Origin of the sequence: Exiguobacterium sp. s149 (assembly GCF_018618395.1) — a bacterium.
In the GTDB taxonomy this organism is placed as follows: domain Bacteria; phylum Bacillota; class Bacilli; order Exiguobacteriales; family Exiguobacteriaceae; genus Exiguobacterium; species Exiguobacterium chiriqhucha.
Window position 1 is genome coordinate 1 of sequence record NZ_JACSLZ010000009.1, and the last position, 90,198, is coordinate 90,198.

A 90,198-nucleotide genomic window follows, 5' to 3' on the forward strand; every position below is an offset into this window, starting at 1 on the left:
CGGCCACACCCGTTCCCATGCCGAACACGGAAGTTAAGCGCTTCAGCGCCGAAAGTAGTTGGGGGTCTCCCCCTGTGAGGATAGGACGTTGCCAGGCCAACGCGAAAGACGATCGAGCATCCGCTCGGTCGTCTTTCTTTATGTGATTATTTTAAACAAAATTACCTAATAGTATTGCTATATCCTAATCGATATGCTAATATAATAATTGTCTAGTGGCGATAGCGAAGTGGTCACACCCGTTCCCATGCCGAACACGGAAGTTAAGTACTTCAGCGCCGAAAGTAGTTGGGGGTCTCCTCCTGTGAGGATAGGACGTTGCTAGGCCAACGCAAAGGACGATTGAGCATCTGCTCAATCGTCCTTTTTGTCGTTCCCGAAACCTTTACATCTCTCTTCTCGTATAAAAACGTGAAGAGGGGGAAATCATCATGTACATACGTAGAGCCACAGCCTCGGACCAGAGAATGTTTACTGAGGTCTCACGGGCGAGTTTCAAACAAGAGGCAGATCGTCTCCGGTTGCCATACCGGGACTTAAATATTGAGCCACCCGGTTATGATGACGAGGCGATGAGCCTGTACTTGATTGAACAACTGGTATGCTATGTCATCGAGCTTGAAGGACAAGTCATCGGGGGAGCCGTCGTGACGTTTACAGGGCAAGATTACGGACGGATTGACCGCATCTTTATTCACCCATACAGACAAGGTAAAGGGATTGGGAAACAGGCACTACAGTCAATCGAGAAGCTTCATCCGACTGTTCGAATTTGGGAGTTGGAGACATCCACAGCCCAACCTAACAACGTAGCATTTTATCGGGCTGCTGGTTATCAATCCGTCTTCGAATCAGATGAAGAAGTTTGTTTCGTCAAGCGAGTGCAACAACGAACAGATTACATGGTATTGCGCTATGAAGAGCGTTCAATCACAGGTGCTCAAGCGTATGGGGTGGATGCGAGCCGTGTCTCCATAACGAATAGTAATGTCTCAGAGCTTCAGGCAAGCAACTGTAATTTCACGAAGAGTCAATTTCGGAATATCAACTTCAGGGAGACGGAGTTCGATGATTTGAATCTATCCGGTTCTCAGTATCGTTTCGTCACCATGTACGAGTCAGGGAGACCGACGACGTTTTTCCATACGAATCTGACGAACACAATCTTTGAAAACTGTCGGCTCGATGGTGTCCGCATCGAGGACTCATCGATTGATGGCTTAACGATTGACGGGGTGAACGTCAAAGATCTGTTGGAACATCATCGAAAAGAAACGGGAGGAATGAAACGCTATGAGTGATCTCTACCAAACACAGCACGACTTACAACAACAGATGGCCGAACGGGACCGACTCGCTCGTAAATTAAAGACACTCGATAAACAAATTGCCGAACACGAAGCTGTACGAAAACAACTTCTCAATTCGTTCACGAAGGAACAGCGTGACGTCTACGACTTAGATTCATTCTCGCTCGTCAATGCGTGGCGTAAGCTCCGGGGAACATTCAACGAACAAAAAACGATTGAGTTGGAAGAGGCGGCCCGGGCCGAATTGAAATTACGGGAACACGAGGCGATGTTGGATGAGTTAGCGCTTGAACGTCGTGACTTATATGAGACGTTTGAGACCTATAATGGAATTGACGCGGAATGGGAAACGTTCATAAAAGAGAAGGAAACTCATTTGAAGCAAGATTCTACTGTTAGGGAAGAGTTATATCGCCTCACGGATCAACAGGTGAAAATGACCGAGTTAGTTGTTGAATATAAAGAAGCTATCGTTGCCGGGAACTCAGCGCGAACGGCCATCTCCAAAACACTCAAACATCTCGATAGTGCGAAAGGTTGGTCGACGTATGATACGTTCTTTGGAGGTGGATTGATTGCGACTGCAATGAAACATGACGCCATCGATGCTTCGGAACGGAAGATGCATGAACTTCAAGCTGCGCTTGAGCGCTTCTCGCGGGAATTGGCTGATGTGAAAGGAGTTGTCAGCGGCTTACACATTGAACGCGGTTCGCTCATTCAATTCGCTGACTACTTCCTCGATGATATCTTTTCCGAGTGGACGATGCATGGACGAATCAATGATTCGCTCGACAAGGTAAAAGGTCTTGACCGTGAAATCACTCAACTCATCGAGAAAATGACGAGAGAAGTGGAACGGCTGGAGCGACAACTTGAAGAAACCGAAACGAAACGAAAACAGCTCATCCTCACACGATGAGCTGTTTGGTCATTCTGGTCGTTTCAACCAATGACGTAATCCTTTACCCGCGTGCGGGCCGTCGGCGTAACGAGGGATGACGTGCAAGTGAGCATGCGGAACTGTTTGATTTGAAGCGGTACCCACATTCCAACCGAGCGTATAGCCGTCAGGGCCATATGTCTCCTCGAGGAATGACTTCGCTTCGTGAAGCAATACATATGTATCGTGCCATTCCGAAGGCGTGAGGTCGAACGTCGTTGCGCGATGTTGTTTCGGGACGATGACGCCAGAGCCGACGAGCACGTCCTGCTCACGGTCGTTCATCAAAAAGTAACATGTCTCATTCTCGGCGACAATCGTCTGAGACGGATCTAGTTGCGGATGACAAAATGGACAAGTTGACATCGGATTGGTACACTTCCTTTCTGTATAAAGTGTATCAAAAGGGGGAGCAGTATGAATGAATTGATTGATAGAATTGTTGCCCAGGTCAAGCGCGAGCACCGCACGATTATTGGCATCTCAGGGCACGGGGGTGCGGGGAAGTCGACATTCGCTGACGCTTTACGAGCGAGTCTTGGAGACGTGAACTACATTAACACCGACCCATATATCACGGACTCGACGTTACGGAAAAGTGCCATGCTCGATTACAAGGTCGACGGGCAGGCACATCATTACAAGATGACAGCCTGTCATCCGGCGGCACACCACTTGCTGTCACTTGAGCGTGATGTCCGCATGGTACGTGAAGGCATCGGCTTCTATACGATTGACGTTCCATACCTTGAACGAACGTGGATTGACTCGACAAAGCAGATCACGATCATCGAAGGCATGAGCGTCGCGTTTCTTGCATCTGATTGGTGGGATGTGTCGGTTTATCTATATACCGACAGCGACACCGAGTTTGCGCGACGTTCCGTGCGCGACGTCCAACAACGAGGAATGGACATCGCGTACTTAAAGGCGTCACACGACGAGCGTCGACTCCAATACGAGCTGTTCATGCATCCGCAGCGCGAGAAGTTCCAAACCATCGTCTCGACGAGTAATGATATTTGGACAATTGAAAACCACCGTTCTTCATGAGCGATGGCTGCGTAACGTCTCTTGAATGCCGAGGCCGAGCCGGTCTTGCTCGCGCTCGAGTTGGTCCCACGTGAGCGAGCGATGGCGCATCGTGACGTCATTGGCGATTGACTCGAGTGTACGTTGCTTCTCGATATTGTCGAGCCAGTAATAGACGTCGACCCCGTCCTCGTCGACCCGCCAGAACGATTTGACGACTTCGAACTCGTCGGCCCAATCACCGACCGGTTTGAATCCATACTTCTCGACGAACGGATACGGTCGTTCTTCTCCAATCGGGTCGATGACGTTACGGACGAACATGAGTTCGAGCCCGGCGTGTTCAGTCGCCTCCAATAATCGTTTCAAGGCAGGGAGCGGTTCGACTTCGACTTTCTCGATGACATCGAACCAGACCCGTTTTCCATCGGTGTCCCAAACGGTCGCTTCGACGCTATATGGAGCTCCGGCGGTGGAGGGGGCATACATCGTCAAATCGAACGTGAACGGGATGTGTTCTTCAGCACCTGGTTCGAGCACGGCCGATAGGGCGATTGGGACTTCTTGCAAGTCGGCCTCCCGATTAAACTCGTTGCCTTCGAGCGTGATATCTTTGAACGTCGTCATAAAATTGAGCGTCAACTCTTGCAGCCGCACGACATGCGAAGTGGTGTTCAACACCCGCAGTGTTCCATGGACGGTCTCGTTCGGAATGAACGGGACGGTGTGAAAATAGACGGATGCGTCCAGTTCGGAAAAGAACCATTTTTTAAAGCGATTACCCCATTTCGACATGACGGTCGCGCTCCTTTTCTCTTATAAATTGTACTCTCTAAAATGTTCCCGATTCCAATTCTGAAAAAACATGAAGAAAAAGGTTGCATTATATAACTACTTCACTTATTATAGAGGATGTCGAAACAATTCAAACCATCGCGGGGTGGAGCAGTCTGGTAGCTCGTCGGGCTCATAACCCGAAGGTCGTCGGTTCAAATCCGGCCCCCGCAACCAATTTTTATTTAATTTCATATGTCGTCGCGGGGTGGAGCAGTCTGGTAGCTCGTCGGGCTCATAACCCGAAGGTCGTTGGTTCAAATCCAGCCCCCGCAACCAATTTTTTAAATGAGATAGCGAAACGATGACGTTTCGTGTTTTTTTTTGCGTAAAATTGAGTGTACAATGAGTACGTATCGCTAGAACCGACTAAAGGAGAAACATCATGTATACATTGATTACCCATTCTGCGGCCGAGACGCAGGCAGTGGCAGAGAAGTTGGCCACACTCGTCAAAGCCGGGACGGTCATAACGTTGAACGGTGACCTCGGTGCCGGGAAGACGACGTTCACCCAAGGCTTTGGCAAAGGTCTCGGTGTCACGCGCAACGTCAACAGCCCGACGTTCACGATCATGAAGCAGTATCAGGGGCGCTTGCCGCTCTATCATATGGACGTCTATCGTCTCGAAGACACAGGGGACGATATCGGCCTTGAAGAATATATCAACGGCGATGGAGTCGCCATCGTCGAATGGTCAAACTTGATCGAGTCATCGCTTCCGACGGAGCGGCTTGCTATCACCATCGAGCGGATCGGGGACGAGGAGCGTCAACTGACGTTCGCGCCCGTCGGTGACGCATACGATGCGCTCGTGAAGGAGGTGCTCGCATGAAGCAATTGATGATGGACACGTCGACGACACGTCTATCCGTCGCCCTCAGTGAACACGGACAAATCCAAGCCGAAGCGACGGTCATGGTCTCGAAAAACCATGCCGTCACGCTTATGCCGATGATTGAACAACTGATGAACGCGGTCAAATGGACACCGACCGAGCTCGAGCGCATCGTCGTGACGACGGGGCCTGGATCGTATACGGGCATCCGCATCGGTGTCACGACCGCGAAGACGCTCGCCTACACGCTCCAACTCCCGCTCGTCGGGGTTTCGGCACTCCGTCTCATGGCGGCGGCGCCGAACACGGAGCTCCCGGTCGTCTCACTCATCGACGCCCGCCGTGGCAATGCCTATATCGGCCACTATCAACAGAACGAGGCCGTCTCACCGGATTGTCACGCCTCTGTCGTAACTTGGCTTGAAGCTAATATGACAGGACCGTTTGTCGTCGTCGGTGACGTCGAGCCGTTCCGTGACGCGCTCGCGTCTTACGACTATACAGAAGCCCCGGCTGCTCACAGCTATGGACGTGCGAGCGATCTCGTCGCCTTAGGTGACGTGACGGACGATGTCCATGCGTTTGAACCTGAGTATCTCCGCCTCGCTGAAGCGGAAGCGAAATGGCTCGAGGGACAAAACAATGGCTGACATTAAAATTCGCCGTATGAATTGGCTCGACGTCGAGGAAGTGACCAAAGTCGAAGAAGCGTCCTTCGCCATCCCATGGACGAAAGAAGCGTTCATGAACGAGATGCTCAAGAATGAGCAGGCCGTCTATTTTGTCGCCGTCCATGAACGTCGCGTCGTCGGATTCGTCGGCGTCTGGCAAATCGTGGACGAAGGACATATTACGAACATTGCCGTCCTACCGGAATATCGCGGGCAAGGCATCGGCAATCTGCTATTGACGCAACTCGTTGAATTTGCTCGCTCGAAGTCACTGGCGGCGCTCACGCTCGAAGTGCGCGTCTCGAATATCGGTGCCCAAAAGCTGTATGAACAGTTCGGTTTCGAAAACGCCGGTCGCCGGAAACGGTATTATCAAGACAATAATGAAGACGCCTATATCTACTGGGCGAAGTTAGGAAGTGAATCAGAATGAACACATCGCTCATTCTCGCGATTGAGTCGAGCTGTGATGAGACGTCAGTCGCGCTAGTGCGTGACGGCAAGACACTTTTATCGAACGTCGTCTCGTCGCAGATTGAAAGTCATAAACGGTTCGGTGGGGTCGTGCCCGAGGTCGCCTCGCGCCACCACGTCGAACGAATCACGTACGTCATCGACGACGCCCTCAGTGAAGCCGGCGTGACGATGCAAGACGTCGACGCCGTCGCGGTCACGCAAGGACCAGGTCTCGTCGGGGCGCTGCTCGTCGGCATCAGTGCGGCTAAGGCACTCGCATTCGCCCATAGTAAACCGCTCATCGGCGTCCACCATATCGCCGGACATATTTACGCGAACGAACTCGTTGAAGAGATGGAGTTCCCACTCGTCTGTCTCGTCGTTTCAGGAGGACATACGGAGCTCGTCTATATGCCCGAGCACGGTGTGTTTGAAGTCATCGGTGAGACGCGTGACGATGCGGCTGGAGAAGCGTACGACAAAGTCGCACGGACGCTCAGCCTGCCTTACCCGGGTGGCCCGGCCATCGACCGTCTCGCGGCTAACGGGGAAGACACGTATAAGTTCCCACGGGTCCGGCTCGAAGCAGGAAGTTTTGACTTCAGTTTCAGCGGGCTCAAGTCGTCAGTCATCAATGCCGTCCATAACGCCGAACAGCGTGGGGAGACGGTCATCCCAGAAAACTTGGCGGCCAGTTTCCAAGCGAGCGTTGTCGAAGTGCTCGTCGAGAAAGCGATTCGTGCCGTAAACGAAAAAGGCGCGAAACAACTTCTCGTCGCAGGTGGCGTTGCGGCCAATCGTGGACTCCGTGCTGCGCTTCAAGAAGCGACGGACCGCGAAGGCATCCGCCTCGTCATCCCACCACTTGATCTATGCGGAGACAACGCCGGTATGATTGGGGTGGCGGCACACCACGCGTATGTGCGCGGAAAGCGCGATACACTGGCGATGAATGCGGTTCCTGGGTTATCCTTAGAAGAGAGCATGACAGTCTAGGGGGAAATAGAGACATGACGAAACGCATCATCATTGGAGGTCTGGTCGTACTGCTCGTCGTCGCGACGTTTTTGCAAGTACGAGAGATTATCCGCGCTTATAATATCGCTTATCAAGAAGAAATCGTACCGGAAGCGACACGCGTCCGGTCGCTCACGGGAGCGGAATCAATCGAAGGCATCGGCCGGGTCACAGGTGAGAACACGCTCGTCGAGACGTTGTACGGTTATAAGAGCCTAGACGATCAGGACATCGAGAGTGTCATCGTCGTCGACCGCAATCTCGGCGTCCAACCGAAAGCGAGCGACGCGTATTATGAGATTGGCCCGGGCCGGGAAGCGACCGAAGAGGAAGCGGCCAAGTTCGAGGATATCGTCAACGAGTTTGACGAAGAGCAACTGTTCGCGCAAGTCATCTCGACGCATGAGGCGAAGTATGTGACGAACCGTGAGGAGGCGCTCACGTTCTATAAAGTGTTCGTCCGTGACGTCGATACGAACGAGTACGTGTTCTTTATCACGGAAGACGGTCTCAAGCTCGACTTCCATACACGCGGGTTCCAACCGCTACGTTATTTCTAACTGTTAAAAGGGAAGCCGGTCTCCAACTTGGAGACGGCTTCCCTTTTTTATACGTCCGGATGATGTTTGTTCTGTTTGTGCCACATATTCACCCAACTCACGATGAAGACGAGCAGGGCGAGCAGCCACATGAGGAGCGTTGACTGATAGAAGTGTCCCCACACTGAGCCTGGGGTGTAAAAGCTGTGCACGGTCACATCGACCGGCCAGACGACGAGGCGGATGAACAGCGTGCTCATGAGCAGGCCGCTCAACAAGCTGATCACAATCCCGCTCCACGTCTGGATGATGAAGCCGATGACGACCGGCAAGAAATAAAACAGGAACGACGGGACGACCGTCGGCTCCCCACGAATCAGTTCGGATACGAATTCCGTCCCCGTCGGCACGATATAGGCGAGACCGGTCAGGAAAGCATGCATCCATTCGATTCGCATCGCACGGAATCGCATCATGAATGGAGCTCCTCCCATTCTGCATACAGTGCCGTGATCGATTCTTTCGTCGCATCGGACTCGGTCGACAGTTCCTGCGCCCGAGCGAAGTCGTTGAAGACGTCCGGTTCACACAAGAGCTGCTCGATTTCCTCGAGACGGGCCTCGTGTTGTTCGATGGTGAGCTCGATTTCCTCGATCCGTTGTTTCATCCGGCGTTCCTCACGTTGCTGTTCCTTGTCGGCGCGCTGCTTCTTGACGATGACTTGTTTCGTCTCTTCGCGGGCGAGTCGGGCCAGGTCTTCGAGTTCTTCTTTCTTCTCGACGTAATATGAATAATCGCCGAGATACTCGTCGATGCCGTTCGGCGTGATCTCTAAGACGCGCGTCGCGAGCCGATCGATGAAGTAGCGGTCGTGCGACACGAACAGAATTGTGCCCGGATAGTCGACGAGGGCGTTCTCGAGAATCATCTTCGAATCGAGGTCCAAGTGGTTCGTCGGCTCATCCAAGATGAGCAAGTTCGGTTGCTCGAGCTTTAGTTTCGCGAGCGTCAAGCGGGCCCGTTCACCACCCGACAGTTCATGGACACGTTTCATGACATCGTCACCGCTGAACAGGAACTGTCCAAGCAGACTCCGCACTTCTTGTTCGCGCATGAGCGGCCAGTCGTTCCAAATCTCGTCGATGACACGGTTGGCGTCCGACAAGTTCTGTTGCTCCTGGTCGTAGTAGCCGATTTCGACGCCGGTGCCGTAGCGGATGTCACCGGTAAGGGGCGGCTGTTGTTTCGTCAACACTTTCAGGAGCGTTGATTTGCCGACTCCGTTCGGGCCGACGAGGGCGACCGATTCGCCGCGCTGCAATTGGAAGCGGAGATTTTGGGCGATCGGTTCTTCATAGCCGATGGCGAGGTCGCTGCCGCTCAATACGTCGTTCCCGCTTTGACGTTTGATTGAGAACGAGAGGACGGCGCTGCGCTCATCACCGTCCGGCGCTTCCATCCGGTCGACTTTCTCGAGCCGTTTACGGACACTCTGTGCCCGCTTCGTCGTCGTCGCCCGGGCGATGTTACGCTGGATGAAGTCCTGCATCTTGGCAATCTCTTCTTGTTGCGACTCGAACTGTTTCTTCTCTTGCTCGTAAATGGCAGCCTTCTGTTCAAGGTACTTCGTGTAGTTGCCGACGAAGCGACGGCTCCGGTGGCGCGACAACTCATAGACGACCGAGACGACGCGGTCGAGGAAGTAGCGGTCGTGGGAGACGATGAGGACGGCGCCTTTATAGCCGCTCAAATACTTCTCAAGCCAGCCGAGTGTCTCGATGTCCAAGTGGTTCGTCGGCTCATCCAAGATGAGCAGGTCTGGACTTTGGAGCAGCATCTTGGCGAGAGCGAGACGTGTCCGCTGTCCGCCGGAGAGCGTATCGATGCGGCGTTCGAAGTCGTCCGGATAGAACCGCATCCCGTGAAGGACAGAGCGGATCGTCGCCTCATATTGATAGCCGCCACGGTCTTTGAACGTATGCTGTTCTTCATCGTAAGACGACAAGAGGCGCTCATAGGCGGCCGGGTCGTTCAAGATGCGCTCGGAACCCATGTCTTGCTCCATGCGGCGCAGCGTCTTTTCTTGTTCGATTAAATCGGTGAAGACAGTAAGCATCTCATTCCAAATCGTCTCGTTGGATTCGAGTCCTGAGTCTTGGGCCAGGTAGCCGATGGTGACGTCTTTCGGCTTCATGATGTCGCCCGAGTCGTAGTTGTATTCCCCGGCGATGACTTTGAGCAGTGTCGACTTGCCGGCACCGTTACGGCCGACGAGCGCGACGCGTTCGCCTTCTTGAATTTCGAGTTTGACGTTCTCTAAAATCGGTTCGACGCCGAATGATTTCGATAAGTTATTGACTTGCAGTAGGATCAAGTGAAAAAACCCCTTTCTCTCTATTTAGTATACTTTATTTCTTCCCCATTTCAGGTATATTCATTGAGTGGTCATGTGAATTCGTTTACAATCAAGGTGTATGAAATTAGATTCGTTTGAAACGCGTCGTAAAAAGGAGGCTCTTTCCGTTGAGTCAAAACGAACCAAAGATTCCGCAAGCGACAGCCAAACGGTTGCCACTATACTATCGGTTTATCCAAAGCCTACATTCATCAGGAAAACAGCGTGTCTCTTCTGCTGAACTGAGCGAGGCGGTCAAGGTCGATTCGGCCACAATCCGTCGCGATTTTTCGTACTTCGGTGCGCTCGGGAAAAAGGGATATGGCTATAACGTACAGTATCTGTTAGACTTTTTCCGTAAGACACTGAATCAGGACGAGATTACGAACGTCGCCTTGGTCGGGGTTGGTCATCTTGGGACAGCTTTCGTCAACTATAACTTCCTTAAAAACAATAACACACATATCGTCGTCGGGTTCGACGCAGACGAGACAAAAGTCGGCACGACGATGTCCGGTGTCCCGATTCATCACGTTGATGAGATGGAACAGATCATGAAACAGAACAAGATTGACGTCGCCATTCTCACGGTGCCGTCTGCCTATGCGCAACCGGTCGCGGACGACTTGGTCCGCTTCGGTATTCGCGGCATCTTGAACTTCACACCGGCCAGACTTACTGTGCCGGATACGGTCCGCGTCCACCACATCGACTTGTCGATCGAACTCCAGTCGCTCATTTACTTTATGCAACACTATCCATCTGCTGAGGGGGTCCATCAATAATGGAATTACTATCATCGTTGCTCGTCGTCGGTATTCCTGGGGGAGCGAGTATCTTCATTATCGCCATCGTCGCGCTTATCATCTTCGGGCCGAAGAAATTGCCTGAATTCGGACGCGCCGCCGGACAAACGCTCCGTGAGTTCAAAAATGCCACAAACGGCATGATGAACGAACATGACGAGAAAGATAAGAAAGAACTTGAGAAGAAAGAGCAGTAATCATGAATCATCAACCTGATCAAGAGCGGGCGCTGTCCGACCACTTGACAGAGCTGCGGAGACGACTGATGCTGTCGGCATTTGTCGTCTTTGCCTTCTTTCTAATCGCTTTGCCGAGTGTCAAATACGTGCTCGCCTATCTGCAGGCGGACCTCGTCGAACGAGGGCTTGAGCTGAACGCCTTTGGGGTCGCGGACCCGCTCATGATTTACTTGAACTTGGCGCTCGTCATCGGTCTCGTCGCATCCGGTCCGTTTCTACTGTATCAACTGTGGGCGTTCGTCGCACCTGGTCTGCATCCGAACGAGCGGAAAGCGACGCTCGCTTATATCCCGATCATCTTCATCTTGTTCCTGATCGGTCTTGCGTTCGCCTACTATTGGTTGTTCCCGCTCGTCCTCGATATCTCGACGGACCTCGGGCAAGACCTCGGTCTGACGCAAATCATCGGGGCGTCGAACTACTTCACGTTCTTGCTGCAACTGACCATTCCATTCGGACTGTTATTCCAGTTGCCGGTCGTGACGATGTTCTTGACGCGCATCGGTGTCGTGACACCGTACTTCCTGTCATCGATTCGGAAGTATGCGTACTTCGCCTTGTTCGTCATCGCGGCATTCATCACGCCGCCGGATTTGACGTCGCACCTCATGGTGTCGCTGCCGCTCTTCTTCTTGTACGAGATTAGCTTGTCGATCTCACGCATCACGTACCGGGGCGTGCTCCGTCGTGAGAAAGAGGCGATGGTGAAAGAGCAAGTCGATTTGATGAAACAAATGAATGAGAAGTAAGCATCGTTCTTTAACGGGACGATGCTTTTTTTGTGATTGGGAATAAATGTTTTTAACAACAAGATAAACATTGGACCCACGTGATACGATAAAACTACTTAAACATCAGTCAGGGGGAGAAGCGATGGCTTGGGAGTACTACGGGGATGAACTCATCATCATCGGCGTGTTGACGACAATGTTGCTGATTGCCGGACTGAACTTTTTGAAATCGCGATTCAAGCGGAGACTCGTCTTCTCGTTGATGTTGCTCCTCGCGGGATACGTATCGTGTATCATCGGACTCGTCTGCGTCCGTGGTTGGGACGCTCTGGGGTGGATTTTTATTGGCATTAGTCTGTATGTAATCGGCCTCCTCACCTATATCGGCGTCGTCACTTACCACTGGTTTAAAGCAAGACGCACGACCCATTCATGAATGAACCGTTCCGGTTGCGGAGCGGTTTTTTGTTGTCACACCAGCCGTTCAAACTTTAGACATAATTACGTGAAAAAGTGAGCAAAAGGATTGTCAAACCTTCTTGTGAAATAGTACACTAAGTTCAGAAAGTGAATGTGATGTTTATCACAAAAACTAACTTGCCTAACACTCAAAGGAGAGACAACCATATGAAAATCGCAGTCATCGGATGTACACACGCAGGAACAGCAGCAGTCAAAGGATTACTCGCCAAGCACGACAATCTCGACATCACGGTGTATGAGCGGAACGACAACGTCAGCTTCCTCTCGTGTGGGATCGCCCTCCACGTCGGCGGTGTCGTCAAACGTGCGGAAGAGCTCTTTTACGCGTCACCGACCGAGCTCGAAGAACTCGGCGCGACGATGCGCATGAAGCACGACGTGTTGAACATCGATACGGAGGCGAAGACGGTCCATGCGAAAAACCTCGACACGGGAGAAGACGTCTATGACACGTTCGACCGTTTGATTGTCACGACTGGTTCATGGCCGATCGTCCCGACGCTTCCTGGCATCGAGATGACTGGGATTGAGCTCTGCAAAAACTATGGCCACGCCCAACGCATCATCGAGCGGGCAAAAGACGCGACGAACATCGCCGTCATCGGTGCCGGCTATATCGGTGTCGAGCTCGTCGAGGCGTTCGAAGTGTACGGCAAACACGTCACGTTCATCGATAGTGCCGACCGCATCTTGAACAAGTATCTCGACAAGTCGTTCACAGACCAACTCGAGGCAGACATGACGTCACGCGGCATCGACCTCGAACTCGGCCAGACGGTCGAAGCGTTCCGTGGGACAGATGGAAACGTCACGCACGTCGTGACCGATAAAGGTGAGTTCGAGGCCGACCTCGTCATCCTCTGTGTCGGCTTCCGCCCAAACACGGGACTCCTTCAAGGCCAAGTCGACATGCTCGGCAACGGCGCCATTATCGTCGACGAATATATGCGCACGAGCAACCCGGACGTCTTCGCGGCTGGTGACAGCTGTGCCGTCTATTACAACCCGGCGCGCACACATGCCTACATCCCGCTCGCGACGAACGCCGTCCGCATGGGGACGCTCGTCGCCGAGAACTTGATCGCACCGCGTGTCCGTTATCAAGGGACGCAAGGAACGTCAGGTCTCCGTCTCTACGATTGGAACATTGCCTCGTCTGGACTTACAGAAGAAGCAGCTGGACTGTTCGGCCTCGACGTTGAGAGTGTTGTGATTGAGGATGCGTACCGTCCGGAGTTCATGCCGACGGCTGAACCGGTTCAGTTCAAACTCGTCTATGAAGTCGGCACACACCGCGTCGTCGGCGGACAAGTCCTCTCGAAAGCGGACATGACGCAAGCGGTCAACACGTTGTCGCTCGCCATCCAAAACGAGATGACGGTTGAAGAGCTCGCCTATGTCGACTTCTTCTTCCAACCGCACTACAACAAGCCATGGCACTTCATCAACAGTGGGGCGCTCGCGGCGATGAAAGATAAAGTCAACGCATAAAAAAACTCGGGAGCCGCGGCTTCCGAGTTTTTTTATAGATAGCGTGGGGCGTCCTTCATCGAGTTGGCGAGAATCATGTAGATGAGGACGTTCCCCGGTACGATTAAAAAGAGCAGACGAACGCCGAGGGGCGACAAGTCGAAGTATTCAGCGATGCCGCCGCAGACACCAAAGAGAGAGCGGTTCGCGGCGGATTTACGAAGCGGACGTTGCATAAGCGTGGCTCCTATCTCAACTATGATATGAAAATTTTACCATATAAATTGGTGGCAAGCGTACAATGCACACAGGTTTTTCTTCGTCTGAAGCCGGGGAAGGGGTAAGAGAAAGGCTACGGCACGCAGACGAAGAACTGTGAAGGGGAGTCGGACTACATGAAGATTGGTATTTTAGGAGCAGGGAAAGTCGGACGGACGCTCGGGCGCAAGTTCGAGGACGTCGGCTATGAAGTGTTGTATGGGACACGTTCAGAACGGGAAGGGACGATGTCGCTCCAAGAAGTGGCGTCGAACGCACAGATTTTGTTATTGACGACGCCGTTCGCGGCGGCCGTCGATTTGATTCAATCGCTCCGGGACTTGGACGACAAGATTGTCATCGATGTGACGAATCCGATCGCCAAAGAGTTTGACGCCATCGAGCGGCCGGAAGGGAAGTCGGGGGCCGAGCATCTGCAAGAACTTGCGCCACACGTCCGCATCGTCAAGGCGTTCAATCAGACCGGCGTCGAGAACTTGGAAAATCCGAACATGTCGATGATGTTCATCGCCGGTGACGAGCAGGAGTCGGTCCGAGCCGTCCAAGACCTCGCCTCGAAGATCGGCTTCGACGCCCATACGCTGCGGCACTTGAAGCTAGCGCGTGAGCTCGAGTCGCTCGCGTGGTTATGGATTCATTACGCGACGAAAGAACGGAAGCACCGGAACTTTGCGTTCTACTTGAAAGAGAACAGCTTCTAACAGAAAAGACGGTCACGCGTTGGCGTGACCGTCTGGTCGTTAAAAGGCAGCTTGGCGCTCAGAGCGAGTCTTCAACGACTCGATCGTTTCGCGCTCGATCGCTTCGACTTCGCGTTGTTGCCAACCTGGCATGAGGAACGCGTCGATGAGCGCCCAAATGCCTGCTACGAACAATCCAACGAAACCAATCAAGACGACGGTAAGGATGATTGAACCAACCGTAAGAGCTAGCATCCCAAGGGCGCTACCTGTCTTTTTAAAGTAGAAACGGTGTGCGCCGAAACCGCCGAGGAAGAACCAAAGCAAGTACGCGACGACGAGATTGCGCTTCTTTTTCTCGACTTCGCTGTTGACGAGGAGCATTTCCTCTGTCGATAAATCGATACGTGAATAATTCATGATGTGATGTGCCTTCTTTCCAAAAATTGATATAATGAATGCAGTCTTTATTGTACCGGGAAACGGATGAATTCCCATGATTTTCTATTATTTATTTTTGGAAGCGAGGAACAACCGAATGGGTTTTGCGATTGTGACGTTCATCGTCGCGTTTATTCACGTCATCGCTGGAGCGGTCGTGTTACATAAGTATCCGCAATATAAATCGATTGCCATCAGTGTGATCGTGCTCGGTTTCGTATATGGTCTATTGACGGTGGGGTTCATCGTCCTATGAACAAGTTTTTGAAACCTCGAGTGACCTATACAAATGAAGATGCATTGAAACTCGGGATGTTCATTATGCTCGGGCTCACCATCATGGATGTCTTAGGTGGTAACGTGCCAGATATGACTCTGGCGCTGGCTGCGACTCTGTTTTATGCGTGGCGCCGTGACATCGCGGCGACACTTGGTGAGGAAGCATTTCGTGCCATCGGACGTGAATCAAGTGAACTGACATTACGAGGCGTCATCGTCGCCTTAATGATTGGACTCTTCGTCTCGTTCTTCGTGGATACGTTGACCTACTCGCTCGAAGCACTCATGTATTATGGATTGGCGTTCGTGTTCGGGCTGAAAGGGATTGGGCTGTGGTTCTTTATGCCAGAAGGAGAGATTGGAACCGAGCTGAGTGAATAAAAAGGATCAATGCGACACGTGCCGCATTGATCCTTTTTATCATGTGGTGATGTGTGCTTTATGAAGCTTTTTGATTCAAGGCCAACGTTTCTTTCACATAGATGCCTGTATACACCAAGAAGCAGCCGATACAGACGACCAAGCCGATATAGACGCTCATCATGAACGGAGAGAGGAGTGCGCCGATGAGGATCGTCGAGCGCGACATGAAGTCGGCACCGGCGAACGATGTGCCTGCGAACGCCGAGTAGGCGCCACGTTGGTCTTTGGGCATCATGTTCGCTTTCTCCGTGTTCAAAACGGGTGAATACAATAACTCACCAAACGTTGCGAGAAGCATGAACCCGAGCAAGAGCGTCATCGAGTTCGCGCTCGTGATGACGGCATAGCCGATCATGTACAGTAACAACCCGCCGAGCAACGCCTGTTTGTTGGAGAATCGAGAAGCGAGACGTTGAATCATGAACGTCAATGCGACGACAATCAGCGTGTTCTCGATTTGGATGAGGCTGAACATCCGCACCCCGTTGATTGCCCAATCGTTGATGGACATCGGCTCGAACGAGTCGGCGAGCCGGACGGCGACGTAGCTTCCCATCGAAAACTCGGCGGCAAGGATGCACATCGAGCCGAAGACGACTTTGACGAACGGACGGTCGCGCCAAGCGATTTGATAGCTTTGGAAGATATCGACGAAGACGAGCTTGAGTCGTTGCGACGTCCACGTCCGCTTCGTGTCTTCGAGGAAAATCGCATAGGCGATTGGAAGCGTCGACGACGTCACGGTCAAAATCCAAAACAGTAACAGCTGATTGCTGACGTAGAGCCAACCGCCGATAGCTGTTCCGATTGCAATCGATAAGTTGATTAACCAGTAGTCGAGGGCATAGACGGCTTTCCGGTTCTCCGGCGTCGTCGCATCGATGATGATGGCACTCATGGCAGGACGTCCGAGGTTGCTCGTCACCGTGAAGATCGTATACGCGACCATGAACACAATCATCTGGTCCATCATGAGGCAGAGCGTCATCGTGAGGAACATACAGGCCGTGATGCTCGACGTAAGGACGAGCAACTGTTTGCGGGAGAAGCGGTCGGCGAGATAGCCACCCAACAACCCGATGACATAGCCGAGGCAGACGAGCGTGATCAGGAAGACACCCGCGATTAACTCGTTGAACGCGTTGACGAACAACAGTGCCATGAACGGCATGATGGCGAATGAGACAGAGCGATTAAAAAACGATGTGATGAGTCGAACTTTAATTGGGCGAGGTATTTCTTTCCATTTCATATTGTCACCTTCCATTCTGTACCTGTATCATAAACAAGACAACAGAACTTGAAAATGGACGAATCGAGGGGATGATGTCCACTTTTGGTGAGGGGGAATGGGCATGGATGCCTACTTGTTTAGTTTATGGAAGCAATGTCGAAACGGGCATTACACGATTGCGGACATGGCGGACGCCATCCATTTAAGTGCCAAACAGACGAGGCGGCACTTGCTTCGCTGGCAAGAGGAAGGTTGGCTCACCTATACGAGCGGGCTCGGACGTGGCAACGTCAGTCAGCTCGTCTGGTTGCGCCATGTGGAGAGCGAGTTGGCTGAACAGTTATTGAAGCGGATGGAGACCGAGTCAATCGAGGCCGTGACGAACCAGCTCGAATGGGACTGGTCACCGGCGCAGGCCGGGCGCTTCATGCGTCAGCTCGAGAAGAAGTTCGGCTACGTCCAGACATCGAGTGACGCCCTCATCATTCCACGGCGGCGCAACTTTCTGACGACGCACCCGCTCGAGGCGGCCGACATCCATAGCGCCCACCTCGTCCAAAACGTGTTCAACCGCCTGTTCACAATCGATGCATCCGGGCAAGTGACGGGGGAACTGGCCCATCACTACGAATGGTGCGGGGACACGCTCGTCTTGTTCCTTCGTAAGAGCGTCCGGTTTCACGACGGCTCGCTCATGACGAGTAAAGACGTGACAAAAAGCTTGCGGGCGCTCTTCCAGTCTCCGGCTTATCGTCATACATATCGTCACGTCCGACGCGTGTCGTCAAACGGTCCATATCAGGTCGATGTGACGCTCGACCGGCGCCGCAACTCATTCGTGCCGCGGCTCTCGATGATTCATACGAGCATCGCCAAAGATACGATCGGGACGGGGCCGTTCCTGTTGGAGCGGCATGATGCCGAGAAGACGGTGCTCGCGGCGTTCGAGAACTATTTTGGCGTCCGGGCGTTGCTCGATCGTGTGGAATTTTTACAGGTGCCTGACGGCTATGACCCGACATACCGGATCTCGTCGCGAGACTCCGGAGAGACGGGCTATATCTCGACGCCATCGGGTTTCAATCTCGTATTTTTGAACAGTCAGCCGGGCGGGGTGTTCGAGCGGGACGAGGCGCGACATTACATCCACCGACTCATTGCGGAGATTCGACCGGATGTCGGGTCGCTCGACAATCGAAAGATCCCGAACGACCGCGGCTTCCTCGGCGATGCGAGCGAGACGTATGAAATTCCAGAAGGACCAGCAGTGACGTTCGACCGTCCGATTCGCATCAAACAGACGGACTTCACGTCGACGGTGTCGATGTGGATCGCCGACATGTTGACGCGACACGGGATCTCGTATGAGTGGGTGCCGGTCAGTTTCAAGGATACGATACATGACACGACGTATTTCGACCGGGTCGATTTGATCGTCCATGGCGAGATTTATGAGCGCAATATCTCGCTCGGTTTCGAGCAATTTTTGACGAGCGACTATTCACCGCCGCGTGAGTTGTTGCGTCACATCGACGGGATGACGGAACGGGTCCGTCAATACGATGAGCTGCCGTTCGAGGACTGGTTGCCGCTCCATCAGCAAATCGAGCGGGAGTTGAAGGAGGGATCTTATTTCATTCCGCTCTATAACGAGGAGCGGACGATCCCGTTCCCGGTCGAGTTGAAGGATGTCTGTATTGATATCTTCGGGTATTTTGATTTTGCGAAATTGTGGATTCCATCGTAAAGAAAGAGGGAGAAAAATGAAGCTGACCCGAAACTGGTTTATCGTGTTATTGATAGGATGGCCTGTCTTGTTCGGTCTGGGGTTTTGGAACGGGGAATTGGTGTGGATTGCTGCGACTGGATTCGGCGTCACGTTATCGGCTTACTATGAACAGCAATTGAGCAAACTCGACAAAGAAACGAATGTGACGATTCGTGCCGCCGTCAACCAGTCACTCGTGACATGGTTCGGTATGGGCCTCATGCTCGTGTTTATCATCGCCGTCTTTTTCTTTGATGAGCCACGCGTGCCGTTGCTGGATACGATTTATCTCGTTCTAGGGGTCGGATTGACGCTGAACGGATTGTTCATCCGGAGCGTGTATCGAGACGAGTTGAGTGATACGTCCAACGTGATTCGACACTAAAAAAGACCAAGCTGCGCGCTTGGTCTTTTAGTTATGCCGATTTATCGGTCTTTTCTTTTTTCGCTTTTCGGGCGAGCGTTAAAATCTGATATACCTTGAAGAAGTCATACGCGGCTACGGCGATGATGAAGTACGTCCAGAAGCTGAAGCCGTACTCTTGCACCGAGTAGTAGGCGAGGACGGTGAACAGAATCCCGAATGAGAGACTGAACAAAAACATAACTTTTAAGTGTCGCGGCATCAATGCCACCTCATTTCTACATTAAGAATAATACGACCATGACGAGCGCGTTGTTAAACGCGTGAATCGCGATTGGCACGATCAAGCGACGCGTCTTGGCATAAGCGACCGTGAAGGCGAAGCTCATCGCCACGTAAACGAGAATCTTGTTGTCCCCGTGGATGAGCGCAAACAAGAGCGAGCTGACCGCAAACGCAATCCAGAACCCGAAGCGGGCGCTCAAGTTGCCGAACAAGATATGACGGAACAGAATCTCTTCCATGATCGGTCCGAGCAAGACGACCGAGAGCGTCATGACTGGGACGAGACGGACAATATCCGCGATTTCCTCGGTGTTCTGGGACCCCATGACGTCACCTGAGATCCACGTCTCAATTAAGTTGGCGACGATGACGAGCCCGTATTGCATGAGAATCCCGAGCCCAATCCATTTGACCGTGTCGTTCAGATTCGACTGGATGCCTTGCTGCTTATATAGCTTCAAGTCGGGCCAGAGCAAGAAGACGGAGATGATGATCGTCAAGCTGAACCCGATGGCGAACCAAAGCCCGGTTGCGGTCGGTGTGATCCATTCTGGACGCACTCCGCTAATCAATACTGGAAAGAATTGAACAAACGCATACAGCAGAATCGGGATGATATGCCGGAGCCGAATGTTAGGCGCCATCGAAAAACGGGTATTTATCGATTGGTTTGAGTTTAGTGTAGCCAATTGAACACGTCCTTATTCCTAAGAGTCAACGTTCCTTTTGACCATTGTATCAAATAAGGTCTCTTGACCGCGAGTGGAAGCATTTTTTTGATGTTCCCGCTTGCATTTTCAGTCGTCTCATACTACACTAATCAGTGTTAGCACTCCTTTTTGATGAGTGCTAAAACTTACGATTCAACGATACATCATTCATATTCGGAGGAGGTTTTTTCTATGTTAAAACCACTAGGCGATCGCGTCATCATCGAAGTCGTGGAGAAAGAAGAAAAGACGATCGGAGGCATCGTGCTTCCTGACACGGCGAAAGAGAAGCCGCAACAAGGACGCGTCCTCGCAGTCGGTACAGGCCGCGTCACGGACCAAGGTGAGCGGATCGCGCTCGACGTCAAAGAAAATGATTTGGTCATCTACTCGAAGTACGCGGGTACCGAAGTGAAGCATGAAGGCAAAGAATACTTAATCGTTCGAGAGAGCGACATTCTCGCAATCGTAGGCTAAGACTCACCATTTTTCAAAAACTTTTCTAGGGGGAAATGAACAATGGCAAAAGAAATCAAATTCTCAGAAGACGCACGTCATGCGATGCTTCGCGGTGTCGACGCACTCGCTGACGCGGTAAAAGTCACAATCGGACCGAAAGGACGTAACGTTGTCCTTGAGAAAAAGTTCGGCTCACCGCTCATCACGAATGACGGCGTGACGATCGCGAAAGAAATCGAACTCGAAGACCACTTCGAAAACATGGGCGCGAAGCTCGTTGCTGAAGTCGCCTCGAAGACGAACGAAGTCGCAGGGGACGGTACGACAACAGCGACAGTCCTCGCTCAAGCGATGATTCGTGAAGGTCTCAAAAACGTGACAGCGGGCGCGAACCCGATGATCCTCCGTAAAGGAATCGACAAAGCGGTTCGTCGTGCGCTCGAAGAGCTAAAAGAGATCTCGAAACCGATCGAGTCAAAAGAAGCGATCGCGCAAGTCGCAGCCATCTCGGCAGCGGACGAAGAAGTCGGCGAGTTGATCGCGGAAGCGATGGAGCGCGTCGGCAACGACGGCGTCATCACGATTGAAGAGTCACGCGGTTTCACGACAGAACTCGACGTCGTCGAAGGGATGCAGTTCGACCGTGGTTACTTGTCACCATACATGATCTCAGATTCAGACAAGATGGAAGCGGTGCTCGACAACCCGTTCATCTTGATCACGGATAAGAAGATTTCGAACATCCAAGAAATCATCCCAGTGCTCGAGCAAGTCGTGCAACAAGGGAAACCAATCTTAATCGTTGCAGAAGACATCGAAGGCGATGCGCTCGCGACACTCGTCTTGAACAAGCTCCGTGGTACGTTCAACGCGGTCGCGGTCAAGGCACCAGGCTTCGGCGACCGTCGTAAAGCGATGCTCGAAGACCTCGCGACGCTCACAGGCGGCCAAGTCATCACTGAAGACCTCGGCCTCGAGCTCAAGTCGGCAACGCTTCAACAGCTCGGACGCGCATCGAAAGTTGTCGTCACGAAAGACACGACAACAATCGTCGAAGGTGCTGGGGACGAAGCGGCAATCAAAGCACGCGTTCAAACGATTCGCAACCAAATCGAAGAGACATCATCTGACTTCGACCGTGAGAAACTCCAAGAGCGTCTCGCGAAACTTGCAGGCGGCGTAGCCGTCGTCAAAGTCGGCGCAGCGACAGAGACGGAACTTAAAGAACGTAAGCTCCGCATCGAAGACGCGCTCAATGCGACACGCGCAGCCGTCGAAGAAGGGATCGTCGCCGGTGGTGGTACGGCGTTCATCAACGTCATCCCAGCCGTTCGTGCGTTGCTTGCAGAAGTAACAGCGGATGAAGCGACAGGTGTGAAACTCGTCCTCCGTGCCCTCGAAGCACCGGTCCGTCAAATCGCGGAAAACGCGGGTGAAGAAGGTTCGGTCATCGTCGAGAAACTCAAGAACGAGTCGGTCGGCATCGGCTACAACGCTGCGACTGGCGAGTACGTCGACATGATCGCACACGGTATCGTCGATCCGGCGAAAGTGACGCGCTCAGCGCTTCAAAACGCAGCGTCAGTATCAGCCATGTTCCTCACAACAGAAGCAGTCATCGCAGACAAGCCAGAACCAGCAGGCGCTGGCGGCGGCATGCCTGACATGGGCGGTATGGGCGGAATGGGCGGAATGATGTAAGTCTATTCTTAATACTTGAAGGGAGAAGCTTGAACTATAGAGCTTCTCCTTTTTTTGTGTCTGTTAAAACTATATTGAATGAGATATTTATATTCAATAAATAATTGATTTTTAGTTATTAAACATTCAAAATTAGTAGTGTACTTGCGGTAATATTCAATGTTGATCTCAACACTATCTGAATGCTTTTATGAGAGGAATGGTAAAATGAAACGAGAAGAAGTTTTAGCCGCTCTACAAGCAGGGGAATTCGATGGTATTAGTCATACTTATCAGCCTTACGGTACTAGTTTTGATAATAATAGCTACCAGTTAGAAATGAATGTATCATATGGAACTATTGAATTAACGAAGACTGCAACCGGAAAAACATTTGATGGGAAAGAAAATGAGCGGTTTGAACAAAGTCGAATTGAAAGTTTAAATGGTTATGATGCAGTAGATTTTATTGAAAAACGGCCTTACTATTTTTCTCAAAGAAGACCAGATTTGTTTTAAGAAAGAATAATTAATTAAAATTAGTCTGTCTCAAAAATCGCTACTATAGAATCATAAGACTCGGATTTCTATCGCAGAAGTTCCGAGTTTTTGTCTATTATTTTTATGTACTCAAAAATTAAATAAAAGAAACGGCTTTGATTACTTTAGTTATTTCATTCAAAAAACCATAGGAGGTTTTTTTCGATGAGAGGAATTGTAATCTCCCCCCAAGTAGATATTATCGAAAAAAATAGAATGATTGTTCGAAATTCAAATATAGATCAAGAAAAATTACGAGAGTATGTAATGTACTGGGATCAAATAGATTTTCCTGTTAATCAAATATTGCATTTTGGTGATACACCAGAGACTGACTACTTAGTGAAGGCTCAAGTAATGAAACGCTCTAAGATAAATTTACAAATGAGTGGTGAACTTGTAGAACTTTTTTTGAAAGGTCAGCTTGAAGCTTTTAGAATTAATAATGCTAACAATCCTGGAAGTTGGTCGTTAGCTCAGTCTGGTTCAGAATTAGTATTACCTCAATCATCTACTATTATGACTAGAAATTTAGAAATTGAATTATATAATTGCTTGCCAGTCCCTAAAGGAGACGTGTCTCTTGACGACATTTTGAATTTCAAGGAAGTTCGAAACGATGAATTGTTAGAATTTCGACAGTTGATAGATGATATTTACTTAGAAATTATCAATTCTGGCGATCATGAACGTGCTTTAGTAAAAAATATTGAAAATATAAAACGAAAAATTATAGAATTAAATAAAATTATGGACGAATCTAGGATATCAAGAGCTGCTAAAAGTTTAAAAATCGAGTTTGACGTAAAGGATATAATTTCCAATGGGGCAATGGGGTTTCTAATCGCACAAGGGAGTGAATATCCTATAGAATTAGGTATGGCTGCTGGTGCTTTATTCTCTGCGATTAAAATAAGTTCTGAAATATCTATACAACCTAAAGAAATACCTCCAGAATTAAAAGGCTATGCTTACTTACATTATTCACATAAAGAGTTAGGTGTTGAGCTTTAATATTGTATTTTGGCACACAGTAATGATATGCAGAAAAATGTGAAGAAGCAGATTTTGAAAAAGCAGATTTTGAAAAAGCGAAGCCTTACATCGATCGAAGTTATGAAGCAAATTGATTATGTGGACTCCATCATTGTGATGGAGTTTTTTTGTCTCAGAAGTAAACTTCCCATTTGAACCCTATCCGTTATTTTATCTACCTAATATTAGGAATTCCGTTATAGTGGATGCAATGATTGAACAACGGGGAAGGATGAGGGAAAGATGAACCAGTATTATTTAACAGAATGGCGAGCATTAACGAAAGCAACGGACGTGACACTCCATCTCTATACGGTACCGCTCCAGGATCCATCATCACGACATACGCAAGGAGGGAAGTTGATTTTTCAATTAAATAAATTGAACAACTTTCAACCGATTGTGTTCTTTGATCAGTACATTGCTTCGTTTGAGGAAATCAAACAGTGGGGAAACGAGACGTTTCTTCAATATGAAGCGCGTCCGATCAATCTTTCACGTAATGTCGAGCGAACGTTACTTGAACGAATGTTGAAAAAGCAGTTGGAGCGATTGGGACATCCACAGTACATGATGAACCGGGGGAAGTTCCGCTCGAAACAGGCGCACCTACAGTCGACAAGTGGGCTACTCATCTATCCGACACTCGATCTCAACGTGAACGTTTCTCAGACGGATGAAATTGTTTTTGGATTCGATTTAACCCATCAATTTGAGTACCGCGAAAACCTACTGCAGCAGCTCAAGCGTGAGCCGAAATCCGTGTCTGCAGGAATGCGTGTCATCGATTCGACTCATCCGAAATCGTATGAGTACGAATTTGTAGAAGTTGCGCCTTATCGAGCGAGTGAAGTGAGTCCGATTCTAAAGTGTTCGATCATTGATTATTTCGCAAAGAAAGATCCGAAACGAATCATCGCACCAGACGCACTCGTCGTACACGTCAAAGATCGAAACAATCACATTCTTCCATACTTACCCGAGCAACTGAAACAGAGTTGTTCATTTGAGACGATTCCAGCTAAACAGCTCGGCGCAGTCAATCGAATCATCAAATTGTCGCCTGACGCGCGAATGTCGAAACTGATGCCGGAAGCACTCGATTTGATCGGTCGACTGCCGATGCTTCAGTTTGAGCGGAAAGATGTGCGGGCCGCTCGTCTCGGCTATACCATCAAAACGTTATCATCTCCTCGGCTTCGATTTGGTCAAGGAAAGACGGCTAGCTACGCCAAGGGTGGTTTGAATCATGGCGGCGTGTTTGAAAAAGGGGAAGCGACTGTCAGTTTCTTTGTCGACCCGAAATTACGTGATCGCCAAAAAGTGCAGCAAGTTATCGATTTTATCAAGAAACTGCAGAATACGTCTGAACGCTTTGGCGTGACACTCAACGTTTCGAATAAACCGAAAGGACTGAGCCAAACGCTCTCTACCGATTTGTTGCAGGCAGAAGACGTCATGTTCCAACTGAAGAATGTCTCGAAACACTTTGAAGGTGTCGTCGTCGTCATCGCCGAGGAAGAATCGCTCAATCATTCGTATCAAGCCATTAAGCGGGAATTTGGTGGGAAACATGATGTCGTGACTCAATGTGTGGAGCTGCATGACCGCGTGCTGAACTCTGAAGATACACTGTACAACATCCTACTCGGTGTGTACGTGAAGGCAGGCCTACAACCTTGGATTCTCGGTGAACCGCTCCACTCGGATTGTTTTGTCGGATTAGACGTAAGCCATGAGAATGGAAAACATGCGTCGGGCATCATTCAAATCATTGGGAAAGATGGGGCGATGATTAAGCAGAAATCACTCTCGACAAGTGAAGCGGGGGAGAAAATCAGTGCTGAGACGATGCGGGAAATCGTCTATGACACGCTTCATGCGTTTGAAGAACAGTATGGTCATACGCCAGCTCATATTACGTTCCACCGGGATGGATTCTGCCGTGAAGATTTGGCTCTCATCGAATCGCTTCTTTCTCCACGTGGGATTCGCTTCGACTACGTGGAAATTTTGAAGAACGTCAATCGACGGATGGCGATTCACGAGAAAGAATGGAAGACATCACAGGGACTTAGTTATACAAAGGAGCGAATGGGCTATCTGCTCTCGACTAACCCTCACGTGCGTGTCGGGATGGCGAAACCGCTCAAAGTGGTGCAACAGACAAACGTCTTACCGTTTGAGGATGTGTTAAGCGATGTGTATCGTTTATCGTTCATGCATGTCCACTCGCTCTTAAAGACACGACTGCCGATTACGACACACTATGCGGACTTAAGTTCGACGTTCCATAATCGAGGATTAATCAATGCGAATACGCAACATGAAGAGGCGTTACCGTTTGTATAACATGTGGAGTTGAAAGGTATCGTATAATTGGATTGAGACAACAACACTAGGAGGTAAAGTGATGAGTGAAAAAGGAGAAATCGTTCAATCCGTAAAACAGTTTACGGAAAATGAATTAAGTGACTTTTCTTTTAACCAAGATGAAACGCTTTTAAAGCATACTCCTGATGTCATAAATGCGGTTAGCGATATGGGAGAAGTCGGCTCAAAATCACAAGACAAAGTGTACAGTACGATTGATAAAGCGATTGATGTCTTTTCCGAACAACTCAAAGACGACAACCTAACGGATGAAACTAGAGACAAACTCAATGATCGGATTGAGCGAATGGTGGATAAGTCATTTCAAAAAGATTCGGAGTTCAAGAGATGGATGGGTGCATCGATTGTGGCCGGAGTCAGTGGTGCCGCATTGGCATTAGCAAAAAATCCAGAAGTGAGAAAAACGCTGATTAATTTGCTGACGAAGAAGGGCTGAATGTAGCAAATAGGATAGTTGTACGAAGTTTTTAAAATAGCAGGAGCGACGATTCAATTCGTCGCTCCTTTCTAGTTTATCTGATCTGTTCTCTATTACCGATACACTAGCGTTCAAACTGTTCGTTTGTTAAAACGAAACTTAAGTAGTACTGATACGTAAAAGAAAGTGAGAAAGGGGAGGGGGATAATGGCGCCACGTTGCACGAATTGTCACTACAAATGGAGAATAAAAGAAGTTTTAGCACTCGGTTTTTCTAGGGACGGAAAAGACTGCCCAAATTGTGGTCAAAAACAATTCATTTCTGCTGAAACTCAAAGTTTGTTGACCTTGGGATATTTAAGCCTCGTATTCGTTCCGTTTATCCTACTTTGGATTAAATTAAGTGATCACGATGAGAACGCAAGCAGATGATTAAATTCCTAGGACTATGCTTATCTATTGGTTTAGCGTACTGGGCCCTCGATTATGGCATTCACGATGAGGGGTTAGGGTTTCATAGAAAGGTGCCGTTGTTTACCGTATTACCGGCATGTCTTTTATATGTAGTTCTTTATGGAATGGATTTAAAAGAACGCTTCAAAAAAAGCGACGAGTAATATCGTCGCTTTTAGTCTGTCTGTTTCCGGTTATACATCACAATACTTCCGACGAACACGACAAGTGCCCAAGCCGACAGAACCGCAAGCTCCACCCATGTAGAGCCAAGTCCAGCTCCCGCCTCGATTTGATGCGCGAGGTCGATCAAGACGATGTTCGGCAAGTACTCGAGGAGACCGATGATGGAGAAGCGGTTCTCGTATACCAACAGCATCGGTGAGAATGAGAAGAAGAAAAATGCCGGCATGACGATGAGCGAGGCTTCCATGACCGTCTTCGTCATCAATCCGAGAATCGTCCCAATCCCGATATAGAAGAATGTCGAGGCGATGAGTGCGAGTGAGATGACGAGAAGGTTCGCCGGGCTGTAACCCATGATGAAGGCACATGCCGCGATGAGGATGAGTGTCGTCACGAACGTGAGCGCGCTCTTTCCGAGTAAGATATCGAGCGTGCTCGCCGGCGACAACATCAGCCCGCGGAGCGTGTTCTTCTCTTTCTCTTCGGCAATCAAGGCGCACTGGACGAACGTCGCGACGAGGCTGAACGTGATGTTGATGACGAAGTACGTCACGTCGATGCCTTCTCCGCCGAGCTGTGAATAGAAGACGGCGAAGAACAGCGGCATAATCAACGTCGACGAGACGAACAAGTTCCGCGACAAGTCTTTATAGTCTTTCTGGAAAATGGCGAGTGCCCGTTTCATTGAAAATGTCATGATAATTTCCTCCCTGTCACTTCGATAAAGATGTCCCCGAGCGTCGGCTCGTTCGAATGGATGGCCGCGATGTTTTGGTCACACATCTGAGCATGGAGCCAGTCGGCCCCGTCTTTTCCTTGCTTCAAGTCAACCATTTCCCCGTCATGCAGTTCGACGCGCATCGAGCCGTTCGCATATTTCCGGCGCAATCGTTTCGGAGCGTCGAGCAGTTGAATCTCTCCTTGATGTAAGAAGGCGACACGGTCGCACAGTTCTTCGGCCTCATTCATGTCGTGCGTCGTCAAGAAGATGGTCGTCCCTTTCGCCTTCAACCGTTCGATCCCTTTATAAATATGACGCGAGTTGACTGGATCGAGCGCGGACGTCGGCTCATCTAAAAACAACAGCTCCGGTTCATGTAACAACGCCCGGGCCAGTGTCACCCGTTGCAGCATCCCACGTGATAAAGCGGAGATGCGTTTTTTGCGTTCCCCGGTCAAGTTTACTGTCTGCAGCACATCATCGATTCGTGTGCGTGGCTCGTCGTATAGGTCGCAGTAGAGTTGTAAGTTCTCTTCGATGGAGAGACGCGTGTACAGTCCGCTGTTATCGGTCAACACACCAATCCGTTTCCGATACTGTTCTTGTTTCAACTCCGAGACCGGGACGCCGAACACGGTCGCGTCACCTGACGTCTGTGCGAGCTGTGACGTCAAGATTTTGATGGTCGTCGTCTTCCCCGATCCACTCGGTCCAAGGAAGCCGAACACTTCTCCCTTGCCGACAGAAAACGTCACGTTGCGTAACGCCTCTTCATTGCCGAAAAGTTTTTTTAATCCCTTCACTTGAATGATTGAGTCCATTCTTGTTCCTCCTCGTCGATGTCGTCTTGCTTGCTTTCATCATATCGAGAGGAAGAGGAGAACGCATTAGAATGGCGGTAAATGGCGCTTTACGAGGAGTGAGTGGAGCGAATGAGCCGGTGAATGGAGCTTATTTCAGCCCAATCATCGTCTTCAATTCGGCCATTTTCGTCTTCGAGAGGGGAATCGTTGTCTTCGCCGAATCATCGAGCACGAGGCTAAAACTGTTCTTCGTGTACGTGATCACTTCCCGCACCCGTTGAAGATTGACGATGTACGACCGGTGACAACGGAAGAAGCCGTACGGAGTCAAACGCGTCTCGAGCTCGTTCATCGTGAAGACGCTCGGGAATTGCTCCGATTGACTGTGTAATACGGATTGTCCGTCCTGACTCTCGATGTAGTCGATTTCCGGCGGATTGAGCAAGACGATTTTCTCGTTCACTTTCGTTGGAATCTTCTCGAAGCGGACGTGCATGACGTCAGGGGTGACGTCTTCGCTCGCATCCGGTTCATCCGGTTCTACGTCGAGCAGACGCAAGTGCCGGTGGTCGATGCGATAGACGGTCGACGTGACGAAGAGGGCGCTTTCCATGTTGCTCGTCAGAAGCAGGATGACTTTTTGTTGTTGCTTCAGTTGCATCAAGACGGTCGCGAACAAGTGCCGTGTCTCTTGGTCGACGTTTTGATCCGGTTCTTCAAGCACATAGATGTCCCGATTATGTAGAAGCAGCGCCGCATATTGGACGCGCCGGACGAGAGACAAGCTGAGCCGGTTCAATCGTTTGTTCCGATATGGTGTGAGTTGAACGGTTTGCAGGACGATATCCAGCGATTCCGTCGATTCGTAAAGCGTGTGCGTAAATCGCAAGTACTCCTCGACAGTCAGCCGGTCATACAATCCGTCACGAATGGAGAAGACAGAGAGCGTACGATTCGCTGTATCGATGGTCCCGGAGTAGTTTGCGTGCGTGTCCGTCAATAATGCGAACAATATTTCCCGGGAAGTGACGCCACAATGAATGGCTGCGATTTCACCCGGATTGATGGTGAAGGAGATATTTTCAAGGATGAGCGTGTCCTGTTGGCGAACAGAGACGTTGTCGAACGTAAGCACCGAATCCCTCCCTTTTTAGTTGGAGTATACCATTGATTCAGGAAAGACTTGAGTAATGAATTGGAATAAGGCTATGCTAAACTGGAGATAATTTGAAATTAGATGAGGGTGTGTCAGTGAAGATGATTGAGGTCATTCCGTTAGATTTTGATAAAACGAGTATAGATGAGATTGATCGGACAGCCGATTATTTGAACTATCCGGTGATTTATATTTTGAACGGACAGAAGGAAGCGTATATCGGGGAAACGGTGCATTTCCAAAAACGTATGAAACAACATCTGAAGCTGAAACAAGCTGATCGGAAAAATGTAGACCAAATCAATCTCGTGAAGCATGAGACGTTCAATCGATCGGCGACGTTTCATCTTGAGACGAAGTTGATCAACTACTTTTTAGGGGACGAGAAGTATACGTTACAAAACAAAAGCAAGACGGCAAGCGACTTCACACACAATTATTACAATAAATCGTTCTACGACAATGAGCTGTTTCCTGAGTTATGGGGTGTGCTACATAAGAATGGGCTCGTCGAAAACGACCTGCACGCCATCGAGAACAAAGACATCTTCAAATTGTCGCCGTTCAAAGAACTATCCGTTGAACAGATGGATTTAAAAGAGCGTGTGCTTGAGTTCTGTGAGACAAGGATTGCGAAGTCCAAGCCCGAAGATACATATGGAGACTTGTATGTCATTGAAGGAGAGGCCGGTGTCGGCAAGAGTGTCGTGCTCAGTTCTATCTTCAATACGATTCAAGCGCGGACGAACGAGGCGGGTTCGAATCTGCATCAGACGGAGAACTATCTGGTCGTCAATCATGAGGAGATGCTGAAGACGTATAAAGGGATTGCCAAACAAGTCAAACACTTGAAGGCTGTCAACTTCGTCAAACCGACGCCGCTCCTTAATAAGTTAAAAGATAGAAAAGTCGATATCATCTTGGTCGACGAGGCGCACCTTTTGTTGACGAAGTCAGATGCATACAACAATTTCCGGGCGGAGAATCATCTCGAAGAATTGATGAAGATTGCCAAGGTTGTCATTCTCATCTTCGATCAAGACCAAGTGTTAAAGCTGAAGAGTCGGTGGGATCAAAGTAAGTTGGATGAGTTTAAAGAAAAAGCGAAGTGTTTGAAAACATATAAACTGACGAATCAGTTTCGGATGCAGGCGGATGAGGATGTCATCGATTGGATCAACGCCTTCAAAGCTAAGCAGATACAAGCATTCCCAGCTTCTAAAAACTATGATTTACGTGTGTTTGAAACGTTGGAAGAGATGCACCTAATGATTATCGAACAAGACAAGAAACATGGGCTCAGTCGAGTCGTGTCGACGTTCGATTACCTTCATAAAAAGGACGGGGAAACGTATTACGTTTACGAGTCGAACGGTGAGTATAAGATGCCGTGGAATACGACGGGAGGCAAGACGACGTGGGCCGAGAAGTCAGAGACGATTGCCGAGGCTGGATCGATTTATACGATCCAAGGTTTTGATTTGAACTACGTCGGCGTCGTGCTCGGTCCTTCGGTAACGTACGATGAGACGAAGGATTGCTTGGTGATCGACACGAATCTCTATAAAGACACCGGGGCGTATGCGGGAATTGACGGTGTCAAAGATGTCGAGTTGGCGAAAGAACAGATTGTCTTGAACTCCATCAATGTGTTGATGAAGCGTGGCGTCCGAGGACTTTACTTATATGCGAGCAATCAAGCGTTGCGAGATAAGTTGTTACACATTCAAAGAGAGAAGGTACAGATATGAACGAAGTACAACGACTGATGGACAAAGTGATTGAATTCCGTGACGAGCGCGATTGGGCGTTCCACCACAACCCGAAAGACTTGGCATTGTCCTTATCACTTGAAGCGAGCGAATTGTTGGAGTTGTTCCAATGGGTATCAAGCGAAGAAGCACTCGAAACGAAGCACGTCGAGATGAAAGAAGAACTTGCGGATGTCCTCATCTATGCGCTGACGTTCGCTCATGCTGCAGGCATCGATGTGTCGCAGGCGATTGAAGAGAAGCTCGAGAAGAATGCGGTGAAGTACCCAAGTCCGAACGCCTAAGTTGTAATCGACCGATTAACCCTGACCATTATTTTCACTACGTTTTGATGTGAAATCGGATAAAGTGGTAAAAGAACAAATGTGGAAAGGGTTAATGAATATGGGCATCTATTATACGTGTCAGCATGGAGACGCTTGGAAAGTAGCATTGGAGCGAGGGTATCTACAAGGTGATCCTCACTACGCCATGTTCAATGACGAAGGATTTGAATTTTTCAAACCGGCTTATGACTGGATGGTCGAATAATATGAGCAGCGAGTCGGGATTCCGCTGAATGGTAACTATCCGGTTTGGTGTCGGGACGAGTTTCCTGATCTAGGCACCGGCAAAGGGATTGGATCGGGGAATAAAGGTGTGGTATTGACGGTTGAATTACCGGATGATCAAGTGTTGGCTTCGGAAATTTCATTTTGGGATTTTGTTCTACACAACTCTACTTTATTTGATACAGCCGAAGCATTCGACACCGAGGAAGAACCCACTCCAGCGTATACGCGAAAGTCTTGGGAGAAACTCTTTGACCAGAAGTGGTGCGAAAAGATGGCGGTCAATCGGTCGATAGCGGCACCGAGCTATCAATACGTGATTCATCGCATCGAGCTACATCAAGTCCGGGCCGTCATGCCGTTTCAAGACTTGAGTGACAGTTGGGTGGACCGGATTCGAGGATTCGGATGGCGTCTCGGCTATCGACTTGGTTTGAAAAAGTCGATTCCATTTCAGTGGCAAGGAAACTGTCATTTTAAAGAAATCAGTTGAAGAGGGGAAGACAGGATTCATGACCCAACGCGAACGGTTTGATCATTTATATGAGGCAGGGAAACGTTCCACCCGCCAAGCACTTCTTCTTGGAGTGTTCATCGTCTTACTTGGCGTCATCTTTTGGTTCACAGGCGAGCGTCGACTCGCTGAACTGGCATGGTTCGTCTTGTTCATTCCGGTCGTCTCGTTCGTCAAAGTGTGGGCGCGGACGAAAACGCTGCTCACGTTTAACGAGACTCCTGATTATCGGCGTCTCGTCTGGTATGAATATTGGAGTGGGATGGCCGTGATTGCGATTTTTTGTATATTGATTGTGACGTTGCTGTTACGTCCGGAACAAGCGAATATTTTGATTCTCGTTGTGGCGTTCAATCTATTTGCGTGGATGGCCTCTTCTAAGATTGATCAAAAGCTTGCCGCCATCGACCCGGAACATGTGACGCATAAAGCCTATGAACGCGGTAAAGTCGGCTTCTTTCTAAAATAAAGGCAGTCAAAAAGGAGTAGCGCGCGCTACTCCTTTTCGTTTACGTGATCGACCAATTGTTTCGCTTCAAGCAGCGACAGGCCATATGTCTCACGCAAGAATTTAACGGTCGGAATCACGCCAATCGTATCGATTTTTTCTTTAATCGACGCATGAAACTCAGCATCTTGAACGATTGGTTCGGTATGAATTTGTTTTCGTTTCAATGCACTCATATCCTTTGCTTGTTGCGCAATGATATTGAGCAAGAAGGCGTTCAAGATCAATGAAGCAATCAACATGACAGTAGTCCAATCCATTCAACCACTCCTTTCGACTTAATCATCAATGATATCGAAACTGTAAGCATTGGTGAGCGGGTTATGGATGATCAACTCATAACTGAGTTGTTGTTCGTCCGCTTTATCGATCAACAGATTGATTTCCGACATATTGAATATGTGTTGGCAGGTAACAGTCGTAACGAGTAACAGACCACCGATGATGGCTGTGGTGACGAGACGTTTCGTCCACATCGTGAGCGATGTCGACATTAAGGGCGTGTCTCTATTTTTTCTTCGATTCGCTCGAGGCGCTCCACTAAGACGTCGAACTGTTGCTGCTGATGAGCCGCGGTTTGACGATCCAACTCGAGTCGAGCGTCCGCCCGCGTCTCGTAGCGACCGATAAATCGAACAATCATCACGATGACCGCGATGAGTAACGCGAGTGGGACAAGTATTGCCAATAAACTAAATAGTAACGTCATTAAAACATTCATGCTTTTTCCTCCTTTATGTAATCCATACGGCTAGTATACTTCCAAATTCAGACAAACCCAAACGATTCCCATGATGGATAAGGAAACAGCAGGTCAGTTATGCTAACAGTATCTTCTTAAAAAGGGGTGGACCTATGGCCATTTACTATACATATCAACATGCGGGCGCCTGGGAAGCCGCCAATACATGTGGCTACTTGTTTGGGAATCCGGCGTACGGCATTTTTCAAGACGAGGACTACGCGTATCATCGCCCTGCTTACGACTGGCTCGCGGGACAATATGAGCAACGGACGAAAATCTCGCTTCGTGGAAACTATCCGGTTTGGTTGAGTAAAACAAGACCAGACGTCGCACGAGGTGATCTCGGGCAAGTGCTCGACGTGACGACGTTTATTGAGGAGGGTGTGTGATGGAGCTACCAACGCGACTAGGTACAGACGAGGCGGGTTACGTCATCAATCAAACAGACATGATACGAATCCAACCGATGTTTCGGCCAGTGCTTGATGCAGTGATTCAGTTGTTGCGAGAAGAATTCGCAGAAGCGCTGCATAGCGTATATGTATACGGAAGCGTCGGTCGTGGGACGGCTGTAGCCAGACGGTCCGATTTAGACGTGACGGTCATTGTCAAACGGGAAGTGGACGTTGACGTATTAAAGCGACGGACTATGCTTCTGTTGCATGGACATCCGGAAGTAATCAAAATTGATTATGACATCGGGCTGTTGGATACAGTGCTTGAGCCCGTCAATCATGTTGAATGGGGATTTTGGTTACGTCACATGTGTGCATGTGTTGACGGGACTGACTTGTCTCATCATTTTCCATACATGAAACCGGACGAGCGCATCAGCCGAGCGTTGAATCGAGATTTGTCCGATCAGTTACGAGAAGCGCAAGTGAAATTGAAGACAAGACGTATGACGGGAAACGAAAAACGGTCACTCGTCAAACGGATGATTCGAGGCGTGTATTTGACAATCAACGTCGAAGATCAAAGTTTTGTATCGACGATCACAGACAGTCTGTTTGTGTTACGCCTTTATTTTCCGAACAGTGAAATCATAGATGACTTAGAGCGAGGCATGGAGTCAGAAGAACTTCACGATGAATGGTTGGTTGAGTTGATTGCAGAGTATGAATCATTGTTTCTTTCAAGATGACAGTCATTTATTAAAGCGACTTCTGTTGGTCTAAATCATCAAAATGAAATTCGACGAAAATCATCCCGAGGATGAGATACATGATTACGAAGGTCCGAACTAAATTGGGTACGTAGAGGATTTGGAAAAACAGCAACCCTTCAAACGAGAACACGAATAGATAGGCAAGGAGATACATTAATATCTTGCCTCTTCGAAATCGAGAGAACAGGCGAATGCCTACGAGGAACGAATAAAGTAGCGTCTTGACGGTATTGGACATGTTGGTAAATCCTTTCTAAAAACGTCACCGCTTATTAAGCGGAACTTATCCCGGTTTTGTGCGTCTACGTCTGACATCCGATTCGAAGTAATACATTGGGGTGAACAATCCTGCTGAAAGATAAATCATAAAAACGGTTTCCAGTAAGAGCGACCCTTGGAGGCCATATCCGATGATGAGGATATGGACGGGGACAAAGAACAGCATGAATGCATAAGACATTGTACTTTCCGTTTTGATAAATCGATATAATCCTCGCATTAATAAGATGTAAGGAAATAAGACGTAATAGAAGAAACGCTTCAAGTCGTAACGCCCTTTCTTAAGCGGTGCGCCCAAATTATGTATATTCGTCTTTTTCAGTATAATAGGGACACCACATGCAAAGAAGGAGCATTTTCATGAATCCATCAATTGCGATTATCGGAGCGGGTGTGAGTGGGCTGTATGCCGCGTCGCTCCTCATTGAGAAAGGCTATGACGTCACCGTTTTCGAGGCGCGTGACCGTATCGGGGGACGGGTGTTAAGCCAAAATGGTTTCGACCTTGGCCCGACCTGGTACTGGCCAGAGACGGAGACGACGATCACGCAACTGGTTGACCAACTGGGTCTTCGAACGTTCTCGCAATATACAGCAGGAGACTTGATGCTCGAGCGGCAGTTCGGTGTCATCGAGCGCCATACGCTCCCGTCCGGTCACACCGTCCCCTCGATGCGACTCGTCGGAGGCATGGCCAGCTTGACGACGGCACTCGCTGCGACTTTTCCTGCCGGAACGATTCAACTTAAGTCGACCGTCACCTCGATTCACCAGACTGAAAACGAGGTCTCCATCGAACTCGAAACAGGACGGTCCCAAACGTTCAAGTACGTCATCCTAGCTATCCCGCCACGACTTGTCTCACGCATCTCGTTTCAACCGGAACTGTCTGAAACGACGAAGTCAAAGCTGGCAAATACGCCGACCTGGATGGCCGGGCAGGCGAAAGTGCTCGCTGTATACGACCGTCCGTTTTGGCGTGACAATGGACTATCTGGTCAAGGCATGAGCTGGGCCGGGGTGTTGCAGGAGATTCATGACGCCTCACAGCCGGGCGGACTTGCCGCGTTATTCGGCTTCTTCCGGTTGTCTGCTGCCGAATGTTCGGTATTCGATCAAGACGAACTGAATCGTCGCGTCATCAATCAACTCGTGCGACTGTTCGGGGAAGAGGCGCAGCAACCGCGTGAAGTTATATACGTCGATTGGTCGAGTGATCAGCACACGGCCACGGTTCAAGATGGGGAACCGTTGACTGATTTCCCTGTCTATCAGCCGATCGCGCTCAATCCACCTTGGGAAGGACGGCTCTCACTCGCTGGGACGGAGACGGACTCCTTGTTCGGTGGTCATATCGAAGGCGCGCTCCGGGCAGCGGAGCGGGTCGTCGAGCACCTCTAACTAAAAATGCGTATCATCCCAAGCAAGGGACGATACGCATTTTTCATTTGAACTTCTTGATCATCAGCGCGAGCGAACGATTAATCATTGTCATCTCGTCATCTTCGAGCACGGAAAACATCTCTTCGGCGAGCCGTTCCTCGATGGCATCGATTTGTTTCGAGTACTCCAAACCGATTGGACCGAGCCGGATGAAGCTCTCACGCAAGTTGTCCGGGTTCTTCTCTTTTTTTACGAACTCACGCTGTTCGAGCACTTTAAGCACTTGGCTGACCGCACTCTTCGAGATATTCATCTTCGTGGCAATCTCCGTCGTCGTCCACGTGTCTTGGCGTTTGAACAGGAGTAACATCTGTTCTTGCTGGTAACTGAGTTCGAATTCGTTCAACTCGGTAAAGTATTTGGTGAACAACAAGTCGAGCTCGTCAATTTGACGGTACATCTCGATGACTTGCTGTTTGCGTGTGTCATTCAATCGTCGTTCTCCTTTCATCGCGTGTCGCGGAACGTCTGGCTCCGCACGTATAACACGATACTCAATACTAATCCGATTATACCAAACGAGATGAGTAACGTTTGAATCGGTACGGCCAAGGCGACCAGAATCGACAGGACGGCGAACGCGATCGGCTCTAACCCGGATGCGGCGAGCGCCATAATGCTCATGACGCGTCCAATCTTGTCGTGGTCGCTATGTTCTTGCATGAGCGTGACCGTCGGCAAATAGACGAGCATCAACATAAATCCGCTCGCAGCTGCAGCCAAGGCAAGGAGTGTGATCGACTGCGCCTGCGTATAGAGGAAGAAGGCCCCAATCGTCAAAAACAGGACGCGGAAGACGAAGCGTCCACGGTGGACCGAGCGGAACAACAGGACGAGAAAACTCGCGACGAACGTCCCGACAGCAAGTCCACCTTCAATCAAACTCAAATCAAACGCGTTGCCACCCCGTTCACCTACGAGAATCGGGATGCTCATGATGAGCGGTCCCATGACGAACAAGTTGACGATAGCAATCGACAGCGTCCCGCTCCGTAAAATCGGCGTGCTCGAGACGTAACGAATGCCTTCTTTCAAATCGACGATGACATGACCGAGCGACATCGCACGGGCTAGGGGGATGGAGTCACGAATCAAGCGCGGCATGATCAAGATAGCGGCGATGAAAATCAAGACGGCCGCCGTCCCGAAGCTGAGCCCGAAGCCGCCCCATGTGAGTAAGGCACCGGCGAGGAACGGTCCGAACACGAACATGAGCTCGAGCGTCCCTTGGAAGAGCGAGTTGGCACGCTGCAGCTCTTCTTGTTTGACGAGCGACGGAATCAAAGATGACAACGCCGGATAAGACATGCCGTCGAGCAGTCCGAACACGATGGAAATCATAATCAAGGCGAACACCGAATACGCGTCCGCAAGATGAAGCGCCACGACCGCGACCATGAGAAGACCTTGTCCGAGGTTCGTCAAAAATAAGAGCCGACTCTTTTGGAATCGGTCGGCGAATACACCGCCGAATATCATCATCACGACACGCGGCAACGAGACGGCGGTCATGATAATCCCGAGGAGGGCGGGTTGCTTCAGCACATCGATTGTGAGCCACGACACGCTCAAGAAGAAAATCGAGAACCCGAGCGTGAGCGTCATGCCGGATAACCACGTGAATACGAAGCGTGGATTTTGTAGCAAATTCATAAAGAAAACCTCAGTCTTTCTACCTTTTAATATAGTTAAGTTAACTAAACTATAGAAGAAAACATGTTGTTCGTCAATCGAAAGACCTATCACGAATTAATTGTAAAAAAACGGAACTTTATTCTGTGAAAATCGTATAGTGAGATAAGAGGTGAACAAGATGAATAAACATCAGCGTTTGAAGCAAATGGTTACCGCAAACCGAAAATGGCTTCTCGTACGACTTGGCTTTGCGATTCCAATAGGAGTATTACTCTTTTTCTTTTTACAAACCGAGACACGATCAATCTTGTATGGCAGTTTGATGATTGCATCGTTGCTGATATACGGCGTGATGATTGGACGGGAAAGTCGATTCATGAGCAGTTTCACAGACCACATTCGAGCGAAGCGGGTCATCCATATCCAATATGTGTTCGACTACATGATGGTCGTCTTTATCTGTTTGTTTTTCCCGTTGCTCATGAAGCTCGAAACAATCAGTTGGGTCCCATTCTTCATCTTCTCTTTTACAGCGTTAGCGCTAGTGATTGTCGAGCGGTTACTTGATGAGAAAGTAAAGCTGATTGATCCCCAGCAACCGACGCGTCGAGACGTCAAGCGGGAAAGTTTTTAAGGGGGGATTTGATGAACAAACAAGAACGCATCAATCTGATTTATAAAACCAATATAAAGACGGCCGTTTTCCAAAGTCTGCTCACGTTTCCAATGGTGTTTTGTCTCGTCGGATTTATCGAATCGGATTCATGGAACGGTTGGTACGTGGCGGGAGCGCTCGTCTGTCTGTTGCTATTAGGCGGAATCTTCTTCAAGGCGAATCGAGTCGAGACCGAGTTGACCGAGCAAGAGGAAGCCAAAAAGATGATCGTCCGTCGGAACGGATTTGTCTTTGCGCTGTTCGTCCTTTTCCTTTTGTCGTTTGCCCTGACGCTTAAGCTAGGGTGGACGTACGCGTGGATATTAGGTGTAGCGGTCGGTGTCATCTATGTCGGGTATCGTTTGATCCGAAAGCAAGACGAGCGGTTGATGAACATCGATCCGGAGCATCCGATGCTTCGTGAGATACGGCTCGACAACGTCAGAGACTGAGGAGGGATGAGATGGATCGAGAAGCCCGGACTGAGGCATTGTTACAAATCTACACGACGTATCGTCGTTTCATGATTGGAAGCAGTGTCGTCATCTTTGTGAGCGCGCTTTATTTCATGATGCACACGACGTATTCTGGTGTGATTGCGGTGGCCAGTCTTGTGCCGACACTGTTTTTCGAATGGAAACAGACCGTCCTGTATCTTCGGTTCAATGACGACTGGACATATCGGCGTCTCGTGAAAGGACAATTCTTTATCTTAGTAGCTACCTTCCTCACGTTGTTCAGTCTCATCACCCTGTTTTTGACGGGGCAGATTCATCCGGACGTGTTGATGTGGGCGATGGTCATCGGGGCACCACCGTCTGTGTTGTTGCCGCTGTGGATGGATCGAAAACTGCTCAAACTCGACCCAGAACACGTTACGTCAAACATGCTGGCTAAAGCCAATCGTGAGAAGCTGAAGCGTCGACTTGACGGAATCAATGATTAGAAAAGGAATGGAATCGTATGACGAAACAACAACGGATTGACGGAATGAATCGATATCGTGAGCAAAGGAAGCGGCGACGAGACATGCTGTTCGCTCCTGTCCCTGGACTATTGTTTGTCACGTTGCTCGCGGATCAAATTTGGTGGGTTGGCTTAGTGTTGATGGGTTTGTTCGCCAGCGGTTCAATCGTATATTTGCTGAAAGAAGGAGAGGCGTTCGCTCGTCTATCGGATGAAAACGGCGCTCGAATGGCGACGCGGAATGTCTATCGGATTTTAAGCGGATGGTACGCCTTTATCGTCGGTAGCGTGGCAAGTTATAAATTGGGGGCTCCATGGTGGACGTGGATTCTCACCATTGGGATTGCCGTCACGTTGCCGCCTTTGTATAAACGCTTCAACGAAGCTGTCCAAAGCGCAGATACAGTCCAACCGGTCCGATCTGAATTGATGACGACGCGGGGGTTGATGTAATGATCTTGACGAAACAAGAACGAATCGAGCGATTATTCGCGCATGAGGATGCGACGTGGCACTGGCGCTACTGGGGACTTTTCTTCAGCTTGATCGCTGTCGCATTCATCTCGTATCAGACATCGATTTACTTACCGCTCATTCTATTTGCAGTGTATTTGCCCCAATTATGTGTCGCGTGGTGCAAGACGAAAGTGTTGCTGACATTTAATCCGGATCCTCGCTATCGACGTTGGATTTACAGTGATTTCATCGTCGAATGGTTCATCTTTTTGCTGTTCATCTGTCTACTCGCTGCCTATCACACGGGCCTTCTCACGATTTGGCCACTCATGGTCATGTTGGTGACTGGGACGATTGGCGGGTTACTGTTTTCATACATGGTCAACCGAATCGTTCTGACATTTGATCAACATCACGTCACGAATCGGATGTTCGACGAAGCGAAAACTGAGCGCCGTGCACACGAAAAGACGAGTTCCTGATCATCGGAACTCGTCTTTTTTCACATTTCAGGACATAGGTCCTTTATGCTCGAGCACTCGAGGAGTAAGCTTGAGATGTACACAGTATATAGAGAGAATCGAGGAAGAGACTATGTTAGCCATTGTAATTGGACTCGTCATCGGGATTTTGTTGCCGATGCAGACGAGCGTGAACTCACGTCTGCGCACCATCGTCGGGTCACCGTTCGTCGCGTCGTTCCTGTCGTTCGCGATCGGGACGACCTTTTTAACACTTATGTTATTACTCACCGGGCAGTCGTTCGGGATTGAATCGTCCATCTTCCGAGCAGAACCGCTTTGGATGTGGTCGGGCGGCTTGTTGGGGGTCATCTTTTTAACGGGTAACATCCTCTTGTTTCCAAGGCTCGGCAGCGTTCAGACTGTCATCATGCCGATTTTTGGACAGATTTTGATGGGACTGTTGATTGACCACTTCGGTTGGTTTAATTCAGCCGTCAACGTCCTCACGCCGTGGCGCGTGTTCGGGGCCTTGCTCGTATTACTTGGCGTCGTCGGAACGGTCGCACTTACGGACTGGATTAACCGTCGCCGCGGCAAACTAGTCGCCCCATCGCAGACGGGAACCGGCAATTTGAACGTCTGGCGCCTCGTCGGAATCGGGACCGGGATGATGAGTGCGACGCAGACGGCCATCAACGGCTATTTGGGAACGGCGCTCGAATCGGCTTTGAAAGGGGCGCTCGTCTCGTTCGTCGTCGGGACGGTGACGTTACTGCTCATCTTGCTCGTCTTGCGGCCGAGCGTCGAATGGCGCGGGTTACGCGGTCAGCCGTGGTGGATTTGGCTCGGCGGCATTATCGGGGCACTGTTCATCGGTGGGAACGTGTTGATCGTGCCGATGGTCGGGACCGGCATCGCCGTCGTCATCGTCATTGTCGGCTTGCTATGCGGAAGCCTGCTCATCGACCGTTTTGGTTGGTTCGGGGCCGCCAAGAACCCGGTCACTGGGATACAACTCGTCAGTTTACTCGTCATGGTCATCGGGATCATGCTGATTCGATTGTCATAAGGGAGGAGAGACATCATGCGCGGAGTACTGTTCGCCATCAGTGGCGGCTTCTTTTTAACGCTACAGAGCGTCGCCAACGCACGCATCAGTTCAAGTATCGGGACGTGGCAAGCTGCGACGTTGACGCAATTGACGGGCTTCGTCGTTGCGCTCATAATCATGCTTCTCGTTCGCGACCGGTCGTATGTTCACATGCGTCGCGTCGAGCCGCTTTATTTGTCAGGGGGAGCGTTCGCTGCGTTCATCTTGTTCAGCAATATGACGGCCGTGCATGAGCTCGGTGTCACCCTCACCATCTCATTATTTTTAATCGCCCAGCTTGCCCTCGCGCTCGTCATTGACTGGCGCGGCTGGTTCGGGATGTTGCGCCGTGACTTGAACCGGACGCAACTGCTCGGGGTCGTCATGATGATTGTTGGGATTCTCGTATTGAAAGGATGACGTGCGATGGAACAGATTAACCATTACATGAAGCGGTATGGGCTGGATGAGGTACTCCCATCAGCTGTACGTCCTCAACTCAAGCTCGTCCGTTACGCGACGGGGGAGGCGATTTGCACCCAAGGCGCTAAGGCCGAGCAACTCCACTTTCTCGTCAGTGGAAAGATTCGGGTGGCCCACACGTCAGCGGCCGGGAAGCGGCTCGTCTTGTCGTTCAAATATCCGCTCGACTTGATTGGCGACATCGAATACGTTCGCCGCACGCCGTTCTTGAACACGGTCGAGGCGGTTACGCCGGTCGAGATGCTCGTCGTCCGCTTCGATGATCTCGCGCGTCATGCGAAAGATGATGTGACGTGGCTCCACTATTTGCTGGCAGGCATCACAAAAAAGTTCGAGATGAAGTCGCAGTCGATGAGTTTCAACTTGTTTTACCCGGTCGATGTGCGACTCGCGAGCTATCTGTTGTCGATGACACCGGAAGAGACGACGCTCGGGTCGACCGTCGATGAGTTGACCGATATCGCCGATTTGATTGGGACGAGCTATCGCCACGTCAACCGGACACTCAAGCGGTTCGTGGAACAAGGATTGATTGAACGGGATCGTCGGTCGATTGCAATCATGGATCGCGCCGGGTTGATTGCCGTCGCCGGGGAGAGTATTTATGAATGAGGAGGACATATCATGGCACTTGGAATGATGCTCGCGGTCATGGGCGGCATGCTCGTCTGTGTGCAGAATACGTTCAACGCCAAAGTGAAAGAACAGGTTGGGGCGTGGGCGACGACGACGCTCGTGCTCGCCCTCGGCTTCTTGGCGTCGCTACTCGTCGGATTGATCAGTGAAGGATTTGGTCTGTTCGCGGTCACGGGGATGGAGACGTGGTACTGGTTCAGCGGCATCATTGGGGTCGGCGTCGTCATGAGTGTGACGCAAGGCGTCCAACAACTCGGACCGAGCCACGCCATCTCAATTGTCATGGTGTCGCAAATCCTATTCGCGCTCCTATGGGACACGCTCGGCTGGTTCGGGCTCGAAGCCATCCCGTTCACATGGAAGACAGCGCTTAGCATCGTGTTAATCGTTGGTGGGGTGTTGTTGTTCCAGTTGAGTGGGAAGAAAGAGACGGCCCACCAAAAAGCAAAGCAAGCCGTCTAAAAGGATTTTCGACAAGTCGAACAAGTCTGCCCGTGTTCCTGCCGTTTGACGACGGTTTGGCAATGCGGGCATTTTGTTGTGAGCGAGGCGTGAGGCTGGACGGGTGAACGGTCGCCGAAAGATGACGGATAGACGGTATAAGAACGGGTTACGATGAATCCGGCGATACCGAGCAAGGCGACTAAAATCAGAATATCCATCGAAATACCTCCTAATTATTGGTATGCTACTTGTATATACGGTAAATGTCCGAATTGGTTTCAAGGAGGAACAAATGATGATGACGCGAGAAGAACGAATCGAGCAGTTACAGATACGACCGAAAAAAGGGGTCTTTAAATTATTATGGGCTGCCGCGGCTGGACTAGGGCTAGGGTGGTGGATTTACGCCAATGCGTCGTTGCCACTACTAGCCATACTCTCCTTTTTGATGATGACGGCTGTCCCGCTCAGTCATGTAGCTTGGAAGAAGACACGCGTATCTGTGACGTTCAATGAAAGTCGATCCTACAAACGGTTGATTCGGGCGAAAGGCGTCATCGCGATTGCAATGTTATGGGTCATGCTCGGTCTGATGGGCGGGTATGTATCAGGATACTTCGGATTGCCGGTATTCAGTGGACTGTCGGCGGTGTTGATTGCAGGCATGTTAGTGGTTGAGACGTGGCTCGATTACCGGTTACTTCGTATCGATCATGAGCATGTCACTGATAGCTTGATTGGGTTTACGAAACGTGAGCGCTTGAAGCGGAAATGGGAGGGCGAATGATGGTCGAGCATAAAAATCGCTTGCTTCAATTGATGCGGTTTGAACAAGTCTCGATTCGTTTATTTGGTCTACTAGTAGCCATCATCATCTTGACCTCGTTTTATCTCCATAGTCGTTACACTTTAACGAACATGCAGGTGTTCGCAGCCTTTTTAGTCATTTACGCATCATTGATTTTATGGGGCTGGTTACGGATGAAGCTATTGCTTCGCTTTAGTTCGGATGAGCTGTATCGCCGATATGTTCGACTCAACTTTTTATTCATCTTCATGACGGTCATCGGGCTCGCGGTATTTATTTGGGGTACAGTCATTCAAACTTTTCAACATATCACGTATTCATTGCTTGGTACGCTAATCGTCTTGCCTTGTCTTTATTTTGAATGGTGGGTGAATGAGCGACTCAAAAAGATTGATCCAGAACATGTGACGAATCAAGACATTCGCCAATACAGACGATTGAAGAAAGCAGGGGAACAATGATCATTTGGAACGATATACCGGACGACCCGAACCGGTTGCCCGCATTAACGGATGACGTGTTGACTGAAGTGGAGACGCGACTCGGAGTGAAACTGCCGATTGATTATCTCGAGACGATTCGTATCCAGAACGGGGGATATGTCGAACAGCGCGACTTGCCGATTATATGGAATGGACAAGATGACATCGTTCTCGTTGATTCAATTGCTGGGGTCGGGCGTCACGAAGGGCTGATCGAATCAAAAGCTTTATTAACGGAATGGGGTGTCGAGGATGAACGATTGATTGCGTTCGCCGGTGACGGGCACTTTTTCCTCGCATTCGACTACCGTGAAGGAGCGACGCCTAAGATTGCCTATATCGATACGGATACGGAAGAGATTGATGTCTTGTTCGATTCGTTCAGTCAATTTAGCGAAGCGCTCACGACGGTCGACATGGTAATGTTTGCAGAAATGATTCCAGAACCAATCACTGAAATGAAACCAGGGAAAGCACTCTTGGACGATGCACGACGCCTGCTTTATAGTGAAGAACCGAAAGAAAAACTGGACGGTGCGGTTATTTGGTTCAATGGATTGGATTCACTTGAGGCGAACGAACTCGTTCGTGAGCTGTTGACATGGATGGATGACGAGACGTTACGAGAGACGGCGACAAGCGTCATTCAAGAAGTCATTATTCGACGGAAGCCCTTAGATCAACAACTGTTCGAAGCATTTTTTGAGACGCTCCACAGACAAGACGACGTCTATAGTAAACAATGCTACGAAGAGACGATGTACATTCTTGATAACGATATTAGAGTTGAGTGAAACGATTTGCCGTTTCCTTTCGTAAAAGAAGGTAACGAGATTTGATTAGGGGGATTGGATGATTGACCATAACATAAGACTTGAACGCATGATGGAGAACGATCGAAATCGACAAAAACAAATGTTGTACCCGACGATAGGAATCATCGCACTGTTCATCATCTATTTTTGGGCGACGGACGTCCTCTTACTGTTGCCGATCATCTTGGTTGGACAGCTGCCCGTGCTGTATAAAGGGTGGTACCGGATGAAGTTGCTGCTCACCTTCAACGACGACGCTCGCTACCAACAGAAAGTAGGGTCCGAGTTCGGCTTGGCCGTCGGGAACATCGTGTTTCTCTTGCTGTTGATCGCGAGCTCGATGCTCGGATGAATCACGCTACTCACGCTCGTCATCGTCGTTATCGTGGGTCTGATCACATTCCTAGCGCTTGGGATTCGCATCGACCGTGAGTTGAAAACGATTGACCCGGAGCACGTGACCGCGACGGAACTCGGCAAGGCGCAACTCGAGCGCGAAAAACGAAAGTCATCATGATGGGAGTACCTAACTATGGTTGTTAAAAATGAACGACTGAAACAAATGGTCGAGAACGACCGGAAAGTGAACCGGACGGCGCTCTTGCTCACGTTCGCAATTTTAGGAATCGCCTTTTACTTCATCTTTACTCAAGACATTACGGTCGCGACGTTCGCCGTCATCATCATGGCGACGCAATTGCCGAGTCTCTATCGGGCGTGGCATCGTATGAACTTGCTGCTTACGTTCAATGACGAGTCACGGTATCAAAAGTTCGTGCGCCTCGAGTTCGGTATCGTTCTCGCGAACGTCATCTTGCTTGGGGTCTTCATCGCTATCGCTTGGGCGATTGAAGGGTCACTCTTCGTCTTTGCAATCATGCTGATCGCTTTGTTCCTCCCGTTCATCTTCTTGTCGGTATGGGTGAACCGTAAAATTGAGGTGATTGACCCAGAGCACGTGACGAACCATGAGTTGCGGACGGCGCATCGCGATGAAGCGAAACGCCAGCTCAAATAAGGAGGAGTTCGATGGATATGCGAGTGCTTGATATGCTGTGGACGCTTGGTAATTATGCTGTCTTGTTAGGCGGAATCATTTTCGTGCTAAAGCTAATGATTGGAACAGCGAACAAGCAGAACTGAATAGAACCAAAAAGCCATAAAATTCGAGAGCCTCGACTTTTATGGCTTTTTAAATTGATTGGCGTTTCACTGCTTCTCCACTACCTGTATTTTAAACACACCTGTGCCCGAACGGTTCGTCAACAAGGTGATTAAAATCAAATCACCTTTGGATAAATCTGATAGAGAGAGCGTCTCCTCTTGTTTATAAATGGATACTTGTTCCTCAAAAACTTCATATTCCATAAGTGTTTGATTCGTTTCATCGTTAAATAAATTACCTTTAACCGTTATCTGATTGTCTTCGATTCCTTGAATTTCAGCATAAAATGTCTGAATATCAGACGGAGCGAGAACCCAGATATCTTCCTCATATGCTTTGTACGCATTGGTGTATCCCGCAAAATAACTAATCAACACACTGATTACTAAGAGAACAATTGACAGGATGACAGTGATTTTATAAGGCGGCATCATCGGGGAACGTGTTTTTAAGTTGCCAATTAGCGCTTGATTGATGTGTCGCTTGTAGGCCTGAAAATAAAGCGTGATAGTCACAATAAAGGTGAATAGAACGATGCATGTCGCGATGATGTAAATAGGGATGCTCATAAAGTTGTCTCCTTCAGATATGAAAATGATCTTTAAAGATATAGTAATAGCTCCTTGTCACATCAACGCGTTTTCCGTTCGTTAGAGTAAGGATAAATTTTGTGGAAAGAGTGGGTTTGATTTGTTTGATTTGATTTGTTGCAATGACAACAGAGTTACTGATTCGTAAAAAAGACGTCGGATCGAGCAAACTGACGAGCCGGTATAATCGATCAGTAGCGACATAAACGGATGCTTGCGTTTCAATTTTCACTGTATGGCCAAAGGATTCGATACAAATAATATCCGCTACTGGTAACACGATCCGTTCATTCGTGTCCTTCTCTTTAACAGTCAAATGCTGAACAAAAGGAGTAGATGTACTCAGTACCAGGTCGGCCGTATCATCTATTTCAATTCCTTTTTCCTCGAGCATAGACTTAATCTCGTCATAGCGCTCGTTACTAATATCGAGCTTGATTTTCATGCACGAACCGCCTTCCTCTGTACCAATCCATATATTTGAAATCAGTGTAGCAACTACCTCCTTGTTCATCAATACAAGATGAACACTTTACAGAAATATCCACATAAGTTGCATCATAGAGATTGAGTCTAATAAACAAAATGAATCATCGTATCTCGTCACGATAAAAACCCTATGGATGAATACAGATTGGTGAGTCCATCTGCTTCTCCATAGGGTGTTTTAAATTAAGATATAATTTGGCTTCGTTAGGCGAACATGCCCACCAAAATCCCGCAGATGACCATGCCAATCGTATAGAACTTGAAGCGGTGTCGTTCCCAAAACGAGTCGGTCATCGATTTGTGACTCCGTCACGCTTCGCAATCTTATCGCTCACTTGCTGGCCGCTCAATGTCACCATCGGCATGCCGCCGCCGGGATTGACCGTACCTCCGACGAAGTAGAGGTTGTCGTACAGCTCGCTCTGTTTCTTATGCTTGAAGCCGCCGTTCCGTTTTTTATCGGCGACGGTCCCATAAATCGCGCCCCGGTCCGAACCGTACGTGCGCTCGATGTCATGCGGCGTCCAGACGTCACGTGTCACCGTATGTTCCCGCAATCCGTCCAAGCCCATCCGTTCGAGCTTGTCGAGGACGCGCTCTTCGAACGCGGCGTATTGTTCTGGTGTGAACGGGTTGTCCTGGATGTACGGGATGTGCGGCAAGATCTTGATGTTCTCATGCCCAGGCGGTGCCTGTGTCGGGTCGGTCTTATTGACGTTCACCAAGTAAATCGTCGGGTCGTCCGGCAACTCGTGCTGCTCGAAAATCTTGTCCATCTGTTCGTGCAAGTTCTCCGAGAAGAAGAAGTTGTGATGGCCGAGCGCAGGATACTCTTTGTTCACGCCGAGGTGGAGCACGAAGCCGGAGCTGGCCGGCTCATATTTCTCGACAAGCTTGTCGACGAACTGGTCATCTGCTTCGACCATCTTTTGATAGAACGGGATGACTTCCATGTTCGAGACGAAATAGTCGGCCGAGCGGAGCCGTCCATCTTCGAGCTCGATGGCCGTCAATTGTCCGTTCAGCGTGTGCGCGCGGACGACGCCTTGACCGGTATGGAGCTGGACGCCAATCTCTTCCGCGAGTTTCGTCAATCCTTCCGCGAGTTTATGCGTCCCGCCTTCGACGTACCAGCAGCCTTGGGCGTGCTGCATGTAAATCATCATGTTGAGGACAGCCGGTGCGCTGTACGGGGACGATCCGACATACTTCACGTAATACGATAACATCGTCCGTAAATGCGGGTTGCTGATTCGTTTGGCGATGCCGTCGTACATCGTCGACGTCAAATCGAAGCCGAACAACGTCGAGAACAGACCGTTCTTCGCGACCGCTTCGCGCGGCGATTCAAACCCTTCTTTCAAGTACGCCTTCTCCGTCGTGTTGTAAATCCGCTCGGCATATTTCAACAGCTCGCGGTACTCGTACATGTCTTTTCGGGACAACGTCGGGTTGGCGCGCTCCATCTTGTCCAAATCATGATAGAGATCGAGCACCGTGCCGTCCGGGAAGAACGAGCGCCACTCGAGGTCGAGCCGTTTGATTGGCACGTAGTCTTCCATCCGCTTGCTGCTACCTGCGAACAGCTTCTCAAAAATCTGCGGCATCGTTAAAATCGACGGGCCGAGGTCAAAGCCGAAGCCGTCTTGTTCGAGCCGGTTCACTTTCCCGCCGATATGGTCGTTCTTTTCGTATAAGGAGACGTCGTATCCTTTTTGTGCGAGTGAGATCGCCGCGGAAATCCCGCCGAGCCCGCCACCGATCACAATCACCGATTTGTTCACGTTTTGCATATGTGTTTCGCCCTTCTTCCACCATGTATTTTTTATTGTTAAGTAGGAACGCGTGATCTCTACTCTAACAGTTTGCCATCACGTCTCTTATTCCCTGCTTCGCGTAGAATGAACATGCATATCGGGCTCGAATGTACAAAATGATCAAAGTGGATGTTGGGAAAAAACTTACGGCTTCAGACCGCCGGCTGTCAGCGGTCCTTCGAACGTGATTGTATAGATGATGCGGGCGATGTCCTCTGCGGTTTCGGGACGGTCGTTATACAGCCATTCGTAGATGACCCCCATATGGGCCGCGGAAATATAAGACACGAGATAGTCGGCCGGCACAAGTGCTTTCGTCGCATCGAACAACACCGTCGGGGAGCGTTGGAAGAGCGCCGCGTGCATGTACGACCGGAGCCGGGCTTGAAACTGGGGGTCACCGTTCGGGCCTAGGAGCGGTTTCATCAAGATTTTATTGTCTTCGATAAAGCGGATGAACGGGACGAGCAGTTCATGAGCGCCCGGTCCGCGCTGGTCACCAAAGACACGCGGAATCTGTTTGACCAGTTTCCGTTCGGCCTCGTGAAAAATGACTTCAATCAGCTTCTCCATCAAGTCGAACTTATCCACATAGTGACTGTAAAATGTCCCTCGGTTGATACCGGCCCGTTCGGTGATCGCTTTCACGTTGACCGCCTCGAATCCATGCTCGTCAATCAACTCGAGGAAGGCGCTTTTAATCAATTGTTTCGTTCGTGTGATGCGTAAATCTTCATGTCCCATCTGAATATTCTCCTTTATCCAACACTTGAGTGAAAACTGTCTGATAACCGACACGATGGCCGATATTGCCGATTGTTGGGCTGTCGACTGAGGTCTATACTGAACCTATAAACCAACACGGTGTCTATTAATTCAGTGTACTCGAACAAGGCATCGAAAAGGAGAATGAATATGGATATTCAACTGAACGACATCAGTAAATCGTTCGGTGACCAATTGGCCATCGATCATGTCGGCTTTACCATCAACTCAGGCGACATTTGTTGCTTGCTCGGCCCGTCCGGTTCGGGGAAGACGACGCTCATTCGGCTGATGATCGGTGCCTTGGCCGCGGACAAAGGTTCGATTCGCATCGGCGAAACAAAGATGCCGAACATGGGCATGCTCCACAATATCGGCTTCATGCCCCAGAACGATGGATTGTATGACGACTTGTCGGCCGAGGCGAACTTGGAGTTTTTTGGCTCGATCTATAAACTCGGTAAAACGAAGCTCCAACAACGCATCACGGAAGTGCTCACGCTCGTCGATTTGACGGACGACCGCAAAAAGCTCGTCCGGAACTTCTCGGGCGGGATGAAAAAACGGCTCTCGCTTGCGATTGCCATCCTCCATCAACCGGACGTCTTGTTTTTAGACGAGCCGACGGTTGGGATCGACCCGATCTTGCGCCGGCAGATTTGGGATCAGTTTCAAGCGATTCGTGCGAACGGGACGACGATCGTCGTCTCGACGCACGTCATGGATGAGGTACTCGAGTGTGACCGGGCCGCGCTCATCTATAACGGCCGTTTGATCGCTTACGATACCGTCCCGCATCTGTTGGACCAGACGGAGAATGGTCGTGTCGAGGAACTATTCCTCATCGCCGGTCGAGAAGGAGGGACTGATCATGCGTAACTTGGCGAAACGCGTCATTTTTCAGACGCTCAACGATAAACGGAGTGTCGCCTTGATTTTGATCGCACCACTCTTGATTTTGACGCTCGTTTACTTCCTCCTCGGTGACTCGGATTACGTGCCGGTCGTCGTGCTTGATGAGAACGCACAAACGCAACTCGTCGAGGCGTTCGAAGCCGAGACACTCGACGTCCGGTTGGACACGGTCGACGACCCGTTCGGGTACTTGGAAGACAATAAAGACGTCGATGCGATCTTTGAAACTACGCAGGAAGGGACGACAATCACGCTCCGAGAACCGTCGACGAAGTCGTCGAAAGCGGTGCGAGAGATTCAAACGGCGCTGTCGGCGTTGAATCCGGCGGCTGATATCGAGATGAACTATGTATACGGGGAAGAAGGCCAATCGACGTTCGACTCGTTCGGCTACGTGTTCTTGTCACTGTTCTCGTTCTTCTTCGTCTTCATTCTATCCGCGATGGCGCTCGTCAAAGAGCGGAGCGGCGGCACGCTCGAACGGCTCCTGATGACACCGATCAAACGTGGCCAGGTCATCTTAGGGTATACGCTCGGCTACGGCGTGTTCGCGGTCGTCCAGTCCGTCTTCATCGTTCTCTATACGATTTACGTGCTCGGGCTGACATCGCTCGGCAATATCGGCTGGGTGTTTCTCGTAATGATTTTAATGGCGGGGACGGCCGTCTTGTTTGGCGCGACGATTTCGGTGTTCGCCCGCTCAGAACTCCAGGTCGTCCAGATGATTCCGTTCACGATCATTCCGCAAGTGTTTTTCTCAGGGTTAATCCCGCTCGACTTGATTCCATACGGCCTCGGCAACTTGAGCTATGTCATGCCAATCTTTTACGGGGCGACGGCAATCAAAGAAGTGATGGTGTACGGTAGTGGATTTGCCGGCATTTGGGGCTACGTGCTCGGTTTGATCGTTTACGCCGGTGTGCTCTATATGTTGAACATGCGTGCGCTTGGAAAGTATCGGGGGCATTGATGTCACAATGACAAAACCGACTCGTGGTTAGCGAGTCGGTTTTCGTTTATTTATAGGCTGCTTGCTTTTTGACCGATGTATTGCAAGATCGCCGATTCACCGTTATGGAGCGCGCCTTCATATCGTTCCACGGTCCCGTCGAAAAAGTGAATCGTCTTGAAGGCATCCGTGAGTGGGGCAAAATCGGCTGGTGTATAAAGCAGTTCTTTTTGTTTCGGACCGCCCGTCCTGTAATCGAGTTGCGCCTTGCTGTAGACTTCCGTCACAAAATAACCACCTGGTTTTAAGGCCCGTTTGACGCCTTCCAAGACGGATTTTTTCACGTTGTCGGGGAAATGTCCGTAAATACAGACGATGGCGTCATAGGTGTCTTTCGGCCAATCCGCAACGGCCAAATCGACGAGACGAGTATGAAGAGTGACCCCGCGACGTTCTGCTAACCGGTTTGCTTTGTCGAGACCGACTTGCGAGTAGTCCCACATGTCCACATTGACTCCTTGTTTCGCGAGCCAAACCGCGTTTCGACCTTCCCCTTCGGCAATCGCGAGCACGCGCATCCCTCGTTTGAACAGATGTGCCTGTTGCTTCACAAAAGCATTCGGGGCTTCCCCATATACATACTCATCCGTATTGAACCGTTTGTCCCAAGTTGACATGCACTATTCCTCCTTAACGGACGTAGAGCTTATACGTCCTCAAGTTTGTTCTTTCAGTTTACATGAAAAAAGCATCCGGGCAGATGCCCCGAATGCTTGTTAACGTTTAAGTAGTAAAGCGACGCCCGTCACGAGAAGTGCGAGTCCGCTAAACAATCGTATTTGGTTGCAAGTCACTATCCTTCACCCCTACATTCAATATCTTCCTCTAATCAGAATAATCTAAATCCTTAAAAAAGGGAACAAAAACCAGTTTCCTTACGTAAGATAGAAGTGAGGTGATTACGAATGGAGAAACAAGCACGGATCCGGACGATTCAACTGTATCAAAAAAGATGGATGCCCTTGCACGTATCGGTCGTCATCGCGGTCGGAGTCTCATTTGCGTTATTGGTCATGAACGAGTTTCAAACGGGTTATGGAATCGCCTTTGTGGCGGGGCTCGTTGTGTTGATCTATCTAGAATGGCGCGAGAGCCGATTCATGCAACGGTTGACGGACGAACGGACCGTTCAGAAGTTCATTCCTCGCACGTACGTTGGCCGCAACGCCGTCTCGTTGTTCGGGGCGATTGGATTCTACTTCTTATTTAAGCACGGGATGCAGTCAAACTTGCTTTTGTGGCTCGTCATTTTCATTGGTGCGATTGCTGCACAGGCAGCCACGACGATACATTACGAGCGGAAGATTCGACAGATTGACCCGGAGCATCCGAGTCGGCATGATTTGCGTTTCGCTAAATGATTAGATAAATAGTTAGTATGTGGAACTGGATCTTTAGGGATCAGTGCAAGTATAAAAGCGCGAAAGCTGCTTTTTTTTTACACCCAATAAGAAAAAGTAACCACCTGAAGTAAAATAATGTAATAAAATGAAGGTGAAAACACCTATTTTGTGGAATATTTTTAGAGATTAGGGAGGGATAGGATTGTGCAATATATCGCTCATATACGCGCTGAAGATGGAGAAATTCAGTCCGTTCATCAACATTTATTAGACACGAAATTATTAGCAGAGAGATGGGGAGACCCGCTTGGAATCTCAAAAGTTTGTGGTCTTGCAGCTTTGCTACACGATATGGGCAAGTACAGTGAGGCATTTCAACATTACATACGTCGAGCCGTTTCAGGAGAAAAGGTGAGGCAAGGCGAAGTGGATCATGCTACAGCGGGCGGACGTTTATTGTTCGAAACGTTAAAAAGAAAAATGCCAGAACAGTTATTGGGAGAAATCGTGAGTAACGCGATCATATCACATCACGGAAACCTCCATGATTATATTCAAGGTGAAGACTCGCCCTTTCTACAACGAGTTGAATTGAAAGTATTAGATGAATACGAAGTATGTAAAAAGCGATTCTTTGATGAAGTGATATCAGAACCAGACTTTATAAATTATGCGGAAGCGGCTTCTCAACAATTGATGAGTTATTTGGAACGAATCGGGCAGACGTTAGTAAACTCCACTTTTCTTACAAAATTAGTCTTCAGCATTTTGATCGATGCAGATCGAACAAATACAAGACAGTTTGAAGAGAAGGGGGTCGACTCCAGTTTAGTTGCTGATTTACAAGTGCTAAAAGAAAATTTAGAACGACATTTATCCTCTTTGAAAGACAATCGTTCAACTGTTTCCACGATAAATGTTCTTCGGCAGCAAATGTCTGAGCAGTGCATGCAGTATGCTGAACGACCGAGCGGGGTTTATACACTTTCGATTCCGACAGGTGGGGGCAAGACGTTGGCAAGTCTACGCTATGCTCTACACCACGCTTCTCATCATCAGAAAAAAAGAATTATTTATGTTGTACCTTTTACGACAATTATTGAGCAAAATGCTCAAGTCGCGAGAGCAGTTTTAAACACTGAAGAAATCGTCGAGCACCATTCTAATGTCATTCAATTGGATGATGCTTCGGAAGATGAAATGAGTTTACAGGCAAAATTGAATTTAGCGAAAGACAATTGGGACGCCCCCATCATTTTTACGACTATGGTTCAATATTTGAATACGTTCTATGCGAAGGGAAATCGCAATACACGTCGTCTTCATCATTTAAGTGAAGCGGTCGTCATTTTTGATGAAGTGCAAAAAGTTCCTACCAAATGCGTATCGCTATTCAATGAATCGCTTAATTTCTTAAAAGACGGACTAAGTTCAAGTGTGATTCTATGCACGGCTACGCAACCCGCACTAGATTTTGTTAAACATCGGTTAACGAGTGATGGAGAAATGATTCAAGAGTTACCGACCGTCATTGAAGCGTTTAAACGGACTGAAATTGAAGTTGTTCCAGACGGATTTGATACACATCGACTCGACTTATTCGTGCGAGACAAAGCCAATGTCCATCAAAGCGTATTAATCATTTTAAACACAAAGACAGTTGTACGTAAGTTATACGAATCCTTGAAACCCTCGTTTTCTGAAGACGAAGTATATCACTTGAGTACTTCCATGTGTCCGGCACATCGCAAAATCATTTTGCAAAAAATTAATCAACGACTCAAAAGTGGTGAACGAGTCATTTGCATAAGCACTCAGCTAATTGAAGCGGGTGTAGATGTGAGTTTCCAATGTGTTATTCGCTCGTTCGCGGGACTCGACTCAATCGCTCAGGCCGCCGGACGTTGCAACCGACATGGGGAAGTCGATAAGCGAACAGTTTATTTGATTGATCATGTTGAGGAAAGTGTCTCCAAATTAACGGACATTGCAAAAGGACAGGAGATTGTTAAACGATTGGTTGTCGATTTGGAGCGAGATTCGAACGCTTATGGCGGAGAGTTGCTATCCCAGCTTGCGATGCAGCGATATTTTCAAGAGTTTTACCAACTTCGCGAAGTTGATTTAGATTATCCAATAAAAGGTTCTACTTCTGAATCACTTGCGCCCATGCTGTTTAAAGGAGTTACAAATCAACATCAAGTGAGTGACACTCCTTTACTGTTGGTCGCTCGTCATCGAACAGTTGCTGACAACTTTCACGTAATCGATCAGCAAACAGACGACGTGCTCGTCCCTTATGGAGATAAGGGAGAAGAATTGATTGCACTCTTGAATGGCGACATCAATTGGGAAGATGCTCGAAGGTGGTTAAAGGAATCTCAACAATACACGATCAGCATTTATAACCATGAACGACAAGCACTTGAGCAAAGTGGGGGGATTGTTTCTTTGCTAGATGGTCGATTGCTCGCATTACAACCAACCGCATACGATGAACAGTACGGGCTAAATCTTTCTCAAGATTCTGAGATGCAAAATTTATTCATGTGATGAAAGGAGACCCTTATGCGAAATACGATTGAATTTAAAGTTTATGGAAATTACGCCTTGTTTACGGATCCATTGACTAAACTAGGTGGCGAGAAAATGTCCTATCAAATCCCAACGTATCAGGCTATCAAAGGGATTGTCGAATCGATTTACTGGAAGCCGACGATTGTCATGGTCGTCGATGCGATTCGGATTATGAACCCGATTAAAATGGAGTCAAAGGGGATGCGGCCAATTGAGTATAGTGGTGGGAATTCTCTAGCGCACTACACGTATTTGCGGGACGTGTGCTATCACGTTCGAGCGCATTTCGAATTCAATCCACACCGTCCTGATTTAGCGTTTGATTGAAATGAAGGAAAGCATTATGCCATTCTAAAACGTTCGCTGGAAGCGGGAGGTCGAAGAGATATCTTCCTGGGGGCAAGAGAATGCCAAGCATACGTAGAGCCCATTGAATTTAATCAAGGAGAAGGCTTTTACGATGGAGTGGATCTTCATTTCGGAACCATGGTTCACGGATTCAATTATCCCGATGAGACAGGGGTTAATGAACTTGCCGTTCGTTTGTGGCATCCAGTGATGAAAAATGGGGTGATCACGTTCACAAGACCAGAAGACTGTTCACTTGTCCAACCGATTAAAAACATGCAAGCAAAAACATTTACAGCAGACGATATTGAACCAGTAGATTTGTTGCATGAACAACTATAGGAGGTGATGGCATGAGCGTTTGGCAACAGCTATACGAGACATACAATCAACATCTCGATGAAGTAGGTAAATCAGAAAGTCGTTGGGAAGGAAAGACGTTCACGTTGCTTCCGATTTCTCATACGACACAAACAGCTCACATAACTGTCAACATAACCCCAAATGGCGAATTCCACACGGCTGAAGTGATTGAGAAGGGGGGCGGAAATACATTAATTCCAAGCACCGAAGATTCATCTAGTCGAGCAGGGAGTGTGATAGCCCCGTATCCGTTACATGACAAATTACCTTATGTGGCTGGAGATTATGAAGCATTTGGCGGAGTGTATAAAAAAGATAATGCGCATCAAGTATACATTGATAATCTAAAAAAATGGTCTGAATCCTCTCATGGATTTGATCGGTTGAAGAGTATCTACACGTATCTACAAAAGGGACGACTCATTGAAGATTTAGTGAACGAGAAAGTACTTTTTACAGAGACTGATGGCACGTTGAAATGGACGTGGAAGGATAAAGAAGACAAGCCGCAAATCTACTCCATAGTTACCGGTGGAATGGAAGGAGCGTTTATACGTTTTCATGTTCATTCATCAGAACAGCTTTATAAAGAACCATGGCATGATTCAGAGTTTTATCAATCTTTTATCGCTTACTATGCTGAACAGGCCGGGGACTCTACATTATGTTTTGTAACGGGAGAACAAAAAGTTGGTTCCACCAAACATGCGAATAAAATCCGTAATGCTGGAGTTAAAGCAAAGCTCATCTCAGCGAACGACAGTAGTGGGTTCACATATCGTGGCCGCTTTGATAAAGCCTCTGAAGCAGCGACGATTAGTTACGAAGTATCGCAAAAAGCACACAATGCACTTAAGTGGCTTATTCAAAGACAAGGGAAACTGATTGATCAACGTGTCTTTCTTGTCTGGGGGAGCCAAGTGACCGAAATGCCAAGTGCGGTTGATTCGACTTTTTCACTTGCTGCGTTGTTTAACGATGTGGAGGAGAAAGAAGTATTCGATACGAACCGAGACGGTGCACGAGCATTTTCTGACGCACTTATCGGTTATAAAAGAAAATTACCTCAACAAACAGTGAACATATTAATACTGGACGCGGCAACGACAGGACGCTTAGCGATTTTGTACTATCGTTCATTCGATCAAGAACAATACTTTAATCGACTCGAATCCTGGCACACCGAACATCCATGGGAATACGTTTACTTTGATCGTGAGAAAAAACGTCGAGTTTTCATCGGTGCGCCATCTTTGCACGATATCGCAACGGCGTCCTACGGTCCGCGGACTAACGAAAAACTAATAAAGGCCACTGTGGAAAGACTGATTCCGTGTGTAGTGGACGGGCGTGTCGTACCAGATGATGTTCGCCGATGTTTAATTCAACGAGCATCGAATCCGATGGGGATAGAAGCATGGGAGTGGGAGAAAACGTTACAAATCGCCTGTGGAATGATTAACAAGAAAGAAGGGATGAATGTGGCATTAGATTCAAATTTAAAAGATCGAGATTATTTATTTGGACGATTATTAGCACTTGCTGACTATTTGGAGCGGAAAGCATTAGGGAAAGAAAATCGTTCAACCAACGCGATTCGTTACATGAACGCATTTTCTCAAAATCCTGCACGGACATGGATGACGATTCAAAGTGCACTTCAACCATATCAAGCGAAACTTGGTGGGAAAGTGACCTACATTAACAAATTGATTGACGAGGTAGGATCACAACTTGATCCGAGTGATTTTACGAACAAACCGTTATCTGGTAAGTACCTTTTAGGTTTTTATAGTCAGCGACATGAATTGTACCAAAAACGTGAAGAAACAAATTCATCTAACGAGGAGAGTGTTGAAGCATGAACGTGCTAGATCACAAAATCGATTTTACCGTCATTCTGTCTGTTTCTAAAGCAAACCCGAACGGGGATCCGCTCAACGGTAACCGTCCTCGTCAAAACTATGATGGGTACGGCGAGATTTCAGATGTCGCCATTAAACGTAAGATTCGGAACCGTCTCCAAGATATGGGCGAGTCGATTTTTGTACAATCGAATGATCGTCGTTCAGATAGTTATGAGAGTCTGCGGGATCGCGCTGAAGGAAATGAAGAATTAAAGAAGTTGATGAAGGGCAAAGGGATGGGAGAGCAATTTGCACAAGAAGCGTGTGCAGCATGGATGGACGTCCGTTCGTTTGGTCAGGTGTTTGCTTTCAAAGGGGAGAAATCTGGAGTGTCCATTGGTGTGCGTGGCCCTGTCTCCATACACACGGCAACGAGTGTGGCCCCGATCGATATTACGAGTATGCAGATTACGAAAAGTGTGAACTCTGAGAGCGGCAAAGAACGTGGCTCTGACACGATGGGAATGAAACATCGCGTCGATCATGGAGTCTATGTATTGAACGGAAGTATCAATACGCAACTTGCCGAAAAGACAAATTTTACGAAAGAGGATGCTGAGAAACTAAAACAGGTTTTAGTGTCACTGTTTGAGAATGATGCTTCTTCGGCTCGCCCAGAAGGAAGTATGGAAGTGCATAAAGTATATTGGTGGGAACATAGTTCGAAATTAGGACAATATTCATCTGCGAAAGTACATCGGTCCATCTCAATAAAACCAACGACAGAAGAACCAAAAGATTTTTCGGATTATGAAATTCATGTTGCTACACTTGATGGTTTAGAGCCTGAAATTTTGGATGGATTATAAACAAGACGATTCCTATTTGTTGTTGTCGGGCATTCAACATTTTCAGTTTTGTCCGAGACAGTGGGCACTCATCCACATCGAACAACAATGGGAAGAAAACACTCGAACTGTTGAAGGACAGCATTTGCATAAAAAAGCGGATGATTCGCATGTGCGCGAAAAAAGGAAAGATCGACTAATTGTACGTGGGATGGCAATCAAGTCAGAAGCGTTGAACATCAGTGGACAATGTGACGTCGTTGAATTCGTCGAGGATTCGGCTGGGGTTTCTTTATATGGGAACCCTGGTCTGTATCGTCCAGTTCCAATCGAGTATAAGCGAGGGAAGCCGAAAGTAGGAAAAGAAGACGAGCTTCAGTTAGCTGCGCAAGCAATCTGTCTTGAAGAAATGTTCTTATGTCGAATTACTGAGGGATATCTGTATTATAACGAAACGAAGCATCGTCACCTTGTACTGTTATCGGAAACCTTAAAGTATGAAGTGAGAGAAATTATTAAAAAAATGAGTGATTATTATAAACGGCGACACACTCCGAAGGTAAGAACTGGGCCGCATTGTAAAAGCTGTTCGCTCCAAAATATTTGTTTACCAGAATTGATGGTTCGAGAAAGTGTTAGTGAGTATATGGAGAGGAGGCTTCGGGATTGAAAAAGATGCTAAATACGCTATTTGTAAACCAATCGGATGCATACCTTGCTCTTGAGGGCGGGAATATAGTCGTAAAGAAGGATGACGAAATTCTAGGTCGAGTGCCTCTCCACAATCTCGAAGGAATCGTTACATTCGGGTATACCGGTGCCAGTCCTGCATTAATGGGCTATTGCGCTGAAAACAATGTACCTTTGACGTTTATGACAAAGAATGGTCGATTTTTAGCACGTGTCATTGGAGAAAGTAAAGGCAATGTCGTGTTGCGTAAAACTCAATATCGCCAATCTGACTGTGAAATCCAATCTTCGCGACTTGCAAGGAACTTCATACTTGGGAAAGTGTACAACCAAAAATGGATACTCGAAAGGATGACTCGTGACTACCCGATGCGAATTGATATTACGCGTTTTAAAGAAACCTCCGCATATTTCTCAAAAAAACTAATTGAAATCCGGGAATGTGAAGATTTGGAGAGATTGCGAGGACTTGAAGGGAAAGTAGCGGTTCATTACAACCAACTGTTTGACGACATGATTCTTCAACAAAAAGAAGATTTCATGTTTAAGGGACGTTCGAGAAGACCACCGCTTGATCGCGTGAATGCGATGTTGTCATTCGCCTATAGTTTATTAGCGAGGGATACTGGAGCTGCCCTCGAAGCAGTCGGACTCGATGCATATGTAGGATTTTTGCATCGAGAACGTCCCGGACGGATTTCGCTGGCGCTTGATTTGATGGAAGAGCTTCGCGGAATTTATGCAGATCGATTCGTACTTTCGCTAATCAATATGAAAGTCATTCAAGCGAAGCATTTTATTCAGAAGGAGAACGGAGCTGTACTCATGACGGAAGAAGGACGTAAAGTTTTTCTCTCTTCCTGGCAGAAGAAAAAGCAGGAGATGATTCAGCATCCTTACTTAAAAGAAAAAATGATGTGGGGACTCGTGCCTTACGCACAAGCGTTGCTCTTGGCCAGGCATTTGCGTGGGGACTTAGAAGAATATCCAACTTTCCTATACAAGTGAGGGATGTATATGCTCGTTTTAGTGACGTATGATGTGAATACCATTTCACCTGGAGGCACGAAGCGGCTTAGACAAGTTGCGAAAGTTTGTCAGCAATACGGTCAGCGCGTACAGAACAGTGTGTTTGAATGCATCGTTGATCAAACTGAATTTACAGCGTTAAAGTTGAAGTTAAAAGATATTGTTGATGCGGATAAAGACAGTCTCCGATTTTATCGTTTAGGTAATCAACATGCCACAAAAGTGGAGCATTATGGAGCAAAAGAATCTTTGGATTTGGAAGGACCTCTCATTTTTTAAAGGGGAAGTTGTTTTTAGTGAGTGCGAACATGTAGTGCACAGTATTTTCTAGAAAGGTTCGCACCATTTTTTCAGCATATTCCTAGACAAGAGACTAATGGTTTTCAAGGTTTGAATCCTAAAAAGGATAATATTGTTTCTTATATTTATTTTTAGTTGGTTTTTTATTTGGAATCGGCTATCGCACCTCACGTAGGTGCGTGGATTGAAATTGCTCGCTCGTAGGAAGCCGTCTCGTAAGCCCTGATCGCACCTCACGTAGGTGCGTGGATTGAAATATCTTCATTCTAACGATGGTAGTTTCTATTATTATCGCACCTCACGTAGGTGCGTGGATTGAAATTCTTTGCATTTGTTACATATCAACCAAAAAAAGTTATCGCACCTCACGTAGGTGCGTGGATTGAAATCAAAACGAATGCGCGACCGAACTCGCGAAAGCGAATCGCACCTCACGTAGGTGCGTGGATTGAAATAATGAGGTGCAACCATGATCAACTACCGGGCAAATCGCACCTCACGTAGGTGCGTGGATTGAAATATCATAGATACATCTTCGCCGATTGTAGTGATCATCGCACCTCACGTAGGTGCGTGGATTGAAATTGTTTGCCATGGTCCAGATGCCACATGTCGTCAATCGCACCTCACGTAGGTGCGTGGATTGAAATTCCGTGGTCGCTGAGGAATGGCTTTCGGAGCACATCGCACCTCACGTAGGTGCGTGGATTGAAATAACCGACATTGTCATATGTCGCAACAAAAGATTCGATCGCACCTCACGTAGGTGCGTGGATTGAAATCCTTAGCGCCCGGCATGACCCGCAACTGGAAGGGATCGCACCTCACGTAGGTGCGTGGATTGAAATCTTCGGAAAGTGCTCCGGAAAATAAATCATTGTTATCGCACCTCACGTAGGTGCGTGGATTGAAATGCCGTCTTGACCCCCGAAAAGATAACTCGAGCGCCATCGCACCTCACGTAGGTGCGTGGATTGAAATAACCGTCCACGTATGGATGCAGAACGTCAGAAAGCATCGCACCTCACGTAGGTGCGTGGATTGAAATTGGTCGGTGCGTTCGGTGGCATCATCACCGCTCATCGCACCTCACGTAGGTGCGTGGATTGAAATACCTCGTCATCGCATAATCAAACAAACATCGGGATCGCACCTCACGTAGGTGCGTGGATTGAAATGAAACCGCTCTCGGCGACGACGGCATCCTCAACATCGCACCTCACGTAGGTGCGTGGATTGAAATGATGCGTTTATGAATGAACTTCTGTCCGCCGACAATCGCACCTCACGTAGGTGCGTGGATTGAAATACCATCTGGAACAGGTTCGACAGGTTCGGTCGAATCGCACCTCACGTAGGTGCGTGGATTGAAATTTTGGTTGGTATTGTCAATTGGCTGATTGACGCTATCGCACCTCACGTAGGTGCGTGGATTGAAATCAACTGGAAAACGTTTCCCGAGGGATTACTTACAATCGCACCTCACGTAGGTGCGTGGATTGAAAAGTCATGATCGGTACCATAAGCATTGACATTTTTAAATGGTTTACATCGTTATACAGGAAAATGGACGAACCTCTGAAGAGACTCGTCCATTTTCCCGTACATTAATTTCTTGTCTGTTTAGTTTGCGCGTTTCAGTTCTTTGTTTATATCTTCTTGTTTGAAATCAAGGTTTCGTACATCGACCCGTTTCACGAAGAAGGCGAGGACGAGCGCCAAAATATTCATCCCGAGGGCGACATAGAACGAATACTGAATCCCTGAGAGCAACGCTTGTTGCGTCAATGCGCCCATCGCACTTTCGGTAAGTGTCGCTGGGTCGACGCCGGTCATGAGCGATTCGGCTTCGGTCCGTGTCACCGAGTTCATGACGGTGATAAGGATGGCCGTACCGATCGCACCCGACACTTGTTGGGCAGTGTTGTTGATGGCAGTCCCGTGCGGGTTGAGATGCGTTGGCAACTGATTAAGACCGTTAGTTAAAATCGGCATCATGACCATCGACATCCCGAACATGCGAAGCGTGTACGTCGTCACGATGTACGTGTACGTCGAATCGAGTTGGACGTTGGCGAGCATGTATGTCGAGATCGCGGTAATCGTGAGACCTGTGATCGAGAGTAACTTCGGTCCGAACTTATCGAACAGTTTCCCTGTGATCGGTGACATGATCCCCATAATGATCGCACCCGGTAACAACATGAGCCCCGAGTCGAGCGGTGAGATGCCGCGGACGCTCTGGACGTAAGCCGGTGTCAAAATCATCCCCGAGAACATGGCGACGGCGTTGACGACCGCGATGATCGAGGCGAGCGCGAACATTGGATATTTATATGCCCGTAGGTCGAGCAGTGGTTTCTCCATGTTGAGCTGACGGATGACGAAGGCGATCAGTGCGACGAATCCGACAATCATCGTCGTCAAGACGATTGGGTTATCCCAACCATCCGAACTCGCTGAGCTGACACCATACAAGACGCCACCGAAACCGATTGTCGATAGGACGAGCGATAGATAGTCGAGCGATTGCTCTTTATTTTGCACCATGACGTTCTCGGCTTTCCAAATGGCAAGCCCGAGCCCGATGATGGCGAGCGGGAGAATCATCTCGAACAAGACGCGCCAGTCGTAGTATTCGACGATGTAGCCCGAGAGTGTCGGACCGATGGCTGGTGCTGAAATCATGACGAGACCGAAAATCCCCATCGCCGTTCCACGTTTTTCACGCGGGAAACTGACGAGCATGACGTTCATCAAGAGCGGTCCCATCGTCGACGCCCCGACCGCTTGAATCATCCGACCGGCTAGTAAGACACCGAAATTCGGAGAGAAAGCGGCGATGGCCGTCCCGAGAGCGAAAATCGCCATCGACGTGATGAAGAGGCTCCGGTTTGAGAACCGGGTGATCAAGTAGGCCGATGCCGGGACGAGTACGCCCGTCACGAGCATAAAGCCGGTCGCGAGCCATTGGACCGTCGAGTAGTCGGCGATTTCTAAGTCGACCATGATCGATGGGAGCGCGACGTTCAATAATGAGTTGTTCAGGAAGGCGATGAACGCCCCTGCAAAGAGAACCGCGAGCATGAGGTACGGCGGTTTCTTTTGGAATTCTGGTTTCATACGAGTTGCTCCTTTATGTTCTGAATAGTTATATACTAGTAAGTGTCGATGTGATGATTTTATACCCGTTGTACAAATAAATCAACCATTTTGTACTGCCAGTTCAAAATGATATACTTAAGGTACAAAACAAGCAGAACGGAGCCATGATTCTATGAAAGATAAGAAACGCAAAGTCGCTGATGTCGCCATGAACCTGTTCATCGAGAACGGGGTGCAGCAGACGTCGGTTCAAGAAATTATCGAGCGGGCCAATATCTCGAAAGGGACGTTCTACAACTATTTCGCCTCGAAGACGGACTGTGTCGCCAACATTCTCGAAAACTTGCGCTATGACGCCGGCCAACGCCGAATCGAGATGCAGATGGGACGGGACAAACGGGACAAGGACGTCTTCATTGAACAGATCTCGATTTTGATTCAATTGAATGAAGAGCGGAACTTGCACGCCTTGTTCGAGTCGATCATGTCGGCAAACGAGCCAGAGTTGAAGAAGCTAGTCTTGCAACATCGCGTCTATGAGATTGAGTGGCTCGCGATGCGTTTGACTGAGATTATTGGCGAACCGATTCGTCCGTATTCGGTCGAATTGACCGTACTCTTCAATGGGATGTTACAGCATGTCATGTTCACGCTCCGCATCACGAATACGGCGTACTCGATTCAAAAGTTGGTGCGAAACTTATACGCTTACGTGGAACTGATGGCAAACCGTATGATCGAGACAGGGGAGCACATTCTAAACCCGGTCACAGTTGATCAAATGCGCGGGACGACCGATAAAAATCTCGTCACGAAAGACGAATTGATTGAGATGGCGGAACGAATTCACGCGCATGTCAAGATGACTGAAGAACAAGAGGATTTGTTTGAGGCGATTACGTATGAGTTGCACCAAGACCGGCTCCGGAAAATCGTCATCGAGCAATTGCTCAAACCGTTCCAACGTCTGTTTAAAGGCGTGACCGGGGAGACGGAAGTGCAGAAATTTACGAATCTCGTTTGGCTGTATACACGAACACACTGACGACAAAAAGTAGGTCGATGCAGTAGTATAGAAGAAACACGGTACGAAAATAAATCTCAAAATATTCCACGAAAAAGAATTGATTCCTACAAATTCGTGCGCTACAATCAAATTACCGAAAGCGCTTTCGGGAAGAGGAGACTGACATGGGTACGATTTATGATTTAGCAAAAAAAACGGGCTTTTCGATTACGACCGTCTCTAAAGCGTTGAATAACTATAAAGACGTCAGCGAAAAGACGAGAGCCAAAATATTAAAAGCCGCGGCTGAGATGGACTATCTGCCGAACGCGCACGCGCAGTCGTTATCGACGAAAAAGTCGTGGGCGATCGGGGTCATGTTCTCAGAAGCGAACGAAGTCGGAATGAAGCATCCGTTCTTCAATGGCATCATTGAAAGTTTCCGTCACGCCACCGAGGAACACGGATATGATTTAATCTTCGCCTCGCGTAACCTCCGCAACCGCGACATGAGTTACCTCGAGCACTTCAAACACCGAGCGGTCGACGGCATTGTCGTCATTTGCTCGGACCGGATGGATGAACAAGTACAAGAACTCATGCAAAGCGACATCCCGATTGTCGTGGTCGATATGGACAGCGCCAACTGTAGCGTCGTCTATTCGGACAACGCGGAAGGGGCCCGCATGGCTGTGAACTACTTGTATGAGTTAGGCCATCGCGCCATCGCACATATCGCCGGAGATTCGTCGATTGACGCTGGAGCGGCCCGGGTGAAAGGGTACGAGCTCGCCATGCAAACGCTCGACTTGCCGATTCAGCCAGGATACTTGGTGAACGCCGGGTTCTTCTCGGTCGAAGAAGGCAAGCAGGCGATGGAGAAGTTGTTACAATTGGCGTCACCGCCGACGGCTGTCTTTGTGGCAGGCGATCAAATGGCAATCGGGGCAATCGAAGCCGTCCATGAACACGGTCTCCGGGTCCCGGAAGACATCTCGATTATCGGCTACGATGACATCGAGATGATCAAGTACATCACGCCGAAACTGACGACAATCCGGCAAGACACGGACGAAATCGGAGAGGCGGCGGCCGAGCTGTTGATTGAACAGATGACGGCCAAAGAACGACGCACGGAACGACGCGTCATCCCAGTCCGCTTGATTGAACGGGCGTCATGCGCACCGATTAAAAAGTAAACAAGTCACGATGATCTTTCGAAGTCGCTCTGTTCGCTTCAGCGGAATGGAGAGAAGAGAGCGATTTCGAAAATCATCCACCCTAAATCGAAACCGCTTTCGATATTTTATTTCAATATTTTCGAAAGCGCTTTCGACAAATTATTACCTCTTATTGTAAACGCTTTCTAAAACACTTAAAAGGATGGGTTCACACATGCGAAAAAATTAGTCAGCTTACTCTCGATCGGAGCACTATCAGTCGGCGTCTTAGGCGCGTGCTCAAACGACGAAGGATCTTCAGAAGCGACAGGCGGCAAAGACGACGTACTTAAAGTTTGGTCGTTCACGGACGAGCTTAAAGAGCCAATCAAAACATACGAAGAGAAGAACGGCGTTAAGGTTGAATTGACAATCGTTCCAATCGCGAACTATCCGACAAAACTTAAGCCGGCACTTGAAAGCGGCGTTGGGGCACCGGACGTCTTCACAGGAGAAATCGCGTTCCTCAAGCAATGGGTTGACGCAGGATACTGGGAAAACCTTTCAGACGAGCCTTATAACGTCGACGATATCTCAGACGATTACATCCCTTACGTCTTCGACCTCGGGAAAGATAAAGATGGCAACGTGCGCGCGCTTTCTTGGCAAACGACACCAGGTAGCGTCTACTACAAACGTAGCTTAGCGAAAGAAGTGCTCGGTACGGACGATCCGGCTGAAATCGGCAACATGATGAGCTCGATGGACGGCATCTTCGAAGTTGCAGAGAAGATGAAGCAAAAAGGCTACAAAATGTTCCCGGACGAAGGCGCGATTCGTTGGTTCTCACAAGGCGCAAACCCAGAAGCATGGGTAAACGACAAGAACGAACTCGTGTTGACAGAAGACAAGATCAACTACATGGACTACGCGAAAGAACTTCGTGAGAAACAATACACGGCACTCGCTCCAGAATGGTCACCATCTTGGTTCGAAGGGATGTCGAAGCCGATCAAAGTGAAAGAAGACGGCAAAGAAGTGGAAACACAAGTCTTCTCTTACGTCCTTCCGACATGGGGTCTCCACAGCGTCTTGAAAGACAGCGCGAAATGGTACGCAGGCGTCATCGCGGACCAGAAAGCCAAACACGCGGATAGCGTCGAGGCGTAAGCTGGATCCATCCCTGCCGCTACAGGGGTGGATTTTTTGTGTGGAACCGATTCAAGCGGGGAACGTATGAAGTATGGAGAGGAAAACGGATGATGGCGTCACACCATAGAACGGATCAAGAGCGGGAACAGGGTAAGACGACCACGCTTATGATGATGTCGTTGCTGTGCTGGTTCATGTACGGTTTGCTCTATGGGTTTGTCTATTCGAATGTCCTCATGATCTTTATTGTGTTGTTCTCTTCTTTTTTAGGCGTGAGAGGACTGATGGAACGGGACAAACGGATTGAACGGGAAATTTGTGATCTCGGTGTGGAGATTGATTCGGAAGAAGGGGAGATGTTGATGAAACGTGAATATGCGACGTACGAAGTGACAGGCTATGACGACAAAGGAAAAATCAAGTTTATTCATTTGAAGGAAGGCGAGTTCGTCTTGCCGGTCGAGATCAAAGGCGACGACTTGACGAAAATCAAGAAGATGATGGAACTCAATCCAGGCGTGACGGTTATCATCCATGCGGCCGTCGATCAGAAACGGATGCGTCTACAGGAGATTGACGGTTATTCGCTCAGGAAGGACGGATAACGATGCCCATCGCCAAACTGATGTCACGAGATGAGTCATGTGATGTAACGATTGAAAGCTACGCCTATGCCTATCCGGACGCCGACAACATCCATGACGCGGCCTGGCATCGCAACTGGGTCGGGCTTCATACGCCGGACCATCGCATCACATTCGATGACGTCATGCTCGACAGCCTGCTCGTGGCTCACTACATACCGGTGTTCGAGTCGTTCGTTGCCGGTGACATGCAAGAAGTCGAGTTCGAACCGACAGAACCGTATATCCGCTTGATGATGACGAGGAGGGACACGGATGGGGATGAGGTCACGGTAAAGGGATATGTCGAACATCCGCTTGAAGGGGAATCTGAGGAGCTTGCGTTCACGTTTGAGACGTCTGTGAGCAATGTGACGCGTTTTTTGGAAGGGTTACAGGCAATCGCCGACGCATATCCGATTCGAGATCTGTAATTGAAAGCAGCCAGCGCTACGAATAGGCTGGCTGCTTGTTAATGAATGATTTCTTTCCTGGCTTGAACGCCAGCTGCGAATAGAAAGACGACTCCTAGTACGAACGGGACGACAGACTCTAGAGCGATGCCGGCAAGGAACGAGGCGCTCATCAATAAGCAGAACGTGACCGTATAATTTCGTTTCATCTATGTACCAACTCTCATACTCATTTTCCTAAATATAACAGCCCTTCTCTGTGATGAGAAGGGCTGTCTTGAGCTTAGGCTGACGCTTTGTCTGCGTCTTCTTGTGCTTTCAACTCTTCACCGTACGACACGCGGTCTTGCATGCGGACGAACGGGAGGTAGACGGCTACGGCCATGGCAATCGTTGCAATCTGCAAGAGCGCTGCACGCCATCCGCCGATTAAGAAACCGGAGATTACTGGTGGTGTCGTCCATGGCACTTGAAGCGCGTTGAACGGGTCGACCCAGTCCCAAAGGATTGAGAAGTACACCATGAAGGATGCGATGGCAGGAACGATGACGAGCGGTACGAACATGATCGGGTTGAACACAATCGGCATCCCGAAGATGACCGGCTCGTTGATGTTGAAGAGACTTGGTGCAAGCGAGAGCTTACCGAGTTGCTTCAAGTGAGCCGAGCGGGCGACGATGAGTGTTGCGATAATGAACCCGATTGTGATGCCTGATCCACCGCGCCTCGTGAACACGTCGAGGAACTGGATTGTAACGATTTTCGCGTTCTCACCGGCAAGGAGTGTTTCACCCGCATCGAGGAGTGCTTGGTTTTGAAGCGTGTTAGCTGTAAGGAGTGGTCCCTTAATCCCCATGAGGATGGCAGCACCGTGAATTCCACACCACCACATGACTGACATGAGCACCACGATGATGACGGCTCCGGCAAGTGTGTCTGTCAAGTTTTGAAGTGGTGCTTGAAGCACGTCATAGACGACTTCTGTGAACGTATGCTCGGCAACCGCTTTCATCTTTTCGACTAACATACTTGTTGACATACCTGCTGCACAGAAGAGTCCGATTTTCATCATTTTTGATCCATTCCTTTCAATTGGTTGATTTCGTTTTGCATGTTCATCATATAGCCGAGCATCTCTTTTAAGAGGATCGTGTTCATTAAGTGGTCTTGCGCGTGCACCATGAGGACTCCGACCGTAGCCGTTTTCCCTTGTGCCTCGAGTGTGACGAATTTCGTCTGGATGGCGTGTGCTTCTTTTAATGTCGCGTCACCAGCTTTGACCGCTTAAGCCGCTTCTTCTGCTTTGCCTTCTTGCATCAACAGCATCGCATGATGGTAGCTTGCTTTCGCGTCGCCTGAAAGGGCGATTAAACCGAAGATATCTTTGGGAGTAATTTCAATTGTTTCAGAAACCATATTATCTCTCCTTTTTGTGTGGATAACCAAAATTCGTAGTTACAAATTATAAAAAGATGATAGTGCATGATACCGCTTACATGTAAACCCTTTCTTTTGCCCGAAATGCGAACATAAAAAAACGCACACGAGAACAATCTCTCGAGCGCGTTTAGGACTTGATGTTTGAGACTTTGAGCATCTTCACATGACGGAAATGATGTGTCGAGCGCGATACGTCGAAGATTTGACCGTTTGTCAAATAGACGGTGTTGTCAACGAGGAGGGCCGGATCGTTTTCGTTCAACCCGAGTAGTTTGGAATCTTCTGCGTTCAAAAAGTCGGCGTAAATGACACGATCGGCGAAACCAATGGCGAGTTTTTGGTCGTTGCGGAAGTAGTTGTAAATCGACTTCTCGGTGATGTTCCGATCGAGATAGACGACAAGGTCTTTCCGGAAATACGAATCCTCGACCGAGAACGGATGGTCATCGACGAGCCGGAGACGTTTGACGTAGTAGACGGGCGTCCCGACGTTGCACTTCATCCGTTCGGCCACTTCATCGTTCGCTGTCGTCAATTCGAAATCAAGGACGCGCGTCTCGACTTTCCGTCCACTGAAGTCGCTCGTGAGACCTTGCAACTTCTCGAGGTTCACGTAATCGCTCATATAATGGTCACGGACGAAGACGCCGCTCCCTTGCACTTGATAGACGTAGCCTTTATTGACGAGAATCTCGATCGCTTTTCGGATCGTGTTGCGGCTGACGCCGTATTTCGTAGCGTATTCTTCCTCGGTGAGGAGCTTGTTCGTATGTTGATAGACGTGATTCATAATATCCGTCTCAATCTGTTCAGCGACTTGCTTATACTTTGGACCCATGACTTTCTGCACCTTTCGCAACAAAATTTGTAGGTATGAATACGCTATCAGTATATCGGAAATTATAGATTGATGGACGACAATCCTTCGGCATTTGTTGAAAAACGTCGAACGATTGTGAAGAGAATCCTTGAAAATGGCGAAACGAATTTGAAAGGGTTTCGTATAGAAAAGGAGAAGAGTTGAGGAGGAGAAGGATATGGCACAATCAGTTCGAATGGAACGGGAACGAGAATGGAAGCAACGGCATACACGCATCGGGTACGTCTTATTGGTGGTGGTCATCCTGACGTTCGCGTTGATGTTCGTTGGACAGACGACGTGGATGACTGTCCCGCTCGGTCTCGTCGGAATCGCCCTGCTCGTCTCGGACGTGGCGAAATATCGGATGAGACGGTCGTTTCTGGTCAATCCTGTCACCAAAAAGATGCTCCGCTGGCAATTAGGATACGACCTCGTAAATACGAGTGTGCTTGTCATCATGGTCGGTGGGCTATTGATCTTTAGTCGAGACAACCTCTATTGGGCGTTCGCTGTCGTCATCTGGGGAATCATGGCCGAGATCGTGTCGCGCCGTTTGAACCGGACACTACAAGAATATGACCCAATCTTACGCGCCCTCGAGTTGGAGGAAGTGAAATGAAGAATCGTCGAGTAGAGGCGGAGCGCGCCTGGTTTCGCGCATTCCACCAACTGATTTTTGGGATTTTAGGCGTGTTTCTCGTCATCGTGATCCCCGCCACGATATGGACGAACAGTTTGGATTGGGGCATCGTTTATACGGGGCTTATGCTAGTCCCCATCAATGTGATGTACGTCAAGCGTTACCGGATGCGGCGGACGTTGAATCCGCAATTGTCGCATCTCTATCGCCGACAAATCGGAAGTGACTGCCTGAATACGGTCGCCTTTTTTATCGCCATCAATGGGGGGAAGCTGCTAGAGTCGAATACAGCATATATCGGTGGAGTTCTGATTGTGGGCGTGGCCGGATGGCTGACGATGCGAATCGAGAAGCGGATGAAAGAAGAGGATGTGTGGCGTCCTACATATGAACAACTGAGGGGGTGAGCGGATGGAGAATCAGATTCAACAAGAAGTCCGATGGGTGAAGCGAATCCGACGAATCGGTGTACCAGTACTAGTCCTCTATATCCTATCTATGATTGTGGCCCTTCTATTCGAAAAGATGTTGTTGATTCCTTTAATGTGGTCCGTGGCGCTGTTTCTGATTTTCATGGGGCATACACAATACCGCCTCCTTCGGCACTTCTCGACGCATCCGAAAAGCTTACGGTGGTTGCAAGTCGAATACGCGGACACGTGGATTAGCGCAATACTGATGGGTACGTTCATGACGACCTTACTCACAACGGAGTCGCTTGGATTTGGAATTGGATTTCTATTTGGGATTTGGGGTTTGACTGAAAAATATCGTTCCCGCATCATTGCGCGTCAATTGAAACAGTATGATCCCGATATACCGACATATGATGAAGTCATCGAAAGGATGAGTTGAATGGAACTGTCACCACAATCGAAACAACAAATTGATACGATTCTTCGATTTGAAAAGTGGACCGGTTGGGGTTTTGGCATCCTGGCTGTGTCTGCAATCGTTGGGATGCTCGTTTACGCATCGTACTGGGAGATGCCCGATTCGTTTTTTCTAGTGTTCTTAGTAGCGATTTTCGCTATGTTGATTAGCATTGAAACGACTCGATTCCTCATGTGGCTCCGGTTCGTGAAAAACGAAAAAGCACGAAAGCTGCTCACGCTGCGGTACACGGTTTATTTGATTGGGTTTAGCGCGATCGGATACTACGGGATCGTCGTGTTTTATGAGACGCCACAACCGCAGACGTTCCAGGCGTTCTTGTTGTCGCAAGCCTTTTTCTGGGGAGCCGCCTTTTTCGGCAGATGGCTCGACCGTATCATTCAAAAGCATGACGGTCATTATTTGACGGGAGAGGATTTAAAGTTGATTCGGGAAGCCCGTGAGATGGAGCAGGAGCGAGAGCATGGATAAGCGTAGCCAAATGCGTGAATTGACGGCGTTCGATCAGAGAAAGCATTCCACGCAAGTGTTTTTGTCAGCGGTGTTGGCCGCGCTTCTATTTTTCTCATTAGAGTATAATTGGCTATCACCAATGACAGTCATATTTCTCAGCATCGCAGCTGGTCTTCCTGACTTTCGTAAGATGTGGCAACGCGAGAACATTAAAAAACAATTTTTGAAGTCGGATGCAGCAAAGCGCCTCATCCATCTTAACTCTATCTTCGGGCTCGTGACACTACCCTTCTTCCTAGTGTGGGTTTATGCATTGCTCACGGATTTGATTACACTCCAAACGTTCGCTTTGATTGGGCTAGGAGCATACGGGCTCGCCATTCTCGAGCATCGTCTGTACGAGCGTCACATGGCTCAGCTCGACGAACACTACGTCACGGAAGCCGAATTGAGAGAAGAACAAAAGTGGGGGAGCGCTTAGGCGCTTCCTCTTATATGTTAAGGAGGATAATGATGAATCGGAAAGTATGGATCATTTCAGGTCCGGCTGGTGTCGGGAAGTCGACGACGGCGAGATGGCTCGCTCAAAGCATGGAGAAGAGTGCATACGTGTCGGGGGATGACATCAGTCATATGGCAGTCTCTAGTCGTGAAAGGCCATGGGAATCGGAGCGGGCAAACGATTTTGTTTGGAAGAATATCGTCGCGTTGACCGAAAATTTTCTTGAGGCAGGGTATGACGTCGTCGTGGACTGGGTCGCCTTTTGGCAAGACGTGAAGCGTTACACGGCTCACTGGATTGAACAAGGTGTCGAAGTGCGCTACGTCATCTTATGGGCGGAGCAAGACGTTCACGTCCAACGTGATCAACACCGGTCGAGCGATGCGCAGATGGGGGAGCGGGTCATCATATTGCGGAACGAGTTTCTAAGCTCGGGTGCACCGGACCGTTACTATTTAGACAACACGGTCGGTGAGTTGAGAGAGATGATTCAACAGCTTCAAGAAAGCGAACAATTCGTGCTGACAGATTTGCAACAAAGTGGAGCCAGTACATGAGGATTGCGACGTTCAACCTCTGGAACAATCCGACATTATGGTCGAAGCGAATCGAGTCCATCTGTACCACAGTGAAGATGATTGACGCCGATGTGCTGGCGCTTCAAGAAGTCAAAACGCATGTGGAAGGGGAGCAAGGCATCAGTGTAGCCGAGCAGATCGCCAACGAAACGGGCTATCCGTTTTGCGTGTTTCTCGCCTATCCGGATTCACCCGATGAAGGGCTCGCTGTCTTAAGTCATATTCCGCTCGAGACGAATGACGCGATTTGGCACCACGAGGTAGAAGAAGCGAACTACTGTGCGATGCGGGTGACGTTTCAAGCAGGAGGTCACGCGTTCGGATTGACGAACGTCCATCTGAATTGGCGGTCGCCGGTCATTCGGGAAGCGCAAGTGCGAGCGATTCGCGAGTGGATCGGTGGGGGAGAACGTTACGAGTTGCTATGTGGTGACTTCAATGACAATCCGCAGTCGGAAATCTATCGTGATTTGACCGCACATCGTTGGATCGATGTCGCCACATGTCATCGTGGTGGGGATGAGCCGACGCTGGATTATGGACACAATCCGTATTTGAAGCAGGATTCTTTGCAGAAACAACCAGCACGCTACGATTGGATGTTATTGCGTCACGACGAAGGGAACGTCCCGCTCATCTCGAGCGTGGACGTGTTTGGGAAGACGTCTGATTCAATCACCGACATGCTGCCGAGTGATCACTATGGAGTCTTACTCGATCTCGACATCTCTTAAAAAAGGGGGAACGCTTAGTCGCTTCCCCCTTTTTCATTTGAACGTGCGGATGACGAAGTAGAGACAAATGAGGAACGGGATCAAGAACATACTTCCGATCCACTCGCCTTGACCGAATAGGAGCCAGGCGAAGAGCTGGAATGACAAGACGCCGCCGGCAGCAAGTCCAGCAAAACGGTACACTTTCGGGCGAAGCGACGGGTCATCCCACCATTCTTTAAAGAATGGGAAGCTGAACAAGAGCGCGAGCGCCAAGAAAAAGGCGGCCGGAAACACAAGAAAATCCCCAACTTCACTCTGTCCTTCGATTTGCAGCCATTTGGATGCGGTCGATAAGATGATACCGATGACGAGAAAGACGATATTCATAGCCATTCCTCCACTCCATCTAATAGATACTTCCATCATGCCCGAACGAGCTCGCCGGGACAAGCCTGTTCAAAAAAGTAGCTTTTTAGTGAAAGTGGTGACTTTTACATGAACAGTAAAAAAGTATCGGATTTTGTTGTGACATAAACACTTTCGGATTCAATCGAGACCGGCTAGCATGAAAGGGTATCTGGAGAAACGGCCAGCTATGAAGGTAAAAGCGCCAGAACTCTTCGGAGTTGACGAGGTTGGGGGTTATCGAGTTTTCGGCGGATGCCTCCTAGTCGCCTGTCACGACTACAAGTGTTCTTTTAAAACGTTCGGGTGACCGGACGGACAACGAGGAACACGTTGACAGCACTCTAAAAAGCCCGTTTCCTTTTTCGAGAAATCGAATCGATGAGGAGAATTGTTATGTGTGGAATTGTAGGAATGATTGGTCAAGTCGGAACGAAAGAGATTTTATTAAAAGGATTGGAGAAGCTCGAGTATCGAGGCTACGACTCAGCCGGAATCGCGCTCGTCGGTGATGATGTCCATGTATTCAAAGAAGTCGGTCGCATCGCTGCACTTCGTGACATCGTACCGGTCGAAGCGGAAGGCGCCATCGGCATCGGCCACACACGTTGGGCGACCCACGGCGTGCCGAGCGTCCCGAACGCCCACCCGCACCAAAGCACGACGGGCCGCTTCACGCTCGTCCACAACGGTGTCATCGAGAACGACGAGCAGATCAAGGCGACGCTCGACGTCCCGTTCCTCTCAGAGACGGACACAGAAGTCATCGTCCAGTTGATGGAGAAGAACTTCGTCGTGCTAAATGACGTCGAGGCGGCGTTCCGCAAGACGTTGGCTGAGCTCCACGGCTCGTACGCGATCGCGATGATCGACTCAGAGGACAAAGAGCGCCTCTACATCGGCAAGAACAAATCGCCACTCCTCGTCGGACTCGGCGACGGCACGTTCAACGTCGTGGCGTCTGACGCGATGGCGATGCTCCAAGTGACGGACCAGTACCTCGAGCTCCACGACGGCGAGATTGTCATCTTGACGCGCGAATCGGCGACAATCAAGACGCTCGACGGCGAGGTCCTCGAACGTGCCCCGTACACGGCCGAGATCGATACGTCAGACATCGAGAAGGGCACGTACGCGCACTACATGTTGAAGGAGATGGACGAGCAGCCGGCCGTCATCCGCAACATCATCCAGCACTACCAGAACGAGAACGGTGACATCGAGCTCACGGAAGGCGTGCGCTCGCTCGTCTCGGAAGCGGACCGCATCTACATCGTCGCCTGTGGCACGAGCTATAACGCTGGGCTCGTCGGAAAAGACATCCTTGAGCGGATTGCCGGTATCCCGACCGAGGTCCACGTCTCGTCAGAGTTCGGCTACAATATGCCGCCCTTAAGTTCACGTCCGCTGTTCGTCTTCTTGTCACAGTCTGGGGAGACGGCCGACAGCCGGGCCGTTCTCGTCGAAGTGAAGAAGCGCGGCTACAAGGCGCTCACGATGACGAACGTACCAGGGTCGACCCTCTCACGTGAAGCGAACGAGACGATGCTTCTTCACGCCGGCCCGGAAATCGCGGTCGCGTCGACGAAAGCATACACGGCTCAAATCGCCGTGCTCGCCATCCTCGCCTATGATATCGCCCGCGCGAACGGGAAAGATTTGCCGTTCGAGTTGATGCCGGAACTCGCGCGTGTCGCGACGATCATGGACTCGATCATGTCGCAAAAAGAGCTGTTTGAAGATTTGTCGGACCGTTACTTGAAGACGACGCCGAACACGTTCTTCATCGGACGTGGCCTCGATGCGTCGGTCTGTCTCGAAGGCGCGCTCAAAGTAAAAGAAATCTCGTATATCCAAGCAGAAGGCTACCCGGGCGGAGAACTCAAACATGGTTCGATCGCTTTGATTGAAGACGGCACACCGGTCATCGCGCTCATCTCGCAACCGAAGACGAACTTGAACATCCGCGGCAACGTCAAAGAAGTCGTCGCCCGTGGTGCGCACGCGTGTATCATCTCGATGCAAGGCGTCGAGCACGAGAACGACGAGTTCATCTTGCCGCACGTCGAACCGATTCTCGCACCGCTCATCACCGTGTTACCGGTTCAACTCATGGCGTATTACGCCGCGCTCGCACGTGGCTGTGACGTCGATAAGCCGCGTAACTTGGCGAAATCGGTGACGGTTGAATAATTTAAAAAAATAATGTTTACGAAGCAGGCCTCCAACTTGCTACACTATGACAATCAGTTTGTAGAGATATCGGTCATAGACCGAAAATATATGTCGCAAGATACGTCTACCCTCTGAAATCATATGTTGTATGGAGGCTTACTTATGTACCAAGAAGACCGATTACCTCAAAACTCTAAAGAAGGCGTCCTGTTCATGCTGATTATTTCGATCTTGTCCGTGAACACGATCGCACCAATCATCGTCGGGATGGAACGCGGCTTTAGTGTCGCCCATTATATCGACACGCTCAAAATCATCCCGTTCGCCTGGATTGCGCTCATGATTTTGATTCGCTTCATCGTCAAACCGGCAGCCGGGATGCTATTCAAACGATTTGCTGGAGAAATGGATGGCTTTAACGCCCGAATTTTATTGAACATCGTGTTGAACGTCTCGCTAATCTCATTTTTCATGACAATCATCGGACCGTGGATCGGGATGGGGGAGATCAATTTTGATACGTTGCAACACTTCTTCCCGACGTGGTTCCGTAATTTTGGTATCGCGTTCTGGATTGAGTTATTGTTCGCCCAACCGATTGCCCGTGCCGCCATGAAGTCGATTCATGCACGGAATCGTCTGAAGGCCGCCTAACTTTAGACACAGCATCTTTCCGATTGAGGAAAGGTGCTTTTTACTGCTTGCCGATATCTTTGCCAACAAGCAAAATAGTAGGTGAAGTAAGCGGTTGCATCGTATGGTTAGATAAAGATAAGCGATGAAAGAAGGTCTGACATGAACGTATATATTGCCTGTCCATGCGGGTTCGTCACGAGCGCGATGGCGGCGAAGCTGTTTGCCGAAGCGTGTTCGGGAAAATTGTCGTGTGTGATTCAACACGGCACGTATCGAAACATCCCGGAAGACGTGGATTGGATTATCTATCAAGCCGGGACTGAGACGGTCGATCATCCGACCGCGCACGTTCACTCGGTCAGACACATGTTATCGCTCACGGAATATCGACAACTCGTCGAGGAATGGGTGAATGCATATGAAACATGAGTGGAGCGCCCGAGAGCGCTCGATTTTACTACATCTATTGGCAACGGAGACGTCGACACCGCTCGCGGAAATCGCGCAAGCGGTCAATTTGTCTGAGCGGACGATTCAACGGGAGCGTCAACTGCTCGAAGGCATCCTGCGCGAATTCGAGTTGGAACTCGCTTGGCAGCGTGGGCACGGCCTCAGTCTCATCGGCCGTTCCGATGCGAAGCAACAGCTGCGCGAAGACTTGATTTTGTCGGCCGAGGCGATTCCGACGGCCGAAGACCGCATCTTCGAGCTCGCTTGGCGGCTACTGTTTGAAAAAGACACGCTCAAGCTGCAGGCGGTCGCGAAACAGATGCACGTCTCACCGAGTACGCTCACACAAGACCTCGAGAAGCTTGATCGTTGGTTCGACGAGTATCACCTCGAAGTCGAACGGAAGAAAGGGGTCGGGGCCCGAGTGCTCGGCCTTGAAGCCGAGAAGCGGAAGCTGATGATCAATGCGCTCCTCGCCCATTGGGACACGCTCGCGTTCTATCGCTTCGTACGCGGGGAGGATGATTACATCCCGACCTTTTTGAAGACCGTCCCGTGTGACGTTATGCTCGAGGCGCTTCGTGACGGCTATGACTATTTGAAGGAACATCCGTATGAGCGGATGGATGACCGGACGATTATGCGTGTGACGTTCGCTTATGGGGTGCAACAAGCCCGTCTGGACGCCGGCTTCTTCTTAGAGATGTATACGAAAGGACGTTCCGACGACTATTTGAAAGTCGCACAGGACATGGAGACGGCACTCGGGGCGCCGTTCTCGATGGCGGAGCGGGTCTGGTTCGCCGAGGAAGCGAACCGGCTCCGATCGTTGAAAGAACAGATGAAAGAAGATGAAGAAGAGCGCTGGGTCATGCAGATTCGCGTGCATAAGCTCATCCATCACGTCTCGCTCATCCACGGATTCGCCTTCACGGACGATGGCGCGCTCGAGAAAGGGCTCCTCGCCCATATCTTGTCGAGTATGAACACCCAAGCGCTCCCGGATACGGACACGGTCCGTCCGCACATCGACCGTGACTATCCACATTTACGGTCAGCTATCCAGCAGGCGGCCGATATCGTCTTCGGGACAAACACGTTCACGGAAGAAGAGACGGTGTTTTGGGCGATGCATTTCGCCGCCGCGCTCGTCAAACCGGTCCGGCGTCGGGAATATCGGGCTCTTGTCGTCTGTTCGGCCGGTCTCGGATCCTCGAAGATGCTCGTCAACCGGGTCAAACAAGAGTTTCCGGAGATGCAGGACGTCGTCAACTCGTCGTTGTTCGGTCTCGAACAGCATCGACTCGACGACTATGACGTCATCTTGTCGACCGTGCCGTTGCCGCCGTTGTCGGTGCCGACGCTCATCGTCAACCCGCTGTTGACGAACGAAGAAGTACAGCGCGTCCGCCACTTGCTGTTATCGCTCCCACAGTCGTTCCAGACGAAAGAGAAGAGCCACTCGACGATGCTCGACTTCAACGAACTCGGTGCTCTCGTCGAGACGTTCGAACGAATGGACCGGCAGTTCGATCTCGTCACGCTCGATAATAGTGACCGACTCGAAGACATCTTGCTCGATATTGGGACGCATCTAGAAGAACGTGGACTCGTCCAAAGCGGTATCCAGTTATCAGCCCAACTGCTCCGGCGTCATGAAGTGGCGGGGCTCGGGATTCCGGGCACGAAACTGGCCTTGTTCCATGGGCGTCACGCCTCGATTGAACGGGCGAGTGTATTCGCTTTCGACTTGAATCAATCGATCCCGCTCCTCATGATGGACCAATCGACCGAGCCGGTATCGCGTCTGCTTGTCCTGCTCGCACCGGAAGAGGCGGAGGATGTCGAGCTCCAGTTCCTTAGTGCGGTCAGTGGATCATTGATTGAGAGTGAGCAACATATGAACTTATACAGTAACGGTTCAAAGAAAGAACTGCGTCTCTTGCTTCATGAATGTATGAAGAAAATGATTCAAGACACGCTGCACGAGAAATGACCCGCCGTGGTCATTTTTTTATTTGGCATAGAATGTTGCCAAAGTATGAACTGAATTGAATTGAGAAAGCGCTTACGCTGGGACTACAATACGAGTGTAGAGCACAAACCGGTTAGCTATACTACAACAATCTACCTTTCACAATAATCGACTGGAGGTTTTATACATGGCGAATGCGCAAGCTGGCTCGGGCGGGGTTCGAGTCAAAGTACAACGGTTCGGGAGTTTCCTGAGCGGGATGGTCATGCCAAACATCGGCGCCTTCATCGCCTGGGGGATTATCACCGCCCTCTTCATTCCAACGGGCTGGTGGCCGAATGAAAAATTAGCAGAACTCGTTGGTCCGACGATCACGTATCTGTTACCGCTCTTAATCGGATTCACCGGCGGTAAGTTGATTCATGACGTACGAGGCGGAGTCGTCGGGGTACTCGCCACGATGGGGGTCATCGTCGGGACGGACATTCCGATGTTCCTCGGTGCGATGATCATGGGTCCACTCGGTGGATATGTCATTAAACAATTTGACCGCCTCATCGAAGGCAAGGTCAAGGCTGGATTCGAAATGCTCGTCAACAACTTCTCGGTCGGTATCATCGGTGGTCTTCTTATGATCGGTGGCTTCGAGGTGTTCGGTCCAATCATGAGCGGCCTTGATAAAGTCATGGCAGCCGGTGTCGACTGGATCGTCGGTGCGAAACTGTTACCAATCGCCAGTCTATTCATCGAGCCAGCGAAAATCTTGTTCTTGAACAATGCCATCAACCACGGGATTTTGAGCCCGCTCGGTGTCGATCAAGTGGCGGACGCCGGGAAATCGGTCTTGTTCTTACTTGAAGCAAACCCGGGACCAGGTCTTGGTTTACTGCTCGCTTACATGGTGTTCGCTAAAGGTGCGGCCAAACGCACGGCACCAGGGGCGGCAATCATTCACTTCCTCGGTGGGATTCACGAGATTTACTTCCCATACGTCTTGATGAAACCGATCTTGATCCTTGCGATGATCGCAGGGGGTGCAACAGGGGTCTTCACATTCGTCTTGTTCGATGTCGGTCTCGTCGCACCAGCGTCACCAGGTAGTATCTTCGCGATCCTCGCGATGGCTTCACGCGGTTCGTACCTCGGACTTGTGACAGGAATCCTGTTGTCGGCAGCGGTCACGTTCGCCGTGGCAAGCGTCATCTTGAAATCGAGCGCGGCAGAAGAAGTGTCACTTGAAGAAGCGACACAAAACGTCAGCGCGATGAAAGGCAAACAGTCGTATGCGTCAGCTCTCGTTCACGACCGTCTCGACAAAGTCGATCACATCATCTTCGCTTGTGACGCCGGTATGGGTTCGAGCGCGATGGGCGCGTCGGTGCTTCGCAATAAAGTGAATAAAGCGAACTTGCCGATTCGAGTCACGAACACATCGATCAGCCAATTGCCGAAAGACGCCCAATTCATCATCACCCATGAGGATTTGACGGACCGGGCCGAGGCACAAGTGCCAGATGCGATTCACCGTTCGGTCACGAACTTCTTGAACGCCGACTATTACGATCAATTGATCGAAGAAATTAAAGCAGAACGCAGCAAAATCTCATAACACAAGTAGACAGAGACAAGGTTTAAGGTATAGGAGGAACTAAAATGCCATTCATTCAGACAGAGATGATTCGACTTAACCAATCGTTCAACACGTCGGCCGAAGCAATCGACGCAGCCGGTGAAGTGTTAGAAGCAGCCGGATGCGTGTCTCCGGCTTACGTCCAAGCGATGCATGCACGTCAAGCGCTATCAAGCGTTTATATCGGGAACCAAGTCGCGATTCCGCACGGGACTGAGGAAGCGAAATCCGCCGTTCAAAAGACGGGGATTTCCATCCTTCAAGTGCCGGCCGGCGTCGATTTCGGTGGCCAGACGGCGAAACTTGTCATCGGGATTGCCGGTGTGGATGATGAACATTTGGAACTCCTGTCCCAAATCGCAGTCATCTGTTCAGATGAGGATAATGTCGAGCGTCTTGTACAGGCGAAGACGAAGGAAGAGATTTTGTCGTTATTCATGGAAGAGGTGGCGTAATGAAAGCCGTACATTTCGGAGCAGGGAATATCGGACGTGGGTTTATCGGATTGTTGCTTAATCAGAGCGGCTACGAGGTCACGTTCGTCGATATCAATGATACCGTCATCCAGGCGTTAGAAGACAAACGGTTCTATGAAGTCGGATTTGCCGAAGAAGGTGTCGACAACGTCGTCGTCGATCGGGTCCGCGGCGTCAACAGTTTGACCGACCCGGAACGCGTCATCGCCCTCATCGCCGAGGCCGATCTCGTCACGACCGCGGTCGGACCGACGCTGCTACCGAGAGTCGCGCCCCTCATCAGCGAAGGGCTCCGTGAACGAGAGACATCGGCACCCGTTTATGTGATTGCTTGCGAGAACATGATCGGTGGTAGCGCGTCACTTCATCAAGCGATCGAAGCGTCAGGTGGTATCGGGACGGCCAATGCCTCGTTCCCGAATGCGGCCGTCGACCGGATCGTTCCGCTGCAGCAACACGCGGACCCGCTATTCGTCGAGGTCGAGACGTTTTACGAGTGGGTCATCGAGACGAAAGGATTGGCCGAGCGGCCCCCGCTTCAAGGTGTGACGTGGGTCGACGAGATTGGGCCATACATCGAGCGGAAGCTGTTCACGGTCAACACCGGCCACGCCATCGCATCGTACATCGGTTCCTTGTTCGGGAAAGCGACGATCGACGAGGCGCTGAAAGACCGCCGTGTCCGCCAAGTCGTGCAAGGTGCCTTGTATGAGACTGGTTGGCTCCTTCTCGAGAAGTACGGGTTCGAGGCGAAAGAACACAGTCAATACATTCAAAAGATTATCAAACGATTCGAGAATCCGAAGTTGAAAGATGAAGTCTCACGTGTCGCCCGCTCACCGATCCGCAAGCTCGGACCGAGTGACCGGCTCGTCAAACCGGCCCGCGAACTGATCGACAACGGCATCGAACCGAATGAACTGGCCTACGGGATCGCGGCTGCCTTGACCTATTACAACCCTGAGGATTCAGAATCTTCTGAACTTTATGTGTCCATCGAAGAAGATGGCATCGTCTCGACGGTGGAAAAATATCTTCAATTGCATGAGGACGATACGCTGACGAAGTTGATCCTCGAACAATATCACTTAATTCGCGAACAAGAAAAAGCGCAAGTCTCGTAAATCGAATCTCCTGTGCCCGAGTGGCATGGGAGATTTTTGGCATACAAAAAGACTGCAGCGCAGGGGCTGCAGTCTCCTCAAGCTCGGGTCTTTCCAAACTCGATGTACGTCGTGACCGATTTGACGTGCTTCACGACGTCCTTCTCACGAAGGGGACGACTGAAGTAATAGCCTTGAACGTAATCACACTGTTCGTTCAGCAACCATTCGAGTTGATCCGACGTCTCGACGCCTTCCATGAGCACTTTCATATTAAGGTTATGGCCGAGCTGGATCATCGAACGGACGATGGCTTCCTGGTTCCGGTCCGTGAACAAGTTGACGATGAACGACCGGTCGATTTTCAACACTTGGACCGGGAGCTCCCGCAATTGACGGAACGATGAGTAGCCGGTCCCGAAATCGTCGAGCGAGATCAAGATGCCGAACTGATGGAGCTGGGCAAGTTTCTCCCGTGTCGACGCCTCGTATGACAGCATCGACGACTCCGTCACCTCGAGCTCGAGGAACATTGGGTCCATCCCGGTCTCATCCAAGATGGCCTGGAGCGACTCGACAAAATCCTCACGCGCGAACTGGAGCGGGGAGACATTGACCGAAAGGGTGAATGGTTTCACACCAGACTTCTTCCAGCGCACCCAGGCTCGGCATGATTCACGCATGACCCAACTGCCGATTGAGTGAATCAGGCCGGTGTTCTCCGCGATTGGAATGAAGTCTGTCGGTGACACGTGACCGAGCTCGCGGTTGTTCCAACGCAGGAGCGCCTCAACGCCTTCGAGTCGATTTTGCGTAAGTGACACTTTCGGCTGGTACACGAGTGAAAACTCATTTCGGTCGAGCGCCTGCGCGAGCGCCTTTTCGATTTCGACGGTACGAAGGATTTGATGCTTCGACTCGTCTTCGAATTCTTTAATTTGATTCTTACCGGTCCGTTTCGACTCGTGGACGGCGAGGCGTGCGTATTGCACGAGCTCCTCGGCCGACTTCGTATCTTTCGGATAATGACTGATGCCGGCGCTCATCGTCAGTTCGACGGTCGTCCCGTCGATATCGAACGGTTGCGAGATCGCCTTGATACACTTCTCGGCTTTCTGTTTGGCGAGCGTGCTCCGCTTATCAAACAGCAAGATGATGAATTCGGATGAACCGACGCGAGTCAAAATGTCATCCGGGTGAATGGTCACTTGCAGACGCTCAGCGATTTGCATCGTCAGTTCGTCCGAGCCGTGATGCCCGAGCATGTCACTCAAGAAACGCCACCGGTCGATGTCGATGTAGAGACAAGCGACCGGGTCCTCGATTTGAATATGTTCGGCGAGAATACGTTCGAGCTTGTGCCGGTTCGGCAAATCCGTGAGCGTGTCGTGGTACGCCATATGTTCGACGAGACGCTGTGAGGCGATCGTTTCTGAGACGTCACGGAGGAACCAAAGCATCTGGTCCATCGTTTCGCCTTTGAGTGGGTAACTCGTCACTTCGATCGTTCGGTCATCGATGTCAATGCGCCGTGGTTCATAAAACGGTTGATTGATCGTGAGCGACGGATGATAGTCTTGGAAAAAAGCATCTTCTTCGATTTCGTCAAACAAGCGATAGAACGCCATGTTCGCATATTGGATCATTCCATCTTTCGTCGTCGTGACGACGGCATCCGTCGTCGACTCAAGAATCGTCGCTTGAATGAACTCTCGTTTACGAAGGTGACGATCGAGCGTGAGCGACAGGAAGAAAATCGCGAACAAGAGAATCGTGATCGCCGTGACGAGCCATGCGAGTAACGATGGCTCGATCGCATTGGCGAACGGACGATCCGTCTCGATGAACGTGAACGAAGCGGCTAGCATCCCGACGAAGTGCATGCCGAAGATGGCGATGCCCATCAGCAACGAGAAGAATACTTTCAATTCGAGATCAATCTTTTGCTTGGCGTACTTCGAGAAGAAACCAATCCAGAGGGCGACGAGCGAGGCGCCAATCGCAATCAGAATCGATAACGCCGCAAGCCATGGATTATACGAAGTCACTACACCTTGCAGGGCGGCCATGCCGACATAATGCATGCTCGCGATACTGCCGCCCATCACAACCCCGGCACCGATCAAAGCGGGGCGGGTCGTGCGACGCGAGACGATCAAGAAGCCGAAAATACAGCCGGCCATGGCGATGATAACTGAAAATAGGACGAGCGGGATCGAATACGTGACCGGTCGCAACGCCTCATGCGCGAGCATGGCGATAAAATGCATCGACCATATCCCGAGACCGAGCGTCGCACCTCCAGCTAAGATCCACACGTTCTGGACGGAACGGTTCGCTGAATTGACACGCCGTGCCAGCTCGATGGCGGCGTATGCAGAAACGGCGGCGATAATATAAGACAGAATCACAAGAAAAACATTATGACTCATCGAGTGTTCGACTACTGGTTCCATGTGTACCTCGCTAAGGAATGTATTTTTTATAGTAATTCTAATTATACCCCGCAAAACAAAAGCCCACCTATCATTTTGCTTCACTTGTTGAAAATATTTTTTGCGTGAAATAGGGAAGCCAGGCAGAAAGCGGGTAAACTACGTGTAGAAGGAGGGGGACGCGTTGATTCCGACCAAAAAAGAAATCATTCTGTTTCTCCTCATCGCGTTCGGGTTCTCATGGCTGGCGTGGTGGGGGCTGTATATGTGGACCGGATTACCGATCCAGGTGATTGTCGTGATTGGGGCATTCGGTCCAAGTCTTGCCGGGAGTTACATGGCGTTCCGGGAGAACGGTTGGGAAGGTGTCACGACGTTATGGAAGCGGGGATTCGAGTGGCGGATGGCAGGCAGATACTATGCGTTCGGCCTGTTGTTCCTTCCCTCCGTTTTCCTCATTGCCTATTGGTGGTCCGATGCGGAAGGGGCGTTGCTGTTTGAGCGTCTGTGGCTCGTCGTGCCGACGTTCTTCTACATGCTGTTCCTTGGCGGCACGATGCAAGAAGAGTACGGCTGGCGCGGTTATTTGCTCAACGCGTGTCAATTGAAGACGACCCCGATCAAAGCGAGTTTGTTCGTAGGGGGCATTTGGACCGTCTGGCATACACCACTCTTTTTGATGGAGGGGACCGGGCAATCGCTCATCCCGTTTTGGGCATACGCCATGGCGATTCTCGCGTTCACGTTCATCATATCGTGGCTCTACAACGTCACGACGATGAATTTATGGTCCGTTTTCTTGCTTCATACGATGTTCAACGTCTCATTTGCATTTATTCCGTTAATGGAGCCAGGCGTGTTCCCAATCGGCTTTCTCCATTTGACGTTATTACTTGTCACGACTGCAATCGTCCTCATCTGGCTAACGCATGGACATCTCGGTTACGATCATCTCGAGCAGCTCGAGGCGGTGGAAGGGTCGCATCAACCGAACGTTACGCCAGAAGCAGACGCGGGTAAAGACTAGCACGTATCATTCAGGAACAGAGGGAAGTGGACAGATTGAACTTTCGCCAGCTCGAACGTGAAGATGTAAAGCCGCTCCAACGGCTGTTTATGGAGAGTCTGAGTGATTTGATTCGCCGAGAACAGTTTGAGGATGCCGACTTGCTGGATGAAGAAGTCGAACGGTTGAATACGACCGTTCAAGACAGTTTCGAGGACGAGACCGTTCAAATTTTTGTGGTGCTCCAAGGCGACGTCATCGTAGGGACGGCCGCGATTTTGCCTCCGAATGACATCATTACCGCACACGTCGACATCGAGCCAAACGTTCCTGAAATCGGATGCATGTACGTCGCACCTGGTGCCCAACTCCAAGGTGTCGGTCGTTTCTTGATTCACAACATGAGACGTCAACTCGTGGCGAATCAACAAACGGCATTTTATTTGGATGCCGGTTTTCCAACGTCACAAGCCTATTGGGAGGAACGGCTCGGCCCGCCGCTCGTGACGATTGAGCACTATTGGGGTCCGGGGGCGCATCATAAAATTTGGCGTTGCCCCGCCGATGAAAAAGAGACCTGATCGCATCGCGATCAGGTCTCTTGCTTATTTATAAGTGCTCATGAATTGATGAATCCCAGAAGCGGTGGCATCTGCCATCCGTTGCCGGTATGTGGTGCTCGTCAAGTGCGAGCGGTCGTTCGAGTTGCTGATGAAACCATATTCGACAAGGGTCGATGGGACGCTGTTCTTGCCGACGACATAAACGTTTTGATATTTCACACCACGGTTACGAATTGTTGGGATTCGGACACCGAGTTCACGGTTGATGGCTGCCCCTAAACTGCGGCTAGCCGAGATGTATGGGTTCGTCGTATAACTTTCACCGGTCGGGACGAGGACTTCGTGACCGTGGTAAGACGTATTCGTTGACGAGTTGTTATGAATGCTGACGAAGGCGCTACCTTTATACGATTTTGTCAATTCGACGCGTTGTGCGAGCGACAAGTACACGTCGTTCGAGCGCGTCATCCGTGCGTTATAGCCATATGTATTCGAGAGCGTACTCGCGAGACGTGCGGCGATATCGAAAGCGATGACTTTTTCGTACACTGATCCGTACACAGCCCCTGGGTCATTCCCGCCGTGTCCAGCATCGATCACGATTGTCCGACCTGAACCGGTTGATGTCGTTGGTGTCGTCGTTGTTGAAACCTTAACATATTGGGAAGAAACATATCCTGTCTTGCCACCGTAGCTGACCTTGAACCACGAACCATACGTGCCAAGATAAGTTACAGCCTTACCGCTTGGGATTGTGACCAGGACATTAGCGGTAGTAGAAGCGCTTTGCCGTAAGTTCAAATTGACCGTGGTCGTATAAGTTTTTGTAGAAGTTGTTGTAGTATTTGATGTCGAGACTTTAACATATTGGGAAGAAACATATCCTGTCTTGCCACCATAGCTGACCTTGAACCACGAACCATACGTGCCAAGATAAGTGACCCTTTTGCCGCTTGGAATTGTTAAGAGGACCGTGGCTGACGTAGAAGCGCTTTGCCGTAAGTTCAAATTGACCGTGGTCGTATAGGTTTTTGTAGAAGTTGTTGTAGTACTTGATGTCGAGACTTTAACATATTGGGAAGAAACATATCCTGTCTTACCACCGTAGCTGACCTTGAACCACGAACCATACGTGCCAAGGTAAGTGACTGTTTTGCCACTTGGAATTGTTAAAAGCACTGTAGCCGATGTAGACGCACTTTGTCGAAGGTTCAAGTTAGCCGTTGTAGTGTATGTAGATGCGGCTTCGACTCGACTTGATTCGAAACCGGTCGGCGTCATGTCAAATGGGATGACAGCCGTACCCCCGAGAACGAGAGAAGAAGTTAGCAACAGTTTAAGACTCCAAGAGGGTTTTGTTGTGTTCAATTTAGTTTCTCTCCTTTGATTGGAAAAGCTGGGTTGAAAAATCATGTCCCCGTTATTATATAAGGAAACAAGAAAAAAATGGAGGTTAATATGTAAATTGTTTTACTTTTTTTAAATAAGTTCATTTTTATAGTTTCGGAAATGAAAAAAGAGATGCGCGAGGGCATCTCTTTTAACGGATTATGCAAGTGGTGAAGCATCTTTAGAAGCAACTTGGTTGGTTGGGAAGCTCCAGAGGCGTGGGAAATCCTCAGCTGCTACCTGGTTGGTTGGGAAGCTCCAGAGGCGTGGGAAATCCTCAGCTGCTACCTGGTTGGTTGGGAAGCTCCAGAGGCGTGGGAAATCCTCAGC

107 protein-coding genes, 2 tRNA genes, 2 rRNA genes, 4 pseudogenes and 1 CRISPR repeat array are annotated in these 90,198 nt (G+C 49.5%); of the genes and pseudogenes, 82 read left to right on the forward strand and 33 right to left on the reverse strand.

What is annotated here, in order from left to right:
* The 4 genes from rrf (KNP81_RS11730) to KNP81_RS11745 all read left to right on the forward strand — a co-directional run.
* Positions 1-97: ribosomal RNA gene (rrf, locus tag KNP81_RS11730) — 5S ribosomal RNA — on the forward strand; the annotation flags it as partial.
* A 114-nt stretch (positions 98-211) separates the two neighbouring features.
* Positions 212-327, forward strand: a 5S ribosomal RNA gene (gene rrf, locus KNP81_RS11735).
* A 104-nt stretch (positions 328-431) separates the two neighbouring features.
* Positions 432-1,301 (forward strand): GNAT family N-acetyltransferase, encoded by an 870-nt coding sequence (locus tag KNP81_RS11740; RefSeq protein ID WP_214720070.1) that lies wholly within the window; start codon positions 432-434, stop codon positions 1,299-1,301.
* A complete protein-coding gene (locus KNP81_RS11745) occupies positions 1,294-2,232 on the forward strand; it encodes a coiled-coil domain-containing protein (protein ID WP_214720071.1) in 939 nt (312 codons plus the stop codon). Before KNP81_RS11740 ends, KNP81_RS11745 begins: the two co-directional genes overlap by 8 nt.
* 9 nt (positions 2,233-2,241) lie before the next feature.
* Here KNP81_RS11745 and KNP81_RS11750 read toward each other — a convergent pair whose 3' ends face one another.
* Positions 2,242-2,619, reverse strand: coding sequence for an HIT family protein (locus tag KNP81_RS11750; RefSeq protein WP_214720072.1), 378 nt, complete (start codon positions 2,617-2,619; stop codon positions 2,242-2,244).
* Positions 2,620-2,670: 51 nt separating this feature from the next.
* Between KNP81_RS11750 and KNP81_RS11755 the strand changes: the two genes are divergently transcribed.
* Positions 2,671-3,306: a uridine kinase family protein gene (locus KNP81_RS11755; protein ID WP_214720073.1), complete on the forward strand. Its 636-nt coding sequence runs from the start codon at positions 2,671-2,673 to the stop codon at positions 3,304-3,306.
* On the opposite strand, the gene KNP81_RS11760 is transcribed toward KNP81_RS11755, so the two are convergent.
* Positions 3,301-4,080 (reverse strand): sporulation protein, encoded by a 780-nt coding sequence (locus tag KNP81_RS11760; RefSeq protein ID WP_214720074.1) that lies wholly within the window; start codon positions 4,078-4,080, stop codon positions 3,301-3,303. The genes KNP81_RS11755 and KNP81_RS11760 overlap by 6 nt on opposite strands.
* Positions 4,081-4,219: 139 nt before the next feature.
* Between KNP81_RS11760 and KNP81_RS11765 the strand changes: the two genes are divergently transcribed.
* From KNP81_RS11765 to KNP81_RS11795, 7 genes are all read left to right on the forward strand, one after another.
* Positions 4,220-4,296 (forward strand) — tRNA-Met (locus KNP81_RS11765).
* Positions 4,297-4,321: 25 nt separating this feature from the next.
* A tRNA-Met gene (locus KNP81_RS11770) sits at positions 4,322-4,398 on the forward strand.
* 106 nt (positions 4,399-4,504) lie between these two features.
* Positions 4,505-4,954 (forward strand): tRNA (adenosine(37)-N6)-threonylcarbamoyltransferase complex ATPase subunit type 1 TsaE, encoded by a 450-nt coding sequence (gene tsaE, locus KNP81_RS11775; protein WP_214716513.1) that lies wholly within the window; start codon positions 4,505-4,507, stop codon positions 4,952-4,954.
* Complete coding sequence (tsaB, locus tag KNP81_RS11780; RefSeq protein WP_214720075.1) at positions 4,951-5,607, forward strand: tRNA (adenosine(37)-N6)-threonylcarbamoyltransferase complex dimerization subunit type 1 TsaB; 657 nt, start codon at positions 4,951-4,953, stop codon at positions 5,605-5,607. Before tsaE ends, tsaB begins: the two co-directional genes overlap by 4 nt.
* Positions 5,600-6,061, forward strand: a complete 462-nt coding sequence (gene rimI, locus KNP81_RS11785; protein ID WP_214720076.1) for a ribosomal protein S18-alanine N-acetyltransferase — start codon at positions 5,600-5,602, stop codon at positions 6,059-6,061. Before tsaB ends, rimI begins: the two co-directional genes overlap by 8 nt.
* On the forward strand, positions 6,058-7,080 hold the full coding sequence (tsaD, locus tag KNP81_RS11790; protein ID WP_214720077.1) for a tRNA (adenosine(37)-N6)-threonylcarbamoyltransferase complex transferase subunit TsaD: 1,023 nt from the start codon (positions 6,058-6,060) through the stop codon (positions 7,078-7,080). Before rimI ends, tsaD begins: the two co-directional genes overlap by 4 nt.
* Positions 7,081-7,094: 14 nt before the next feature.
* The gene (locus KNP81_RS11795; RefSeq protein ID WP_214720078.1) at positions 7,095-7,661 is read left to right on the forward strand and encodes a hypothetical protein; all 567 of its coding nucleotides are present in this window, start codon (positions 7,095-7,097) and stop codon (positions 7,659-7,661) included.
* 47 nt (positions 7,662-7,708) lie between these two features.
* On the opposite strand, the gene KNP81_RS11800 is transcribed toward KNP81_RS11795, so the two are convergent.
* Together KNP81_RS11800 and KNP81_RS11805 are read right to left on the reverse strand one after the other, a co-directional pair.
* The gene (locus KNP81_RS11800; RefSeq protein WP_214716533.1) at positions 7,709-8,116 is read right to left on the reverse strand and encodes a hypothetical protein; all 408 of its coding nucleotides are present in this window, start codon (positions 8,114-8,116) and stop codon (positions 7,709-7,711) included.
* Complete coding sequence (locus KNP81_RS11805; protein ID WP_214716535.1) at positions 8,113-10,014, reverse strand: ABC-F family ATP-binding cassette domain-containing protein; 1,902 nt, start codon at positions 10,012-10,014, stop codon at positions 8,113-8,115. Before KNP81_RS11805 ends, KNP81_RS11800 begins: the two co-directional genes overlap by 4 nt.
* A 149-nt stretch (positions 10,015-10,163) precedes the next feature.
* Here KNP81_RS11805 and KNP81_RS11810 point away from each other — a divergent pair, with 149 nt between their 5' ends.
* From KNP81_RS11810 to KNP81_RS11830, 5 genes are all read left to right on the forward strand, one after another.
* Positions 10,164-10,820 (forward strand): redox-sensing transcriptional repressor Rex, encoded by a 657-nt coding sequence (locus KNP81_RS11810; protein ID WP_214716537.1) that lies wholly within the window; start codon positions 10,164-10,166, stop codon positions 10,818-10,820.
* A complete protein-coding gene (locus KNP81_RS11815) occupies positions 10,820-11,038 on the forward strand; it encodes a twin-arginine translocase TatA/TatE family subunit (protein ID WP_021065382.1) in 219 nt (72 codons plus the stop codon). The genes KNP81_RS11810 and KNP81_RS11815 overlap by 1 nt, the downstream gene beginning before the upstream one ends.
* Positions 11,039-11,040: 2 nt before the next feature.
* Positions 11,041-11,829, forward strand: coding sequence for a twin-arginine translocase subunit TatC (tatC, locus tag KNP81_RS11820; RefSeq protein WP_058765572.1), 789 nt, complete (start codon positions 11,041-11,043; stop codon positions 11,827-11,829).
* Positions 11,830-11,953: 124 nt separating this feature from the next.
* Positions 11,954-12,247, forward strand: a complete 294-nt coding sequence (locus tag KNP81_RS11825; RefSeq protein ID WP_214716539.1) for a hypothetical protein — start codon at positions 11,954-11,956, stop codon at positions 12,245-12,247.
* 191 nt (positions 12,248-12,438) lie between these two features.
* Positions 12,439-13,785, forward strand: coding sequence for an FAD-dependent oxidoreductase (locus tag KNP81_RS11830; protein WP_058765575.1), 1,347 nt, complete (start codon positions 12,439-12,441; stop codon positions 13,783-13,785).
* Positions 13,786-13,817: 32 nt separating this feature from the next.
* Here KNP81_RS11830 and KNP81_RS11835 read toward each other — a convergent pair whose 3' ends face one another.
* Positions 13,818-14,000 (reverse strand): PspC domain-containing protein, encoded by a 183-nt coding sequence (locus KNP81_RS11835; RefSeq protein ID WP_214720079.1) that lies wholly within the window; start codon positions 13,998-14,000, stop codon positions 13,818-13,820.
* Positions 14,001-14,156: 156 nt separating this feature from the next.
* Here KNP81_RS11835 and KNP81_RS11840 point away from each other — a divergent pair.
* Positions 14,157-14,744, forward strand: a pseudogene (locus KNP81_RS11840) (NADPH-dependent F420 reductase); the annotation flags it as partial.
* A gap of 39 nt (positions 14,745-14,783) precedes the next feature.
* On the opposite strand, the gene KNP81_RS11845 reads toward KNP81_RS11840, so the two are convergent.
* On the reverse strand, positions 14,784-15,107 hold the full coding sequence (locus KNP81_RS11845; protein WP_380082604.1) for a TM2 domain-containing protein: 324 nt from the start codon (positions 15,105-15,107) through the stop codon (positions 14,784-14,786).
* A 154-nt stretch (positions 15,108-15,261) separates the two neighbouring features.
* Between KNP81_RS11845 and KNP81_RS11850 the strand changes: the two genes are divergently transcribed.
* Positions 15,262-15,420 (forward strand): hypothetical protein, encoded by a 159-nt coding sequence (locus KNP81_RS11850; protein ID WP_021065374.1) that lies wholly within the window; start codon positions 15,262-15,264, stop codon positions 15,418-15,420.
* Entirely contained in the window at positions 15,417-15,824 is a 408-nt protein-coding gene (locus tag KNP81_RS11855) for a hypothetical protein (RefSeq protein WP_214720082.1), read from the forward strand. The genes KNP81_RS11850 and KNP81_RS11855 overlap by 4 nt, the downstream gene beginning before the upstream one ends.
* A gap of 58 nt (positions 15,825-15,882) precedes the next feature.
* On the opposite strand, the gene KNP81_RS11860 is transcribed toward KNP81_RS11855, so the two are convergent.
* Positions 15,883-17,118, reverse strand: coding sequence for an MDR family MFS transporter (locus tag KNP81_RS11860; protein WP_214720083.1), 1,236 nt, complete (start codon positions 17,116-17,118; stop codon positions 15,883-15,885).
* A gap of 103 nt (positions 17,119-17,221) precedes the next feature.
* On the opposite strand from KNP81_RS11860, the gene KNP81_RS11865 reads away from it, so the two are divergent.
* Both KNP81_RS11865 and KNP81_RS11870 read left to right on the forward strand, forming a co-directional pair.
* Entirely contained in the window at positions 17,222-18,847 is a 1,626-nt protein-coding gene (locus tag KNP81_RS11865; protein ID WP_214720084.1) for an ABC transporter substrate-binding protein, read from the forward strand.
* Positions 18,848-18,863: 16 nt separating this feature from the next.
* The gene (locus KNP81_RS11870; protein ID WP_214720085.1) at positions 18,864-19,253 is read left to right on the forward strand and encodes a hypothetical protein; all 390 of its coding nucleotides are present in this window, start codon (positions 18,864-18,866) and stop codon (positions 19,251-19,253) included.
* A gap of 31 nt (positions 19,254-19,284) precedes the next feature.
* On the opposite strand, the gene KNP81_RS11875 is transcribed toward KNP81_RS11870, so the two are convergent.
* The gene (locus tag KNP81_RS11875) at positions 19,285-19,494 is read right to left on the reverse strand and encodes a YdiK family protein (RefSeq protein WP_021065367.1); all 210 of its coding nucleotides are present in this window, start codon (positions 19,492-19,494) and stop codon (positions 19,285-19,287) included.
* A 16-nt stretch (positions 19,495-19,510) separates the two neighbouring features.
* Positions 19,511-20,206: a CPBP family intramembrane glutamic endopeptidase gene (locus KNP81_RS11880; protein ID WP_251130348.1), complete on the reverse strand. Its 696-nt coding sequence runs from the start codon at positions 20,204-20,206 to the stop codon at positions 19,511-19,513.
* A gap of 213 nt (positions 20,207-20,419) precedes the next feature.
* Between KNP81_RS11880 and groES the strand changes: the two genes are divergently transcribed.
* The 6 genes from groES (at position 20,420) to KNP81_RS11910 (ending at position 26,771) form a co-directional block, all read left to right on the forward strand.
* Positions 20,420-20,704 (forward strand): co-chaperone GroES, encoded by a 285-nt coding sequence (groES, locus tag KNP81_RS11885; RefSeq protein WP_021065365.1) that lies wholly within the window; start codon positions 20,420-20,422, stop codon positions 20,702-20,704.
* Positions 20,705-20,746: 42 nt separating this feature from the next.
* Positions 20,747-22,387 carry a chaperonin GroEL gene (gene groL / locus KNP81_RS11890; RefSeq protein ID WP_214720086.1) on the forward strand — a complete coding sequence of 547 codons (1,641 nt, stop codon included), beginning with the start codon at positions 20,747-20,749 and terminating at the stop codon, positions 22,385-22,387.
* A gap of 207 nt (positions 22,388-22,594) precedes the next feature.
* Complete coding sequence (locus tag KNP81_RS11895; protein WP_214720087.1) at positions 22,595-22,885, forward strand: hypothetical protein; 291 nt, start codon at positions 22,595-22,597, stop codon at positions 22,883-22,885.
* 186 nt (positions 22,886-23,071) lie between these two features.
* On the forward strand, positions 23,072-23,920 hold the full coding sequence (locus KNP81_RS11900; protein WP_214720088.1) for a DUF6236 family protein: 849 nt from the start codon (positions 23,072-23,074) through the stop codon (positions 23,918-23,920).
* A gap of 264 nt (positions 23,921-24,184) precedes the next feature.
* Positions 24,185-26,293, forward strand: coding sequence for a Piwi domain-containing protein (locus KNP81_RS11905; protein ID WP_214720089.1), 2,109 nt, complete (start codon positions 24,185-24,187; stop codon positions 26,291-26,293).
* A 61-nt stretch (positions 26,294-26,354) separates the two neighbouring features.
* Complete coding sequence (locus tag KNP81_RS11910) at positions 26,355-26,771, forward strand: hypothetical protein (protein ID WP_214720090.1); 417 nt, start codon at positions 26,355-26,357, stop codon at positions 26,769-26,771.
* Between the two features lie 610 nt (positions 26,772-27,381).
* Here KNP81_RS11910 and KNP81_RS11915 read toward each other — a convergent pair.
* The 3 genes from KNP81_RS11915 to KNP81_RS15495 all read right to left on the reverse strand — a co-directional run bounded on the left by KNP81_RS11915 (position 27,382) and on the right by KNP81_RS15495 (position 30,051).
* Positions 27,382-28,089, reverse strand: a complete 708-nt coding sequence (locus KNP81_RS11915; protein ID WP_214720091.1) for an ABC transporter permease — start codon at positions 28,087-28,089, stop codon at positions 27,382-27,384.
* The gene (locus KNP81_RS11920) at positions 28,086-28,934 is read right to left on the reverse strand and encodes an ABC transporter ATP-binding protein (RefSeq protein ID WP_214720092.1); all 849 of its coding nucleotides are present in this window, start codon (positions 28,932-28,934) and stop codon (positions 28,086-28,088) included. The genes KNP81_RS11915 and KNP81_RS11920 overlap by 4 nt, the downstream gene beginning before the upstream one ends.
* Positions 28,935-29,064: 130 nt before the next feature.
* Entirely contained in the window at positions 29,065-30,051 is a 987-nt protein-coding gene (locus KNP81_RS15495) for a LytTR family transcriptional regulator DNA-binding domain-containing protein (RefSeq protein WP_214720093.1), read from the reverse strand.
* Between the two features lie 122 nt (positions 30,052-30,173).
* On the opposite strand from KNP81_RS15495, the gene KNP81_RS11930 reads away from it, so the two are divergent.
* The 5 genes from KNP81_RS11930 (at position 30,174) to KNP81_RS11950 (ending at position 33,378) form a co-directional block, all read left to right on the forward strand.
* The gene (locus KNP81_RS11930) at positions 30,174-31,823 is read left to right on the forward strand and encodes a DUF2075 domain-containing protein (RefSeq protein WP_214720160.1); all 1,650 of its coding nucleotides are present in this window, start codon (positions 30,174-30,176) and stop codon (positions 31,821-31,823) included.
* A complete protein-coding gene (locus tag KNP81_RS11935; RefSeq protein ID WP_034781437.1) occupies positions 31,820-32,128 on the forward strand; it encodes a nucleotide pyrophosphohydrolase in 309 nt (102 codons plus the stop codon). Before KNP81_RS11930 ends, KNP81_RS11935 begins: the two co-directional genes overlap by 4 nt.
* A gap of 100 nt (positions 32,129-32,228) precedes the next feature.
* Positions 32,229-32,375: a DUF3841 domain-containing protein gene (locus KNP81_RS11940; protein ID WP_214720094.1), complete on the forward strand. Its 147-nt coding sequence runs from the start codon at positions 32,229-32,231 to the stop codon at positions 32,373-32,375.
* A 294-nt stretch (positions 32,376-32,669) separates the two neighbouring features.
* Positions 32,670-32,888, forward strand: a complete 219-nt coding sequence (locus KNP81_RS11945) for a hypothetical protein (RefSeq protein WP_214720095.1) — start codon at positions 32,670-32,672, stop codon at positions 32,886-32,888.
* 19 nt (positions 32,889-32,907) lie between these two features.
* Positions 32,908-33,378 carry a hypothetical protein gene (locus KNP81_RS11950; protein ID WP_214720096.1) on the forward strand — a complete coding sequence of 157 codons (471 nt, stop codon included), beginning with the start codon at positions 32,908-32,910 and terminating at the stop codon, positions 33,376-33,378.
* 26 nt (positions 33,379-33,404) lie between these two features.
* On the opposite strand, the gene KNP81_RS11955 is transcribed toward KNP81_RS11950, so the two are convergent.
* Genes KNP81_RS11955 through KNP81_RS11965 form a run of 3 tightly spaced genes read right to left on the reverse strand, consistent with a single transcriptional unit; the run spans position 33,405 to position 34,138 of the window.
* Entirely contained in the window at positions 33,405-33,677 is a 273-nt protein-coding gene (locus KNP81_RS11955; RefSeq protein ID WP_214720097.1) for a hypothetical protein, read from the reverse strand.
* A gap of 18 nt (positions 33,678-33,695) precedes the next feature.
* Positions 33,696-33,911 carry a hypothetical protein gene (locus KNP81_RS11960; RefSeq protein WP_214720098.1) on the reverse strand — a complete coding sequence of 72 codons (216 nt, stop codon included), beginning with the start codon at positions 33,909-33,911 and terminating at the stop codon, positions 33,696-33,698.
* Positions 33,911-34,138 carry a hypothetical protein gene (locus KNP81_RS11965; RefSeq protein WP_214720099.1) on the reverse strand — a complete coding sequence of 76 codons (228 nt, stop codon included), beginning with the start codon at positions 34,136-34,138 and terminating at the stop codon, positions 33,911-33,913. The genes KNP81_RS11960 and KNP81_RS11965 overlap by 1 nt, the downstream gene beginning before the upstream one ends.
* A 134-nt stretch (positions 34,139-34,272) precedes the next feature.
* On the opposite strand from KNP81_RS11965, the gene KNP81_RS11970 reads away from it, so the two are divergent.
* The 3 genes from KNP81_RS11970 (at position 34,273) to KNP81_RS11980 (ending at position 37,010) form a co-directional block, all read left to right on the forward strand.
* Positions 34,273-34,551, forward strand: a complete 279-nt coding sequence (locus tag KNP81_RS11970) for a DUF3841 domain-containing protein (RefSeq protein ID WP_214720100.1) — start codon at positions 34,273-34,275, stop codon at positions 34,549-34,551.
* Positions 34,551-35,306, forward strand: coding sequence for a nucleotidyltransferase domain-containing protein (locus KNP81_RS11975; protein WP_214720101.1), 756 nt, complete (start codon positions 34,551-34,553; stop codon positions 35,304-35,306). Before KNP81_RS11970 ends, KNP81_RS11975 begins: the two co-directional genes overlap by 1 nt.
* Before the next feature lie 663 nt (positions 35,307-35,969).
* The gene (locus KNP81_RS11980; protein WP_214720102.1) at positions 35,970-37,010 is read left to right on the forward strand and encodes a flavin monoamine oxidase family protein; all 1,041 of its coding nucleotides are present in this window, start codon (positions 35,970-35,972) and stop codon (positions 37,008-37,010) included.
* A 43-nt stretch (positions 37,011-37,053) separates the two neighbouring features.
* On the opposite strand, the gene KNP81_RS11985 is transcribed toward KNP81_RS11980, so the two are convergent.
* Entirely contained in the window at positions 37,054-37,485 is a 432-nt protein-coding gene (locus KNP81_RS11985; RefSeq protein ID WP_251130349.1) for a MarR family winged helix-turn-helix transcriptional regulator, read from the reverse strand.
* A 14-nt stretch (positions 37,486-37,499) separates the two neighbouring features.
* Complete coding sequence (locus tag KNP81_RS11990; RefSeq protein WP_214720104.1) at positions 37,500-38,705, reverse strand: MFS transporter; 1,206 nt, start codon at positions 38,703-38,705, stop codon at positions 37,500-37,502.
* 160 nt (positions 38,706-38,865) lie between these two features.
* On the opposite strand from KNP81_RS11990, the gene KNP81_RS11995 reads away from it, so the two are divergent.
* From KNP81_RS11995 to KNP81_RS12035, 9 genes are all read left to right on the forward strand, one after another.
* Positions 38,866-39,321 (forward strand): hypothetical protein, encoded by a 456-nt coding sequence (locus tag KNP81_RS11995; protein WP_214720105.1) that lies wholly within the window; start codon positions 38,866-38,868, stop codon positions 39,319-39,321.
* A gap of 11 nt (positions 39,322-39,332) precedes the next feature.
* Positions 39,333-39,794, forward strand: coding sequence for a hypothetical protein (locus KNP81_RS12000; RefSeq protein ID WP_214720106.1), 462 nt, complete (start codon positions 39,333-39,335; stop codon positions 39,792-39,794).
* 11 nt (positions 39,795-39,805) lie between these two features.
* Entirely contained in the window at positions 39,806-40,288 is a 483-nt protein-coding gene (locus KNP81_RS12005; protein ID WP_029596174.1) for a hypothetical protein, read from the forward strand.
* A gap of 17 nt (positions 40,289-40,305) precedes the next feature.
* Complete coding sequence (locus tag KNP81_RS12010; protein ID WP_214720107.1) at positions 40,306-40,761, forward strand: hypothetical protein; 456 nt, start codon at positions 40,306-40,308, stop codon at positions 40,759-40,761.
* The gene (locus tag KNP81_RS12015) at positions 40,761-41,246 is read left to right on the forward strand and encodes a hypothetical protein (protein WP_214720108.1); all 486 of its coding nucleotides are present in this window, start codon (positions 40,761-40,763) and stop codon (positions 41,244-41,246) included. The genes KNP81_RS12010 and KNP81_RS12015 overlap by 1 nt, the downstream gene beginning before the upstream one ends.
* 112 nt (positions 41,247-41,358) lie before the next feature.
* Positions 41,359-42,297 (forward strand): DMT family transporter, encoded by a 939-nt coding sequence (locus tag KNP81_RS12020; protein WP_214720109.1) that lies wholly within the window; start codon positions 41,359-41,361, stop codon positions 42,295-42,297.
* A 15-nt stretch (positions 42,298-42,312) separates the two neighbouring features.
* Positions 42,313-42,738 carry a DMT family transporter gene (locus KNP81_RS12025; protein ID WP_214720110.1) on the forward strand — a complete coding sequence of 142 codons (426 nt, stop codon included), beginning with the start codon at positions 42,313-42,315 and terminating at the stop codon, positions 42,736-42,738.
* 6 nt (positions 42,739-42,744) lie between these two features.
* Positions 42,745-43,413: a Crp/Fnr family transcriptional regulator gene (locus KNP81_RS12030; protein WP_214720111.1), complete on the forward strand. Its 669-nt coding sequence runs from the start codon at positions 42,745-42,747 to the stop codon at positions 43,411-43,413.
* Positions 43,414-43,425: 12 nt separating this feature from the next.
* The gene (locus KNP81_RS12035; RefSeq protein ID WP_214720112.1) at positions 43,426-43,899 is read left to right on the forward strand and encodes a DMT family transporter; all 474 of its coding nucleotides are present in this window, start codon (positions 43,426-43,428) and stop codon (positions 43,897-43,899) included.
* Here KNP81_RS12035 and KNP81_RS12040 read toward each other — a convergent pair.
* Complete coding sequence (locus KNP81_RS12040; RefSeq protein WP_214716092.1) at positions 43,896-44,099, reverse strand: hypothetical protein; 204 nt, start codon at positions 44,097-44,099, stop codon at positions 43,896-43,898. The genes KNP81_RS12035 and KNP81_RS12040 overlap by 4 nt on opposite strands.
* A 77-nt stretch (positions 44,100-44,176) precedes the next feature.
* Between KNP81_RS12040 and KNP81_RS12045 the strand changes: the two genes are divergently transcribed.
* Genes KNP81_RS12045 through KNP81_RS12065 form a run of 6 tightly spaced genes read left to right on the forward strand, consistent with a single transcriptional unit; the run spans position 44,177 to position 47,004 of the window.
* Positions 44,177-44,668 carry a hypothetical protein gene (locus KNP81_RS12045; RefSeq protein WP_214720113.1) on the forward strand — a complete coding sequence of 164 codons (492 nt, stop codon included), beginning with the start codon at positions 44,177-44,179 and terminating at the stop codon, positions 44,666-44,668.
* Complete coding sequence (locus KNP81_RS12050; protein WP_214720114.1) at positions 44,668-45,150, forward strand: hypothetical protein; 483 nt, start codon at positions 44,668-44,670, stop codon at positions 45,148-45,150. Before KNP81_RS12045 ends, KNP81_RS12050 begins: the two co-directional genes overlap by 1 nt.
* The gene (locus KNP81_RS12055; RefSeq protein WP_214720115.1) at positions 45,147-45,965 is read left to right on the forward strand and encodes an SMI1/KNR4 family protein; all 819 of its coding nucleotides are present in this window, start codon (positions 45,147-45,149) and stop codon (positions 45,963-45,965) included. The genes KNP81_RS12050 and KNP81_RS12055 overlap by 4 nt, the downstream gene beginning before the upstream one ends.
* A gap of 58 nt (positions 45,966-46,023) precedes the next feature.
* The gene (locus KNP81_RS12060) at positions 46,024-46,338 is read left to right on the forward strand and encodes a hypothetical protein (protein ID WP_251130350.1); all 315 of its coding nucleotides are present in this window, start codon (positions 46,024-46,026) and stop codon (positions 46,336-46,338) included.
* 33 nt (positions 46,339-46,371) lie between these two features.
* Positions 46,372-46,503 carry a hypothetical protein gene (locus KNP81_RS15400; RefSeq protein WP_285800947.1) on the forward strand — a complete coding sequence of 44 codons (132 nt, stop codon included), beginning with the start codon at positions 46,372-46,374 and terminating at the stop codon, positions 46,501-46,503.
* 15 nt (positions 46,504-46,518) lie between these two features.
* The gene (locus KNP81_RS12065) at positions 46,519-47,004 is read left to right on the forward strand and encodes a hypothetical protein (RefSeq protein WP_214716096.1); all 486 of its coding nucleotides are present in this window, start codon (positions 46,519-46,521) and stop codon (positions 47,002-47,004) included.
* 191 nt (positions 47,005-47,195) lie between these two features.
* Here KNP81_RS12065 and KNP81_RS12070 read toward each other — a convergent pair whose 3' ends face one another.
* The 4 genes from KNP81_RS12070 to KNP81_RS12085 form a co-directional block, all read right to left on the reverse strand.
* Positions 47,196-47,720: a hypothetical protein gene (locus KNP81_RS12070; protein ID WP_251130351.1), complete on the reverse strand. Its 525-nt coding sequence runs from the start codon at positions 47,718-47,720 to the stop codon at positions 47,196-47,198.
* 13 nt (positions 47,721-47,733) lie between these two features.
* The gene (locus KNP81_RS12075) at positions 47,734-48,186 is read right to left on the reverse strand and encodes a LytTR family DNA-binding domain-containing protein (RefSeq protein ID WP_214720116.1); all 453 of its coding nucleotides are present in this window, start codon (positions 48,184-48,186) and stop codon (positions 47,734-47,736) included.
* A gap of 334 nt (positions 48,187-48,520) precedes the next feature.
* On the reverse strand, positions 48,521-50,023 hold the full coding sequence (locus KNP81_RS12080) for a phytoene desaturase family protein (protein WP_214720117.1): 1,503 nt from the start codon (positions 50,021-50,023) through the stop codon (positions 48,521-48,523).
* 168 nt (positions 50,024-50,191) lie between these two features.
* Positions 50,192-50,791: a TetR/AcrR family transcriptional regulator gene (locus KNP81_RS12085; protein ID WP_214720118.1), complete on the reverse strand. Its 600-nt coding sequence runs from the start codon at positions 50,789-50,791 to the stop codon at positions 50,192-50,194.
* A 171-nt stretch (positions 50,792-50,962) separates the two neighbouring features.
* Between KNP81_RS12085 and KNP81_RS12090 the strand changes: the two genes are divergently transcribed.
* The gene (locus KNP81_RS12090) at positions 50,963-51,691 is read left to right on the forward strand and encodes an ABC transporter ATP-binding protein (protein WP_214720119.1); all 729 of its coding nucleotides are present in this window, start codon (positions 50,963-50,965) and stop codon (positions 51,689-51,691) included.
* Entirely contained in the window at positions 51,684-52,697 is a 1,014-nt protein-coding gene (locus KNP81_RS12095) for an ABC transporter permease (protein WP_214720120.1), read from the forward strand. Before KNP81_RS12090 ends, KNP81_RS12095 begins: the two co-directional genes overlap by 8 nt.
* 50 nt (positions 52,698-52,747) lie before the next feature.
* Here the strand turns inward: KNP81_RS12095 and KNP81_RS12100 are convergent, their stop codons facing one another.
* On the reverse strand, positions 52,748-53,353 hold the full coding sequence (locus KNP81_RS12100; RefSeq protein ID WP_214720121.1) for an SAM-dependent methyltransferase: 606 nt from the start codon (positions 53,351-53,353) through the stop codon (positions 52,748-52,750).
* Positions 53,354-53,641: 288 nt separating this feature from the next.
* Here KNP81_RS12100 and KNP81_RS12105 point away from each other — a divergent pair, with 288 nt between their 5' ends.
* From KNP81_RS12105 to cas2, 8 genes and pseudogenes are all read left to right on the forward strand, one after another.
* Positions 53,642-54,097, forward strand: coding sequence for a hypothetical protein (locus tag KNP81_RS12105; RefSeq protein WP_214720122.1), 456 nt, complete (start codon positions 53,642-53,644; stop codon positions 54,095-54,097).
* 186 nt (positions 54,098-54,283) lie between these two features.
* The gene (cas3, locus tag KNP81_RS12110) at positions 54,284-56,632 is read left to right on the forward strand and encodes a CRISPR-associated helicase Cas3' (protein ID WP_214720123.1); all 2,349 of its coding nucleotides are present in this window, start codon (positions 54,284-54,286) and stop codon (positions 56,630-56,632) included.
* A 15-nt stretch (positions 56,633-56,647) separates the two neighbouring features.
* A pseudogene (cas5c, locus tag KNP81_RS12115) lies at positions 56,648-57,346 on the forward strand (type I-C CRISPR-associated protein Cas5c).
* A gap of 11 nt (positions 57,347-57,357) precedes the next feature.
* Positions 57,358-59,232, forward strand: coding sequence for a type I-C CRISPR-associated protein Cas8c/Csd1 (cas8c, locus tag KNP81_RS12120; protein WP_214720124.1), 1,875 nt, complete (start codon positions 57,358-57,360; stop codon positions 59,230-59,232).
* Entirely contained in the window at positions 59,229-60,083 is an 855-nt protein-coding gene (gene cas7c / locus KNP81_RS12125; RefSeq protein ID WP_214720125.1) for a type I-C CRISPR-associated protein Cas7/Csd2, read from the forward strand. The genes cas8c and cas7c overlap by 4 nt, the downstream gene beginning before the upstream one ends.
* Positions 60,073-60,732 (forward strand): CRISPR-associated protein Cas4, encoded by a 660-nt coding sequence (cas4, locus tag KNP81_RS12130; protein WP_214720126.1) that lies wholly within the window; start codon positions 60,073-60,075, stop codon positions 60,730-60,732. The genes cas7c and cas4 overlap by 11 nt, the downstream gene beginning before the upstream one ends.
* Positions 60,729-61,760: a type I-C CRISPR-associated endonuclease Cas1c gene (cas1c, locus tag KNP81_RS12135; protein WP_214720127.1), complete on the forward strand. Its 1,032-nt coding sequence runs from the start codon at positions 60,729-60,731 to the stop codon at positions 61,758-61,760. The genes cas4 and cas1c overlap by 4 nt, the downstream gene beginning before the upstream one ends.
* A gap of 9 nt (positions 61,761-61,769) precedes the next feature.
* Positions 61,770-62,060: a CRISPR-associated endonuclease Cas2 gene (cas2, locus tag KNP81_RS12140; RefSeq protein ID WP_214720128.1), complete on the forward strand. Its 291-nt coding sequence runs from the start codon at positions 61,770-61,772 to the stop codon at positions 62,058-62,060.
* Between the two features lie 180 nt (positions 62,061-62,240).
* Positions 62,241-63,587: direct repeats of the CRISPR family, unit length 32 nt; unit sequence ATCGCACCTCACGTAGGTGCGTGGATTGAAAT.
* 117 nt (positions 63,588-63,704) lie between these two features.
* Here cas2 and KNP81_RS12145 read toward each other — a convergent pair.
* Positions 63,705-65,204: an MDR family MFS transporter gene (locus KNP81_RS12145; RefSeq protein ID WP_214720129.1), complete on the reverse strand. Its 1,500-nt coding sequence runs from the start codon at positions 65,202-65,204 to the stop codon at positions 63,705-63,707.
* Positions 65,205-65,358: 154 nt separating this feature from the next.
* Here KNP81_RS12145 and KNP81_RS12150 point away from each other — a divergent pair, with 154 nt between their 5' ends.
* The 5 genes from KNP81_RS12150 to KNP81_RS12170 all read left to right on the forward strand — a co-directional run bounded on the left by KNP81_RS12150 (position 65,359) and on the right by KNP81_RS12170 (position 69,561).
* Entirely contained in the window at positions 65,359-66,231 is an 873-nt protein-coding gene (locus tag KNP81_RS12150) for a TetR/AcrR family transcriptional regulator (RefSeq protein ID WP_214720130.1), read from the forward strand.
* A gap of 146 nt (positions 66,232-66,377) precedes the next feature.
* Positions 66,378-67,391 (forward strand): LacI family DNA-binding transcriptional regulator, encoded by a 1,014-nt coding sequence (locus tag KNP81_RS12155; RefSeq protein WP_214720131.1) that lies wholly within the window; start codon positions 66,378-66,380, stop codon positions 67,389-67,391.
* A gap of 348 nt (positions 67,392-67,739) precedes the next feature.
* Complete coding sequence (locus tag KNP81_RS12160) at positions 67,740-68,522, forward strand: ABC transporter substrate-binding protein (protein ID WP_353048092.1); 783 nt, start codon at positions 67,740-67,742, stop codon at positions 68,520-68,522.
* Positions 68,523-68,560: 38 nt separating this feature from the next.
* Complete coding sequence (locus tag KNP81_RS12165; RefSeq protein ID WP_214720132.1) at positions 68,561-69,109, forward strand: hypothetical protein; 549 nt, start codon at positions 68,561-68,563, stop codon at positions 69,107-69,109.
* A 2-nt stretch (positions 69,110-69,111) separates the two neighbouring features.
* Positions 69,112-69,561 carry a WapI family immunity protein gene (locus KNP81_RS12170; protein WP_214720133.1) on the forward strand — a complete coding sequence of 150 codons (450 nt, stop codon included), beginning with the start codon at positions 69,112-69,114 and terminating at the stop codon, positions 69,559-69,561.
* 38 nt (positions 69,562-69,599) lie between these two features.
* On the opposite strand, the gene KNP81_RS12175 is transcribed toward KNP81_RS12170, so the two are convergent.
* The 5 genes and pseudogenes from KNP81_RS12175 to KNP81_RS12190 form a co-directional block, all read right to left on the reverse strand.
* Positions 69,600-69,749, reverse strand: a complete 150-nt coding sequence (locus KNP81_RS12175; protein WP_158570788.1) for a hypothetical protein — start codon at positions 69,747-69,749, stop codon at positions 69,600-69,602.
* Between the two features lie 74 nt (positions 69,750-69,823).
* On the reverse strand, positions 69,824-70,612 hold the full coding sequence (locus tag KNP81_RS12180) for a PTS transporter subunit EIIC (RefSeq protein WP_251130352.1): 789 nt from the start codon (positions 70,610-70,612) through the stop codon (positions 69,824-69,826).
* Positions 70,609-70,809: pseudogene (locus tag KNP81_RS15335) on the reverse strand (PTS lactose/cellobiose transporter subunit IIA); the annotation flags it as partial. The gene KNP81_RS12180 and the pseudogene KNP81_RS15335, both read right to left, overlap by 4 nt.
* A gap of 15 nt (positions 70,810-70,824) precedes the next feature.
* Entirely contained in the window at positions 70,825-70,956 is a 132-nt protein-coding gene (locus KNP81_RS15405) for a hypothetical protein (RefSeq protein ID WP_285800948.1), read from the reverse strand.
* A gap of 151 nt (positions 70,957-71,107) precedes the next feature.
* Positions 71,108-71,818 (reverse strand): GntR family transcriptional regulator, encoded by a 711-nt coding sequence (locus tag KNP81_RS12190; protein WP_214720134.1) that lies wholly within the window; start codon positions 71,816-71,818, stop codon positions 71,108-71,110.
* Between the two features lie 199 nt (positions 71,819-72,017).
* On the opposite strand from KNP81_RS12190, the gene KNP81_RS12195 reads away from it, so the two are divergent.
* The 7 genes from KNP81_RS12195 to KNP81_RS12225 are packed head-to-tail and all read left to right on the forward strand — an operon-like array spanning position 72,018 to position 75,643.
* Positions 72,018-72,461 carry a hypothetical protein gene (locus KNP81_RS12195; protein WP_214720135.1) on the forward strand — a complete coding sequence of 148 codons (444 nt, stop codon included), beginning with the start codon at positions 72,018-72,020 and terminating at the stop codon, positions 72,459-72,461.
* Entirely contained in the window at positions 72,458-72,889 is a 432-nt protein-coding gene (locus KNP81_RS12200; protein ID WP_214720136.1) for a hypothetical protein, read from the forward strand. The genes KNP81_RS12195 and KNP81_RS12200 overlap by 4 nt, the downstream gene beginning before the upstream one ends.
* Positions 72,890-72,893: 4 nt before the next feature.
* On the forward strand, positions 72,894-73,337 hold the full coding sequence (locus KNP81_RS12205) for a hypothetical protein (RefSeq protein ID WP_131472859.1): 444 nt from the start codon (positions 72,894-72,896) through the stop codon (positions 73,335-73,337).
* Positions 73,338-73,847 carry a hypothetical protein gene (locus KNP81_RS12210; protein ID WP_214720137.1) on the forward strand — a complete coding sequence of 170 codons (510 nt, stop codon included), beginning with the start codon at positions 73,338-73,340 and terminating at the stop codon, positions 73,845-73,847.
* Positions 73,840-74,310 carry a hypothetical protein gene (locus KNP81_RS12215; protein ID WP_214720138.1) on the forward strand — a complete coding sequence of 157 codons (471 nt, stop codon included), beginning with the start codon at positions 73,840-73,842 and terminating at the stop codon, positions 74,308-74,310. The genes KNP81_RS12210 and KNP81_RS12215 overlap by 8 nt, the downstream gene beginning before the upstream one ends.
* Positions 74,311-74,342: 32 nt before the next feature.
* The gene (locus tag KNP81_RS12220) at positions 74,343-74,888 is read left to right on the forward strand and encodes a P-loop nucleotide/nucleoside kinase family protein (protein ID WP_214720139.1); all 546 of its coding nucleotides are present in this window, start codon (positions 74,343-74,345) and stop codon (positions 74,886-74,888) included.
* Positions 74,885-75,643 (forward strand): endonuclease/exonuclease/phosphatase family protein, encoded by a 759-nt coding sequence (locus KNP81_RS12225; RefSeq protein WP_214720140.1) that lies wholly within the window; start codon positions 74,885-74,887, stop codon positions 75,641-75,643. Before KNP81_RS12220 ends, KNP81_RS12225 begins: the two co-directional genes overlap by 4 nt.
* A gap of 33 nt (positions 75,644-75,676) precedes the next feature.
* On the opposite strand, the gene KNP81_RS12230 is transcribed toward KNP81_RS12225, so the two are convergent.
* On the reverse strand, positions 75,677-76,012 hold the full coding sequence (locus KNP81_RS12230; protein WP_214720141.1) for a hypothetical protein: 336 nt from the start codon (positions 76,010-76,012) through the stop codon (positions 75,677-75,679).
* 414 nt (positions 76,013-76,426) lie between these two features.
* Here KNP81_RS12230 and glmS point away from each other — a divergent pair, with 414 nt between their 5' ends.
* The 7 genes from glmS (at position 76,427) to KNP81_RS12265 (ending at position 84,496) form a co-directional block, all read left to right on the forward strand.
* Positions 76,427-78,223, forward strand: a complete 1,797-nt coding sequence (gene glmS / locus KNP81_RS12235) for a glutamine--fructose-6-phosphate transaminase (isomerizing) (RefSeq protein ID WP_214720142.1) — start codon at positions 76,427-76,429, stop codon at positions 78,221-78,223.
* Positions 78,224-78,367: 144 nt separating this feature from the next.
* A complete protein-coding gene (locus KNP81_RS12240) occupies positions 78,368-78,859 on the forward strand; it encodes a DUF2798 domain-containing protein (RefSeq protein ID WP_214720143.1) in 492 nt (163 codons plus the stop codon).
* 141 nt (positions 78,860-79,000) lie between these two features.
* The gene (locus tag KNP81_RS12245; protein ID WP_214720144.1) at positions 79,001-79,270 is read left to right on the forward strand and encodes a PTS sugar transporter subunit IIB; all 270 of its coding nucleotides are present in this window, start codon (positions 79,001-79,003) and stop codon (positions 79,268-79,270) included.
* Complete coding sequence (locus KNP81_RS12250; RefSeq protein WP_214720145.1) at positions 79,260-81,287, forward strand: BglG family transcription antiterminator; 2,028 nt, start codon at positions 79,260-79,262, stop codon at positions 81,285-81,287. Before KNP81_RS12245 ends, KNP81_RS12250 begins: the two co-directional genes overlap by 11 nt.
* Positions 81,288-81,453: 166 nt before the next feature.
* Positions 81,454-82,875 carry a PTS mannitol transporter subunit IIBC gene (locus tag KNP81_RS12255; RefSeq protein ID WP_214716155.1) on the forward strand — a complete coding sequence of 474 codons (1,422 nt, stop codon included), beginning with the start codon at positions 81,454-81,456 and terminating at the stop codon, positions 82,873-82,875.
* 44 nt (positions 82,876-82,919) lie between these two features.
* A complete protein-coding gene (locus tag KNP81_RS12260) occupies positions 82,920-83,351 on the forward strand; it encodes a PTS mannitol transporter subunit IIA (protein ID WP_052090290.1) in 432 nt (143 codons plus the stop codon).
* Complete coding sequence (locus KNP81_RS12265) at positions 83,351-84,496, forward strand: mannitol-1-phosphate 5-dehydrogenase (RefSeq protein ID WP_214720146.1); 1,146 nt, start codon at positions 83,351-83,353, stop codon at positions 84,494-84,496. The genes KNP81_RS12260 and KNP81_RS12265 overlap by 1 nt, the downstream gene beginning before the upstream one ends.
* A 77-nt stretch (positions 84,497-84,573) precedes the next feature.
* Here the strand turns inward: KNP81_RS12265 and KNP81_RS12270 are convergent, their stop codons facing one another.
* The gene (locus KNP81_RS12270; protein WP_251129054.1) at positions 84,574-86,931 is read right to left on the reverse strand and encodes a bifunctional diguanylate cyclase/phosphodiesterase; all 2,358 of its coding nucleotides are present in this window, start codon (positions 86,929-86,931) and stop codon (positions 84,574-84,576) included.
* Between the two features lie 163 nt (positions 86,932-87,094).
* Here KNP81_RS12270 and KNP81_RS12275 point away from each other — a divergent pair, with 163 nt between their 5' ends.
* Positions 87,095-87,937: a CPBP family intramembrane glutamic endopeptidase gene (locus KNP81_RS12275; protein ID WP_214720147.1), complete on the forward strand. Its 843-nt coding sequence runs from the start codon at positions 87,095-87,097 to the stop codon at positions 87,935-87,937.
* Positions 87,938-87,972: 35 nt separating this feature from the next.
* Entirely contained in the window at positions 87,973-88,497 is a 525-nt protein-coding gene (locus KNP81_RS12280) for a GNAT family N-acetyltransferase (RefSeq protein ID WP_214720148.1), read from the forward strand.
* Between the two features lie 24 nt (positions 88,498-88,521).
* On the opposite strand, the gene KNP81_RS15500 is transcribed toward KNP81_RS12280, so the two are convergent.
* Entirely contained in the window at positions 88,522-89,079 is a 558-nt protein-coding gene (locus KNP81_RS15500) for an N-acetylmuramoyl-L-alanine amidase family protein (protein WP_286038605.1), read from the reverse strand.
* 63 nt (positions 89,080-89,142) lie between these two features.
* Positions 89,143-89,892 (reverse strand): annotated as a pseudogene (locus KNP81_RS15505) (SH3 domain-containing protein); the annotation flags it as partial.
* Between the last annotated feature and the right edge of the window lie 306 nt (positions 89,893-90,198).

Coding starts and splice junctions, on each gene's coding strand:
- KNP81_RS11740 (WP_214720070.1), top strand. CDS start 432: ATGTACATACGTAGAGCCACAGCCTCGGACCAGAGAATGTTTACTGAG.
- KNP81_RS11745 (WP_214720071.1), top strand. CDS start 1,294: ATGAGTGATCTCTACCAAACACAGCACGACTTACAACAACAGATGGCC.
- KNP81_RS11750 (WP_214720072.1), bottom strand. CDS start 2,619: ATGTCAACTTGTCCATTTTGTCATCCGCAACTAGATCCGTCTCAGACG.
- KNP81_RS11755 (WP_214720073.1), top strand. CDS start 2,671: ATGAATGAATTGATTGATAGAATTGTTGCCCAGGTCAAGCGCGAGCAC.
- KNP81_RS11760 (WP_214720074.1), bottom strand. CDS start 4,080: ATGTCGAAATGGGGTAATCGCTTTAAAAAATGGTTCTTTTCCGAACTG.
- tsaE (WP_214716513.1), top strand. CDS start 4,505: ATGTATACATTGATTACCCATTCTGCGGCCGAGACGCAGGCAGTGGCA.
- tsaB (WP_214720075.1), top strand. CDS start 4,951: ATGAAGCAATTGATGATGGACACGTCGACGACACGTCTATCCGTCGCC.
- rimI (WP_214720076.1), top strand. CDS start 5,600: ATGGCTGACATTAAAATTCGCCGTATGAATTGGCTCGACGTCGAGGAA.
- tsaD (WP_214720077.1), top strand. CDS start 6,058: ATGAACACATCGCTCATTCTCGCGATTGAGTCGAGCTGTGATGAGACG.
- KNP81_RS11795 (WP_214720078.1), top strand. CDS start 7,095: ATGACGAAACGCATCATCATTGGAGGTCTGGTCGTACTGCTCGTCGTC.
- KNP81_RS11800 (WP_214716533.1), bottom strand. CDS start 8,116: ATGATGCGATTCCGTGCGATGCGAATCGAATGGATGCATGCTTTCCTG.
- KNP81_RS11815 (WP_021065382.1), top strand. CDS start 10,820: ATGGAATTACTATCATCGTTGCTCGTCGTCGGTATTCCTGGGGGAGCG.
- tatC (WP_058765572.1), top strand. CDS start 11,041: ATGAATCATCAACCTGATCAAGAGCGGGCGCTGTCCGACCACTTGACA.
- KNP81_RS11825 (WP_214716539.1), top strand. CDS start 11,954: ATGGCTTGGGAGTACTACGGGGATGAACTCATCATCATCGGCGTGTTG.
- KNP81_RS11830 (WP_058765575.1), top strand. CDS start 12,439: ATGAAAATCGCAGTCATCGGATGTACACACGCAGGAACAGCAGCAGTC.
- KNP81_RS11835 (WP_214720079.1), bottom strand. CDS start 14,000: ATGCAACGTCCGCTTCGTAAATCCGCCGCGAACCGCTCTCTCTTTGGT.
- KNP81_RS11845 (WP_380082604.1), bottom strand. CDS start 15,107: ATGCTCCTCGTCAACAGCGAAGTCGAGAAAAAGAAGCGCAATCTCGTC.
- KNP81_RS11850 (WP_021065374.1), top strand. CDS start 15,262: ATGGGTTTTGCGATTGTGACGTTCATCGTCGCGTTTATTCACGTCATC.
- KNP81_RS11855 (WP_214720082.1), top strand. CDS start 15,417: ATGAACAAGTTTTTGAAACCTCGAGTGACCTATACAAATGAAGATGCA.
- KNP81_RS11860 (WP_214720083.1), bottom strand. CDS start 17,118: ATGAAATGGAAAGAAATACCTCGCCCAATTAAAGTTCGACTCATCACA.
- KNP81_RS11865 (WP_214720084.1), top strand. CDS start 17,222: ATGGATGCCTACTTGTTTAGTTTATGGAAGCAATGTCGAAACGGGCAT.
- KNP81_RS11870 (WP_214720085.1), top strand. CDS start 18,864: ATGAAGCTGACCCGAAACTGGTTTATCGTGTTATTGATAGGATGGCCT.
- KNP81_RS11875 (WP_021065367.1), bottom strand. CDS start 19,494: ATGCCGCGACACTTAAAAGTTATGTTTTTGTTCAGTCTCTCATTCGGG.
- groES (WP_021065365.1), top strand. CDS start 20,420: ATGTTAAAACCACTAGGCGATCGCGTCATCATCGAAGTCGTGGAGAAA.
- groL (WP_214720086.1), top strand. CDS start 20,747: ATGGCAAAAGAAATCAAATTCTCAGAAGACGCACGTCATGCGATGCTT.
- KNP81_RS11895 (WP_214720087.1), top strand. CDS start 22,595: ATGAAACGAGAAGAAGTTTTAGCCGCTCTACAAGCAGGGGAATTCGAT.
- KNP81_RS11900 (WP_214720088.1), top strand. CDS start 23,072: ATGAGAGGAATTGTAATCTCCCCCCAAGTAGATATTATCGAAAAAAAT.
- KNP81_RS11905 (WP_214720089.1), top strand. CDS start 24,185: ATGAACCAGTATTATTTAACAGAATGGCGAGCATTAACGAAAGCAACG.
- KNP81_RS11910 (WP_214720090.1), top strand. CDS start 26,355: ATGAGTGAAAAAGGAGAAATCGTTCAATCCGTAAAACAGTTTACGGAA.
- KNP81_RS11915 (WP_214720091.1), bottom strand. CDS start 28,089: ATGACATTTTCAATGAAACGGGCACTCGCCATTTTCCAGAAAGACTAT.
- KNP81_RS11920 (WP_214720092.1), bottom strand. CDS start 28,934: ATGGACTCAATCATTCAAGTGAAGGGATTAAAAAAACTTTTCGGCAAT.
- KNP81_RS11930 (WP_214720160.1), top strand. CDS start 30,174: ATGATTGAGGTCATTCCGTTAGATTTTGATAAAACGAGTATAGATGAG.
- KNP81_RS11935 (WP_034781437.1), top strand. CDS start 31,820: ATGAACGAAGTACAACGACTGATGGACAAAGTGATTGAATTCCGTGAC.
- KNP81_RS11940 (WP_214720094.1), top strand. CDS start 32,229: ATGGGCATCTATTATACGTGTCAGCATGGAGACGCTTGGAAAGTAGCA.
- KNP81_RS11945 (WP_214720095.1), top strand. CDS start 32,670: ATGGCGGTCAATCGGTCGATAGCGGCACCGAGCTATCAATACGTGATT.
- KNP81_RS11950 (WP_214720096.1), top strand. CDS start 32,908: ATGACCCAACGCGAACGGTTTGATCATTTATATGAGGCAGGGAAACGT.
- KNP81_RS11955 (WP_214720097.1), bottom strand. CDS start 33,677: ATGGATTGGACTACTGTCATGTTGATTGCTTCATTGATCTTGAACGCC.
- KNP81_RS11960 (WP_214720098.1), bottom strand. CDS start 33,911: ATGTCGACATCGCTCACGATGTGGACGAAACGTCTCGTCACCACAGCC.
- KNP81_RS11965 (WP_214720099.1), bottom strand. CDS start 34,138: ATGAATGTTTTAATGACGTTACTATTTAGTTTATTGGCAATACTTGTC.
- KNP81_RS11970 (WP_214720100.1), top strand. CDS start 34,273: ATGGCCATTTACTATACATATCAACATGCGGGCGCCTGGGAAGCCGCC.
- KNP81_RS11975 (WP_214720101.1), top strand. CDS start 34,551: ATGGAGCTACCAACGCGACTAGGTACAGACGAGGCGGGTTACGTCATC.
- KNP81_RS11980 (WP_214720102.1), top strand. CDS start 35,970: ATGAATCCATCAATTGCGATTATCGGAGCGGGTGTGAGTGGGCTGTAT.
- KNP81_RS11990 (WP_214720104.1), bottom strand. CDS start 38,705: ATGAATTTGCTACAAAATCCACGCTTCGTATTCACGTGGTTATCCGGC.
- KNP81_RS11995 (WP_214720105.1), top strand. CDS start 38,866: ATGAATAAACATCAGCGTTTGAAGCAAATGGTTACCGCAAACCGAAAA.
- KNP81_RS12000 (WP_214720106.1), top strand. CDS start 39,333: ATGAACAAACAAGAACGCATCAATCTGATTTATAAAACCAATATAAAG.
- KNP81_RS12005 (WP_029596174.1), top strand. CDS start 39,806: ATGGATCGAGAAGCCCGGACTGAGGCATTGTTACAAATCTACACGACG.
- KNP81_RS12010 (WP_214720107.1), top strand. CDS start 40,306: ATGACGAAACAACAACGGATTGACGGAATGAATCGATATCGTGAGCAA.
- KNP81_RS12015 (WP_214720108.1), top strand. CDS start 40,761: ATGATCTTGACGAAACAAGAACGAATCGAGCGATTATTCGCGCATGAG.
- KNP81_RS12020 (WP_214720109.1), top strand. CDS start 41,359: ATGTTAGCCATTGTAATTGGACTCGTCATCGGGATTTTGTTGCCGATG.
- KNP81_RS12025 (WP_214720110.1), top strand. CDS start 42,313: ATGCGCGGAGTACTGTTCGCCATCAGTGGCGGCTTCTTTTTAACGCTA.
- KNP81_RS12030 (WP_214720111.1), top strand. CDS start 42,745: ATGGAACAGATTAACCATTACATGAAGCGGTATGGGCTGGATGAGGTA.
- KNP81_RS12035 (WP_214720112.1), top strand. CDS start 43,426: ATGGCACTTGGAATGATGCTCGCGGTCATGGGCGGCATGCTCGTCTGT.
- KNP81_RS12040 (WP_214716092.1), bottom strand. CDS start 44,099: ATGGATATTCTGATTTTAGTCGCCTTGCTCGGTATCGCCGGATTCATC.
- KNP81_RS12045 (WP_214720113.1), top strand. CDS start 44,177: ATGATGACGCGAGAAGAACGAATCGAGCAGTTACAGATACGACCGAAA.
- KNP81_RS12050 (WP_214720114.1), top strand. CDS start 44,668: ATGGTCGAGCATAAAAATCGCTTGCTTCAATTGATGCGGTTTGAACAA.
- KNP81_RS12055 (WP_214720115.1), top strand. CDS start 45,147: ATGATCATTTGGAACGATATACCGGACGACCCGAACCGGTTGCCCGCA.
- KNP81_RS12060 (WP_251130350.1), top strand. CDS start 46,024: ATGATTGACCATAACATAAGACTTGAACGCATGATGGAGAACGATCGA.
- KNP81_RS12065 (WP_214716096.1), top strand. CDS start 46,519: ATGGTTGTTAAAAATGAACGACTGAAACAAATGGTCGAGAACGACCGG.
- KNP81_RS12070 (WP_251130351.1), bottom strand. CDS start 47,720: ATGAGCATCCCTATTTACATCATCGCGACATGCATCGTTCTATTCACC.
- KNP81_RS12075 (WP_214720116.1), bottom strand. CDS start 48,186: ATGAAAATCAAGCTCGATATTAGTAACGAGCGCTATGACGAGATTAAG.
- KNP81_RS12080 (WP_214720117.1), bottom strand. CDS start 50,023: ATGCAAAACGTGAACAAATCGGTGATTGTGATCGGTGGCGGGCTCGGC.
- KNP81_RS12085 (WP_214720118.1), bottom strand. CDS start 50,791: ATGGGACATGAAGATTTACGCATCACACGAACGAAACAATTGATTAAA.
- KNP81_RS12090 (WP_214720119.1), top strand. CDS start 50,963: ATGGATATTCAACTGAACGACATCAGTAAATCGTTCGGTGACCAATTG.
- KNP81_RS12095 (WP_214720120.1), top strand. CDS start 51,684: ATGCGTAACTTGGCGAAACGCGTCATTTTTCAGACGCTCAACGATAAA.
- KNP81_RS12100 (WP_214720121.1), bottom strand. CDS start 53,353: ATGTCAACTTGGGACAAACGGTTCAATACGGATGAGTATGTATATGGG.
- KNP81_RS12105 (WP_214720122.1), top strand. CDS start 53,642: ATGGAGAAACAAGCACGGATCCGGACGATTCAACTGTATCAAAAAAGA.
- cas8c (WP_214720124.1), top strand. CDS start 57,358: ATGAGCGTTTGGCAACAGCTATACGAGACATACAATCAACATCTCGAT.
- cas7c (WP_214720125.1), top strand. CDS start 59,229: ATGAACGTGCTAGATCACAAAATCGATTTTACCGTCATTCTGTCTGTT.
- cas4 (WP_214720126.1), top strand. CDS start 60,073: ATGGATTATAAACAAGACGATTCCTATTTGTTGTTGTCGGGCATTCAA.
- cas2 (WP_214720128.1), top strand. CDS start 61,770: ATGCTCGTTTTAGTGACGTATGATGTGAATACCATTTCACCTGGAGGC.
- KNP81_RS12145 (WP_214720129.1), bottom strand. CDS start 65,204: ATGAAACCAGAATTCCAAAAGAAACCGCCGTACCTCATGCTCGCGGTT.
- KNP81_RS12150 (WP_214720130.1), top strand. CDS start 65,359: ATGAAAGATAAGAAACGCAAAGTCGCTGATGTCGCCATGAACCTGTTC.
- KNP81_RS12155 (WP_214720131.1), top strand. CDS start 66,378: ATGGGTACGATTTATGATTTAGCAAAAAAAACGGGCTTTTCGATTACG.
- KNP81_RS12170 (WP_214720133.1), top strand. CDS start 69,112: ATGCCCATCGCCAAACTGATGTCACGAGATGAGTCATGTGATGTAACG.
- KNP81_RS12175 (WP_158570788.1), bottom strand. CDS start 69,749: ATGAAACGAAATTATACGGTCACGTTCTGCTTATTGATGAGCGCCTCG.
- KNP81_RS12180 (WP_251130352.1), bottom strand. CDS start 70,612: ATGATGAAAATCGGACTCTTCTGTGCAGCAGGTATGTCAACAAGTATG.
- KNP81_RS15405 (WP_285800948.1), bottom strand. CDS start 70,956: ATGGTTTCTGAAACAATTGAAATTACTCCCAAAGATATCTTCGGTTTA.
- KNP81_RS12190 (WP_214720134.1), bottom strand. CDS start 71,818: ATGGGTCCAAAGTATAAGCAAGTCGCTGAACAGATTGAGACGGATATT.
- KNP81_RS12195 (WP_214720135.1), top strand. CDS start 72,018: ATGGCACAATCAGTTCGAATGGAACGGGAACGAGAATGGAAGCAACGG.
- KNP81_RS12200 (WP_214720136.1), top strand. CDS start 72,458: ATGAAGAATCGTCGAGTAGAGGCGGAGCGCGCCTGGTTTCGCGCATTC.
- KNP81_RS12205 (WP_131472859.1), top strand. CDS start 72,894: ATGGAGAATCAGATTCAACAAGAAGTCCGATGGGTGAAGCGAATCCGA.
- KNP81_RS12210 (WP_214720137.1), top strand. CDS start 73,338: ATGGAACTGTCACCACAATCGAAACAACAAATTGATACGATTCTTCGA.
- KNP81_RS12215 (WP_214720138.1), top strand. CDS start 73,840: ATGGATAAGCGTAGCCAAATGCGTGAATTGACGGCGTTCGATCAGAGA.
- KNP81_RS12220 (WP_214720139.1), top strand. CDS start 74,343: ATGAATCGGAAAGTATGGATCATTTCAGGTCCGGCTGGTGTCGGGAAG.
- KNP81_RS12225 (WP_214720140.1), top strand. CDS start 74,885: ATGAGGATTGCGACGTTCAACCTCTGGAACAATCCGACATTATGGTCG.
- KNP81_RS12230 (WP_214720141.1), bottom strand. CDS start 76,012: ATGAATATCGTCTTTCTCGTCATCGGTATCATCTTATCGACCGCATCC.
- glmS (WP_214720142.1), top strand. CDS start 76,427: ATGTGTGGAATTGTAGGAATGATTGGTCAAGTCGGAACGAAAGAGATT.
- KNP81_RS12240 (WP_214720143.1), top strand. CDS start 78,368: ATGTACCAAGAAGACCGATTACCTCAAAACTCTAAAGAAGGCGTCCTG.
- KNP81_RS12245 (WP_214720144.1), top strand. CDS start 79,001: ATGAACGTATATATTGCCTGTCCATGCGGGTTCGTCACGAGCGCGATG.
- KNP81_RS12250 (WP_214720145.1), top strand. CDS start 79,260: ATGAAACATGAGTGGAGCGCCCGAGAGCGCTCGATTTTACTACATCTA.
- KNP81_RS12255 (WP_214716155.1), top strand. CDS start 81,454: ATGGCGAATGCGCAAGCTGGCTCGGGCGGGGTTCGAGTCAAAGTACAA.
- KNP81_RS12260 (WP_052090290.1), top strand. CDS start 82,920: ATGCCATTCATTCAGACAGAGATGATTCGACTTAACCAATCGTTCAAC.
- KNP81_RS12265 (WP_214720146.1), top strand. CDS start 83,351: ATGAAAGCCGTACATTTCGGAGCAGGGAATATCGGACGTGGGTTTATC.
- KNP81_RS12270 (WP_251129054.1), bottom strand. CDS start 86,931: ATGGAACCAGTAGTCGAACACTCGATGAGTCATAATGTTTTTCTTGTG.